The sequence below is a fragment of the Glaciihabitans tibetensis genome, from assembly GCF_003003265.1.
GTDB lineage: Bacteria > Actinomycetota > Actinomycetes > Actinomycetales > Microbacteriaceae > Glaciihabitans > Glaciihabitans tibetensis.
The window spans coordinates 57,672-173,014 of record NZ_PVTL01000005.1; the positions used below are offsets into that span (position 1 = coordinate 57,672).

The window sequence follows — 115,343 nt, forward strand, 5'->3', positions numbered from 1 at the left end:
GACGCGGGAGCCCTCGGGGAGCGTGTCGAGCGTGAGTCCGTCGCGCGCGCAGAGAGCATCACGCGCGTCTTCTCGGCGCGGGATTGCGGCGATCACGAGACCGGGATGCGGCGCGGTGGGCAGGTCTTTCAGGGAGTGCACGATGGCGTCGCACTGCCCCGCGAGCAGCGCATCCCGCAGCGCGCTCGCGAATACACCCGTGCCACCGAGGCTCGCGAGCGATTCCTTCGAGCGGTCGCCCTCGGTGCTGATGGGTACGAGCTCGACCGGCACGCCGGAGCGCGCCGTCAGGGCGCGACCGACCGATCCGGTTTGGGCGAGCGCTAGGGCACTGCCCCGGGTGCCGATCCGGATCGGACCGGTGCCCGTGGTGCCCACCCGGGTGGATGGTGCTGGGTCGGACAGGGTCATGGGGCCAATCCCGCGAGCGCGGGTTTGAACCCGAGCCGCACGTTCTCGCAGCACCCCGAGCGACAGACGTCGTACCAGGGTCCGAGGTCGGTCAGCGCCGGTCGTTCGGCCGTGGGGGTTCCCTGGACGCGTTCCAGCACGAGGTCGATCAGCCCGCTGACGTAGGCAGGGTGGATGCCGGGGGTAGGAACCCGCACCGCGAAGGCGCCGAGTTCTTCGGCGGTCTCCATGGCCTCGGTGTCGAGGTCCCACTTGACCTCCATGTGGTCGCTGACAAAGCCGAGCGGCACAATGACGAACGCCTTGGTGCCGGCAGCGGCGAGGTCGCGCATGGCATCGCTGATGTCGGGCTCGAGCCACGGCATGCTGGGCGGGCCCGAGCGCGACTGGTACACGAGCGACCAGGGCGCCGCGGTCTCTGCGGCGTCCATCACAACTTCGGCGACGGCCAGGTGCTGGGCCTCGTAGGCGCCGCCCGGTCCGAAGTTACGCGAGGCCGGGCCACTCTTGGCGGCGTCGGTGGAGGGGATGCTGTGCGTCGAGAAGAGCACGTGGGTCTCGGCCGGGGTGAAACCGGCGGCCGCGGCATCCGCAAGTCCCTGAATGACACCGTCGATGAAGGGGGTGACAAAGCCGGGGTGGTCGAAGAACTGGCGCACCTTGTCGATCTGGATGACGCCCGCGAGGCCGGTGGCGTCGAGTGCGTTCGCGTAGTCCTCGCGGTACTGGCGGCAGCTGGAGTACGAGCTGTATGCACTGGTGCCGATCGCGAGGAGCTTGGTGAAGCCGCGCTCGTGCGCTTCGGCGACGGCCTCGCGCGTGTACGGGGCCCAGTTTCGGTTACCCCACAGCACGGGAAGGTCGATGCCGCGCTGGGCGAGCTCCTCCTCGAGGGCGGCCTTCAGCGCGCGGTTCTGGGCGTTGATCGGGCTGATGCCGCCGAATGCACGGTAGTGGTGGGCCACCTCTTCGAGGCGCTCCTCGGGAATTCCGCGGCCGCCGGTGACGTTGCGCAGGAACGGAATGACGTCGTCCTGGCCTTCCGGTCCGCCGAAGCTGGTCAGCAGGATGGCGTCGTAGGCGACCGCTTCCTCGACGTGCTCGGGGCCGCTGGCAGCCGCCGGGGTGGCACCGGCAACAAGACCGTTGGTGATAGTCATCGCAGGACCTCTGCAATCTCCGTGACGGCGATGCGCCGGCCGGTATAGAAGGGGACTTCTTCGCGCACGTGACGACGTGCTTCGGTTTGGCGCAGGTCGCGCATGAGGTCGACCAGGTCAACCAGCTCGGGTGCCTCGAGGCCCAGGATCCACTCGTAGTCGCCGAGCGCGAATGAGGCGACCGTGTTCGCGAGCACCTGGCGGAACGCTGCACCCTGGCGGCCATGGTCGGCGAGCATCTGCCGGCGGTCGGCCTCGGGCAGCAGGTACCAGTCGTAGCTGCGCACGAAGGGGTAGACGCAGAGCCACGCCTCAGGCTCCTTACCGCGCATAAACGCGGGGAGGTGGTTGCTGGTGAACTCCGCGTCGCGGTGAACCCCCATGGCGTTCCACGTGGGAATCAGCGGGCGCAGCAGCGTGGTGCGGCGCAGCTCCCGCAACGCCCATTGCACCTTCTCCGGGTTCTCTCCGTGCAGCCAAATCATCAGATCCGCGTCGGCGCGCATCGACGACACGTCGTAGAAGCCACGGATGGTTACCCCGGCGGCCGCGATCTCGACGATCGCCGCATCGAGGTCGTGGGTGCTCGGGTCGGCGGCGGTGGCGTCGTGCACCTGGCCGTTGTGGTGGGGTGCCTGGAGGTCGTCGGTGGTGAGCGACGCGGAGGAGTGTGCAGGGTCACGACGAAGGACTGCCCAGAGGGTATAACCCAGAACGGCAGTTGGGGCAGCTTCGGCGCGCGGTTCAGCGCTGGTGTTCATGACCTCTATTCTCCCTCGCCGCGCGGAGTAAATCTAATTCACGCACCCCTTTGGGGCTGGGAGGTAGCCGAATGTCTCTCACTACGCCGAATGAGGCACCCCGCAACCATCCGCGGAGCGGGTTGCGGGGTACCTCAAGCGTGGTCGGGTGGTGCGGAAGCGCCGCCTCTGTTAGACGATCGCGGCGCGGAGCTCTGCGGCAGCTGCCGCGGGGTCGCTCGCGCTGTAGATCGCTCCACCGGCGACCGCAACGGTGGCGCCGGCCGACTGCACGGAGGCGATGGTGCTGATGTTCACGCCGCCGGCGACGGAGAAGTCGACGCCGGAGGTCTCGCCGTCGGAGAGCAGCGTCTGGAACGTGAAGCCCTCCTCCGCCTGCTCGTCCAGCCCGGCGTGCATCTCAACGAACTCGGCGCCGAGGGCGACGACCTCGCGGGCGCGGGTCACCTTGTCGGCAACACCGATGAGGTCGACGACGACGCCCTTGCCGTGGGCCTTGCCTGCCGCGATCGCTCCGGAGATGGTGCTGTCGCCCGCAACACCGAGAACGGTGACCAGGTCAGCGCCCGCCTTGAACGCGATGTCGGCCTCGAGCTCGCCGGCGTCCATCGTCTTGAGGTCGGCGAACACGATCTTGTCGGGGTGCGCCTCCTTGATGGCGGTGACGGCGCTCAGGCCGGCAGCCTTGATCAGCGGGGTGCCGAGCTCGATGATGTCGACGTGCGGGGCAACCTTCGCCGCGAGGGCGAGAGCGTCGGCGGTGGTCAGAACGTCCATTGCTACCTGAAGCTTCATTGTGTTCCTTCGTGTTCGTGATGATTCGTGTGAGGCATGTAGGTCGTGTGAGTCATGTAGATCGTGGGTTTTTTGGGCGAGAGCGGATGTCTCGGTGCTCACCCTCGCGATTACTCGAGGTTTGCGTGCCGCGGCCAGAGCTCGTCTGCCGAAGCTCCCGACGCTTTCCAGAGCGAGTGAAATATGGCGTCGCCGATCAGCACGACCGCCTGCTCGAACAGCCCGCCGGCGTACTGCACCGATAGCGTGCCGCCGTGGTCCTGTTTCTGGGCAGCGGGCACCACCACGGTCACGGCGGCGAGCTCGGCGAGCGCGGACTGCGGGTCGGTGGTGAGGCACACGATGGTGGCACCGACGTCTACGGCGGTCTGCGCCGAGCGCAGGATTCCGGCGGTAGCGCCCGAACCACTTGCGGCAACCAGCACGTCCCCACGGGCGATGGCGGGCGTGGTCACCTCGCCCACAACGTGAACGGTGAGCCCGAGGTGCATCAGGCGCATCGCGGTCATCTGCAGCGCAAGGCCCGAACGGCCCGCCCCGAGCAGGAACACGCGGGGAGCCGAGCCGATGTGCTGGGCGGCGGCGTCGAGCGCGGCCGCGGCATCCGCTCCTGTAAAGGACTCGACGATGCGCGCGGTCTCCCCCGAAAAGATCCGGAGGGAGTCGGCGACACTGGGAGTAGCTGCGCTGGGAGCGGCTGCGCTGGGATTGGCTGCACTGGGATTGGCTGCACTGGGATTGGCTGCACGGGGAGCGGAAGGCATCTCTCCATCATTCGTCGCATTGGGTGGGCGTGCGGCCCGCCGAGAGGACGGAATCACCCACCCATTCGGGTAGGTCAGGCCGCGTCGTGGCGCGGATGAGTAGGCTTTGGCAATGACTACCAGCGCCCGTCCCAGCCCGATCGAGCTGCTCGAGGGACTGCACGCCGTGTTGTCCCTGTCTCTGCTGGAGATCGCGGGCGCGTTTTCCGCAGTGCTTGCGCCGATGGTGGAGCACGGCGCGCTCGTGATCTTTACCGAGGATTGCACGGGCCGACCGCAGAAAAAGGCCGGCGACAAGCAGATCATCGAGGCGGTGTCGATCGCCGAGCTCGACGTCGTGCGTGCGGGTCAGCCGACCGACGGTTCCGCGCTCTGGGCCGTCGAGCGGACCGTCGGCGGTGCGCCGCGGCAGGTGGCGGTGTGGATGGCGCGCACCGGCGCACTGCTTGTGCTCACCGACCCCGTGCTGACGGAAGACACCGTGGGCGACGACGTCGTCGCGACCATCGGTAGTGCCTGGGAACTGGTGGCTCTGAGCATCCGGCACCAGGTGGGTGCCGCTCCTCCTGCCTACCTCGTGGATTCGCGCGCGACATCCACCGAACGCACCCGCGTCATCGCCGAGATGACCGAGGCACACGCGACGACGCTGGAATCACTCCTCGCGGTGCTGCGATCACGCACCACGAGTGACGCGGCCGCCCGGCAGGTCACCGCGGATCTCGCCGCCGCAGCCATGGTGCAGCTGCGCGCTGTCTCCGATCGAGACCGCGTGCTCAGCGAAGAACCGGTGGCACGCGCGTTCGAACGTCTGCGGGATGACCTGCGTCCGCTGGTGCGGTTCGGCGATCTCGATGTGCAATTTGTGGAACCGCCGGTGTCGGGCCGCGCGCTCCCCGGGGAGGTCGCCCACGCGGGCCGGGCGATCGTGCGCGGCGCCGTACTCGCGCTGGTCGAGCAACCGAACGTGGGCCGCGTGCGCGTGCAATGGGACTGCGACGGCAGCAACCTGCTCATCAACATCCGCGATGACGGGCCGGGAGACCTCAGCGAGGACGACCCATCGCTCCGCCAGCTGACGGCACGCGTGGCTGCCCTCGAGGGCAGCTTTTCGGTTGCGGCGACCGCCGGATGGGGATCCGAGCTGGATGTGTCGCTCCCGCTCGACGCCCCGCAGGTCGCGAGCTCGGCCGCCGCCGCGACTGCCTGGGGGTTGTCCGCGCGGGAGCAGGAAGTGCTGCAGTGGGTTGCGACCGGCGCCCGCAATCGCAGGATCGCCGAAGAGCTGTCGATCAGCGAAAACACCGTGAAATTTCACGTCGCACGGCTACTCCGCAAGGTAGGCGCAACCACGCGAGCGGAACTTGCAGCGATCACCCGCTAAGCGATCACTTTGGCGACACCTGTCGGTTACCTAGTGTTCGCCGGTAGGTTGCCGAGGAAACGTCCGGTTTCCGTAGATTCAGAGGGCTCACTGACCAGAAAGTCATGTCCTCCATGCTGCTTCCCCCCTCATCGCTGCTGCCCTCCCGCACCGTCGCCGTCCGCCTCGTCGCACTCGTCGCCGCAGCCACCGTCGCACTCGGGACCATCCCGGCCGGTTCGGCCTTCGCGGCAACGACGCCGGCGACGACGACACAGATAGCCGCGGGCGCGCCCCTTGCTGCGCCTGCGCCCGGAGTCACCGCGGTTCCGGCGCTGGTCGTCAGCGAAATCGTTGCCGACAACGTCGGGTACGACAACTTCGAGTACTTCGAAGTTCTCAACACCACCGACTCCGCGATCGTCACGGGAGCAGCTGGAGTGAGCTTCAGCTACATCTACGCGGACTCGGATGATCGCGCTCGAGATGTTCCTCTCACGGTACCCGCGGGAACGAGCATCGCCGCTGGCGAAACAGTGACATTCTGGGTCGACTACAAGACCACTACGGTAGACACGTCCGCGTTCACCGTCGAGGACTTCCTGGCGCACTTCGGCTCGACGGACTCCCACCGGGTTATTCGGGTCTCCGGACAGGGCGGGCTGGCCAACGGCGGCGGCCGCGGCATCCGCGTACTCGACGCAGCGGGCGCATCAGTCAGCTGGGCGTTCTACCCCGCCGGGTCCGTCGGCGCAGATACCAGCGTGACGTTCCAAACCCCCGCGGCCTCGGATTCGGTCAGTCTGGCCGTTCGCGGAACACTGCAGGTTCCCACGCCCGGAATTGTTGACCCCGCGGCCTTCGCCGTGCAACCGTCCGTTCCGACGCCGACGCCGACCGAAACGGCCGCCCCCAGCCCGACTCCTACTCCTACCCCGGAGCCGACCACCACACCCGCGCCGCCCGTCACGCCGGTCGGATCGCGGTCACTCATTGTCACGGAGATCCTTGCGGACAGCACCGGTTACGACAACTTCGAGTTTGTCGAGATTTACAACGCCTCGACAGCACCGGTAGCAATCGGCGCCGGCGGAGTCAGCCTCGCCTACACCTACGTCGATTCCGACGACCGCGCCCGCGATGTTCCCCTCACCGTGCCCGCGGGCACCTCGATCGCCGCCGGGGAAACAGCCGTTTTCTGGGTCGATTACGAAACGACGACAGTGGACACCCAGGCGTTCACCGTGGCAGATTTCCGGGCGCAGTTCCCCGCCGCCGGTGAGTACCAGGTCATTCGGGCAACAGGACAGGCGGGCCTGGCCAACTCGGGAAACCGCGGAATCCGCCTGATCGACCAGACCAATTCCGCAATCGGATGGTCGTACTATCCGACCGGCTCCGTTTCGGTCGGTACGACCGCCAACTTCGCCTTCCCTGCCGATTCGGCCACGAAGAGCATGACGGTGTTCTCCACCCTCGCGGCGCCCACCCCGGGCACGATCGACGTTCCTGCGGTCATCGGTGTCGGCCCGCAGCCCACCCCCACCGCCGCGCCGACGGCTGAGCCCACCGCAACGCCGATCCCGACGGCGACGCCGGAACCCACCGCAACGCCTACCCCGACGGCAACGCCGACCCCCACCGCGACGCCGACGCCGGAACCCACCGCCTCTCCCGTGCCGCTGCCGGACCCCACCCTCGTCACCTCGCCCCTGCAGATAACCGAGCTTCTCCCCGACAGCACCAACGTGGGATCCGCAGACGGCTACGAGTTTGTCGAGCTCTACAACGCGACATCCGCCTCAATTGATTTCTCGGACTACACCCTGAAGTACCTCTACCCACTGGCGGACCTGACGAACAGCCAGACTGCCCCCTGGCCGAGCACACCGCGCGATGTCACGATTGCGCCGGGCAAAACACTGGTGCTGTGGATCAAAAACGGCCAGAACGATGCGCTCACCGCAGCGAACTTCAACGCGCAATTCGGAAGCACGTTGGTTGCTGGGGTTGACCTGATCGAGATCTTCTCCGCGGGAATGGCCAATGGCAGCGCCCGGGGAATCGAAATCGAAACCAACACCGGGTTCAGCCTCAACCGTGCGTACTACAACCTCAACGGCGTCGACGATGTCAATGCGAACCAGGGCATTCAGTACGCGTACTCCACCGCAGACCAGACCAAGCAGAACTTGCTGCGTCAGTCCGCCGCCTCGCCCGGCTCCGTCACCGCCGACCAGGTTGCCAGCGGCCTGATGATCGTGCCCACGGACGGAGTCGACCCGGTGATCACCGATTCCACCGCGGCCGAAATCGACCCCACCGTCGACTTCTCGTTCGCCATCAACGCCACCGACAACGCTCAGGTGAAGACACTGACGCTCCATCTACGCAACAGTTCCGACTCGGACTACGAGGCGATCAATCTCGCCACCGACGGATCAGACGGATACAGCCACACGATCGTTGCGGCAGATCTGACCGGTAAGCGCTGGTACGAGTACTACGTCACCGCATCCGACGGCACGCGAGTAATCAGCACCGAGGTACGCCGCCTCACCCTGATGGGCGTTGATACCTCCCCGGTGCGGTTGAACGTCACCGAGGGTCAGCTGGTGAACGGCGTCGTCGACGTCTCGGCGGCCGGAAACAACCTGCCGGAGTCCCTCGATCTGACCATCGACGGTGAGCAGCGCGACACCACACTCGCGCTGGAGAACACGCCCTACTTCGTCTTCGACGCCGGCGGGGTGAACACCTTCTTCCGCAACGGAGTGCGTATCGGCGAAGACGTGCTCACGATCTTCCAGGACGGCATCTTCGAGGGGTATGAGCCGATCACGACCGCCGTGCCGCTGTCGTACATCACGCAGGGCGAGGAACTCGTCGTCAGCGTGTGGGCGGGGACCAAGGCGGCTCCCGAAATCGACCTCAACGAGAACAACGACGACTTCACAATAAAGAACCTTCGCCTGGTGCTGCCGGACGGACGCACTCTCCGTCCGACCGGGTACACCGACCCCGATGCCGTACTGAAGATGGGTGACAGCGCCGGCACGCTCGACTTCTACGACGCCCACTTCACCATTCCGAACGACGCGTTCTCCGCAATCTCGACGACCTGGGACACCACGGATGCCGTGGACGGTGCCCACACGATCACCGCCACCGCGACATCCGACGGTGTCGACGAGGTGCTGACGCGCACCGTGGTCGTCGACAACTCGGCCCCGGTGGTCACCACCTCAGTCGACGACGGCACGGAGTACCGCGGACCGTTCACCATCGACGCGAGCGCCGTGGACACCGGCGCGGGCGTCGCCGAGGTGCTGGCCACTCTCGACGGCTGGGCGGTCGAACTGCCGTACCTGACCTCGTCCGTCTCGCTTGCCTCCGGAAGCCACGAGCTCAGCGTGATCGCAACGGACACGCTCGGAAACACCGCCACAACGGTGGTCACCTTCACCACCCCGGACGAGCAGCCGAACACCGAGCTGATCTCTCCCGTCGACGGCGCGATCGTTGAGGAGGGAGATGTTGAACTCTCCGCCGAGGTCACTGACCCCAACGGCGATGCGCTCGACGTCAGCTTCAACGAGGGGTTCTCGCTCACTCCAACAGACACGGGCGTCGCGAGCTACTCGGGAGAAACACGGGTTGCCGACGGAACGGATCGCTCGACGCGAGTGCTGCTGAGTGGCGACGACCTGGAGGCGATGACCGGCACCAACGGGCTGGCAACAACCACGACGTCAGACTCGGCCTTCCCGTACGAGATGTTTGACGTCACCGTGCCGGCAAACGCGGATCCTGCCTTCCAGGCGAGACTGGCCTGGGCCGGCTCGGCTAACGCCAACGCCAAGGTGCTGATGTACGTACTCAACTCCACGACCGGGGCCTGGGAGGAGGTCGATCGCTACGTCACAACGGACGGAGCGGCCACCGACTTCACGCTGGACGCCTTGGTTCCCGCGGCCAGCCACGTGACCGATGGGGTGCTGACGGTGTTGATCCAGCACTCGGAAGGGTTTGCGGGCGAAGACCTCTCTGACCGCACCACCGAAGTCACCCCCTACAACGCCGCGGCAACCGCCCGTGCGGACTACGACTTCACCTTCGCCTGGGAAACCGACACGCAGTACTACAACGCGCAGTACTACGAGCACCAGCTGGAAATTCATGACTTTGTTCTCGACCAGCGCGAGGAATTGAATCTCCAGTACATGTTCCACACCGGCGATGTGGTGGACGACTCCAGCGTCGAACAGCAGTGGCTGAATGCGACATCGGCGTACACCATGCTCGACGACGCGAAGCTCCCCTACGGCGTGCTCGCGGGTAACCACGATGTGGGCCAGCAGGAGTCCGACTTCACCGAGTTCAGCACGTACTTCGGTACCGAGCGCTACAACTCCAACGAGTGGTTCGGTGGGGACTTCCAGGACAATCGCGGTCACTACGACCTGATCACCGCCGGTGGGATGGACTTCGTGATGTTGTACATGGGCTGGGCACCGACTGACGATGCCATTGCCTGGATGAACGAGGTGATCCGCGCCTACCCGGAACGCAAGGTCATGATCAACCTGCATGAGTTCATGCTGACCACAGGTGGCCTCGGCCCGATTCCGCAACAGATCATGGACGAGGTGGTTGCACCGAACGCCAACGTCATCACGGTGTTCTCCGGCCACTATCACGACGCCTACACACGCACCGACTCGTTCGACGACACCGGCGACGGCCTGCCCGATCGCACCGTCTACTCGATGCTGTTTGACTACCAGGGTCTCCCCGAAGGTGGCCTCGCTTACCTCAGGCTGCTCCACTTCGACAATGCTCTGCAGCAGTTCACCGTTCGGACCTACTCGCCTTACCTCGACGACTTCAACTCAGACGACCCGTCGCTTGAGCCCGTCCATCAGGAATTTGTGGTTCCGTACGCGGCCTTCGGACTCACCCCGATGACGAAGTCCCTGTCAACGGATTCATTCACCGCCGACATCCTCACCAGCACCGAGATCGAAGCCTTCACCGACGTCGTGAGTGGAACGATGGTGACTGCGGATTGGGCCGACCTGCCGGTCGGGGAACACGGTTGGTATGTCGTGTCCACCGACCCGTATGGAGCTGTCGACTACTCGGCCGTTCGCACCCTGAGCGTTGTTGCCGCGCCCGTGGTGCCGGTTGACCCGACGGATCCGACCGACCCGACGGATCCGGAGGAGCCCACCGACCCAGGAACGCCAACCGATCCGGAGACCCCGGCTGAGCCGACACCCGAAACACCGGGCACCCCCAGCTCACCCGTCCCCGACAGCGAGCTCACCGACGCGACGCGCAACGGCGTCGACGCACCGATGAGCGCGGCACCGGGTGAGGTCGTCCGAATCAGCGTTCCCGGCCACGGCGGAGAGACCGTCACCATCTGGCTCAGTGGCAACCGTCTCGGCACGTTCACCGTCGATGCGTCAGGGTTCGCGGTCATCACCATCCCCGCAGACGCCAGGCTCGGAACCACGCGCGTTGTGGTTCAGAAACTGGACGGTTCGCTCATCGGTTGGGATGGACTGGTCATTGCACCCGCGGCGGTCGCCCCGGCCGCGACATCCCCCAACTCGGCGAACAACGCCCTGGCTTCGACGGGCACAGAAGCGACACTCGCGCTTGGGCTTGGGGCGCTGCTGCTGGCACTCGGTGCGGCGGTTCTCGTGGGCGCCCGGCGCCGCACGTCCCGTCCCTAAGACGGTCTAGCGGCACCACCATAACGACAGACTGCGCCCGCCACTCCACTCAGGTGGGAGGCAGGCGCAGTCTGTCGTTACTGGTGGTGCTTGCTGTTACTGGTCGTTGCTCGGCCACGCCTGCCGACGTCGCCTTATGGCGTCGCCTGCCGGCCGAGGTTGACGCTTAGTCGTCGCTGAACAGGGCCCAGGCGACCACACCGACGACCGAGATCGCTACCGCGGTCGCGCCGATGATCCAGGGCACGGGGTTCTCCTCGTAGGAGTCCTCCGCCTTCTTGCCCAGCTTGCCGAGCTGCTTCGGAACGTTCAACTTGTCCTCGATCGCGTCGAGGGTGTTTTCCAGGTCGGCACGGGTCGCCGCGACCTGTGCCTGGAGGTCATTTGTACTCATGGGTTCTGTCGCTTTCCCACGCCTTTGACGGCGTTGATGTCGCGCTTGAGGTTTTTGATGGTGAGCTCCGGCAACGGAGGCATCGCCTTTTTGAGCTCACGGTAGCCGATCCAGGCGAGGATCGCGACCGCTATCAGCAGCACAAAGGCGACGACGAGCGCGGCAAGCCACGGCGGCATCACGACGGCGAGGCCGAGGACCGCAGCGGTGAGCAACACGCCGATAAAGAAGAACAACACGATCACGGCGCCGAGGATGAGTCCAACGCCAACGCCGGCGATCTTGAGTTTGTTGATTACTTCGGTCTTGAGGAGTTCAATCTCCCCCATAACCAGCTCACGGACGAGGGTGGGTACGTCCGCGACGAGCTGGAAAAGTGATCGCCTTTTTACGGGCGGCGATTCGACCATCGCCTACTTCTCCGTGGCGGCGTATCCCGCAGCCGAGGGGTTTCGCGGCGCCGGACGGGCCGTCGAGCTCTTGCGCTGCGGGGACTTGGACGCACCAGTCACCTGGGACACGACCTTCTTCGTCTGGTCCTTGACGAAGTCTTCTGCGGTGTGGACCTGCTTCTGCACACTCTTGCTGTGCCAGAACTTATCCGTGAGGCGCTTGATCGATTCGTAGCGCTCGCGTCCGGCCTTGGCTCCCAGCACATAGCCGACGCCTACTCCGACCACCAAAAGGATCTTTCCTTTCATGGTGTTCTCCGTCCTGTTTATTCGTCAATGGTGTTCCAACAGTAGTCCCGCCTACTGGGGAAAGTCTCGAAGGAGTGAGTGTGCCTCCGCTTCAGCTTGGCCAATTACCGCGGCCAGGCCTGTGCCCGAGGCGGTTTCCCCCACGAGGGATATGCCCGTCGGCGTATGTGCCTGGCGCGTGGGCCGACGCCACTGCACCAGATCAAAATCAATCACACTGTGCGGGTCGAGCGGTACCCCGAATAGTGCGGCAGCGTCGGCGCGTGCCAGCTCGGCGTGGTTCGGCAGCTCAGCTCCGTAAGACAGCCGCACCACCTCCCGGCCGGCAGCAGCCTCCGCCAGCCACGGCCACTTCGCCGTCGAGTGGGTTGCGGCGCGTGCGGTCACGCCCGAAGCGCCCGCGGCGACGAGAACACCGGTTCCGCGCGGGGCGGCAGCCAGCTCCGGAGCATCGAGCACCAAGGTGGCGAGCACGGCACGGTGGCCGTCCTCGATCGGGGTGCCGAGCAGGCCGGGCGCCGCCACCACCACGCGCCCGGCAATGCGGCCCTGAACAATCGAGACGGCCCCGGCTTCGACCGCGATAACCCGGGTGTTGAGGCGGATGTCGACGGCCAATCGATCGAGCTCCCCCACCAGCGCGTCCACGAGCCGAAACAGCCCGCCGCGGATCCCCGCGACCGACGATCCCGCCCGGGCGGACCCGCGCAGCTCGAGTACCGCGCTGGCCAGTGACCCGGTGCGACGCATCGCCTCGCGCAGCCCCGGGGCCACACGGTCGATGTCCAGCTCTTTCGGATCGATCGAGTGCACCCCGCGCACGATGGGCGCGACGAGGTTGTCGAGAACCGCGGTGCCCATCCTCCGTTCCACGAGGTCGCCAAGCGACGTGGCATCCGAGGCATAGTCAGCGGGCAGCAGGGCGTCGCCCTCCGCAAGGAGTGCGCCATCTTCACCAATGACCGCGACCACGTCGGGCGCACGGGGATCCCCGGGGATTCCCAGCAGGCTGAGCTTGGGCAGCGGCACGGCGTGACCCGTGCTCGGCTGCAGCCACGCGCCCTCCGGATTGGGCGCCACGATGTCGGCGCCGAGCCCGATCTGGGTAAGCAGCGCCGCGACGGTTCCGCCGCGCACCGCGAAGCTTTCCGCGCCCGCGTCGAGGTCGAGTCCGCCGAGGTGGTGCCGGGCTACCGTTCCCCCGAGGTGGTCCGACGCCTCCACGAGCGTGACGCTGGCGCCACCGAGAGCGAGCCGCCGGGCGACCACGAGGCCGCCCACACCCCCGCCGACCACCACAAAGTCAGACACGGTCAGCGGATGCTGTGCACGAGCTCGACGATGCGGGTGAGCACGGCCGGGTCGGTCTCCGGCGGAACCCCGTGGCCGAGGTTCACGACGTGAGCCGGGGCATCGCGGCCACGATCGACCACGTCCCGCACGTGCGCTTCGAGCACCTTCCACGGAGCAGACAGTAGCGCGGGGTCGATGTTGCCCTGCAGTGGCACTCCCCCGCCCAGGCGGCGGTTGGCCTCGTCCAGCGGAATGCGCCAGTCGACGCCCATCACGTCGGCGCCGATGCCGTGCATCGCGTGCAGCACCTCACCCGACCCGACTCCGAAGTGCACCTTGGGCACGTCGACACCGCGCAGCGCCGAGAGGGCCCGCTTGGAGTGTGGCGCCACGCGCTTGAGATAGTTGACCTCGCTCAGCGAGCCCACCCAGGAGTCAAAGAGTTGCGCCGCCGAGGCGCCCGCGTCAATCTGGGCGCGGAGGAACGCTCCGGTGACATCCGCGCACCAGTTGAGCAGCACCGCCCAGGTCTGCGGATCGGAGTACATGAGCGTGCGGGCGCGCAGCTGGTCCTTCGACGGTCCGCCTTCGACGAGGTAGGACGCGAGGGTAAAGGGAGCGCCAGCGAAACCGATCAGGGGAGTAGACCCGAGCTCAGCGACGGTGCGTTGCACACCCTCGATGATGGGGGCGAGGGCGTCGGGCTCCAGCGGTCGAAGCGCCGCGACATCCGCCGCCGTCCGAATGGGATGTTCGAGGACCGGCCCGCGCCCGGGGACGATCTCGACGCTGACACCTGCGAGTTTCACGGGAATTACGATGTCGCTGAAGAAGATCGCGGCGTCCACACCGTGCCGGCGAACCGGTTGCAGCGTGATCTCGCTCGCCAGCTCGGGGGTGAGGCAGGCGTCGAGCATGGCCGTTCCGACGCGCAAATCCCGGTATTCCGGCAGGGATCGGCCGGCCTGGCGCATGAACCAGACCGGGAGTTGCTCCGGCCGGTCGCCCCGATAGGCGCGGATGAGCGCGGAATTGGTGGTTCGGCCGTCAACGAGCGGATGATTCATAGGCAGTGGCACACGGTTAACATTAGAGAGTGCTCCTGTGTCTGACTGCCAACCACCGAAATACCAGCTTCGATTTGCTTGAGAAGCTGTCTTTCGGCGCGCCCGACGCGGCCAAAGGTCTGGTTGAGGGCAGCGAACTGGTGAGCGGTGCCGTGGTGCTCGCCACCTGCAACCGGTTCGAGGCCTACCTCGACGTTCCCGACGCCGACGGAACGGCCGCGACCGACCGCGCGGTGGAAGCCATGAGCCTTGCCAGCGGAACCGATCCTGCCGCCCTCCGCGATGCCGTCACGATCCTGCACGGCGACGCGGTCGCCCAGCACCTGTTCTCAGTCTCGAGCGGCCTCGAATCCGTCGTCGTCGGCGAGGATGAGATTTCCGGCCAGGTGCGACGTGCGCTGCAGCGCGCCCGCGAGGTCGGCACCACGTCTTCGGCGCTCGAGCGTCTGTTCCAGAAGGCCACCCAGACCAGCCGCGGGGTGAAGTCACGCACCGCACTCGGCGGGGCCGGCCGTTCCCTGGTGCGCCTCGGCCTCGAGCTCGCGTCGAGCCGCGTCACCGATTGGGCCGAGGCCCGCGTGCTCATCGTCGGAACCGGCCAATACGCCGCCACCACCGTCACCGCACTGCGCGACCGCGGTGTGGAAAACCTCACGGTGTTCTCGCCCTCCGGCCGCGCCGCGGCGTTCGCAACGAAGTACGGCCTGGTCGCCAGCACCTCGCTGCCCGATGCCATCGGCGCCAGCGACATCGTCATCACCTGCACCGCCTACCTCGCGATCGAGCCGAAGGCCATCCCGAACTCCAGCCGCCGCCTGATCATCGACCTCGGTCTGCCCCGCAACGTCGATCCCGCCGTCGCGACCCTGCCCGGCATCGAGCTGCTCGACCTCGAGACGATCAGCCTGCACGCGCCTATCGAAGACCTCACCGCCGCGGCCGACGCTCGCGCCCTCGTCGGCGAAGCCGCCGCCGGGTTCACCGCCGACCACAGCGTGGAGCCCGCTATCGTCGCGCTGCGGTCGCACATCTTCGACATCCTCGACGCGGAGATCGTTCGGGCACGCTCGCGCGGTGCCGGCGACGAGACCGAAGCTGCCCTCCGCCACCTCGCGGGCGTTTTCCTGCACGGGCCTTCGGCTCGTGCGCGCGAACTGGCCAAGGAAGGCCGCGCCAACGACTTCGTCGACGGACTCGACGCGCTGTACAACGTGCGTGCGGCCGGCGCCGTCGAACTGCGCGCGGCGGACGCGGTCGAGCTGCGCGCGTCAGATGCGGTCGAGCTGCGGGCGTCCGGCGCGGTCGGCGATCTCGACGCGCCCCGCGCCAGCGCCTAACTGCCAGCCACGCCGAGGATCCTGGCCGACGGCAGCACGGCTCGCGGCACCAAACCTTCGGTTGCCCGGCAGTTTTCGGCAGCCTACTTGCGACCTCGTCCAGACTCGCCGCCCAACCAGGCCGAGCGGACAGTTGCCGACGTTCGACCCCACCTAGGGCTCTCTCGGCCGCATCGACTGGGCAGTTCTGGGCCGGATTTCGCGAAATTTCGTCGATTGCAGTCCTGTCGGCTAGGGCCCGGATCGACTCCTGTCCTGTCGGTGAGCCTGACCCACGATTCCTGTCCTGTCGGTGAGCCTGACCCACTACTGCAGTCCTGTCGGCGAGGACGGCCCTCGACTGCTGAACGGCGAAGCGATACAGCGAAGCGGGATGTCTTGTCCAACCGAATCGGCCGGACGAGGCATCCCGCTACCTATCTATTTGTTGCGTACTACGCCCACCACTCGCCACGCCCACCGCTTGCTCCGTGCGTCATCAGTTCGGCCGTTGCTAGGTGCGGCGTGTGATGGATACGGGCTTTTGGTAGGGGCGGCCAGTGATGGGCGCAGTCGCTGATTGACGCTTGACGCTGCTGCTGCTGACGCTGCTGCTGCGTGCGCCTACTGCTGGGTACGGCGGCGGCGCATCAGCGTCAGGGTGCCGCCGAGCAGGAGCAGGCCGGCACCGAGGCCGAAGCCCGATGCCGCGTCGGTTCCGGTTGCGGCGAGCGCGAGCGGACGCGCACATTCCGCGTCACCCACTGTGAGGGTCCACGAGGCATCCCCGAGGATGGCGTCCTCGGGAGACCGCGGCACAGCCGTCACGGTGTAGGTGCCGGGCTCGACCTCGGTGCGAGAGAAGGTCAGCTCGGTGTCGCCGAGGAAGTACTGCACCGCATCCTCGGCACCCTCGGGGAACACCACGGTGATGTACCCGCTGGTCGGCGTGGTGCTCGAGGGCGGGCACTGCTCGCTCACGGCACTGGCATTGGCATCCCAGACCGCGAACACGGGAAGGTCGCACTCCGCGGCCTCCACGACCAACTCCCACTCCGTCTCGCCGAGGTAGGTGTATCCGGGGTTCGCCGTCACGGTCACGGTGTAGGTGCCGGGCTCGACCGCGAGGATCTCCTCGGTGACGTCGACACCGTCAACGGCGTAGGTCACCTTTTCGTTGAGCAGGAACACCAGCGAGCCGTCCAACGGGGTGGTCGGGTCCTCCGGGTCGCAGAACTGCGGAATCGCGAGTGCGGCCACGAGGTCGATGTCCACATCACAGTATTCGTCGTTGTACGTGTAGCTGGGTTCGAATCCCGGAATGAGCTTGTCCAGCCAGGTGGGCTGCGGAGTTTCCACGCCCTCCAGCACCTCCTCCGTGATCACGATCGGCTCGTGCGACGCGTAGATGATGCCCTTGCCGCAGGCCACGGGAGCGCCGAACTCGTAGACGCCCGCCTCGGTGATCACCTCGAGCGGGTTTTCGACGTCGAGCGCGACCGGCCAGATGTCGTCGTTCGCCATAAACGTCCAGCTGGTGGCCGTGATGTACAGCGGCTCACACAGCTCGCCGGACGACCAGGAACCGCGAGCCTCGGCGCTCGTACCGACGGTCACCGCTCCACTGTTGGTTTCGCGGTCGTAGACGTAGCTGATGTCGTCGTCCGAGATGCACTCGGGGCCACCCTCGGCGCTGTCCCCGGCGTCGGCACCGTCATCTTCGATGTTCCGTGGTGCGTCGGACTCGGTGGATGCCTCGTCGGCGGTTTCGGCGGCGGGCCCGGTAACGGGAGCCGTCGTCAAATCGGTCGCGGGGTCAGCCGGCGCCACGACGGTGGGCGCAGCTGGCGCAGCGGGGGCATCCGAACTCGCGGGGGCCTCCGGGTCCGCGGGGTCCGCCGGAGTGACAACAGCGGGAGCTTCCAGGACCGGAGCCGCAGCATCCGGCGCGGCAGGCGCAGGGGGAGCAACCGGCTCAGCCACGGGCTCAGCCACCGGAGCGGGAACCGGAGCGGGAACCACTGCACACCCGTCGGCCAGCGGCACCGATGCCGGTGTCGACTCGGCTAGCCCGTCGCTCCAGAGCGTGCTGATCGTCACCGAAGCCGAGGGCGCGGTGCCCGGCACTCCGGACTGGGTGAAGGTGGAGCCGGTGGTGGTGGTTCCGCCACCGCTGACGGTTCCGGCGGGGCTCGACGCCGCGACGGACGCGGTCGCGGTGACGCCGTCGGGCACATTGGAGACGACGTAGTTCCAGGTGACCGTGTAGGTGCCATCAACCTGACACGCGGCAGTGCCGCTGACAGAGGGGGTCTGCGCGCTGGCGGGCGCGATGCCGGCCGCGACTGCGAACCCGGAGGCCAGCAGCGCGGTCGTCAGACCGGCAATTATCTTTTTCATGGGACGGGTTCTCCTCGGGTATGCGAAATCCGACGGCTTCGGGGCTCGCCGGAGTACGCCGCCTGGGCGGCGTCTGACAAAGGATTCACAAAAACCGTCGACAGGACACTCTTGGATAGGAGGTCTGACGGATCGTTGCGGAGGCGTCCTCGGGGCGCGACGGGTCCACAACGGCAAAGCCGGGCATCACCCTTTCGCGCGCACACTGTCGGGTCGGACGAGTGTTCGGGTCACTCACATCCCAGGTGCGCGGTCAAGCTAACATGCCCTCACTTTGGGGGGCAAGCCCCTTGTGGGAGCGGTCCCGGCGGACGCGGCGAACCCGGGGCAAGCCCGGAGCGAGCCGCACGGCTGCCCCGCGCGAACCGCACGGCCGCCGCGAGCGGTCACCAGATAGTGACGCGCTCCTCCGGGTCGAGCCACAGCGCGTCGGACTCGGTCACCCCGAACGCAGCATAGAAGTCATCGATGTTGCGCACGATCTGGTTGCACCGAAACTCGTTCGGCGAGTGGGGGTCAATCGACAGCAGCCGAACGACCTCCGCATCGCGCGCCTTGAGCTGCCAGGCCTGCGCCCAGGAGAGGAAGAACCGCTGCGCGCCGGTCAGGCCGTCGATGACCGGCGACTCGGCACCGTCGAGGAAGATCGTGTAGGCCTTCCACGCGATCGCGAGGCCGCCGAGGTCGCCGATGTTCTCACCGATTGTGAGCGCCCCATTGACGTGGTGCTCGGGAACCTGGCGCGGCGCCAGGGCGTTGTACTGCTCGATCAGGGATGCGGTGCGCGTCTCGAACGCCGCCTTGTCCTCTGCTGACCACCAGTCGAGGAGGCGGCCATCCCCGTCATACTTGGCGCCCTGGTCGTCGAAGCCGTGGCCGATCTCGTGGCCGATAACGGCGCCGATGGCTCCATAGTTGGATGCCGCGTCCCGGGTCTCATCGAAGAAGGGGAACTGCAGAATCGCCGCAGGAAAGACAATCTCGTTGAAGCCCGGGTTGTAGTACGCGTTGATCGTCTGCGGGGTCATGAACCACTCGTCGCGGTCGAGCGGCTTGCCGATCTTGCCGAGCTCGCGCTGGAAGTCGAACTCGTTCGTGGCGCGGGCGTTGGCGAGCAGGTCGCCGGGCACGATCTCCAGCGAGCTGTAGTCGCGCCATTTGACCGGGTACCCGATCTTCGGCGTGAACTTGTCGAGCTTCTCAATGGCGCGGTCCCGCGTCGCGGGCGTCATCCAGTCGAGGGTGGTGATGCTCTGGCGGTAGGCCTCGATGAGGTTGCCCACGAGCTCGTCCATCTCCGACTTTGCCTCCGGGCGGAAGTGGCGCTCGACGTACACGCGACCGACCGCCTCGCCGAGCGACCCTTCGACCAACGAGACGCCACGCTTCCAGCGTGCGCGCAACTCGGGCGTGCCGCTGAGAGTGCGGCCGTAGAAGTCGAAGTTCGCCTCGACAAATTCGGTGCTGAGATACGAGGCGTTGGACCGGATGACCTGCCAGGACAGCCAGTCCCGCCAGGACTCCAGGCGCGACTCCTGCAGCACAGACTCCAGCGCGGTGACGAAGCTGGGCTGACGCACGACGACCTCGTCGAGCGAGTTCGCCGGCACGTCTATCGCGGTCAGCCAGGTGTCGAGGTCGACCTTTCCGGCGAGTTCGGCCAGTTCGACCCAGCTCTTCAGGTTGTAGCTGGCCTCGCTGTCGCGGGTGCGAACGTTGTCCCAGTGGTGGGAGGCGAGCTCGCTCTCGAGCGCGAAGATGCGCCCGGCGCGCGCGCCCGCGTCGCTGAGCCCGGCCAGGGTCAGGATCTTCTCGAGGTACTTGACGTAGGAGGCACGGATGTCGGCAAACTTCTCTTCGCGGTAGTACGACTCGTCGGGCAGGCCCAGCCCGGCCTGCTCGAGGAACACAAGGTACCGCTCGGGGTTCCCCGGGTCGTTGTCGACGAAGAGCTGGAAGAATCCGCTCGTGCCGCCGCGCTCGAATCGTCCGAGCGTCTGCAGCAGCGACGCGATGGAGTCGACCGCAGCAACCTCGGCGAGGAGGGGCTGCAGTGGCGCGGCGCCGAGCTCCTCGATGCGCGCCTCGTCCATGTAGCTGGAGTACAGGTCACCGATCTTGCGAGCCTCGGTTCCGGGCTCAGCGTCCTGCGCCTCTTCGATGATGGCGCGCACGTTGCGCTCGGCCTCCTCGGCCAGCAGATAGAACGAGCCGTAGCGCGCCTTGTCCGACGGAATCTCCGCGCGCTCGATCCACTTGCCGTTCACGTGCCGGAACAGGTCATCCTGCGGGCGAACCGCCGGGTCGAGTTCGTCGATGTGAATGCCGGAGGAAAGGGGTGTCGAATCGCTCATGTTCCCCACTATATGCAGCGCGCTCTGTGCGCAGCCCGGTTGCGCGGGTTCGCGCAACACCCGACCACCGAACACCCGACCACCGACAGACGACCACCGACAGACGAAGGACGTCTTCGATAGAGTTCCCTCATCGTGTCGCTCATGCACCGGGTCTTGCCCCGCCGTTCCCCGCTCGACCGCGACATCGCGCGGCTCGCGGTGCCAGCGCTCGGCGCTCTCGTCGCTGAACCGCTGTTTCTGCTCACCGACACCGCGCTGGTGGGCCACCTCGGCGCCGACGCGCTCGGCGGCCTGGGCATCGCCAGCACGGTGCTGCAGACCGTCGTCGGGCTGCTGATCTTTCTGGCCTACGCCACCACACCCGCCGTCGCCCGCGCGCTAGGTTCGGGCAATCGCGCCGGCGCGATCCGGGCGGGAATCGATGGCATGTGGCTCGCCCTGCTGCTCGGTGTGCTGCTGCTCGTGGTGGGCCTGCCGCTGGCCGGGCCGCTCGTGGCCGCGTTCGGTTCTACCCCCGAGGTCACCGCCGCCGGTACCACCTACCTCTCCATTTCTTTGTGGGGGATGCCGGGAATGCTGCTCGTCATCGCCGCCACCGGCTTGCTGCGCGGTCTCCAGGACACCCGCACTCCCCTGGTGATCGCGGTGGCCGGCTTCGCCGCGAACGCCGCACTGAACGCGGTGTTCATCTACGGGTTCGGCTGGGGAATCGCCGGGTCCGCCGCGGGAACGGTCGTCGCCCAGTGGTCGATGGCGGCGGTGTACGTCGTTATGGCGATCCGCGCGGCGCGGGCCACCGGTGCGTCGCTGTCACCCGGGCTCCGTGGGGTGACGGGCGCCGCGGCATCCGGCGGCTGGCTGCTCGTACGCACCGCGAGTCTGCGCGCGGCCATGCTGTCGACCGTCGTGGTGGGCACCTCTCTCGGGGTGTCGTCGCTCGCCGCCCTGCAGATCGCCCTGACGATCTTTTCGACCATCGCGTTTATGCTTGACGCCCTTGCCATCGCCGGGCAGTCCATGATCGGGCACGGTCTCGGCGCCTCGCAGGAGCAGCGGGTGAAGGCGATTACCCGCAGGCTCGTCGAGCTCGGCATCGTGCTGGGGGCGGCGATCGGGGTGGTTCTGGTTCCGCTGGCCTGGCTACTCGGACCGGTCTTCACCGGCGACCCCGAGGTCACCGCGCAGCTGACGCCCACCGTGCTCGTCATGGCGCTCGGCATCCCCCTGGCCGGGTTCGTTTTTGTGCTCGACGGGGTGCTCATCGGCGCCGGCGACGCCCGCTACCTCGCGGTGGCCGGGCTCGTCGCGCTGGCGATCTACCTTCCGATGCTGTGGACGGTGTCCTCGCTGGGCGCGGGGTTGCCCTGGCTCTGGCTGGCGTTCGGCATCGGGTACATCGGCGCGCGCGGCCTCACCCTCGGTCTTCGCGCGCGGGGCGACACGTGGATTGTGACCGGGGCCTGAGCCCGCGACATCCGCCCCCTCTAAGCTTGAAAGAAGAAGGCGTGAGGTGGATGCCGCTCGGCCCGCCCTCCGCGTCACAGACAAGGATTTTCATGGCACAGTCGTCCGCGTCCGCCGCACCGTCCGAGCCACTCGACCGCGCCGCCGTGATCGCCTGGCGCAACGCCCTGTTTGTGATCTTCGCCCTTTGCGGCCTCGGACTGGCCAGCTGGGTGGCCCGGGTTCCCGCGGTGCGCGACGCCCTCGGGGTGTCGCTCGAGCAAATGGGTGTGCTCATCTTCGGCATCGCGGCCGGATCGATCGTCGGGCTGCTCGCCTCCAGCCACGTGATCGCCCGGTTCGGAACGCGCACCACCATGACCTGGCTGCTCCTTGGCGCGGGCATCGGGCTGAGTGTCGCGGGCCTCGGCGCCACCTTCGGGCCGAGCTTTGCGGTGATCTTTGCCGGGCTCGCGCTTTTTGGCATCTGCACCGGCATGACGGATGTCGCGATGAACGTGTCGGGCGCGGCCAACGAGCGCCTGCTCGGCCGCGCGACGATGCCGATCTTCCACGCCTTCTTCAGCTTCGGCACGATCGTCGGCGCGGCCCTCGGCGCCCTCGCCGAGTTTCTCGACCTGCCCATCGCGGTGCACATGATCGCGATCTCGGTGCTGATCGTCGTGGCGGTTTTGGTGGCCGTGCGCTCGCTCCGCAGCGAGCACCTGGTTGCCGACGGCGAAGAGCCGATCCCGGTCGACGACCATTCCAAGACCTGGCGCGGGCGGCTGAGCATCTGGCGGGACCCCCGCACCATCCTGATCGGGCTGATCATCCTGGGGATGGCCTTCGCCGAGGGTTCCGCGAACGACTGGCTGGGCCTCGCGATGGTCGACGGTCACGGCGTCTCCAACGCGACGGGCGCGGTCGTGTTCGGGGTTTTTGTGACGGCGATGACGGTCGGGCGCCTGCTCGGGGTGCGCCTGCTCGACCGGTTTGGGCGGGTTCCCGTGCTGCGCGGGTCTGCCGCGCTGGCCGCCGTGGGACTGCTCATCGTGATCTTCGGCCCCACCCCGGGCGTCGCGATCGTCGGTTCGGTGCTCTGGGGCCTCGGCTCCGCACTGGGGTTCCCCGTGGGGATGTCCGCCGCCGCCGACGACCCCCGCACCGCGGCCGCCCGGGTGAGCGCGGTCGCCACGATCGGCTACTTCGCGTTTCTGGTCGGCCCGCCGCTCATCGGCTTCCTCGCGGAGCAGGTGGGAATCCTGAACTCGCTGCTCGTGGTGCTGGTACTGGTGGCCGTCAGCGGGATCGTGTCGTATGCGGCGCGGGAGCCGCGGGCCACCGAGACGAAACCGGCCGAGCCGCGACCGGCTGGGTCCCGCGGTCCTGTGGCCTGACGCCCCGACACCGCGGCACCCGACATCCGCCATCCGACATCCGCCATCCGCGCTTACCGTGAGACGGTCGTTCTCGTTTCCAGGCGCGCTCAGTTGCGTTCTAATCGCCGTACTTGACAACATCGACCCGTACCGAGTCCCACTCGTGGAGTGACGTGCCCGGAGCGGGGTCCTGTCGCACGATGTAGTACAGACCAGGCCAGGCCAGCGACGCGATCGGGGGCCCGTCAGGATCGGGGTTCGCCAGCGCCACGTGGACGTCCGCCGCCACGTCTCGACCGATGTGGAAGGGCATCCCCACCACGTCGGGAACCGTGACCACTCGTCGTGGATCGCTGTCGACCATGGTGTGACGGTACGCGGACACCGCTTCGTGCGCAATCGGGTGGGGTGGCCGACGGGCGTGACCGCCCATAGCTGCGCGACTTCTGCTGGTGAGAGGGGACAGTTCCGTCGTCGCTCACAGCGACTGACAGCGACTACGCGCCGAGAGCGCGACGCAGCACCGCGACGCGCTGCTGAATATTGATGGCCGCGACTGCGTCCGGTCCGTCGGCCGCCAGAAAGAGCGGAACAATAACCATCCCCATCACAAGATCAGCGGCCACCGGGGTGCTGACTCGCTCGGTGACCTCCCCGCGCGCAGCGGCACGCTCAAGGATCGCGGCGACGTGATCGCGGGCCAGCCCGTAAACGTCGCGCTCGATTATGGTCGCGAGTTCGGGATCGTGGGTGGCGCGCCCAGACAGGGACCGCAACACACTACCCGTGCGACCGCGCAGAAGCGCGACCTTCGTTTCCAATAGCGCCGTCAGGTCGCCATCGAGTGTCCCCGTGCTGTGGTCGACGGCGAAGTCGGCGATCAGCGCTGCGGCCGCGGTGGCGACAAGTTCTTCTTTGGACGCCCACCGACGATACAGCGACGCCGTCGACACACCGGCACGCTGGGCGACCGCGGCAGTTGTCAGAGCTGCGTATCCCTTTTCTTCGATGAGGAGCACGGTCGCTTCGAGCAGCGCGGCATCGAGACGGGAGTCGCGCGGCCGGCCCTGTGGTGTGTCTGCCGCGGCTACGTTCGTCGCGGGTGCGGAATTCGTCACGGGTACAGAGTTTGTCGCGGATGCCGCGAGCGCGCTGTCGGTGTCGGTGTCGGTGTCGGTGTCGGGGCCCAGTGCACTCATCGGTCGGCCGTTTCAGGTTTTGCGCCTACCACCCCGAGAGCGGGAAGGTGCTCGCGCAGGTGCATCGCCTGCAGCCGCGCGCCCTGCTGTGGCGTGCACACGCCATACGTGGGATGCGCTTGCAGCGGGCCGGTGTGCGCGAGGAGCGCGGCGGCGGCAGTGTTCAACCGATCCAGCGCTGCGGACACGGCCAGGGCAGGATCAAGCTCCGGAGCTCCATCGACCGGAGCCGCGAGATTGTGTTTCATTGCGCCTCGGCGCAAAAACAGGTGCTTCACCGCCCGGCCGATGGTCTTCCGGAAACCCACAGGCTTGAGAACGGGATACCCGCTCAGCGAATACTCGATGCTTTGCGCGGCGTGCTGCAGCGTCTCCGTGAGAGTGAAGGTGCTGCCCGAAGTAAAAGTACTGCCGCTCGGGTCCGCGGCGATCGTGCGGGCGAGTTCGTCGAGGACGATCCGTAGGTCGGAGCGGCTGCTCTCCCCCTCTGGGGTGGTGGTCTGTGAATACATAAGACCACCGTATCATTTACGAAACGAAACCAACTTGTTTCGTATATGATCGGGTGATGACGAGAATGAGCTTCCTGTGACCGACGCCGAAGTTTCTGTGGAGCCCGCCGAATATGCAGATCCCGCCGAGCCCGCGCAGCTGCTGCCGCGCCTGCGGGGCAGCTTCGATCGCGGCGTCACCCGCCCCCTCGCCTGGCGCCGCCGCGAGCTGGAAAGCCTGCGCCGCCTCCTCCGTGACCACGGGTCCGAACTCGAAGACGCCCTCGCTAGTGACCTCGGAAAAAGCCGGGTTGAATCCCAGCTGACCGAAATCGGCTTTGTTGTGCGCGATATCGACCACACTCTTTCCCACCTGCGGCGGTGGACGTCTCCGCGTCGCGTTCCCATCCCCATCGTTCTCGCCCCCGCCTTCGGGCGCATCGTGCGGGAGCCGCTCGGCGTGGTGCTGGTTATGGCGCCCTGGAACTACCCGGTACAACTGCTGCTGGCACCCCTCGTTGGGGCCCTCGCGGCCGGAAACGCCGTCGTACTCAAGCCAAGTGAACTCGCGCCCGCGGTCGCGGCCACGTTGGCACGCCTGATCCCGCTCTACCTCGATACGCGAGCAGTGGCGATCGTGCAAGGTGGCGTACCCGAAACCACCGAACTGCTCGAGGAGCGCTTCGATCACATCTTTTACACCGGCAGCGGCGCGGTCGGGCGTATCGTGATGGCTGCGGCGGCGAAGCACCTCACCCCGGTAACGCTCGAGCTCGGCGGGAAGTCACCGGCCTGGGTCGACGGCACGATCGACGTAACCGCGGTTGCCACTCGCCTCGCGTGGGCAAAGTTCATCAATGCCGGGCAGACCTGCGTGGCGCCGGATTATGTGCTGACCACACCGGAGGCCGCTCCCGCACTCGAGCGAGCCCTCGCCGACGCCGTGGGCACGCTCTACGGACCTGACCCGCGAAACAACCCCGACTACGGGCGCATCATCAATGACAAGCAGTTCTCGCGCCTCAACGCCCTTCTGGGCGACGGACGCGTGGTGACGGGCGGCGTCACCGACTCCCATACCCGGTACATCGCTCCCACGGTGCTCGCCGACGTGAGTCCCGACAGCGCCGTGATGACCGAGGAGATTTTTGGTCCGATCTTGCCGATCATCACCGTGCCGTCGCTCGACGCGGCCATCGCCTTTATCACCGCGCGCGACAAGCCCTTAGCGCTGTACGCCTTCACCGCGTCATCCCGCACCAAAAGAAAATTGCTGGCCGAAACGTCATCCGGTGGTGTCAGCTTCGGCACTCCGCTGCTGCAGCTCAGCGCACCAGCGTTGCCGTTCGGCGGGGTCGGCGCGAGCGGAACCGGCGCGTACCACGGCGAATACTCCGTGCGTACGTTCAGCCACGAGAAGTCGGTGCTCGACAAACCCATGTTCCTCGACACCTTGCGCGTGATCCGGCCGCCGTTCTCCACGCTGACCCGTCGCCTCGCCACGCGCCTGATCGCCCGCCGCTGATCGGAGTGCCCCGGTCGAGCTGTCCCGGTCGGGCTGTTCGAAGTCATCTCGCACATCCCCCTGCAGACTAAACTCGACGGGTGCGACTTGTTATAGCCCGCTGTTCCGTCGATTACGCGGGCCGACTCAGCGCTCATCTGCCCCTGGCCACCCGACTTCTGCTGGTGAAGGGCGACGGCAGTGTGCTGGTGCACTCCGATTCGCTCTCTTATAAACCGTTGAACTGGATGAGCCCGCCGTGCACGGTCGCGGTCATCGAGCCCGACGCCGACCAGGCCAAGGCGGGGGTGTCCGAGGTCTGGCGGGTCGCGCAGGCGAAGACCGCCGACCTGCTCATGATCTCGATCCACGAGATCCTCCATGACTCCTCGCACGAGCTCGGCTTCGACCCGGGCCTCAGCAAGGACGGCACCGAGGCGCACCTGCAGAAGCTTCTCGCCGAACAGATCGAGCTCCTCGGCGACGGTTTCACCTTTGTGCGCCGGGAGTACATGACCGCGATCGGTCCCGTCGATATTTTGGCGAAGGATGTCTCGGGGCGAAGCATCGCGGTCGAGATCAAGCGACGCGGCGACATCGACGGCGTCGAGCAGCTCACTCGCTACCTCGAGCTGATGAACCGCGATCCCCACCTGGCGCCGGTTGCGGGAGTGTTCGCCGCGCAGGAGATCAAGCCGCAGGCGCGCACCCTCGCCGAAGACCGCGGGATCCGCTGCGTGCTCCTCGACTACGACGCGATGCGCGGCATGGACGACAGCCACTCGCGCCTGTTCTAGGGCCGCGCTTCTCGCCCGGGCCGCGGTGTCGCGAGCGCAGCATCCCCCTCACGGGCCATGCGCAGCACCTAGGCTGGGCGGGTGAGCCACGGATACAGCGCCATCCTCTTCGATCTCGACGGAACCATCATGGATTCCGCCCCGGGAATCACCTCGACCCTGTCGTATACCTTCGAGCGCCTGGGCCTGCCGGCGCAGCCCCAGTCCGAGCTGCTGCGCTACGTCGGGCCGCCGATCATGGACTCGTTCCGCGACTACGCCGGGATGGACCTCGAAACCGCCCAGCGCGCGCTCGAGATCTACCGCGAGAAGTACCTCAATGACGGCGCCTACGACAGCACGGTCTACCCCGGGCTGCCGCAGCTGCTCAAGCGTCTCGGCGACAGCCCGCTGCCGATGTCCCTCGCGACCTCCAAGCCGGAGACCCCCGCAACCCTCATGCTCGAGCACTTCGCGCTGGCCAACTGCTTCGACATCATCACCGGTGCCTCGGACGACGAAGTGCGCAGTTCGAAGCAGGATGTCGTCGCGGAAGCCCTGCTGCGCCTCGACCGCATGGGTGCCGACATGTCGAACCCGGTGCTGATCGGTGACCGCGTGCACGACATGGAGGGCGCGGCCCTCAACGGGATTCCCGCGATCTTTGTCACTTGGGGCTACGGGTCGGAGGCGGAGCAGGAAGGCGCGGTGGCGGTGGTCGAGACGCCCGAGGAGCTCGGGCGGCTGCTGCTGCCGGAGTAGCGGCGTTCTCGGCGCTGGGAGCCTGCCCGGCTAGCGGTCGGCGCGACCCAGTTTTACGGAGCCGCGCGACCCAGTTTTACGGAGCCGCGCGACCCGGTTTTACGGAGCGGCGCGACCCGCAGGGCAGTGCAGCCGCGTGGCGGTGCGGCCGTCCCCGGTCCCACTGCGCTCGACGCGATGCTCCTCCATGGGATGCCCGCAGATCGGACACGGCTTCGCGCCGGTCGGCGGCAGCGGTTCCTCGTTGTACGGGCCGAGCGGCGGCGGACCGATCTTCGGCATCAGGGCTGAGTTGAGGCGTTCCCACCATGGCCGACGCATTGGATCCTCCGCAAGTGGCGCCCAATCGCCGGGCTGCCACCATCCACGATACTCGCGGGATCGCCTCGCCCACAGGACAGGAACCTACGGTACCCATCGCCCACAGGACAGGAACCTACGGCACCCCCTCACCCAGAGGGCGCTAATCGACGACTTCCGGCCCGAAAACCGCCGCAACTGCCCGCTCGATGGGGCCAAACGCGGGCAAGCGACGACAACTGCCCACTCGACGCACATCGTCGGGTTCGTGGCAGCACATCGTCGGGCTCGCGGCGGCACACCGTCCCGTTCGCGGCGGCACATGTCGAGTTGGCGGGGTCAGGTAGCTCATTTGAGCGGGATGCCGCGGGGCGGGGCGACGGGAATCGGCCGGTCACCCTGACCGCATCAACACGCGAACGGGACCAGTCACCCAGACACACCAACACGCGAACGGGACCAGCCACCCTGACCGCACCAACACGCGAACGGGCACCGATCGGGTTGCGGCGAGACATCCCCGCACCCGACGTTGCCGTACCGGGGCGGGGTGCTCCTCGGTACAGTGAAGTAGCCATCGCCGCCGATGGCGCTCCCCCGGGAGCCGGCTCTCGCGCAGAATGGCCCGCCGTTGAAAGTTCACACCGTTCGCGTTCACCGCAGCGACGAGAATCTCGCGCGCGAGCACCAGCTTGCCTGGAAGCTCGCCGAGGTAGCGACGGAGCGAATTGAGCCGGTGGATGCCGCGTCCGCCATGGTCATCAACCGCGTCATAGACAACGCGGCGGTAGCGGTGGCATCGCTCGCGCGTGATTCCGTCGTCGCAGCCCGCGGCCAGGCCGAGGACCATCCGCAGCGCGCCGCCCGGCCCGACCAGCCCGGCGCCGCAACCGCCGCGCACACCCAACCCGGCGACGCAGCCACAGTCGCCACCACCCACCCCTCCTTCGGCGCCACCGTCATGGGCATCGATGACCAGCATCGCTTCAGCCCCGAATGGGCGGCCTGGGCGAACGCGGTCGCGGTGCGCGAGCTCGACTTCCACGACACCTTTCTCGCCGCCGAGTACTCGCATCCCGGCGACAACATCCCGCCGCTGCTCGCGGTCGCGCAGCACACGGGAGCGGACGGCGCCGCGCTCGTGCGAGCGATCCTCACGGGGTACGAGATCCAGATCGACCTGGCCCGGGCGATCAGCCTGCACGCCCACAAGATCGACCACGTTGCGCACCTCGGACCGAGCGTCGCCGCGGGCCTCGGCACGCTGCTCGAACTCGACACCGCGGTGGTATTCCAGGCGATCGGGCAGGCACTGCACACGACGACCGCCACCCGGCAGTCCCGCAAGGGCGAGATTTCCAGCTGGAAGGCCTACGCCCCGGCACTCGCGGGGAAGGCGGCGATCGAGGCCGTGGACCGGGCGATGCGCGGGCAGACCAGTCCGACCCCGATCTACGAGGGCGAGGACGGGGTGATCGCGTGGCTGCTCGACGGGCCGGACGGCTCGTACGAGGTGGCGCTACCGGAGCGCGGGGAGGCCCGGCGCGCGATTCTCGACAGCTATACCAAGGAGCACTCCGCCGAGTACCAGGCTCAGGCGTGGATCGATCTGGCCCGTGACCTCGGCGCGAGACATCCTGCGCTCAAAGACCCCGCCAACATCGAGCGCATCGTGCTGCACACCAGCCACCACACCCACTTCGTGATCGGGTCGGGGGCAAATGACCCGCAGAAGTACGATCCGCGAGCGAGCCGCGAGACGCTCGACCATTCCCTGCCGTACATTTTCGCCGTCGCGCTGCAGGACGGGCATTGGCACCACACGTCGAGCTACACCCCGGAACGCGCCAGCCGGCCAGACACCGTGGCGCTCTGGGCGAAGGTGAGCACGGCAGAAGACGCGGAGTGGACCCGGCGCTATCACAGCCTCGATCCCGCGGAACAGGCGTTCGGCGGCCGCGCGGAGATCGTACTGGCCGACGGCACCGTGATCCGGGGGCCCGGTGGCGAGGGCACAGGCGAGGCCCGTGGTGGCGCGAGCACCGGCACCCTTTCCGCCGAGATCGCCGTCGCCGACGCCCACCCGCTCGGAGCGCGGCCGTTCGCCCGCGCGGACTACATCGCCAAGTTCCGCACGCTCGCCGCGGGGGTGCTCGACGACGACGAGATCGAACGCTTCCTCGACCTGGCGCAGCGGCTTCCCGAGCTCGGCCCCGCCGAGGTCGGACTCCTCAACGTCGCCGTCCGCACTCATGTCCCAGCCACCACCCTGCGCCCCGCCCCGAGAGGACTCTTCTGATGCTCTACACCGAGGTCTCCCCCGCGGCCAAACGCCAGGCGTTGCGTGACGGCCTGGCCAGTAGACGCCTGCTGCAGCTGCCCGGCGCGTTCAACCCCCTGTCCGCGCGCCTCATCGAGGAGAAGGGGTTCGACGGCGTCTACATCTCCGGCGCCGTAATCAGCGCCGACCTCGGCCTGCCCGACATCGGCCTCACCACCCTCACCGAGGTCGCGACGCGCTCCCGCCAGATCAGCCGGATGACCGCCCTGCCCACCCTCGTCGACGCCGACACGGGTTTCGGCGAACCGATGAACGTCGCCCGCACCGTGCAGGAACTCGAAGACGCCGGGGTCGCTGGCCTCCACATCGAAGACCAGGTCAATCCCAAGCGCTGCGGCCATCTTGACGGCAAGGCTGTGGTGGATGTCGGCACCGCCACCCAGCGCATCCGCGCAGCCGTCGCTGCCAGACGAGACCCTGCGCTCCTGATTCTGGCGCGCACCGACATCCGCGCCCTCGACGGGGTTCCCGCCGCCATCGACCGCGCACGCAGCCTCATCGATGCCGGCGCCGACGCCATCTTTCCCGAGGCGATGGCCACCCTCGACGAGTTCGCGGCCGTGCGCGCCGCCGTCGACGTGCCGATCCTGGCCAATATGACCGAGTTCGGCCGGAGCGCGCTCTTTACGACCAGACAGCTGGCGGATGTCGGGGTGAATCTTGTCATCTATCCCGTAACCCTGCTGCGCAGCGCGATGGGAGCCGCCGAGGCCACCCTCGACGTGATCCGCGCCGACGGAACGCAGGAGGCGGCGGTGGAGACCATGCAGACCCGGGAGCGTCTGTACGAGTTGCTCGACTATTCGGGCTACAACACGTTCGATACATCCGTCTACAACTTCGCTGTTCCCTCAATTCATTCAGGCACAAAGGAGTGACATGACTGACATCCACAAGGGGCTGGTCGGGGTCGTTGTTGATGAAACAGCGATCTCGGAGGTGAGCACCGAGACCAGCGCCCTGTTATATCGCGGCTACCCCGCCCACGACCTCGCCGACCAGTGTTCGTTCGAGGAGGTCGCGTTCCTGCTCTGGCACGGCGAGCTACCCACAGCGCAGCAGCTGGCGGAGTTTGAAACGCTCGAGCGGTCGTTGCGGGGGCTCGACCCCGTCGTCAAAGACGTGATCGATACGCTTCCGCTCGCGGCCCATCCGATGGATGTGCTGCGCACCGCGGTGAGCGTGATGGGCGCGCGGGATGCCAGCCTCCGCACCGCGCCCGCGCATGGCCGCACCGCCGACGCGAGCGAGAACAACCAGCGGCGCGCGCTCGAGCTGTTCGCCCAGATCCCCGCGGTGGTGGCCTACGACCAGCGGCGGCGCCGGGGACTGCACGCGGTGGAACCCCGCGACGACCTCGGGTACTCGGCCAACTTTTTGCACATGGTGTTCGGGGAGGTGCCGGACCTCGTGGTGGTCACCGCCTTCGACGTGTCGATGATCATGTATGCCGAGCACTCCTTTAACGCGTCCACCTTTACCGCACGGGTGATCACCAGCACCCGCGCCGACCTGTATTCGGCGGTGGTCGGGGCGATCGGCGCACTGAAGGGTCCGCTGCACGGCGGGGCGAACGAGGCCGTGATGCAGGCCTTCGCGGAGATCGGATCGGCCAACAACGTCGGGCGCTGGGTGAAGGACATGCTCACGCACAAACGCCTGATCATGGGGTTCGGCCACCGCGTCTACAAGGACGGGGATTCCCGGGTTCCCACGTTGAAGGCCGCGCTCGACACCCTGATCGAGGAGTACCAGCGGCAGGACATCGCCGAGCTGTATGACGCGCTGGAAAGTTCCGTCGCGGACGCATTGGGCCTCAAACCCAACCTCGACTACCCCAGCGGTCCCGCCTATCACCTGATGGGATTCGACACCGCGACGTTCACTCCCCTGTTCGCCGCCAGCCGGGTGGTGGGGTGGACGGCGCACATCATGGAACAGCAACAGTCGAACGCCCTGATCCGCCCGCTCAGCCTCTACACTGGGCCGCCCGAGCGGGCCGTTTCAGCGGGCGAGCCGCTCGACGATCAGGCCGAATAGGCCGGGAAAGCGCACCGCGAGCGGCACGATCGCTCGGCGGGCGGGCGAGGTGGCGAGCAGCACCAGACCGGAGGTGAGCAGCCGAAAGTCGCGGGTTTCGCGTTTCCACAGCTGCTCGTACAGGCGGGGTCGGTCGGCGACGAGGCAGCGCACAGCGACGCGCGCCTGCGCGAACCCCAGACGCAAACCCTCGCCCGTGATGGCGTCGACGTAGCCCGAGGAGTCTCCGACGAGCAGCACCCGCCCGGAGGTGCGCGCCCGGGTGCGCTGCCGAAACGGGCCGGCTCCCCGCCGGGAGGAGGCGGCGTCGGCCCCGGCGAAGCGGGCCGCAAGCTCCGGGATTGTGGCGAGGGCGGCATCGAAGTCGGTTCCCTGGGCCGCCAGCATCGCGAGTCCCACGGTGTCCGGCGCGACCGGGGTGACGTAGAACTCGGCGTCCGCCGCGTAGTAGACCTCGACGTTGTCCGACCAGGGCGCGACGGAGAAGTGCTGGCGAACGCCGTAGCGCCGCGCGCGGGAGAAGAGGCGCGGCAACCGGCGCGAGTTTCCGGCGGTTGGCCGACTCGGCGCACCGGGCCTGCTCGGCGCTGCGATGCTCAGACCGGCGAGCCTCGCAACCGTGGAGTGCAACCCGTCGCAGCCGAGCACATACCGGCCGACGATCGTGATCGCACCGCCGACCACCTCGGCCCGCACCGACGCGACTGTGGCGCCGGAGCGGATGGCCACCACCTTCGCGGTGACGCGCTGCACTCCCAGTTCGTCGACCCGCGCGGTGAGAGCGCGGTGCAGCTCAGTGCGGCGCACTCCGCGGCCCGCGGAAGTGCGGCCGAGGCCAGGTGCGCCGGAAGAACTCCCGCCAAACCGGTGCACCGCGCTGAGCGCACCCTGCCGGTACGCGATCCCGCGCAGCGGTTCACCCGCCGGATCCACCCCCAGCCGGGCGAGCAGCGGCAGGGCGCCGGGCATCAGGCCCTCGCCGCAGGCCTTGTCGATCGTTCCGGCCCGCTGCTCGACCAACACCACGCTGAAGCCCGCGAGCCGCGCCTCGATCGCCGCCGCGAGGCCGACCGGTCCGCCGCCGACGACCACAACGTCCACGTCGATCAGGCCGCTGCCGATAACCGCGGCGTCGTCGTCGCCCGCGCCGCCGACATCCCCGGGCCCATCGCCGTTGCGAAACAGGCCGCTCCTACCGCCGGCCGCACCAACTCCGGACATTGCCGCCTCGGCTCAGGCCGTGAGCGCGCGCAGGGCGCGGTCTTCGGTCGGGATGCGGAAGCGCACGAGCAAAATCGCGTTGAGAACCGTGAACACGATCGCGGTGATCCACGCGGTGTGCACGAGCGGCAGTGCGATGCCCTCGATCACCACGATGAGGTAGTTCGGGTGCGGCAGCCAGCGATACCGGTACGGTCCGCGCTCGACGCGCCCGAGGCCCGGAACCACGATCACGCGGGTGTTCCACTGGGGACCCAGCGCCCAGATCACCCAGTAGCGTCCGGCCTGGCAGAGCAGCACCACGACGAGCATCGGCCAGCCGAGCCAGGGCAGAAACGGGCGATCGAGCAGGAATACCTCGGCGAGCGCGCCGACGAGCAGCCCGGTGTGCAGGGCAACCATCCACGGAAAGTGCCTCTGGCCGTACTCGACCCCGCCGCGCGCAAACGCCCACCGCGCGTGCCGGGTGGAGATGACCATTTCCACGATCCGCTCGGCGCCGGTCGCGAGAATGAGAACGAGGTAGGCAATCATCGGGGCCACTCTAGTAGAACGAATTCCGCGCTCACGCCCGGTCCCACCGCGAAGAGCAGGCCCCGCGCGCCGGGCTCCTGCACGAAGCCATCCGCGAGCACGTGCAGCACCGCCGATGACGACAGGTTGCCCACCTTCGCCAGTGAGCTGTAGCTCAACTCGAGTGCATCGGCTGGCAGCCCGAGCGAGGTCGCGAACGCCTCCAGCACTCGAGGTCCGCCGGGATGAGCGAACCAGACGTCGACGTCGTTTACCGTCAGGTCGTTACGCCCGAGGAACCCGGCGGCGTTTCCGGGAAAGTGTTCGGCGATGACATCCGCCACCCCCGCCGTCAGCACGATCTCGAATCCGGTGCCCGTCGTGTTGAAGCCGATGACGCCGAGGCTGTCGGGGTAAAAGAAGCTGCTGGTGTCGACGATGGACGGGCCCGGCTCCGGGCGGTCGTCGCCCACCAGAACCACGGCCGCGGCTCCATCCCCGAAGAGCCCGGTCGCCACGAAATTGGCCATGCTCGCGTCATCCCGCTGCAGGGTCAACGAACACAGTTCGACCGACAGCAGCACGCCCACTTCGGTGGGATGTCCCACCAGGTAGTCGTTGACCCGGGCGAGACCGGCGGCGCCGGCGACGCAGCCGAGCCCATAAGAGGGGATGCGCTTAACGTCGGGGCGCAGGCCGAGCGAGGTGACCAGCAGCGCGTCGATGGAGGGGGCGGAGATGCCTGTGACCGAGGTGAACAGCACAAAGTCGATATCCGACGGAGCGAGCCCCGCCATCTCGAGAGCCCCGAGCAAAGCGCGGCCCGCGAGCTCGGTCGCCACCTCGATGAAGATGTCGTTCGACTCGCGAAACCCGCCGAGGTCGCGGTAGCGCTCAAGGGGAAGCGCGGTGTGTCGCACTCCGATGCCGCTGGCGGCATGCATCCGTTCCATCACGGCCCGGTGCGAGGCGCGCGAGGTGATCAGCGGCACCAACTCGGCGGTGATCGCACTCTGGGGGTAGGCGAACACGGGAAGCACCGGTGCTACGGCCGCGATACGAGGCATTTGCCGAAACTAGCACGGTCGCGTTGCCGGAACCCTGAGCGCTCACCCGCTTGACAGGGCCCGCAAACCGCGTGTCGACCGGGGTATCTCTCGGGCCGGGAGCCGATGCGACCCGCGCACGAACGTTAATTCGAGTCCGAGCAGACCACAATTTCTGCCATTCGAATTACGCGCCTGTAGTTATGAACAGGGTTTTCCACAGTGTGCACAACTTTGGGACCCTTTCTGGGCCCGTTCCACAGAGTTATCCACACCGGTTCTGCGGGGTTGCGCAAAGTTGTCGATCCCAAGTGAATTCGCGGGACACGCCCGGTGAATGTGGCCCCAACCGGCCGAAACGGGCAGGTTTACGGGAATCACAGCCGTGTAGTTCCTAACAGGCTTCTCCACAGTGTGGACAACTGCGATTTTCGGGTCGAGTGCCCTTAATCCAGGCCGATCTGAAGACCGATAATGAGGCGGATGTCACGGCTCCGCGATCGCGCGAAGCGGCAGCGCGTGCCGCTTGCCCGCGTCGCGCAGGGCGAGGTTGCGCTGCTCCCACTCGCGCAGACGTGTGCGCTCCGGCTCGAGGGCCGCGTTCTCGGGGCACACCGCGGCGGACTTGCCGCAGACGCAGTGCAGTGCACGCTCGGGATCCTCGTGGTGCAGCCGGTCGAGCCGCCAGAGCACGGCCATCAGCCGGTCGATCTGGCGGTGGGCGAGCTCGGTGTTGCGCTCTGCGCGCCGCACGACGGTGGTCTCGATCAGCTCGCGCACACCGCCCGTCTCCGTGCGGTCAAACTCGCCCGCAACGACGCTCGACAGCTGCTCGACTTGCGCCGTGAGCCGCGCGATCGCGGCGGAGTCCGCGTCGGCGGTGGCCTCCGCTCCCGCGACGTACTCGCGGTGGGTTTCCTGCTCGTCATCGACCAGTTCCGACCACATCTTGATGTGCTCGAGGTCCCGCCGCTCGGCCTTGTCTGATCCGAGGTGTTTCTGGCAGAAGGGGCAGACCACCTGGTCGCTCGACGACGCGAAGCGGAACGGCTGCAGCGACCGGCAGCAGAAGCACTGCGCCATCACGTCTACGTGCAGCGGAAAACCGTGCGGCATGGAGAACCTCCTCGGTGGCCGTCTGCCTCTGGCCATCGTAACCGTCGCGGTCTCGTCCTGGCGAGCGGTCTCATCCTGGCGAGAAGCTCGTCCTGGACTAGGGCCCGAGGTCACTATCGACGACGACGACCTCGGCGTAGCCTCGGCACCAAGTCGAGCTTTACGCACGACGTGGTCCGACTTCGGGCCACAAATCCCGTCAATGCAGACGGGAGAAGGGCAAGACAATGCCACTGGCACCATCACCCCTAAACCCCGACCATGGCCTGCGCACCCGTCCGTCGCTGGCGGAGGTCTCAGATGTGCAGCGCTGGATCAGCCGCCGCTACGGACTCCCCCTCGCCGCGGCGGCCGTCGACGCCATCGTGGCCAATCAGCGCGAGGGTAGTGCGGTGCGCCACCGCCTGCGCTGGGCCTTCACCCACGACCGATGGGCACTGAAGCTCTCGCGTCACGGGCGCACCGAGGCGCAGTCGCTCGAGTGCGTCCCGGTGAACGGTGCCCGCGTGTACGAATGGGCCCGGCACGTCAACGGCCAACGCACCCCCGCGCCGGTGTACCCGGGTGAAGCCTGGAACGTAGATGCCTCGTTCTCGCACCTGATCACGTCTGGGCCGACAGCGGGCATTCATTGGGATGCCTCGGTGGAGGACGGTTTTGCCGACTGGGCCACCGCGCGGTACGGGCTGCGCCGACAGGAGGTGGCGAGGCTCCGTCTGACCGATCGCCGCCATCACGGCACTCCGCACCGCAGTATCGCGCAGATCATTACCTGCGAGGTGAGCCCGAGCGCACAGCATCTGCACGAGCTGTCCCTGTTGTGGCTGAACTCCAAAAACGTGATCGTAGACAAAGACGGCGACGAGCTGACGGTGATCTTTACACCCGGGTGTCCGGCGGCGCCTGTCGTGACCGCACGTGGTGATGTTCCTGCCTCCGCGAGATCGGCCGGATCGGACGCTGCGCTCCACGGGTCTTAATCGGCCTGAGCGGCCCGCCGAGGATCAAGGGAGACGCAAGCAGCGGGCCGGCGTCAATCTTCTTCCCAGCGCTCGCGACGTTCTCCGCCAACCGGGCCGGTGCCACCTCCGCCTCGACCTGCGGGGCGGGCGAGTCGACCTTCGCCGAGCCCAACTTGTCGATCACCGTGGCCGCGCTCGCGTTGCGCAGCCTCGCGGTGGGATAGTGCCGCAGGGGCATCACCAGCGGGATGCCGTCGAGTTGCAGAAGCCAGGCGTAGGCCGGCGGTGTGGCTGCCTGAACGTGCAGCAGCTCTAGGTCGGTCACGCGCGCGAGCGCGTCCCGTGCGCTTTGGCGTGCCGCCTCGGGGTCGGGATAGAGGGCGGCGCTGGATGCCACGGACCTGCCATTCGCCGCGACAACTATCCACGCCGACAGTGATTCGCCGAAGTCGAGGGTGGTTTTCAGTGATGCCAGCGCCGAGCGGGACACGGATACCTTCGACAGCACCCGACGTCGCGCTGCCAGCCAGTCCTGGAAACTCTCAGACGCCACGTCGTCGAACGTCTGGAGGCTGATTGTGGCCCGATTTGCCATGGTCGGTTGCTACCTCTCTCGCTGTTCGCCGCCGCGGTGCATACCCACGGAACGCAGCTGCTCGATAACCTCAGAGAAAGAATGCTGCCGCTCCTCCGGGTTGTCGCTCATCGCCTGGTTGGCGATCGCGTGGAGTTGCCCGAGGGTGTCCGCGGCGAAGTCCCTGGTGACGTCGTCACCGGTGGCGCTGCCGGTGGCGCTGCCGGTCCGATCGCGCGGCCCGGTGTGTTCCCCGAGCAGCAGCAACGCGGCCAGCACACAGCCGAAGCCGAAGATGTCGCTGCGCCTCGTGGGAAGCTGCCCGGCGCCGTGTTCGGGCGGCGGATACTGGAGGTGTTCGGAGAACCACTGTCGGATCTGCGCCGTGGTCGGGGAGTCCGAGGCCGAGGCCACGTCCGTGACTGGCGGCCCGAAGCCCGTGATGCGGATCCGGGGTTCGGCGGACGCGGCATCCGTTTCACGCAACTCCGTTTCGAGCAACACGGTCGCCGGACCCAGGTCGCCGTGCACCGCCCCCGACAAATGTGCATACTTCATGGCGCGCGCCGTCTGAAGGGCGAGGTGGAGCACCCGGTCGGGCCAGCCCTGAGCCCAGCTGCCGGGCATGGCAAACCGGTCGAGGTTCGGCGCTGCCACGCTCTCGCCGACGGCCCAGTGCGCCGGCCGACCGGTTACCTCCGAGCTTCCCACCTCGAAGGTGCCGACGATGCCGGGGTGCACGAGCGAGCCGCGCGCCACATAGAGGGAGACGAACAGGGCGACTTTGGCCTCGTCTATCGCCCAGTCGTCGCGCAGGATCGTGATCGTCACGTCCCGGGAGAGGAAGTTGTCGTAGCCGCGGTGCACGGTCGTCATCGGATCGCCCGAGAGCTCCCCGCCGACCACGTAGCGACCGGCGAGCACCAGGGGCAGCACTGCCCCGACCCTGAGGGCAGCGGAGGCTGGCACTGCATCGCCCGCAGGCTCTGCATCTTCGGCCTGACGTGCGCCCGGGAGCGCTACTCGTCCGAGCGGATCTCGTAGGCGTCGGCGACTACGAGGCAATGACCACGCGCTCATCGGCCCTGGAGCCCGCTGAGCTTCGTGAACATGGTGCGCCTTCCGGTGATTGCTGAGTTTTCCGCGTTAATCGAGTCTGCCGCGCAAACGTTGCGTTTGACCCTGCTCAACTCAGAACGATCTCCAAATATCCAGTGCTTTTCGTGGACGGTTTGGTGAACATCTGGAGATAGGGGTAACGATTGTGTCATCGGTTTTGCAACTGCAGAGGGCGCTGGTGCGCGAATCGGATCGCATCTAATCGGCTCGCACGCGGATGCGCAGCCTCACCCCCCCTGCCGCGCGTACCCGTTCGCGGTCTGGGCGATCAGGTCGACGTAGCTGTCGAGGTGGTTGTAGCTGAAGACGGCCGCACGCCACTGCTCGGGCGTCGACACCGAGCCACTGTGGCAGAGGTATCGCGCGGTGGCGAGCGCCGCATCATCCACCTGATTCGGGTCCCCCACCCCGTCTCCGTTGCCGTCGGCCGTCCACGTTGCCCAGGTCGACGGGATGAACTGCATCGGACCCACAGCGCGATCCCACACCGCATCGCCGTCCCAGGCGCCGCCGTCGCTGTCCCGGATCGCCGCATAGTCGCCGCCAGAGAGCGCGGGACCGCGGATGAGCGGGCTGCTGAGCCCCGACTCGGTGAGGGTCGCGCCGCCGTGGCTGCCGTGCCCGGACTCTACAAACCCGATCGCCGCGACCGTGTTCCAGCCGAGACCGCAGCGCGGCTGCTCCTCGCCGACAGTCAGCGCCGCCGCGGCGTAGGCGACCAGCGCCCGCTGCGGAATCCCGGTCTTCGCCGCCACCTCCGCGGCCCAGTCCGCGCTCACCATCGCAACCGCCGTGGACGTCACGATCGGCTCGGGCGGCGCGTCGGCGCTCGGCCGCAGCCCACCCCCGTCAACCGTGAGGGTGCCAGGCTGATTTTCCAGGCCGGGGTCGGTGGATGTCACGCCGCCCAGCTCCCCCGCCATCCCCTCGGTCGCCGCCGCAAGAGGGGCACCGGACACGGGCACGTCCGCGTCCACAGCCGTCGCGTCGGGGGTCACCGGCTCGATCAGCGACACCGCCGAGACGTAGTACCCGACGACCGCGAGCACTACGCCGGCCGCGATCAGTGCGCCGAGCGGTCGACGCGAGCGCGCGGCGGCCGGGGTACGGGCGCGGTGACGGCGCGCGGGCGTCCAGAGCTTCACAGCGGGGCATCCCGTCTGGAAATTGCGCGCGTATGTGCACTCTGGGACTGCGCGGCCGCAGACCCGTCCTCGTCGTCTCGAACGGGGGTTGGCGTGGGCGACGGAGTGGCGCTCGGGGACGGAACGACGGTCGGCCGGGGCGTCGGTGTAGGAGTGGCGGACGGCGCGGTGAACAGGAGAGCAACGAGAGTGCCCAACGGGTGGCTTTCGCCGGCGGCCGGGGTCGTTCCGGTGATCTGGGCGTCTGCCGGCACCACCGTCGCATTGCCGACGGTGAAACCGGCGTCGCGCAGGGTGGCAAGGCTGCTGGCGTAACGGGTTCCTGCGACGGAGGGCACGGAGTTGCTGCCCGAGGCGACGATGATCGCGACGGTGCCGTTTTCGTCCAGTTCGGAGCCCGCCGCCGGGTCGGAGCCGAGCACCCGCCCGGCCTCGTGCACGGAGTCCCACTCGATCACCTCGCCCACGCTGAGGGTGGCAGCGGCGAGTGTCGCGGTCGCCTCGTCCAGGGTGCCGCCGGCGACTTGGGGAACCGGCACTCGCTTCGCGACCGGCTCGGCCACCGGCGGGGGCACGTTGTTTGTGGGCGTGGGGGCGGAGGTGTTCAGGGGAACGACCGACGCCTCCGCGGAGGCTTCCGGCAGAGGGGCGGGAGCGCTCGGGGCCATCTGGTACGAGATGACGCCCCACGCGAGCAGGCCGACGATCGCCACCGCGACGGCCACCCTGCCGAGGGCTCCGTTATCGAGGCGGCGCCGGTCGGAGATCGGGCGCGGCAGGGATTCGGAGGCGTCTATGTCGGCGTACCAGTGTGCGGGGGCAGCCGCGCCCGCCTGCGCAGCGTCCCACGACCCCGCCGTTTCCGCCGCCCGCGGCGGCGAGATAACGCCGCGCGAGCGCGTTCCCCCGGGCAGAACGGTCGTCGGCGCGTCGAGGCCGGGCTCACGCTCATCGAGATCGGGCCCCCGCTCGACGAGGTCGGCACCCAGCTCAGAGAGGAGCGCCTGGCCTGCTCCCGAAATGATCTCGGTATGGTCGACGGGCGCTACCTGGGCGGCGGCGCGCAGCGGTGCCGCGACCGCGCGCAGCGCCTCGAGCATCGCGGCCGCGCTCGAAAATCGTTCGCCCGGACGGGTCGCCATCGCCGTCACAACAAAACGGTCGATGCTGCGCGGCACCGCGACGCGCTCGGACGAGGGCACCGGCGGCGGCGCACTCGCGTGGGCGGCCACCGTCGCCCGCACGTCGGCCCGCGGGTACGGCACCTGCCCGGTCAGCAGCGTGTAGAGAACGGCACCGGTTTGGTAGAGGTCGCTGCGCTCGGTGACGGCCTCGCCGCGGGCCTGCTCGGGCGAGAGGTAGTTGGCGTTGCCGACCACGCCGGCGGGCAGTGCCGGGGAGGCTGAGCCGCTATGAGTCGAGCCGCCGTGCCGGGCAGTGGCGCGCGGGCTCCTCGTGGCGAGCAGGGTGTTGTCCCCGACGGTGGCCTGGCCCGCGGCATCCGCTAAACCAAAATCGACCAGGCGCACGTCGGCCGCCTCGATGCGACCACCCGGCTGCGGGTTCACGATCAGGTTGTTCGGCGAGATGTCACGGTGCACCAGCCCGACCTCGTGGGCGGCCGCCAGCGCGAGCAGGGTCCCCTCGGTGACGGCGAGGGCGTCAACGATGCTGAGGGTCCCGGCGGTTTCGAGGTATTCGGTGAGACTGAGGCCCTCGGCGAGGTCCTCGGCTATCCACGCCATGTCGACGCCACCGGCGTCGTGCACCCCGACCGCGTGCACGGACACGATGTTGGGATGCTGGATGGTGGCGACCGCCATCGCCTCCTCAAAGAAAGCGGTGCGCACGGCGTCGTCGGTGGACAGCCGCGGGTGCAGCACCTTCACCGCAACGGTCGCGCCGGTGAGCGTGTCGACGGCGCGGAAGACCGACGCCGTGCCGCCGGTGCCGAGCAGGCCGCCGAGTTGGTAGCGTCCGCTCAGCAACCCGACCGGGCCTGCCGCCTCGCCCGGGGTGGGCACACCCCCTGAGGGCACCGAGTCCCCCGCTGCCGCCTCCTCGCCCTCCGTCATGACCCTTAGCCGAAGACCCCGTTGACGTAGTCGCGAGTGCGCACGTCCTGGGGATCGTTGAACATGGCGTCGGTGTCGCCGTGCTCGACGATCGCACCGGGGGTGCTCTGGGAGGCGAGGAAGAACGCGCACTGCTGCGACACCCGCTGGGCCTGCTGCATGTTGTGGGTGACGATCACGATCGTCACCTCTTTCTGCAGTTCGCTCATCGTTTCCTCGATCACGCGGGTTGAGGTGGGGTCGAGCGCCGAGCAGGGTTCGTCCATGAGGAGGATGCGCGGTTGCACCGCGAGTGACCGCGCGATGCACAGTCGCTGTTGCTGACCACCGGAGAGCCCACCACCGGGCTGGCGGAGGCGATCCTTGACCTCTTTCCAGAGCCCCGCGCGGGTGAGGCAGCGCTCGACGATGTCGTCTTTCTCGTCGCGGGAGACGTGTGTGCCGGTGAGCTTCAGGCCCGCCACCGCGTTGTCGTAAATCGACATGGCGGGAAATGGGTTGGGCTTCTGGAAGACCATGCCGATGGAGCGGCGCGCGTCGGTCAGCTTTTTGTGGTCGCCATAGATGTCGTCGCCATCGATGAGAACTTCGCCGGCCAGCGAGGCCGACGGAACGAGCTCGTGCATCCGGTTGAGGATGCGCAAAAACGTCGACTTACCGCAGCCCGACGGGCCGATCAGCGCCGTGACTTTGCCGGCCTCCATGGTGAGGGAGACCCGGTCGAGCACCTTGTGGTCGCCGAACCAGGCCGAGACCTCGCGCGCCTCGAGCATGGCGAGGCCTCCGGCGGGCCGCGGCTGTGGCGCGCGGGGGTCCACCGGCGCGAACGGCCGATCCGCCACGGTTGCGGCCGTTGCGGCCATCGCAGCCGGCGCTGCGGGCAGCACCCGGGTGGCCTCGGTTTGCGGCATCGCCGCTCCCGGTCGGCCGGCCTCGCTTCGCCCGGTGACGTTCTGCCACCATGAGCGGTCGAGCGGAAGCTGCCCCTGTGCGGTGTCGGCGGTCGAGTCGCCCGCCGACGCGTCCGAAGGAGCGGGAGCGCCCGAAGCAGCGAGTTCGTCGGCGGCCGCCGCGGAGGCGGCCGGGGTGTCGTCTGGCGCTGCGGGCGAGTTGGAGCTGGGGGCGGTGGGGTTCACGAGGTGTCCTTGCTGGGTAGTCACGGTCAGATGAGGTTGGGGAGGGCAGCCATCACGGCGTCCGCGGTGGTGACGCCGAGGGCGAGCATGATCGGAGTCCCGATCAGCCAGGTGTGCCAGCGGCCCCAGGATCGCCACAGCCACCACAGGGTGATTCCGGCGCCGATGAACACGGCGAGCGCGGTCAGCGCCGCAAACCAGGCCTCTCCGTCCTGGCCCATGGCCCGCTCGTCTTTGGGCAGGGCCTGGTAGGTCATCACCTTGGTGGGCGTGGGTTGCACGTCGCTGGTGAGCTCGGCGTCGATGTGCAGCGCTCCTCCAGGAAACAGCGCGAGCCCGTCGGCGGTGATGAGTTCCAGTCGGCCAGCGCCCGCCTTCAGTACCTCCGGTAGCGGGTCGTCGTTGCGGCGCACCCCGAATACCGTGTAGATGTGCACGCCCTGGCCCGTGGTGATTGTGATCTCGTCTCCGGGAACGAGCTGGCCGACCGAGCGGAACGGCCCGCCGTAGGTGGTCTGGCGCCCGAGGATGACGCTGGTCCCGGCCTGGCCGGGCATCACGCTGTCCCGACGGTGACCGGGTCCGGTGCGCAGCACGCTGGCCGTAGATCCCTCCACCACCGTCTCCGTCAGCCCGATCTCGGGGATGCTCAGCAGCGAGACAGGGGTGCCAAGCGCCACGAGATCCTCGTTCACGTCGAGCTGGCCGACGGGGATGTCGGCCTTCGCCAACGAGGTGCGCAGGTCTTGAAAGGCGATGTCCTGTGACCGACTGTGCTGCAGCCAGCTGAACAGCGTGGCGTGCACCACAAAGCCGATCAGCAGCATCGACACCACCAAAACCGCGGCGCCGATCCACCAGCGTGCGTCGCGGGGTGCGAGCTGCCGCGGCACCGCCGGGCGAGTGGGCAGCGTGTATGAGGTGCGCCGGCGGGGCGGGGGGCCGCCGCGGCGCAGAGGCGGGATGCCGGGCCGCGTCACCTTCGCGGAATCGACACGGTCCCGCATCGGAGTAGGCGTGGCAGTATCAACCATCGGTTCCGGCTCCCGCCGCGTCGGCATCCGAATCGCCGCGCAGTGCGCGCAGCCCGAACCAGAACAGCGCGATGAGGGCCGCGAGTGCGGCCAAGCCACCGGCGATCCACCAGGTTATCGGTGCGATCTCCGGGGATACCCCCGCCGTCTGCGGATCCGTTCCCACCATGAAGTCGCCGACGGCGATCGCCTTGCTCGCCCAGCCGGTGAACTGCAGGGTGTGGGTGCCGGGCAGCTGGTCCTTCGGCAGGGTGAACATCACCGAGATCGCGCCGGCCGCGTCCGCCGTGAAGTTTCCGATCAAAATCGGTTCGCTGAACAGCACGACCTGCACCTGCTCGCCGGCGGTGAAGCCACTGGCGGTGGCGGTCACATTCTCGCTGGGCAGGTACATCTCCTTGTCGAAGATCACCGCGCTGCCCGTGCCGGGCAGGGTCGGAAGCGCCGGTTCGGTGGCGGCCGGCGTGCCGGTCGTTCCGGCTTCCGCGCCCGTCCCGGGCAAAGTAGAGCCAGCGGGCGCCCGGGTCGCGGAGCTTCCACTACCCGAGGTCTTCGCCGGAGAATTCGCCGGAGCGGAATTGCCCGAGCCGGGATTGGCGGGAGCTGTCGGATTGGCCGGCGGGGCGGTGGGCGTCGCGCCCGGATCCACGGGCTCCGCCGGAATGGTGACCGTGAGCGGCGAATCCCCGTTGGGGTCGGGCGTCTCCGCAGCGTGCGCGGGCATCGCCGTGAGACTGAGCGCGAAGACTGCCGCCAGGAGCGCTGCCGCCCGCGCCGAACGTGCTCGGGACTGCGAAATGCGCTGGGTGGGCGCTGCTGTGGGGCTCACGGGGTGACCTGGCTTTCTGTGGAAGGGGTAGCTGCGGAAGGGATGGTCGCGAGGGTTTCCTCACGCACGCGGTGGGCGTAGTCGTCGAGCGCGATCGCTAGGCGAGCGCGGGAGGTGCGGCGCCACCAGATCGCGCCGACTACGACGGCGGCCAGAAGAACAAGAAGGCCGAGCAGGCTCCACGGCACCGCCCAGGTGGTGGCTGAGCTTTCCGCGGCGACCGGCAGCACGTCACTGCCGGCGACTCCGGCCGCGGCTTGCGGCGTGACCGCGATGTCAGCAATAAGAAGGAAGAGCGGTGGGATGTCGCTGACATCCACCACCACGTGCCCACGAGCACCCGGCAGCAGGTTCTCCACGGTCGTGGCGGTTGCGGTGCCGAGGGAGATGCCGAACGGTCCGGTGAGGGTCGCGACCGGCGCGGCGGAGACTCGGGTGTTTCCAGTGTTCTGCACGTCGAAGCCGATCGACGCGGTGCCGCCGGCGAACGGGTTCCACCCGCCGGTGTAGCTGGCCACGGCGCCTGCCACCTGCAGGGCCGGGGCGGTGTCGCCCGCCACGCGCAGGTAGATGCGGGTGCCGACGCGCTGGCTGACGGCGATGGCACCGCCGTCAGCGGAGGGGGTGGTGTAGGCGGCGACGATGCCCGCGGAGTGGTCGCCGGGCGTCGCGTTGGCCGGCACGCTGATATTGACCGGGATGATCGCGGCGGTGCCCGGTTCTACGGTGAGGGTGACGCCGAGCGCGGCCGCGCAGGCGGGATCGGTTGTCCCGTCGCCGGTGTCTGCGCACGTGGCGGGTCCGCCGCCGACGCTGGTCCAGCCGCCGAGGTCGGTGGACGGCGTGTCTTCCCCCACCAGGGTGAACGACGCCGTTTCGAAATCTGTGGTCGCGTCCGCAGCGTAGACGTGGAAGGTGACCGCTGCCGCGCTGAAGTTGGTGACGGCGACGTGGTCGGCGATGACGCTGCCGGGGTCGACCGAATATTCGAGCGCAGAGCGGCCGTCGGCCGCCGACTCAGTGGCGGGTTGCACGCTCCAGGTCACGTCGCCGTCGGCGGCCTGCGCGTGCGCCGCGCCGAGAAGGGCGGGCGCAGTGAGGGCAAGCGCGAGCGCGACGGCTGCGCCGACGGCACGCACCGCGCTAGTGCGGGCTGACGAACTGGGGACTGGGGCAAAGAGGGGCATAACAGCTTTCGTTCAAGAGGGTGCAGAGGAGAAGCCGTGCTCGACTCGGGCGATGGCTGGGTCGAGCACGACATCCACCGCTAAATGAGGGTGAAGGTGAGCGTGCTCGCGTACTGGCCCGCGGCCGTGCTCTTGGGTGCGTTCAGCTGCACGTTCGCCCGAATGTGCGACGTCACCACACCGGCCACCGTGGAGTTTGCCCAACTGGCCAAAGCCCGGGTGCTGCTCAGGTCGGTGGTGGCACCACCCGAAACAACTCCGTCGGAGACCACCGGGGTGTCCCAACCCAGGTGCGACGCGGCGATGGTTTTCGTCGCGTCGGAGGTGTTAGTAAGCACGGTACTGCGCCCGCTCACGGCCCAGGCCGTCTTCGACACCCGACCATCGACTACGGTCAGGCGCGGCAGTGCAGCGGAGGCGGTGTATGCCGTCTCCGTGCTCGCCGCATCGCCGAGCACTACCGTGCCGGCGGCGACTGTCAGTTGCAATCCGGTCGGCAGAAGCTCCGGAATCGTGACACTGATGTCGCGTGAACCGATCTGATTCGGGTCCGCCCCGATATTCATATCAACGATCGACTGAGCACGCAGCGAATGGAAGTACGGGGCGTTCGCAGCCGGCACATACACCGCGGAGATCGCGCGGTTCGAAACGTGCGTGCCCTTGTCAAACCAGTCCGCCGTGATGAATGTGGCGACACCATCACGCAACGTCATCTGCGTGACGACCCGGCCGAACATGGTGAGAGCGATCGTCCCCGTCGCGTCGGTGGCGACACTCCCGTCGGGTCGGATCACCCGCGCCGTGACGAGTGCGCTTTTCTCGTTGGGCTGGGTCTTATTGGTGAGCTCCACCACCGGAATAGGTCTGGTGTTGCTCGGAGTCCCGGCGACTTTCCACCCGGTGAGACCGTTACCCAGGTCGGTTACTTCGAGGTCGGCCCGAAAATAGTTTCCGGACAGCGGATCGTTGACCCCGCCGGAGAGAACCACCGCGAACGTCTCCCCGACCTTGGTTTTGTTGAGGGTTGCCGGTGCCGCAGCACCCAGGGTCTTGAAGGTGAGTTGCTCGTTCTGTCCGAAGTCGTAGGGCCCTGCTATTGGCCCTGTATTTGTGTACCCGGGGGTGTCGAGGACGATGATCGAACCCGATTGAGACAGCTGGCCCTTCACGATACTCACCGCGGCGTTGCCATAGCGTGGGCTTTCCGTGAACTTCTGGCCGTCTGTCGAGACCCCGCTAAGTGCCGTGTCCCAGGTTCCGCTCTGTGGCTCAAGGAGGAGTTCGCTTTTGTACTTTTGGGCGACGGGAGTGATGACGTCTCCGGAAGCCGCGTAGGCCGCGGGCGCGGAAGCAACCGCCGACAGCCCACCCACCATGGCGGCAACGGCCACGACAGACAGCACCCGTGCCAGGGTGCCGCGCTTGGAATGATTTTTCATGATGTCCTTTCTAGAACCTCACGGTCACAGCCGCGCCGCCCTGCGGTGACCGGCGCTCCTGAGGGAACGCCGGGCACCGCGGGGCGGCCGCGGGCTAGATCAGCGTGAGGGTCAGGATTCCTTTGTATTCGCCGGCGACGGTGGTGGTGGGCGCGGCCAGGGTGACCGTGGTGTCGATCGTCGCGCTGACGTTCGAGGTAGACGTGCCGTTCCACGAGGCAAGCGCCCTGTCGGTCGTCAAGTCGCTGACGGCCGTACCTGCAGTGATTCCGCCGGTGACCGTCGGTGCCACCCAGCCGAGGTACTGCGCGGCGATCGTCTTCGTCGCGTCAGCGCTGTTGGTCAGGGCCGAGCTCTTGCCGTTCAGCGACCATGCCGACTTGGTGGTACGTCCGTCGGTGACGCTCAGCTTCGGCAGCGCACCCGAGGCAGTGAAGGCGGTAGCGGTCTGGGCCGCGTTACCGAGCGAGACCGAGCCGGCGGCAACCGTGAACTTCAGACCACTGGCCGAGGCCGGGATGGTCACCGTGACGTCGGTGTTGACGGGGGCTTGGGGAGTTCCAACCGTGCTGATGATCGCGGTAGCGGCGCCGGAATCCTTGTACTTGTCTGCCGTGCCGGCACGGTAGGTGGCCGTGTAGGTGTACTCCGTGTTGGCTTCCAGACCCGATGCAGTGAACGTCGCACTGCCGTTTGAGACGGGCACCGAGGTCGTGGTTCCACCGGCTCGAGCGAACTCGACAGTTCCATTTGCGTCGGTCGCGGTGGAGCCGTCTGTCGTTTTCACGGTCGCGTCGAGTTTCACGCTTCCATCGGTCTGCGCTGTCGCCGCGAGGGCGATCGACGGCGTGATGGCCTCCACCGGAGCGGCCGTGACGACCTTCCAGCCGGTCTTGTTTTCGCCGAGATCGGTGACGACGATGTCGGCGCGAAAATAGCTCCCAGTAATGAAAGTGGCGCTAGTTGTGCCATACAGGATTACTGCGAAGGTCGAGCCGACCACGGTTTTGTCAAGTCCACCGGGAAGGTAAGTGCTGGATACACCCATGGCCTTCGCGGGAAGCAGGTCTGCGGGCCCGAGGTCGTAGGAGGTCGCGGTCGGGGTGGCTACCTTACCCGCGAAGGTCGCGCTCCGGTTGTTAAAGTCACTCAGAACTCCCTTGACCGCCCTGAGATACCATCTAACGCTCCCGTCTTCTGGGAGGCTCAGTCCGTTGGTGCTCACGCGAGTAAACGGGTCGCCCCAGTTGCCGCTCGACGGCTCAATGGTCAGGGGTCCCACGGAAGTCTGCCCCGCATAGGCCGGTACGGCGTCTTCCTCGGCAGCGTGGGCTGTCGTGGCGGTGAGTGAGAGTGCGGCGATCATTGCCGCTCCGGCGGCAACGGACGCCGCACGGGCGGCGAGCCTTCGCATGGGCGAGCGGGCGAGCGAGCTGAACATTGAGGGTCGTCCTTTTTTTGTGATTGGCGAAGCGGGAGGAAGCCTGGGAAAGAGCGCGTTGACGCGCGTTGGGCTGTGGTGGATGTCGGGTGGAATCCGGGGCGGGCGGTGCGAGCACCACCCACCCCAGACTTCATTTCAGTTGCTACCGGGAGTCAGAGATCGCCGGTATTGGGATTGCTAGCCGATGTACTGACTAGTTGACGCGCAGGTCGGTCTGGCCAGCGGTGTAGGTGCGTCCGCCCACGGTCAGCGGGAGAAGACCGAAACCGAAGTCCTCAATCGTTGACGTGGTCGAGGTCGGCGTCGCCTTGGCAGCGAAGACCGAATCCGGTCCGCTCACGAACGTGCTGCTGAGCGCGGCGATGTCAGCGGTGCGCACCACGTTGAACACCGGGCGAGCGATCGGGAATGCCGAGTTCAGCGTTCCATTGGTGTTCGTCGTCGCGACGCCACCGATGGTGCCGAGCACGGCACCGCGGCGACGGTCAGCGACAGCAATCTGGTAGCTGGCCTCGAGGGCTGCTTCTTTGCCCTGCGCGATGTGCTGCGCGATGGAGAACGGAACCATCGCGTTGGTGACATCGACCGTCACCTGGCCGTCGTGCTCCTGTACGGGCTTCGACGCTCCGGCCAACGTGTAGCTGTCGGCGACCGCGCCACCGAATACCGCTGTGGAGGAACCGAGAAGCGTCGTCGCCCAGAAGGTGCGGGTGCCCGAACCCGACTGCGGTACGAACGGAACGATAGCCGCACCGGTACCGGCACGACCCACCTTCACCAGCACACCGCTGGTGCCAACCTCAAGCAGTTCGCCGTCGGTCGCGTTGTAGATGTTCTTCAGTGTCAGGTCCTCGTTGCTGTCAGAGTCGCTGTTCTGACCAACCGTTGCGCCCAGCGCGATGTCGGACGGAACTGCAGACGTCGGTGCCTTGGCGAAGGACACGGCGTCGACACCAAACGGAATGTAGGTGTAGGTGCCGGTGCCGTCGGCGCGGAACGTCGCGGCGCTGGAGGAGCGGGCGAACTGGATGTCGGCTGGGGCCAAGACCGTTCCCCCGGCGGGGTAGGCCGTGCTGGTGGTCGCCGCGCGCAAAGCGGCCACGCCCGCGCTCGAACCGTTCGGGCGGGGAATCGTCTTGCCCGAAGCGAGTGTGACGGTGCTGCTACCGGTCGCGTTCCACGAACCGATCGTCTTGATCCCGTCGTCGTTAACGACTACCTGGGACAAACCGTTCAGCACGTCCTGGGTGGTGTCCGAACCGAATCCCACAATGGCGCGGTTGGCCGGGTCACCGACGGGGTCTGCCGAGGCCGGCACGATGCCGAATGCCAGTCCGCTGCCGAGAACGGCAACGGACATGCCCGCGGCGGTGAGTGCCTTCGCGAAACGACGGTTCTTTTTTGTCGAAGTAGACAATTTATTCAACTTTCTGTTATTGTGTTTCACTTGCCCTCTAGGGTCTTGCCTCGCCCCTCACCGCTTCCTGCAAAAGCTGCGGTGGGGGGCTCCTTCATTCCGGCCGAGGGGCGGTAACCGGTGAAGTAGCTGGGGGACGGATCATCCGAGGGACCTCCGTCTGAGGAGGAATACCGAGCAAAGAAGTCCAGCGACCCCCGCGATCAGCGAGCCGCCGAGCGCGCTGGATCCGACGATGCTTGCCGTAGGCGACGCATCGAGCGTGTCCTCCGCGCTCGAGACGGTCGGCCCGCCAGCGGCGAGGGCCGTCGGCGTTGTTGTCCCGCTTGCCGCGACCGGGTTCGCCCTGTTCGGCGTGTTCGCCACGACCGTCACCGGCGCCACGTGTGTCGTCACCTGCACCGCGGGAGGAGAGGCGGGCACTAGGTCTGACGTCGGAGCAGCCACGAGTGTATCGGCGAGCGAGAGTGTCGCTGCCTTCTGGCTGCTCGACAGGGGCACAAACCCGTCGGGGAGCTGCCCGCGCAGATCGCCGGGCACCTGCCCACCTGCGGCCGCGTATCTCAGAAAGTGCGAGTAGTCGGCCCGCGCGGCCGCGTCCAACTCGAGCGCGTTAAGGTTGACCGCCGCGCTGAGAGTCATCGCCAGCGGATACGCGTCGGTGGCGAGGCCGCCGAAGTCCATCTGCGCCGTGCCGGTGGCCGGGTCAACAGTGAGCGCTTCCACTCCCTTGGCGAGCGCCTCCGGAGTGGCGCTCACGAAGTGCAGCTCCTCGAGGAACGGCGTTCTGGTGTCAAAAACGGGCGACGCGCTGGGCAGCTGAAGGCTGGCGGTAGAGAGGGAGAGCCGGGCGGCGTCGCCCGTTGTAATCGGCCCCAGAACGATGCGAGATCCCCCGACACCACGGAGCGTCGGCGCAGCGCGAACGAAGACCGCCGTATTCATCGGATCGTGAGTATCTACGAATTGCATGTCGGCCCGAAAGATTCGCGTTGCGGTGCCGGAAAGACTGCTGGCCTGCGGAACCCAGGCTACCGAGTCCACATCGGCGGTCAGTCCGGGGAAATCGATGACCGTTTGGTCGGCGAGGGGAAACATGTCGACCGACTCATCGCTCGCCAGGTCGTACGGTAGCCCCCCACGGAACGCCTTCGCGTTGGTGGTCGGAAGGTAGTTCGGGTTGATGGTCATACCCCACGGATCCGCTTCGCCCTGCAGGAACGCGCGGGCATCTGCGTCGGAGCGGATGTAGGACCACAAGGCGCCGATTGCGTCATCACCAGCGGGACCCGAGGTGACCAGGAAGGGCTCGTTCTTTCCGAGTGCGGGATTACCGAGCTTTATCCATTCCGGGTCTCCCGCGATCGTGAGCGGGCGACCATCGTTGATGTAGGTCGCTTCGGGATCCGGCGAATAGCTCAGGCTGAACCGCGGGAGCTGCGTTTTATAGGACTGCGTTAGCGTCTTCGCGAGCAGCCGCGGGGTTAATTTTATCTCGTCATACTTGACCGTGCCGGTGTCGGCGATAAATCCAATAGAGAAACCGGTGTTGATCACCGGTGCGTAGCGCAGGTCGGCGTCGGCGAGCAGCTCGACGTTCTCGACGTTGACGGTTGCGGATGTGAGGGGTTTGTTAGTCAGTGCGAATGACGCCTGACCGGTGAGCAGCTGGTCGCGCACCACCCGGCCGGCGCTTGTGGTGAGGTTGAAGGTGGCCGCGTTCCCGCCTGTGCAGAGGGTCGACTGCCAGGAGCTAATTGCGTCGACCGCGAGTTCACTGCCGATAATGCGTCGCTCGGCCGCTGCCACGGGGCAGGACGCGTAGGCGTCTGAGAAGTCGAGGGGAACGACGAGCCGATCTTGCCAGAAGCTGCATGACGGCGACATGGGGGAAGCGGACTGTCCCCCCTTCTTCCCGAAGGGAATCGGGTGAGTGGCCAACTTAGTGCAATCGGACGTTCCGACGGCAAGCTCACCGGAGTGCTTCCCTCTCGGTACTACGACCAACCAGCACCGCGCCCCGGCCTGCGATGAACGGTCCCCACAGCCGAGGTGAGGCTGTGCGGCGGCGGACTGCACTTCAAAGGGGATCGTGGTGGAGCCCGAGGCGTTGAGGTAGCCATGCGGGATCTCATTCGAGATGGACGGGGTGTAAAAGGCACTGATCCCGTTTTGCTTCTCGACGATACCGGGAGACGTTTCGACGTTGTAAGGCTCACTCACCGAACCCGTCACGCTGCGAAACGGCACGGGAGCGGTGGTCCCAGGAATTGACCCAGGAACTGTTCCCCGGTCGAACGCGAGGGTGCCGGCGGCTTCGACCGAGGCTTGCGCTTTCGGAAAACCTGAAGCGCTATCCCAGCTGCCGAACTGACAGGTCTCCTTGAAATCGACAGCAAGGGGATCTGCGCCCCAGCACTGGAACATTTGCACGAAGTCACCACCACCACCGGGATTGGAGGTGCCATCCAAACCGGAGACCGTCACCTCCACAGCCTCAGTCCGCAACTCGGTTGTCTTCGACACCGAAATCTGAAGATCCTTGAAGTCGTCATAGTGGCCGCTGCCGTTGTCCTTAAGCGCGGCGTGATCGGGCTGGTACTGCTGCAGCTCGTTCGCGTTGCCGCCGGCCCACTTCACCGTGATCGCCGATTCTTCGGCGGCCTCCGCGGTAGCGACCGGGGCGCTCAGGGTGAGGGTGCTGACGGCGGCAGCCAGGGCGAGGGCAGCCACCGCTAGGCGGCGGGGTGGGCGCGGTTCGGCCGCGCTGCGGCTGCGAGTGAGAGATGTCTTCATCGGGTCTTCCTCGAGTTGAGTGCGGGCGCGTGGGGCAGGAGGCCTGCACGGCTGCGGCGCCTGCTGAGCAGGGGAGGCAGGGCCGCGAATGCGAGAAGTACGAGACCCGACGCTGCGGTGATAAAGGCGCCGGTGAGCCCGAGCCCGGCCTGGGCAATCGTCTGCGGGGTGGCGTTGACCAGCACTGCTTCGGCCGAGTCGGACACCGCGGCGGCGTCCCCGCCGAGTGACTCGGCGCTCCCTGCCGCGCCCGCGGCACCCGCGACGGCTCCGGTGCCGGCCGCCGCGGACTGGGCTGCTCCGGCCGCACCGGCAGTACCCGCCGCACCCGCCGTGCCTGCGGCGCCCCCGGCCGTTCCACCAGCGCCACTCGCGCCGCCGGTGTTTGACGTGGACTCGTCCTTGGCGCCACCCGTGCCGGTCACGCACTGCGCGGGACCCTGCCGGTCACACTCCTGCGGGTAGGGCGCGGTCGCGGTCAGCTTGTTGCTGCCATCGGGGGAGAATGTCGGATTGTTGCAGTTCTCCGGGCCGGTGATCGCGGGGTTGCCGCCCGGAATCTTCTGGATCTGCGATTGGCCGGCGAGCACTAGGTTAATGGGCAGCGGTGAGTAGCCGAGGGTCTCCGCCTGGTTCTGCCCCTCGCAGAGGAAATAGGCGCCGAAGTCGGCCAGCGTCAGGCCCTTGTCGCGGGTGAAACCCGCTTCCTCCTTGGTGGGCAGAATGATGTAGGAGTACGACGACAGCGCATAACTGCGGGGATCACCGCTGGTGTACACGTTTCGGAGGTCCTGGGTGAGATAGTTCGTTGAGGACTGGTCTTCGTTGATCTGCGCCTGCAGCAGTGCCACCGCCACGTTGCCGGCGGTGGGCTCGGTGTAGTAACCGGCACTGTTGAGCAGCTTCGCTACCGGAAACCCGGAGCTGAGAGCGTAGGAGTACTCGACAAACGTGATCGCCCCGACCGCGGCCGATTGCGCCACATAGCCGGCGACTCCATTGGAGCCGGCCTTCGCGACGAACCTGCTGCTCGGCACAATGGGAAAGTTGGAGGTGACGCCGCAGTGACCGTTGATAAGCGGTCGCTCGACCTTGCCGCAGTACGCGTCCCAGATTGCCGGGTATTGCTCGCGCAACCAGATGCTCACCTGCGCGGTCGCCCCGGAACCGTCGGAGCGCACCACCGGCACAATGGGAACCCCGGGGAGGGCAAGCCCAGGGTTGTCTGCCTTGATCGCCGGGTCGTCCCACTGCGCGATGACGCCAGTGAAAATTTTGGCGACCGTTTCCCCGCTCAGCCGCAGATTGGTGACCCGTTTGCCGCCGATCTGCAGGTTGTACATAAACGCGGTGCCGCCGGCGACGATCGGCATGTAGGCGAACCCGCGGGCGGGCTGCCGGTCTGCTTCCTGACTGTTGGCAATGGCGTAGGGGATTTCGCTTACGCCGAAGTCGAGGGTTCCGTTGTTAAAGCCGTTGCGGCCCTGGGTGGAGCCAGACTCGTCATAGGTGATCTTCCATTGCTTGTTCGTCCACACGTTACGAATCCACTGCTGCAGCGCGTTGGCCGACCAGGTCGAGCCTCCGCCCTGGATTGGCACGTGCGCGACACCCGGCTCTCCCGCCGCCTCGGCCCGAGATATTGGCCCGGCGGTCACCGTGCCGACCACGAGGAGGGCGACGCCGATCGCGGCGATTACCGCCCGAAGCCCGCTGAATCTGGTGGTACTCATTTGTGTCCACTGCCTGTCTGCTGAAGAGATTCTGGGCTGTGCCCGCCGCCGTGCGAAGCCGTGCCGCCGGCGCTCGGGTTACCCACTGCCGAGCGCTGGGTGTAGCGCTGTGCGTCACGAATCGACGCCGCCGCTACCCGCCGCCGCGCCCGCCGCGAGAGCTGGCCGGGCCCGCGCCCGCCGATCAGCCGGGCGATGAGGAAGAGGAGAAAGACGAGCACCATGAGCACCGCCGCCGCGCCAAAGCCGCGGGCGATCTGCGACGGCTCGGGGGACTTCACGAGGGTGAAGGTGGCGAACGGCAGACTCACCATCGGCCCGGTGAAGGGGTTCATGTTGATGTAGGTGGTGTAGCCCGCGGTGAGCAGCACCGGGCTGGTCTCCCCGATCCCCCGCGCGGTGCCAAGGATGATCGCCGTCATCAGCCCGGACCGGCTGGTCGGCAGCACCACGTTCCAGATGGTGCGCCACTGCCCGGCGCCGAGCCCGAGCGACGCCTCCTTGAGCGTGCCCGGCACCAAACGCAGCACCACGTCGGCGCTGCGGATAATGATCGGCAGAATCATGATCGTGATCGCCAGCGATGCAGCGAACCCCGACCGGTCAAGCCCGAACATCAGCACGTAGGTGGCGTAGATGAACAGCCCACAGATGATCGAGGGCAGCGCGGTCATCGCCTCGACCACGGTGCGCACCAGTCGGCTGAACTTGCCCGGAAACTCCGACAGGAACACCGCACACAGCAGGCCGAGTGGAATCGAGAAGGTGAGCGCGAACGCGATCATGATCAGGGTACCGATCGCCGCGTGAAGCATGCCGCCGGTGGTGAGCGGGTCGAGCGGGCCTGCCGTGGAGAGGTCCTGGGTCCAGAAGTTGAAGTGGAACAGGGCCTCGGAGCCGCGGATGACGGTGAACACCACCACCACGATCAACGCGAGGATCAGCACCACCGCGAGCGAGTGAATGATGACGTTCGCGACGCGGTCGATGATGGTCACCCGGTTATCGTCGAAACTGATCAGCACCACAAAGTATCCGAGGAACAGCACGTAGCTGATGAGCACAAACGGCAGCGCACCATCGAACGCGACGATCTGGGTGAACAACCACGACGTGGTCGCGATGCCCGCGGCGGCCGCACCGAGTACACGCAGCACGTCGTCGCGCCCGATCGAGGCGAGGTTGCGTCGCACCTCGGGACGGGTGGGATGCCGCGCGCCCGACGATAGGGCAGGCAGCACCGTGCGCCGCCCGGGAGCCGCGGCGCCCGCGTGACGGCTGCCGGTCGCGGCGCCAGCCTCGCTGGTGCGAGTGTCTTCGATGGTCATGGTCCTAGGCCTCGCTCGATGCGCCCGAACGGGAGCGGCTGATGATGATCGACGCACCGAAGTTGACGATCATGGTGATGATAAAAAGCACAAGACCGGCGGCCATCAGTGCGGAGAGTTCGAATGGCGACGCTTCGCCATACCGCAGGGCCACCAATGCCGAGATCGAGTTGGTGCCGGTGGCGAGGATGTTGGGCTGGATGATAAACACGGGCGAGATGACCAGGTAGACCGCGATAGTTTCTCCCAGTGCTCGCCCGAGGCCGAGCATGGTTCCGCCGATGATGCCTCCGGTGCCGAACGGGTACACAACGGAACGGATCATCCCCCATTTCGTCGATCCGAGGGCAAGCGCACCCTCGCGCTCTCCGAGGGGAGCCTGGCTGAAAACCTCGCGCATGATGCTCGAGGCAATCGGCGCGACCATCATGGCGACCACGAGGCCGGCGAGCAGGGCGCTGGCAGTGAACACCGTCGGGGTGGCGAGCGGGTTGTTGGCGTCGAAGTCCTCGACGGCGAAGATCGGAATCCAGCCGAAGAAGGTGGAGATCCACTGGGAGACCGGCAGCACGTTGGCCTCGAGCCAGAACACGCCCCAGAGGCCGTAGACCACGCTGGGGATGGCCGCCATCAGGTCGACGATTCCGGTGAGGAAGCCCTTGATGTTGCGCGGCGCGTATTCGGAGATGTAGGTGGCGGAGCCGAGGGCCAGGGGTATCGCGACCACGATCGCGATGAGGGCGATCGTGACGGTACCGAAGAGAACCGCGGCGATACCGAAGGTGCCCGAGTTGGGCTCCCACGACTGCTCGGTGAGGAAGGAGGGCCCGGCCGAACCGATCGCCTCCGACCCGCGCACCACCAGGAACAGCCCGACCAGGCCCATGATGCCGAGCACGACGGCGCCGGCGCTGCGGGCGAGAGAACGGAAGAGCACGTCCTGCCAGCCGCGGGCGGTGGCGGGGTTGCGGCGCTTCTCGGTGTCGGCGGCGGGCTTGGCCGGCGTAGAGCCGCTGCCGTTGCCCGATCCGCCGACACCGTTGCCCGCGCCGTTGCCGGACGCCCCGGGTCCCCCCGACGCGCTCGGGTCGGCGTCGACGCCGAGACCCGTGAGCGCGTCATCCAGCGATCCATCGTCCGCGTACCGGGAGCGGTCCCCGGTAGCGGCCGAGCGCTGGATGGTGTCGTTCTGACTCATGCGGCGTGCCCCCTTGGATGGTCCTGCCGCGCATCCCTCAAGCTGATGCATCACGTGACAGAGACCGGCGATTGCCTCCCGATGGACTGCTGTGCTCGGGTGGCGGCGGGGCGAGTTTCTGCCCCGGAAACGAGTATTGCTGCCGAATGAGGACCTAGCGCCCCTTGGCGTCTGACGCTGTGGCGAATCGTTTAGGAGAGATTCTCATCCAACCGGTGAACTCTTTGTGCAGGGGGTAACGATGCCGCGCGGCCGGAAATAGCGACGTTCGGACGGGCCGTCGAGCGCCTTATCCGAGCCCGGGTAGAGACGCCCGGGCGGTCAAAGCAGGGGGAGGTAGGTGGCTACTCGCCCAGCCCGGCGCCGACGCAGAAGTCATCGGGGGCATCGGGGAACACGGCCAGCGACATGTCGGCGCGTACACAGAGGGTGAGCTCGGGCACGGCGAACCCGGCCGGCCCAGCGGGGGGCGTCGACGGCGTCGTCTGACCCAGCACACCCACCCGCCACAGCTCAGCGCACATCGCGACGGCGTACTCGCGGGGGTCGCCGAGCGCGTCGCCACTGAAGCGCTCGCCCTCGGCGATCTCGGCGCTGAGGCTCGGTTCGGCGTAACAGAAGACCTGCCGCTCCTGCACGTGCTGGGACGCCACAACCACCCAGCCCGCGGCACTCAGGGTCGTGAGCACGACCGCGCCCGCGCCGACCACGGTCAGACGCCGCTTGCGCCGCTGGCGGCGGTCGACGTAGTCGAGTACCCAGCCGCGCATGGCGGCGCGGCGCTCGGGGCTGAGGTCGGACGAGCCGGTCAGATCTGACGAGCCGCTGAGGTCGGATGACTCGTTCACAACTCACCCCCGACGCTCTTGCGCAGGCGGGTGCGAACACGGTTCAGTCGCTTGCGCACCGAGGCCACGGAGATTCCGAGGGCCGCAGCGGTCTGCTCGTAGGAGAGCTCGCGGTGGATGATCGCCCGATACACCTCGCGGTCCAGGTCGGGCATTGCCATCACCGCCCGCTCCATTCGCTCCATCAGGCGTCGGGAGTCAACCTGTTCCTCCACCCGGTCAGTATCGGCAAGCGTAGGCGGTCGTTCTTCGATCAGCCCGATGACGGGCCGACGGCGTTGCGCGCGGAGGTGATTGGCGGTCACGTTGCGGCAGGTGGTGAGCAGCCAGGTGAGCGCCGACCCGTCGACGAGCTGCACCTTGGCGCGTCTGCGCCATGCGATAGCGAACACCTCTTGCGTCACCTCCTGCGCGTCGTCGGGATTCTGTAGCTCGGCCATGGCCTGCGAGTAGACCTGATCGACGTGCAGGTCGTACAGTACGGCGAAGGCCCGCTCGTCCCCGCGCACGGCGGCGGCGACCAGGCGCTCGTCCCCTGCCCCGTTCATCAGTCGGACTGTACCGCACTCGGCAGGCGACTCTGCACTCGGTCCAAGTCGGCGCAAGATGGAACAGAAAACAAGCGTTTGCGCACCACGATCGCGGAAATTCGTTCCTTATATATGTGGCGCTTTTTTGTGTTCGTTACCCTGCAGGCGCCGGTGTTTGCTCGGCCTTCACTCGGAGTCGCCTGAGCGAAGGAGAGGCCAACAAAGACGAGACAAACTTCACTTTGCGTACGTCTTGGCAGAAGAGCTGGGCGCTTTACTTTTCCCATGACCGCTCACACAGCTCCCAAGCGCCACCGTCCCCTCTCCGTGACCTTCGCCCTGCTCGTCGGTGCGACCGTCTCGCTCATCCCCGCCGTATCCGCCACCGCCGCTACCTCCGCCGGGGCATCCGCCCCCGCCCAATCCTGCTGGGAGGATGTCGACACCGGAGAGACCGGATGCTTCGACGCCTCGCTCGACGTGCAGGAGCAGATCGAACTCGTCACCGGCAACCCGGTGGTGGCCGTCGAAACTGGCACAGGCGGGGAACGACGTGTCGCCCCGACATCCGCCTCATCTACGGCCGCCGCCGCAACGTACCTTCTCGTCACCGGATGGGACGACATCAACATGACGGGCGCGAGCAAGAGCTACTTCACATCAAGCGCCATCATCTGCGACGGCGGAGGATACGGATACTTCAACCTGGGAACGTTCGACAACCGGTTCGAGTCGATCGCGTCCTACAACGGCTGCAGCACCACCCTGTACGAGAAGGTCGACTTTGAGGGGACTTACACCCCGTACCTCACGACAAGTGCCGACCTGGGAGCCTTCAAGAACTGGGCTTCTTCCCTCGATATCGAATAGCCCGGCAAACGGCCGCCGTGAGCGGCCTCCATCACGGGCCGGGCCCGACAGCCGGTCCCATCAGGAGCTCCCGTCATTTCGAATCGAATTGGCGGGAGCTCACTCCGGATGTAAACCGTAAAAAGGCATCTCCAGTCGGCGCAGCAGCGTCGCCCGTGCATGACGTTGACGTGAACTTATACCCGACGAACTGCCCCGAATAACTTCCGCATCGCACCTTCATCGGGGCAGCACCGTTGTCGGGCATGGCCGCCCAGGTCCAGGTGCCGGTGGTGGGCGAATAGGCCAGGTCCTTGAGTGCGAAGGTCAGCGACGGCTCCGGAGCAGCCTTAGTTATCCAGGGTCCACAGGCGCCGCCGTCCGCGAGCGCGTTGCACGCCCGCAGCTGGAACGTGTAGACCTCCCCGAACGCGCCCCCGGTCAGGGTCCGCGGCACTATCCCCACGGATGTGAACTCCGCGATCTGGCCGACGGGCGTTCCTGTGCCGTCCATACGTTGAATTTCATAGCGGGATGCCGCGGGCGTCACCGACGCGACCCGGTACTCCCTCTCCATCCCCAGATCGACCATGCCACCGTCGATGACGGTCACGGCGCCGGGCGCGACCGGTGGTGTCACCCACACGGTTTCGCTGGCCACACATCCCGCCCGGTTGTACCCCCAGACGACAAATCCGTAGGTCGCGCCCTCCTCCGCGATGCCGCTGAATGTCGCGGTGGTCCACAGGCCGAGCGCACGCACCTCTCCCCCGGCGGGGGCGCGCACGTCGGTCGACGGCGGGGACAGCACCGCGCACGCTGTTGGCGGCGCGGCGTCGGCGCCCAGGCTCTGGGCGAAGTAACCGAGCGTCGGGGAGTCGCCGGTGTCGCCGAACGGACGCCACGTGAGCGTCACGGTGTGATCGCGAGCGTCCAGGCCGGCGGTGACCGGCGTCGGGACGGGCATGGTCCCCCCGGCCTCACCGTCACCGGGGGTCGGAGGTGTTGGATCGTTCGCCTCCGGCGTGGGCGCGGCAGGCGGCTGCGGCACCGACGGGGGCACGGGCACGGTCGCGGGCGAACCGTTGCCGGCCGGGGAGGCATCCGTGGAGAATGACGTGTTCGCCCCAGCGGGTTGGCCCGGCCCGACGCGCGGGCGCGCAAACTCCGTCGGCACCGCCACGGGAACCTCGTCCGGACCCGACGGGTCCGCTGAGTCGTCCGAATCCTCGGAGTCCTCGCCCTCGGCCGCATCAGCAGCCCCGTCGGCTAAATGAGCCGCATCGTCACGCTCTTCGTCGCTCCAGTTGTCCACCAGCGCGCCGGCACTCTGCACAGCCCAGACCTGTCCGGACGCGGGGTCGTTCAGCAGAACCCGATCAGCGTTGGTGCGAAACACCGGCCGAGCAGCGTTGCCCATTCCCGCAAGCGTGCTCACTCGCCCAGTCGAATCGGCACCTGAGCCCGCAGTCGATCCAGCACTCGAGCCCTCAGCCGACCCCGAACCCGTCCCGGCGTCCGACCCGCGAGCCGACTCGTCTTCCGCGCAGCGCTGCCACACGCTGCCGTCACTCCACGCGGCGAAGTCGCAGCCCCCGACCGACACCGGCCTCACCGGAACCCCGTCGTGCCCCCCGCTCAGCACACTTACCCGGTTCGTGCGCAGGTCAACCTCGAGCAGTTCCACCCGGGTAGCCACGAGCACCGACTCCCGAGTCCACTCATCGGGCTCCGCCGCCGTCAACACCGCCGTCTCCTGAAGCGCCATACCCGCGGCGCGGCCACCCGACGCCTTACCGAGCTCAACCACTCCCCCGGGAGTGACGAGGTCGCCGCTCTCAACATCGAGAATGGCCCAGCCGATGGATGTCGCCGCCGCCTGCATCGCCCCGGACACCGCCCTGAGATCCACCGAAACCCGGTCGGCCTCAGCGACGGGAGTACCCAGCTCGGCACGCAGCACCGCCCCCAGCGCGCGAGAAACCGCGAAGAACCCGCCTGTCGGGGTGTTCGTCACCACCGCATCGCGTCCGAGATCGAGGTCAGAGCGGATGCCACGGGCCGAACTTTCCCGCGCGACCCCCAGAGTCTCCAGTGGAACACTCCGCAGCGCGCCGCCCAGCCGCGGCGCGATCACCAGCTCGTCGCCCACGATCGCAAGCGTCGCCCCAGAATCAGGAAGCGCGAGCGACCCCACGGGACGCGCAGTACTGGCTTCGATGCGAGTCACCGTGCCCGCGTCCCGGTCGACCGACACGACCCACCGGCCGCTCTGCACCAGCTCGGCGCTCTCCACCGGGGTCGGCACGACGGAGTTCAGCTCGTTGATCTCGGTGTTGACGCGACCCACCGCGGGAATGGTGTCGTTGGTGACCCAGACTCCGGCGTCGTTGATCATGTTCCGCGCGGCCGTTGTGTCGGGAGCGGCGATTACGGCCACGGCGATGAATGCGGCGACCACTGCGGCCACGCCAGCGGCCTGGATCCACGAGCTGCGTCGGGCCGGGCGAGTCGCCTCCATCGCACCAAACCTCCCCCTGCTCCGCGGCTGTGACCGGCTCAGCATAGGAGGCTTGGGTTAACAGTGAATATCAATCGGCTATCGCGTTCGCGCGGCGGGTAACGAACTAGCTGCGAAAAGCGACCTGGCTACCGCGTTTCGTCATCGTCGAAACTGGTGCGAGTAACCGCATGCCAAATCTCCGAGGCCACCCATCGTTCTTTGCCACCGCGTCCCCAGCGACCGGCCGACCGCACCCAGCCGAGGGTTTCGGCTCGATGCAACAGGTTTGAGCCAGTCGGCTGCGTGACGCCGAGTGCGCGTACGACACCGGTAACGGTGACAACCGGATTCTCGAGTAACACATCGATGAGACCCGCCACCTGCGAACGCTCACCGCGCACCTGAACTCGGTAGCGCTCGCGGATGTCGAGCAGGTTGCGGATGCGACCCGCACTCTCGTTCGCCTGATGTTCAACCGCGGCTGCGAAAAACTGGATCCATTCGTCTATCTCGCCTCGCTCGCGTACCGCCTGGAGGCGGTCGTAGTACTCACTCCGGTTAGTTTCGAAGTATCCCGAAATATGAAGAATGGGCGCGCTTAGAACGTTGTCGTGCATCAGTTCGAAGCCGATGAGCAGACGACCAATGCGACCGTTACCGTCGAGAAAGGGGTGAATAGTCTCAAACTGGTAGTGCATCAACGCACCACGCAGTACCGTCGGCATGCCCGACGGGTCGTTGACGAAACGCTCCCAATCGGCCAGCAGTGCTCCTAGGTCGTCCTGATGGGGCGGGATAAAGCGCGCGGTTTCCGGGCGGGCGTTGGGAGAGCCTATCCACACGGGAGACTTCCGAAGTTCTCCCGGCGACTTCTCCTCACCGCGCACGCCAGTGAGCAAGGTCTCATGAAGCGCGCAAAAGAAGCGCAAGGTGAGCGGCCATGACTTGATTAGTTGAGTTCCTTGTTCGATCGCGCGGAGGTAATTCGCGACTTCACGCAGGTTCTCATTCTCAATCGGGACGTCCTCGTTCTCAGCCGACAAGACTTCACTCAGAGAGGCCTCCGTACCCTCGATTCGCGAGCTTGCGAGCGCCTCTTGCGCCAATGCCGGGCCGAGCAACAGCGCCGGATTGTCGATGATCATGGCGAGTCCAGACAGTCGCCCGAGCGCTAAGTCAGCCCGCGACATAGCGGCCACGGTCTCGGGTTCCAGAGCCAGTTCACGCGGAATATCTGCCGGGAGAAAGTACGGGTGCGGCCAAGCGCTCAGCGGTTTCGTCGTGAGAGCGCCGAACCGGGTACTGGTGAAGTCCTTGGATCGCATCTATCTGTCCGAGTCTTATAGAGAGCACGTGAACTTATAATTTTAACGGCTAATTTTTATAAGTTGATAGAGATAGTACAAGAGCTACCGCCTGAGACAGTGCGCCACGAAGAAGAGTCAGATTTCGTGTGAATAGCCGGTTAACGGAAAAACGCCCCCGATATCTCGGGGGCGTTTTCACGTTTTTTGAGTTGTGCAATCTGGGAAGCCCAGAAAGGCAATCAACCCTCGGTGCGCGAGGGGGGACTTGAACCCCCATGCCCGTTAGGGCACACGGACCTGAACCGTGCGCGTCTGCCAATTTCGCCACTCGCGCTCACCACTGGCGCTTTACGCGCCAACCAAGCGAGATTATCACAGCGACAGCCCGTCCGACGCCTCCACCCGTTCCGGAGGGTGTGCGCGCGTCCTTTTAGGCCGTGTACTGTCGACTGGCGGCCACTGGCCACTTGGATGCCCACGTCATCCACCGGTGGGCCGACTAACATCGTCACAAAACCATTCGGCGAGACGGGGAGATCCTTGGGCCTTCTGGACAGCTTTGAGCGAGGTCTTGAGCGGGCAGTTAACGGTGCCTTTGCCAAGACCTTCAAAAGTGGACTCCAGCCGGTAGAGATCACCAGCGCCCTCCGCCGCGAGCTCGACACCAAGGCGGCCGTGGTTTCGCGCGACCGCATCCTGGTGCCCAACAATTTCACCGTGCGGCTTAGCCGGGTTGATTTTGACCGGATGACGGCACTCGGCCCCACCCTGATCGACGAACTTACGCAGCTCGTGCAACGCCACGCGGCCACCCAGCACTACTCGTTCGCCGGCGGCATCTTTATTAAGCTGTCGCCCGACGACCACCTCAACCAGGGAATGATCGAGGTCACCTCGGTCAACGTCAAGGGCACCGTCGCCTGGACCCCGGTTCTCGACGTCAACGGACGCCGACACACGATCACCAAGAGCCGCACCATCATCGGCCGCGGCTCGGAGGCGGACATCACCGTCGATGACACCGGCACCTCGCGCAAGCACGTGGAAATCCTCTGGGACGGCACGCGCGCCCAGGTCAACGATCTGGGTTCCACGAACGGCTCCAAACTCAACGGACACCCCCTGACGAAGGCGCTTCTGGCGCCCGAATCCGTCATCGAGATCGGCCGCACCCGCATTGTCTTTCGTGTACTCGCCCAGTCCGCAGAAGCCGACGGGTATTCCGACTTCGGTAGTAGATCTGGTGGGGCCTCGTAAATGAGTGGATTGACCCTGCTCATCTTGCGCCTCGTATTTCTTGCGGTGCTGTGGGCGTTCGTCTTCGCAATCGTCTACGCGTTGCGCACGGACTTGTTTGGCCAAAAAGTGCGTCGAATGCCAGCGGATGCCGCGGCTGGCCCGTTCGCGCAGGCTCCGAGCGCCGCACCTCAACCCACCGCGCCCGCTCCGCCCCTGAACTCACCGCCGATGGGCTCCCCCACCGCCTCCACCACCCAGATACGCTCCGGCGGCTCCCGTGGCGCAGCTGCGCCCGCAACCGGCAACGCCACCCGCCTGCTCATCACCTCCGGCCCGAAAGAGGGCCTTGAGATCGAGCTCCCGAACGAGCAGCTCACGATCGGCCGCTCCGGCGAATCGGGCCTGGTCATTCGCGATGACTACACCTCGACGCATCACGCACGCCTGATGCTCTGGAACGACGGGTGGGTCGTTCAGGACCTGGACTCCACCAACGGCACCTACCTGGCCGGAAAGCGCGTGACCGTGCCCACGCCCATTCCGATGAACACCCCGATCAAGATCGGCACAACAACATTCGAGCTCCGGCGGTAAGGCGTGGCCACCTCGGGCAATAGTGCTGCCGTATCGCACGTCGGAAAGATCCGCGCCAACAACCAGGACAGTGCCTATGCGGGCGAGCACCTCTTTGTTGTCGCCGATGGAATGGGCGGCCACGCTGGTGGAGACGTGGCATCCGCTATTGCCATCAAGCGCATCGCCGAGGTCGATCGGGCTTTCGATTCGGCCAACGACGCCGAATTCGCCCTGCACTCCGCGCTTCTGGCCGCCAACACCCTGCTCGCGGAGACGGTCTTCGAGCACAGCGAATTGACCGGCATGGGAACCACCGTCAGCGGTTTTCTCCGCGTCGGCGACAAACTCGCGATGGTGCACATCGGCGACTCCCGTATCTACCGCCTCCGCGACAGCGTGCTCGAACAGATCACCGCCGACCACACCTTTGTGCAGCGCCTGGTCGACAGCGGGCGCATCACCCCCGAGGAGGCCGCGGTGCACCCCCGGCGGTCGGTGCTGATGCGCGTGCTCGGCGACGTGGATGCCGCGCCCGAGATCGATACCACCGTGATCGAGACCCAGCCGGGTGATCGCTGGCTGCTCTGCTCCGACGGGCTCTCGAGCTACGTGTCCGACGAGAAGATGCAGGCCGTGCTGAACTCGGTGCCTACCGCAGACGAGGCCGCCCGCCGCCTGGTCAAAGAGAGTCTCGATCAGGGCGCACCAGACAATGTCACTGTTGTGCTGGTGGATGTCGACGCGAGCGGTGACTCGTCCCACACACCTCCGATCACCGTAGGTTCTGCCGCGACGCCCCTGTCCTTCGACAGCGACAGCAACCGGCGCCCGCTGCGGCTGCCGACACTGCTGCTGCACCCCCTCAAAGCGACCCAGCCCGACCCGAGCCACTTCGAGCCCGAGTCAGACGGGTACCTCGACGAGCTGATCCTCGAGGATCGTCGCCGCGCCCGCCGCCGCCGGATCACCTGGGCCATCGGCCTGGCCCTGGCGATCATCGTGGTCGTCGCCGCGGCACTTTTCGGATACCAGTGGACACAGACGCGCTACTTCGTGGGCGAGAGTGACGGCAACGTCGCCATTTTCCAGGGTGTGCAGCAGAACCTGGGCCCGATTCCGCTGTCGACCGTCGTCGAGGAGACCGCGATCGGGCTGTCTGACCTTCCCGCCTTCACCCGCAGCAGCGTGGAAGCAACCATCAACGCCGACGACCTCGCGGACGCCCAGGCGATAGTGGATCGGTTGGCCGATGCCCGCACCCCGTAGCAACTCGCCCGCCGCGGCTCTCGACACCCTCACGAGCAGCATCCGCATCAAGCTTCGCGTGCCCGCGCGACAGCGCAACGTCGAACTGGTCCTCCTGGTCTTCGCGCTGCTCATCGACGCGGGTGCGATCATCCTCGTGCAGCTCGGCGCGTCTGGCGCGATCGACACCGGTTTCCTGATGCTCACCTCGGGCCTTGCTCTTCTCACGCTGATCATGCACGTGGTGCTCCGCATTGTCGCTCGCGACGCTGACCCGCTGATCCTCCCCATCGTGACGGTGCTCAACGGGCTCGGCATCGCGATGATCTACCGCCTCGACATCGCCAATGAGGACAGCGGCTGGGACGGCGGCGGCGTCCGCCAGATGGTTTGGACAGGCCTCGCCATCGCCATTGCCATCGTCGTGGTTCTGGTGATCCGCAACCATCGGGTCTTGCAGCGCTACCGCTACGTCGCCATGTTCAGCGGTATCGTCCTGCTGCTGCTGCCGATGCTCCCGATCATCGGCACAACCATCAACGGTGCCCGGCTCTGGATCCAGGTCGGGTCGTTCACCTTCCAGCCCGGTGAGCTCGGCAAGATCGCCCTCGCCATCTTCTTCGCCGGCTACCTCGTTTCCGCGCGGGACTCACTGTCGATGGTGGGCAGAAAATTCTTGTGGATGACCTTCCCACGGGCGCGGGACCTCGGCCCGATCCTCGTGGTGTTCGCCGCGTCCATGGCCGTGCTCATCTTCCAGAAGGACCTCGGCACCTCGCTGCTCTACTTCGGGCTGTTCCTGGTCATGCTGTACGTCGCCACCGGCCGCGCCAGCTGGATTGTGCTCGGCCTCTCCCTCTTCCTGATCGGCGCTGTCGCCGCGTACTCGCAGCTCTCGTACGTCACCGGCCGGGTGCACGCCTGGCTGAACCCGTTCGCCACGGAAAACTACGAGGGCATGGGCGGGAGCTACCAGCTGGTCACCGGCCTGTTCGGCTTCGCGCACGGCGGCCTGGTGGGTACCGGCCTCGGCCAGGGCCGGCCCGACCTGATCCCCCTCGCCGAGAGCGACTACATCATTCCGGCCCTTGGGGAAGAGCTCGGCCTCATCGGCATCTTCGCGATCCTCGGCCTCTACCTGCTGTTCGTCTCCCGCGGGTTCCGCATCGCCTTCGCCGGTCAGGACGACTTCGGACGCCTCCTCGGCGTCGGCCTGTCCTTCGTCATCGCGCTGCAGGTCTTCATCGTCATCGGCGGCGTCACCCGAGTCATTCCGCTGACCGGACTCACCACTCCGTTCCTTGCGGCCGGCGGTTCGTCGCTGGTGGCAAACTGGATCATCGCGGCCTTGCTGTTGCGCCTCTCCGACACCGTCCGCAATGAACCCACGAGGGCTGTGATCGAACCGTGAACAAAGAACTCCGCCGGGTAAGCACCGTGGTGCTGCTGATGTTCGTCGCCCTGTTCGCCTCAAGCTCGATCATCCAGGTCTTCGCCGTCGACGAGCTAAATGCCGACGGCCGCAACGTGCGCACCCTCTACGACAGCTATTCCGCCGAGCGTGGCGCCCTCCTCGTTGACGGCGTGCCGATCGCGGAATCCATTCCCGTGGACGACCAGTACAAATTCCAGCGCGTCTACTCCAATCCGCTGCTGTACGCGAACGTCACGGGCTATTTCACCCTCAACCAGGCGAACCCGGGCCTCGAAGGTGCGATGAACGACTACCTCAGCGGCACGTCCGACGAGCAGTTTCTTGACAACCTGACCAACACGGTAACCGGCCAGAACCCGAAGGGCGCCTCGGTCGAACTCACCCTCGACCCGGTCGTGCAACAGGCCGCCTTCGATGCGCTCGGCGACCAGGTCGGCTCCGTCGTCGCTATCCGGCCGGACACCGGCGAGGTCATCGCGATGGTCTCGAAGCCGACCTTCGACCCGAACGCGCTGGCGGTGCACGACAGCGACCAGTTTTACGCCGCCTACAACGGCCTCACCGCCGACGCGAACTCGCCACTCACCAACCGGGCCATCAGCGGTGACCTGTACCACCCCGGTTCCGTCTTCAAGGTGATCATGGCGTCGGCCGCGATCGACAGCGGCCAGTTCACCGCCGACAGCTCCTTTCCGAATCCGGCATCCCTGACCCTGCCCAACAGCAGTTCGGTCATCTCCAACTCCTCCGGCGGCCCCTGTGGCTCCGGCAGCGAGGCGTCGATCGCCACCGCCCTGCGCCTCAGCTGCAACATCCCGATGGCCGAGCTCGGCCAGGCGCTGGGTGCAGACACGATCGCCGACTACGCCGCCCGCTTCGGGTTCGGCGACGATCTCGAGATACCGCTCAACGTCACCCCGAGCACCTACCCGGACGACATCGACAACGACGTCGCTCGGCTCATGCTGTCGTCTTTCGGACAGGACGACGTGCGCATCACGCCGCTGCAGATCGCGATGGTTTCCGCCGCGATCGCCAATGGCGGAGAGCTGATGAAGCCGAATCTGGTCGAGAGTGTCCTGGCTCCGGACCTGAGCGAGATCGTCAGTTTTCAGCCCGAGGTCTACGGCACCCCCATCTCCGCCGATACCGCAACCAAAATGACGCAATTGATGACCGATGGCGTCAGTAACGGCGCCGCAAGCAATGCAAGAATTAGCGGAGTCGAGGTCGCGGGGAAGACCGGAACAGCAGAGAACGGCGTGGGCGACCCGTACACGCTGTGGTTCACTGGTTTTGCTCCGGCCGACGACCCTCAGGTCGCCGTTGCCGTCGTCGTGGAGAATGGCGGGGGGCTGGGCCAAACCGGTTTCGGAAACTCAGTTGCCGCTCCAATTGCAAAAAAAGTCTTAGAGGCGGTGCTAAATAAATGAGACCCACAAGTGGCCTCACTTTCGGGGGCAGATACCAGCTTTCCAGCCGAGTCGCCATCGGCGGCATGGGCGAGGTGTGGCAGGCGACTGACCTGGTGATCGGGCGCACCGTCGCGATCAAGATCCTCAAGGACGAGTACCTCGGAGACCCGGGATTTCTCGAGCGCTTCCGCGCAGAGGCCCGTCACGCTGCCCTCGTCAACCACGAAGGAATCGCCAACGTCTTCGACTACGGCGAGGAAGACGGCAGCGCGTTCCTGGTAATGGAGCTCGTGCCCGGGGAGGCACTGAGCACCATCCTCGAGCGCGAGCGGGTACTCTCCAGCGACCGCGTGCTCGACATCGTCGCCCAGACCGCGAACGCCCTCCACGCGGCGCACTCCGCAGGCCTGGTGCACCGCGACATCAAGCCGGGCAACCTCCTGATCACGCCGGAAGGCAAAGTCAAGATCACCGACTTCGGAATCGCGCGCATTGCCGACCAGGTTCCGCTCACCGCCACCGGCCAGGTCATGGGCACCGTGCAGTACCTGTCGCCCGAGCAGGCCAGCGGGCACCCGGCATCCCCCACAACAGACATCTACTCGCTCGGAATCGTCGCTTACGAGGCCCTCGCCGGCCGCCGCCCCTTCACGGGTGAGTCGCAGGTCGCCATCGCGATGGCGCAGATCAACGAGGCTCCGCCCGAGCTGCCCGTCACCATCGCCGAGCCGGTACGCAACCTCGTGTACTCGTGTATCGCGAAGAACCCCGCGGACCGTCCCGCGAGCTCTGCGCACCTCGCCCGTGCCGCGCAGGCGCTTCGTCGCGGCGACATCGCTGGCGCCGTGGCATCCGTCCCCGCCGTTGTCGGCGACAGCTCGCTTGCCGCCCTCGCCGGGCCGAACTACGGTAACCCGACGTCCGCGACCCGGCTGATGACGGCAACCGCTTCCCTCGACACCACACCCGAGGTCGAGGAGAAGCCCAAGCGCAACCCGTGGACCTGGCCTCTCATCGGGCTCATCGTGGTGCTGCTCGGAGTGCTCGTCGCCGTCATCGTCGCGCTCGTGGCAGAACAACCCACCGACCCTGAAGCTGGCACCACACCGTCGACGAGCGCGTCGGCACCCGCGCCCCCATCTGAGGCACCCTCGCCGAGCATCACCCCGAGCGAGGAGCCCGAGCTGATCCAAATCTCGCGCAACGACTTCGTGGGGCTCACGGTCGCACAGGCCGAGCAAAAGGTCACCGCCCTCGGGCTCGCCTTCCGGACGGCCGCCAACGGCGCGGTGGCGCCTACCCAGGGCGACGTCGGCATGTCCTACGACATCACCCCGACGGGCAACCTTCGCGAGGGCGACACGGTCGAGGTGAGCTTCTACACCGAGATTCCCACCGCCCCCGCGCCCGGAACGCCCCGCGTTTCCAACCCGAAGGCGGCCACCGGCTACCTGGTGGGCGAAGTGGTCACGATCACGTGGGATAGCTACAACAGCTGCCCTGCTGGATACACGCTGAACGGCTACAACTTCTCGGTCAGCAACGCGACACCGGATACGGGCAACCCGGTTTCCAGCAGCGCCTCGTCGATGACGGCACGCCTGGAATCACCCGGTCAGACCACCATCAGCTACTCGGCGCTGTGTGGCGACCTCGAATCCGCGGCCTCCCAGACGACCACGATCACGGTCCTCGCGGCCCCCGTCCCCACCCCGACAGTAACCAGCACGCCGGACGCCCAATAAAGGATCCCAGCCAGCGACAGGTACAATTGGCACTTGATCAGGTGCACTAACCGGGAGACGAATACGTGACAGAAGGCGTAACTTCAGCAATACGCCTCCTGGCCGGCCGGTACCAGGTGGGGGAGCGAATCGGGCGCGGCGGGATGGCCGACGTGCACGTGGGCACCGATGCGCGCCTCGGTCGCCGGGTCGCGATCAAGCTCCTGAAGCCCTCGCTGGCGAATGATCCCGCCTTCCGCACCCGCTTCCGTCGGGAGGCGCAGGACGCCGCGAAGATGGCGCATCCCACGATCGTGCGCATTTTCGACGCCGGCGAAGAGACCGTCACCGATGACGAAGGCGCCGAACGCCAGATCCCGTTCATCATCATGGAATTTGTCGACGGACGCCTGCTGAAGGACATCATCGCCGACGGTCCCATGTCGTCCGACGAAGCCGTGCGCATCACCGCCCAGGTGCTGACCGCACTCGAGTATTCTCACCGCGCCGGCGTCGTGCACCGGGACATCAAGCCCGGCAACATCATGGTCGCCACCACCGGCCAGGTGAAGGTCATGGACTTCGGTATCGCCCGCGCAATCTCCGAATCCTCGGCGACCATCGCCGAGACGAGCGCGATCGTGGGCACCGCCCAGTACTTTTCACCCGAGCAGGCGCGGGGCGAGTCGGTGGATGCCCGCACCGACCTGTACTCCGCCGGAGTTGTGCTGTTCGAGCTACTCACCGGAATGGCGCCCTTCCGCGGCACCAACCCGGTCGCCGTCGCGTACCAGCACGTCAACCAGAACCCCGCGCCACCGAGCACACTCAACCCGCGGGTCTCGCCCGCGCTCGACGTTGTCGTGTTGCGCTCTCTCGCGAAGGACCGCTTCTCGCGCTTTCAGAGTGCCACCGACTTCCGCGATGAACTCGAAGCGGCAGCCAACGGAACCGTCGTTCCCAAGCGTGCGACCGCCGAGAAGGATGCCTCGTTGGGGCTGTTCGGCGAGAACCCGAACGACTCCTCCGGAACCGAAGCAACCCTCCGCGAGCTGAACCTGGCGGACGACGACGAGCAGGTAACCCGTACCCAGTCCCGGCCGCCGGCGGCGTGGATCTGGGCCGGGATCATGGTCATGGTCGTGGTCATCGTCTCCGTGCTGTTCTGGACCGTCAACCTGCCCAGCAACCAGATCGTGTCGTCGCTGTCCGTTGCCGTGCCCGACGTGTCCGGCCAGACCTACGACCAGGCCGCGGCCGTGCTCGAGGCGAAGAACCTGGTTCCCCAGCAGCTCAGCGACAACAGTGACACCGTTCCCGCGGGAGAGGTGATTCGCTCGGAGCCGGATTCGGGGTCAGACGTCTCGCGGCAACAGATCGTGAAGGTGTACGTCTCGCTCGGCAGGGCGTCGGTCACCATCCCCGCCACTGCCGGCCTGACGTTGGAAGCCGCGCAGACCGCCCTGACGTCCCGTGGCCTGCAGGTGGGCTCCGTCACCCAGACGGACTCGCCCGACGCCGCAGCGAACGTCGTCATCAACACCGATCCAGCCAACGATGTCACGGTCGCCATGGGCGACGTCGTCAACATCGTGGTGTCGAGCGGGGCCGTGGGCATTCCGAACGTTGTGGGCATGTCGGCGAGTGAGGCTGGCACAGTCCTCAATACCTTGCAGTTGGATGTCACGGTCACCACTACCCGGGGATGCTCAGGCCGCGTCGTCAACAGTCAGTCGCTGCCCGCGGGATCGCACCCGCAGCGCTCCGCCATCTCCATCCAGGTCTGCACGGGCTAACGCGCCACCCAGTTACAGGGTGACGAGCGGGCCACCGGATAGCAGACCGTCCGCTACAGGGTGACGAGCGGCGACAGGCCTTCCGCGCGCACGCTGGCTTCCGGCAGGCCCGCGACCGCGAGCCAGTTGCCGATCATGCGGTAGCCACCCTGCGTCAGCACGGACTCCGGGTGAAACTGCACCCCGAAGATCGGCAGCTCCGCGTGGCGCAGCCCCATGATCACTCCGCCCGCGGTGCGCGAGGTGACCTCCAGGAGGTCGGGCACGGTCTCATCCACGACGGCGAGCGAGTGGTACCGGGTCGCGCGGAACGGTTGCGGAACCCCGGTGTAGAACCCGCTTCCGTCGTGAGAGATCTGCGACGTCTTACCGTGCATGAGCTCGTCGGCGTGGGTGACGGTCGCACCGACCGCCTCCGCGATCGCCTGGTGGCCGAGGCAGACCCCGAGCAGGGGCTGGCCGCTGTCGAGCACTGCCTTCACCACGGGAATGGAGACACCGGCCGCGGCGGGAGTGCCGGGTCCCGGTGAGAGCAGCACAGCATCGAAGTCCGCAATGTACGCGGCGGCATCATCCACCGAAAAATCATCGTTCCGCACCACGGTGGTCTCGGCGCCAAGCTGCTGCAGGTAGCCGTTGAGCGTGTAGACGAAGCTGTCGTAGTTGTCGATTACGAGTACGTGTGTCACTGTTCCACCGTCACATCCTGGGGAGCCACAAACTGGTCAACCCATGGGAATACCCATTCAATCAGGCTGTACAGCACTGCCGCGAGGAGGATGACCACGAGCAGGATACGAACCCAGATGGGTCCGGGCAGAACTCGCCATAGAGCTGCGTACATCAGGCGTCCCTCGCACTTACTGCTTCGGCAATCTCAGCGGGTGGGCCGCCCGCCCGCGGGTACCAGCCGTCGTAGACGCCGTAGGAAATCAGGCGCTCGGCGGTGGAATAGAAGGGATTGCAGGTGGTCAGGGTGATCAGGCGGTCGGTCGGGGTGGCGTCCGGCTGCTGCGGAACGGCGTCGATGACCGCGATGGCCGTCTTCAGCACGTACTCCGAGCTGCGGTACACGTAGCTGTACCACCCGTCGGCCGTTTCGACGTAGATGTGGTCGCCGATCTGTAGCTCATGCACGTGCTCGAGCCCGCCACCGTAGGCCTTGCGGTGCGCGGCAACGGCGAAGTTGCCCACCTCGCCGGGCATCTGCGTGCCCGGGTAGTGGCCGATGCCAATCTTGTTGAGCACGTCCGTGACCCCAATGCCCTCGGCGATCGGGCGTTCCCAGCCCTCGCCCCAGCGCGGCACCATCAGCACCGCGAACGTGTCGGCGTTGGCGGGAGCCGCCATCACGACGGGTTCGGCCTGCGACGCAACGTCGGCGGGGTCGGGTGTGGCGGTCGCATCGGGCGTTTCTGGCTTGTCCGTAGCTGCCTGTTCCCAGCCCTCACTCAATTCGACAGCGACATCCTGCTGCTCGGCTCCGACAATGATGTCGTTCAGCCACACCTGCCACCCGAGGAACATCAACACGAGAACCCCGGCGGTAATCAACAGCTCGCCGAGCACCCCAATCACGCTGACGCGACGTCGACGCTTCCGCGGACGGAATCGCTGTACCGGCGCCGTCGCGCTCTCCTCCAAAGTCATACGGTGATTCTAGGTGGTCGATACAACCGCAGCCTGAGCGCGATCAGGTGGCGCTGGATTGGGAGCGGGGCAATCGGGATAGAATTCTCCCCATGGCCCGCACATCTTCCCCTAAGCCCGATCGTTCCGTCGACCAGCGCTCCGGCGAACTGGCTCCCAACGCGGTCTGGTTCAAGCCCGTGATGTTCGGCTTCATGCTTCTCGGACTGGTGTGGATCATCGTTTTCTACGTCAGCGGAACGTCGCTGCCCGTGCCTCAGCTCGGCAACCTGAACATCCTGGTCGGCTTCGGCATCATGTTCATCGGCTTCATCATGGCGACCCGCTGGCGCTAGCCCGGCAACCGTTCAGCCGCGGAAATCCGCAGTTTCCACATGTTAACAACCTGTTAATAGATCGAGTTACACGGCTGTAATTACCCCCAATGTGGATAAACCTGTGGATAACTTTGCGGCCAGTTGCTAGCCGGCCAACTACGAGAACGACCCAGCGGTTAGAACGCCAGAACCGCGGCACCACCGGCGAGCACGATCGCCAGCGTGATCACCGTGAGCAGTTGGCCCTGACGGTGGGGATGCCGTCGGTTGCGGGGCACCATGTACACGAGTGCCACCAGGCATCCCACAATCAGCCCTCCGAGGTGTGCCTGCCAGGCGACGTTCGGAATGACAAAGCCGATCGCCAGGTTGAGCACAATCACCGCGATGAGTTGCTTGCTACTGCCGCCCATCTTGCGGGCGATGACGAAGTAGGCCCCGAGCAGTCCGAAGATGGCGCCGGATGCCCCGAGCACGGGTCCCGCGTTGAGCAGAAGCACCCCGACCGAACCGCCAAGACCGCTGAGCGCGTAGAGCACCGCGAAGCGTTTGTGCCCGAGCGCGACCTCCAACGCCGGGCCGAGGGCGTAGAGCGAGTACATATTGAAGGCGAGGTGGATGATGCTTGCGTGCGCGAACAGCGACGTCACCAGTGTCCACGGCTCCAGAACGACCAGCTGGGGGTACAGAATCAGCCGTAGCGACACGATCCCGTTGGTTCCCCCGGTCGCGCTCTGCAGCAAGAACACGGCGACGCACGCGACCAGGATCGTCCAGGTCACCGCAGCCGGAGCAAGTCGCGCACCGAGCCCGCGGCTCACCGGGGCGGAAGGTTCGGACACGGACACGCTCGCCTGCCTTCGCTACAGCAGCGCGTGCGCTGCGGTGACAACGACCAGGGCCGCGGCCAGACCGATGAGCAGCAGCCTCTGCTGGTTCGCTGCCTCCCGGCGGCGGGTGCGCAACAGGATCAGCGAGGTCAGCGCGGCGGCGCCGATCGCGCCGAGGTATCCGATCCAGCCGGCGCCACCGATAACCATCGAGTAGATGAGATAGGCGGCAACGAGTACGAGGATGCCCCAGTTGTTCGACCCCTGGGTGCGCTGGATCATAAAGACACAGATCAGGAGGCCGAAAATCGCCGGGGACGCCCCGAGGACGTATCCACCGAAGAGCTCGGTGGCCGTGGCGGCGCCTAGCCCCGCGAGCAGGAACAACGCGAGGTAGCGTCCGCGCCCCAGCATCGTTTCGAGCGTTCGCCCAATGAGGAAGATCGCGAGCAGGTTAAACAGCAGGCCGAACAAGCCGCTGGTCGCGAAGTTTGCGGTTACCAGGGTCCACGGGGCACTGATAACGCGGCCGGGAACGTAGGCGAGCGCGAGAACGATGCCGGGGAGCACGAGGTTGACCAGGAACACGAACGCCGAGACGCCCATGAGGGAGTAGGTCACCACGGGCGCATCGCTCGACGAGCGGAACGCCGTCACGATGCGCGGCTTGGTACGCGGGGCGCTCTGTCGCGCCTCCTGCACACACTCGGGGCAGTGCACGCCTACCGCGGCCTGCGTCTGGCAGGCCGGGCAGATCGTGCGACCGCACCGCTGGCAGAGCACGTAGCTCTGCCGGTTGGGATGCCGGTAACAGGTGTCGCCGGAGAGTCCCGTTGTGTCTGACATTTAGACCTCGGTGATGGTGACACTCTCGATGACCACGGGGGTCAGGGGCTTGTCCTGGCGGTCGGTGTCGACGGCTTCGATCGCGTCGACGACGGCACGGGAGGAGTCATCCGCGACCTCGCCGAAGATGGTGTGCTTACCCTGCAGCCACGGGGTGGCGACGGTGGTGATGAAGAACTGCGAACCGTTCGTTCCGCGACCACCCTGGGTGCCGGCGTTTGCCATGGCGAGGATGTAGGGCGAGTTGAAGTTCAGCTCGGGGTGGATCTCGTCGTCGAACTGGTACCCGGGGCCACCGAAGCCCTGGCCGAGCGGGTCGCCGCCCTGAAGCATGAACTGCTTGATGATGCGGTGAAAGATCACACCGTCATACAGCTTGTCGGTGGAGACCTTGCCGGTCTGCGGGTGGGTCCACTCGATGGTGCCCTCCGCGAGGCCGACAAAGTTGGCGACGGTCTTGGGTGCGTGGTTGCCGAACAGGTTCACGACGATGTCGCCCTTGTTCGTCTTGATCGTGGCTACAGCGGTGTGTACAGACATAACAGCAATTCTTGCATAACGCTCCCTGTGACCATGCTGCGGCCATTCAGCAGGTACACAGGCGAACCGGTAGGTGTTGAAAGGCATGCGTGGCAGGATAAGAACTGTTCGCCGCACATCACCGATGGAGGGTTTCATGGGACTAACACGGAAGCGCCAGCGGGAGTTGACCCGTTTGAAGGAGCACGCAGAAGACCTCTGGGGTGACCAGAAGGAAGTTCTGGAGCACGCATCTCAGGTCGTCCGCGAGGCTAGCCGTCAAGCCGCCAACTACGCTCGTGAAGAAGTATCACCGCGAGTGCGTGACTCGCTCGACCAGACCGTCAAGCCGGCGGTAGCCACTGGAGTGGCTGCCACCAAGACGGCAGTGTCGACCACCAAAGAGCGCATCACCGAGGACTTTGTCCCCGCAGTAACGTCCGCGCTGGGCTCTGCTCTCGCGGTTATCGAGGTCGCGAAGGATGACAGGCTTCGCGATGCTCTCAAAGTCGTTACCGACGCCAGCGAGAAGGTTGGCCACCGGGTTTCTGACGCTGGCAGCGCTGCGGGCAAGAAAGCCGGATCCGTTCGCTCCACCGTCACCAAAAAGGCTACGAAGGTCGGTGCCAAGGCCGCAAAGGCTGCTGCCAAGGCCGCCGTCGCCGGAGCCAAGGCGGGTGCGAAGACCGGAGTGGTCAAGCAGAAGTCGGCCGGCCCCGGTCGCTACATCCTCATCGGCGTAATCGTTGTTGCGGTTGCCGGAATTGTGTACGCAGCCTGGCAGACGCTCCGCGCCGACGACGATCTCTGGATCGACGAGGACGAGGCCGTTCAGGACAAAGACACCGTGGCAGACACCACGATCTAAGTCCGGCCCGGGGATTCTCGGGTAGCAGGGATTCCCGAGTAGCGGGAACTGTTGCGCACGGGAAATTCTCAAGCACAACAGGAGCGGTCGACCTTCGGGTCGACCGCTCCTGTCGTTAAGCGCCTGTCGAGCTCTCAGGCGCCCGCTGAGGCACCTGAAGACCGGACGGGCACTGACGGCGCAGAACGGCGCCCATACGGCCCCAGGCGCAGCCAGTGCGCGTCAGAGTAGACAGCCGGTGAGGAAGGGCTCTGCCCGAGTTGTGCATCGAGTGGGCAGTTGGCGTTGATGGCCCGCGCGTGGCCCCATCGAGCGGGCGGTTGCGTCGGTTTTTCGGGCTGAAACCGTCGATTAGAGCCCGCTCGACGAGGTGCACCCTAGGTTCGTGTCCTATCAGCGAGGAAACCGTATGTTCTTGTCCGCTGGGCGGGGCGGCACCGTAGGTTCCACCCCAGTCGGCGAGGGACGCCGGACGAGCGTGTGTTGCTGCGCGATTGTGCATGGCAACAAGCTCCACCGTTACCCATCCGGCGGCACAGGCGAGAACGAAAGCCAGAAGACCGCGGAGAAGGAGCGCCAAGAAGAAAAGTTACTGTGGATCCTGGGAGATTCGAACTCCCGACATCTGCCTTGCAAAGGCAGCGCTCTACCAACTGAGCTAAGGACCCGAAGTCACTGTGTCTGCGACTTAGGTAGTGCGTGGGGGTACCGGGATTTGAACCTGGGACCTCTTCATTATCAGTGAAGCGCTCTAACCAACTGAGCTATACCCCCGCAGGGCAGATACGAGAGTATCGCACCTGACCCGAATTGCGTAATCGAGCTGACGCAGGCGTTACTGGTTGGTGAAGCCGACCAGCAAACCACCGGTCAGACGCACGCTGAAGTTGTACAGCGCGCTCGTGATCGCACCGAGGGCGGTGATGATCACGATGTTGAGGATCGCGACAACCGTGGAGAAAAGGGCGACCTGGGCCAATGACACGACGGATGTCACGGAGAAGGTTTCGTCGTTCAGCACTTCCTGCATCAGACCGTCGAGCTGGGTGAAAACCCCCGTCGTCTGGAGGATGAGCCAGATGAAGATCGACGCGACGATGAGCACGATACCGAGCGCAATCGAGACGAGGAAGGAGAGCTTGACGGTCGACCAGAAGTCGACGTACACCAACTTCAGCCGTACCTGCTTGCTGACGGTGGGCTTCTGCGACTTGCGCTGCAGCTTTTCGGCGAGGCTACTCATCTACTGATTCGTCCTTTCCAGGGGCGTCGATTTCGACTGGAACAACTACTTCCAGCGCTTCGACTTCCTGACTCTCTAGATTGCGTTCGCTGTTTTTGGCGACCGCGATGATCCTGTCGTCTTCGGCGAATCGGGCAAATACCACACCCATCGTGTCCCGGCCCTTGGCCGGCACCTCGGCCACGGCAGAGCGTACCACCTTGCCTCCTGCGAGAACCACGAGAACCTCGTCCTCGTCGTCGACGATCAGCGCCCCCGCGAGGTCACCACGGGACTCGGCGAGCTTCGCGACCTTGATTCCGAGGCCACCACGGTTCTGCACCCGATACTGGTCGGCGCTGGTGCGCTTGGCGTACCCACCCTCGGTGACCACGAACACGTATCCGGTGTCGGACACGACGCTCGCGTCGAGCAGTTGGTCTTCCCCACGGAAGTGCATACCGATGACACCAGAGGTGGAACGGCCCATCGGTCGCAACGCGGCATCCGACGCCGTAAATCGAATCGACATCCCCTTACGGGACACGAGAAGGAGATCCTGGTCTTCCTCCACCAGCATCGCCGACACCAGCTCGTCACCCTCGCGAAGGTTGATGGCGATGATGCCGCCGGTGCGGTTGGTGTCGTATTCCTCGAGCGCGGTCTTTTTGATCAGACCGTCGCGGGTGGCGAGTACGAGGTACTTCGCGGCGGTGTAGTCGCGAATGTCGAGAACCTGCGCCACTTCCTCGCCGGGCTGCAGCGCGAGCAGGTTGGCGAGGTGCTGGCCCTTCGCGTCGCGACCGGCCTCCTGGATCTCGTAGGTCTTTGCGCGCAGGACCCGTCCGGTGTTCGTGAAGAACAACAGCCAGTGGTGGGTGGTGGTGACGAAGAAGTGCTCGACGACATCATCCGCTCGCAATTGGGCGCCCTTGACGCCCTTGCCACCGCGGTGCTGGCTGCGGTAGTTGTCGCTGCGGGTGCGCTTGACGTAGCCGCCGCGCGTGATGGTGACGACCATCTCCTCTTCGGGGATGAGATCTTCGACGCTCATGTCGCCGTCGAAGCCGAACATAATCTCGGTGCGGCGGTCGTCTCCGAAGCGGGCGACGATCTCCGTGAGCTCGTCCTTGACGATCTCGCGCTGCACCGTCGGGGTGGCGAGGATGTGGTGATACTCGGCGATAAGACGCTCGAGTTCGTCGTGCTCGTCGACGATCTTCTGGCGCTCGAGGGCGGCGAGGCGGCGCAGCTGCATCTCGAGAATGGAACGGGCCTGCAGCTCGTCCACGTCGAGCAGTTCCATCAGCCCGTCACGGGCGATCTCAACGGTGGCCGAGGCACGAATAAGCGCGATGACATCGTCGAGGGCGTCGAGCGCCTTGAGGTAGCCGCGCAAAATGTGGGCGCGTTCCTCCGCCTTGCGCAGCCGGTACTGCGTGCGGCGCACGATGACGTCGATCTGGTGATCGATCCAGTTGCTGATGAACCCGTCAATCGCCAGGGTGCGCGGGATGCCGTCGACGATGGCGAGCATGTTCGCGCCGAAGTTGTCCTGCAGCTGGGTGTGCTTGTAGAGGTTGTTGAGGACAACCTTGGCGATCGCGTCACGCTTGAGCACAACCACGAGGCGCTGGCCGGTGCGGCCCGAGGTCTCATCGCGGATGTCAGCGATGCCGCCGACCTTGCCGTCCTTCACGAGCTCGGCGATCTTCAGAGCGAGGTTGTCGGGGTTGACCTGGTACGGCAGCTCGGTGACCACGAGGCAGGTGCGGCCCTGGAGTTCTTCGACGCTGACGACGGCGCGCATCGTGATGGAGCCGCGGCCGGTGCGGTAGGCGTCCTGGATTCCCTTGATGCCGAGAATCTGCGCGCCCGTCGGAAAGTCCGGTCCCTTGATTCGCTGGATGAGCGCGTCGAGCAGCTCCTCCCGCGTGGCCTCGGGGTTTTCCAGGGCCCAAAGAGCGCCATCCGCGACCTCACGAAGGTTGTGGGGTGGGATGTTGGTGGCCATACCGACGGCGATTCCGACCGACCCGTTGACGAGCAGGTTCGGAAAACGGGCGGGCAGCACGATCGGTTCCTGCGTCTTGCCGTCGTAGTTGTCCTGGAAGTCGACGGTTTCCTCGTCGATGTCGCGCACCATTTCCATCGACAGCGGAGCCATCTTGGTCTCGGTGTACCGGGGGGCGGCCGCGCCGTCGTTGCCGGCCGAGCCGAAGTTGCCCTGACCGAGCGCGAGCGGGTACCGCAGGCTCCACGGCTGAACCAGTCGCACGAGCGCGTCATAGATCGACGAGTCACCGTGCGGGTGGAACTGGCCCATCACCTCGCCGACGACGCGGGTGCACTTGTTGAATCCCTTGTCCGGACGGTAGCCACCGTCGTACATCGCGTAGATCACGCGGCGGTGCACGGGCTTCAGCCCGTCACGCACGTCGGGCAACGCACGCCCGACGATGACGCTCATCGCGTAGTCGAGGTACGACCGCTGCATCTCCAGCTGGAGATCTACCTGATCGACCTTGTCGTGGCGGTCATCGATGACGGCCTTCTCGAAGGTCGGCTCGGCGGCGTCGGTGCCATCGGCGCCGTCGGGGGTTATTTCGTCTGCCATTTTTCGTTCCGTCCGTGGTTCTGAGAAGCCGAAGGTCTAACTGAGGAGGAGATCCCGGTGGGCCCGTCGGCCCACCGATCTGACCGCTGCGAGCGGATCAGATGTCGAGGAACCGCACATCCTTGGCGTTGCGCTGGATGAAGTTACGTCGGGACTCAACGTCCTCGCCCATCAGGGTCGAGAAGATCTCATCGGCAGCGGCGGCATCATCCAGGGTCACCTGAAGCAGCGTGCGCGTCGCCGGGTCCATCGTGGTCTCCCACAGTTCGGTGTAATCCATCTCACCGAGACCCTTGTACCGCTGGATGCCGTTTTCCTTGGGGATTCGCTTGCCGCGGGCGAGGCCGTCTTCCATCATCGCGTCGCGTTCGCGATCGCTGTAGACAAACTGGTGCTCGGCGTTGGTCCACTTCAACCGGTACAGCGGCGGCTGCGCGAGGTAGACGTAGCCGTGGTCGATCAATGGGCGCATGTAGCGGAACAGCAGGGTGAGCAGCAGGGTGGTGATGTGCTGGCCGTCGACGTCGGCATCGGCCATCAGCACGATCTTGTGGTACCGCGCCTTGCCGGGGTCGAAGTCCTCGCCGATTCCCGCGCCGAACGCGGTGATCATGGCCTGAACTTCGGCGTTGCCGAGGGCGCGATCGAGTCGCGCCTTTTCGACGTTGAGGATCTTGCCGCGCAACGGCAGAATCGCCTGGGTCTCCGGGTTGCGACCCTGCACGGCGGAACCGCCTGCGGAGTCGCCCTCCACGATGAAGATCTCCGACAGCGCCGGGTCTTTGCTGGAGCAGTCGCGCAGCTTTCCCGGCATGGAGTTGTTCTCGAGCAGTCCCTTGCGGCGGGTCTGCTCGCGCGCCTTGCGGGCGGCCAGGCGGGCCTGCGATGCCTGGATCGCCTTGCGAATCACGTCGCGGGCCTGCGTGGGGTTGCGGTCGAACCAGTCATTCAGCTGCTGCCCGGCGATTCGCTGCACAAAGGCCTTCGCCTCGGTGTTGCCCAGCTTCGTCTTGGTCTGGCCCTCGAACTGCGGTTCGGCAAGCTTGACCGAAATGACCGCGGTGAGTCCCTCGCGCACGTCATCACCGGAGAGGTTCTCGTCCTTCTCCTTGATGATGCCCTTCTCGCGCGCATAGCGGTTGACCAGCGTGGTCAACGCGGCGCGGAAGCCCTCTTCGTGGGTGCCACCCTCGTGAGTGTTGATGGTGTTCGCGTAGGTGTGCACGCTCTCGGTGTACGCCGTCGTCCACTGCATCGCGACCTCGAGGGAGATCTTGCGCTCGGTATCTTCCGACTCAAACGCGATCACGTCGGGGTGCACGAGGTCGACCTTTTTGGCGTTGTTCAGGTACTCGACATAGTCGACGAGACCCTTTTCGTACATGTAGCTCTCGGACACGTCTTCGTCGCTGCGCTCGTCGGTGACGTCGATGCGCAGGCCCTTGTTAAGGAACGCCATCTGCTGGAACCGGGCGCGGAGCGTCTCGTAGTCGAATTCGACCGTCTCAAACGTGTCTTTACTCGGCCAGAAGGTGACCGTGGTGCCGGTCTCGTCTGAGGACTCGCCCTGCTCGAGCGATCCCTGCGGAACGCCGTGCTTGAACGACATCCGCCAGACATGTCCCTGACGACGCACCTCGACATCGAGCTCGCTCGACAGCGCGTTCACCACAGAAATACCGACGCCGTGCAGACCACCGGAAACCGAGTATCCGCCGCCGCCGAACTTTCCACCCGCGTGCAAAATCGTCAGTACAACCTCGACGGTCGACTTCTGCTCCTGGTGATTCATATCAACCGGGATGCCACGGCCGTTGTCAATGACCCGAACCGAGCCATCACGGCGAATAGTGACCTTGATGAGGTCGCAGTAGCCCGCGAGTGCCTCATCGACCGAGTTGTCGACTACTTCGTAGACAAGGTGGTGGAGACCGCGGGGGCCGGTCGACCCGATATACATACCGGGACGCTTACGAACCGCTTCGAGACCCTCGAGAATCTGGATCTGGTCGGCCCCGTAGCTGTCATCGGGAAGTTTGCGCGCCATCGGAGTGGCATCGACTACGGAAGATGCGCCCGGGGGTGCCGGAATCTCCTCGAGATTTTTGGACAGGTCCTCTGGCGATTCCGGTGTCATCTGAAGTTAGGCTCCTGCCGCGTTGTTGTGTCGCGCCATCCGGGGGAGGAATCCTAGTCAGGATGTTCCCGAAGGCAAGCCCATTCTACCAAATTGCAGGGCCTCCTGCGGCCACAGGCGCCCGACTGAGGACTTTGAGCCGCGGATGGAGACTTTTCTCTCCCTAACCGTAAGTATCGCGCGGGCCCCGGCCTGGAATTGATCTGAGGCCGCGTTTCCAGGAGGGAGCGTTGGGTCCGTCAAATTTGACCGAGAGGATGCCGGCTTCCGGAAAGCGCTGGGCAATCTGGGTAGTGATGGCGCCGCGCATCAGACGCAGCTGCGTGGCCCATGCCGTCGAGTCGCAGTGAACGGTGAGAACACCCTCCTCGATGCCGACCGGAGTCGAGTGCTCGGCGGTTTCTGCGCCCGCGACCTCGGCCCACGACGCAAGCAGGTCGGCCCGGGCGAGCGGCGAACTCCAGCCCATGCGGTTGGTCAGCGCGTCGAGGACGTCTTCGATGCCCGACGGGTCGCGTCCCTCACCGAAAGGCACACTCTTGCCGCCCTCCTTTTTATTCTTGACCCGCTTGCGGGCGTCGGCGCTGCGACCACCCGCCTCGCCGAAGACCGCGCGGAACCGCTGGTACACCGCGACGTGCTCGGCGTTGTCGTCGGACTGCCAGCCGCCGGTGCCCGAGCCACTCATTGCTGCTCCCCCGCGGCATCCGTCTCATCTGAATTGATCGTTTTGTCCGTGTTAGCCGCATCAACCGGCTCAACCGTCTCGTCTGAGACGATCCGGCCGGCGCGAATCTGCACGACGTTTGCGGCCAGGCGCGGCGGCACATCCCCCTGCACGGCGGCAGTGATCAGCACCTGCTCGAACCCGTCAACCGCGTCGGCCAGACGAATCCGGCGATTCTCATCGAGTTCTGCGAACACATCATCGAGGATAAGCACGGGATCTCCGGATTGGGTCTGTGCGCGCAGAACCGCGGCGGACGCCAGCTTCAGAGACAGCGCAAACGACCAGGATTCACCGTGACTGGCGTAGCCCCGGGCCGGCAGGGCATTGAGCGAGAGCACCAGGTCGTCACGGTGAGGACCGACCAGGGTCAGGCCCCGTTCGAGTTCCGCGCGACGCAACCGCGCGAGCGAATCGCGAAAAGCGATGCCGGCGTCCGCGGCCGAGATCGTCACGAATGAGTCGCCCGCGATGGATCCGGTTCCCGAAGGCTCACCGGCGCCCGGGGTAAAACCGGTCGCCAACGTGGAACCGGCACCGTCACCCCGGTCGGAACCGAAAATACTCAGGGACCAGGACAGTTTGGCGGCGTGGTCCGCTCCAGCAATGGACGTATAGGCAGCGCGCACTTCGGGTAATAGCTCGGCAATCAGCCGGCCCCGGGCCTCGATGATTTCTGATCCGAGGGTGACAAGACGTTCGTCCCAGATATCGAGCGTCGCCAGCTGGCCGCCCCGCACACCCGACGCGCGAGCCGACTTGAGTAGGGTGTTGCGCTGTTTCACAACCCGGTCATAGTCGGCCATCACGCCACTGAAGCGTGGCGCTCGCAATACGAGAAGCTCATCGAGAAACCGTCGGCGTCCGGACGGGTCGCCCCGAACGAGAGCGAGATCCTCTGGCGCAAACAGAACACTGGAGAAGTAACGCGGCAACTCGCGGGTCTTGATCGCCGACCGGTTGATCTGCGCTCGATTGGCCCCGACACGATTGATCTGAACCTCGGCGAGAACTGACCGCTCGCCATTCTGCAACCGGGCCCGCACGATCGCGGCGTCCTGCCCGGCTCGGATCATGGCGTGATCAGTCGATACCCGGTGTGACCCGAGAGTGCTGAGAAAGCCGAGAGCTTCGACCAGGTTCGTTTTGCCCTGGCCGTTGCTCCCGACAAACAGATTGGGGCCCGCCGACAGCTCGAGCTCGGCGGTTTCGTAATTACGAAAGTCGCTGAGGCTGAGACGGGTGACCCTCACGTCAGCGTGCGCGGACTGCGTGCCCGCCGAACTGCTGGCGCAGCGCGGCCACGGCCTTCATCGCGGGCGAGTCATCCTGGCGGGAGACGTAACGAGCGAAGATTGAAGCGCTGATGGTGGGCACGGGGACGGAGTTGGCGAGAGCTTCCTCGATGGTCCAACGGCCCTCGCCCGAGTCCTCCACGTAGCCGGTGATGTGAGCGAACGTGGGGTCTTCGTCCATTGCCTTGACCATCAATTCGAGCATCCAGGAGCGCACAACCGTGCCCCGCTGCCATGCCTTGAAGGTGCCCGGTACGTCCTTCACGATGTCGGTTCGTGCGCTGAGGAGCTCGAATCCTTCAGCCCAGGCCTGCATGATCGCGTATTCGATGCCGTTGTGCACCATTTTCGCGTAGTGGCCGGCTCCGGTGTCGCCTGCGTGCACAAACCCTTCTTCGCGCGGACCCTCTGGACGCAGCGCGTCGAAGATCGGCATCGCATACTCGACGTGCTCGGCCGCGCCGCCCACCATCAGGCCGTAGCCGTTCTCAAGACCGTAGATTCCGCCGGAAACGCCGCAGTCGACGTAGTTGATGCCCTTGTCGGCCAGAATCGCCGAGTGGGTGAAATCATCGGTGAAACGTGAATTGCCACCTTCGATGACGAGGTCGCCCGGCTCCAGTACTTCGGCGAGATCAGTGATGACGCCCGTGGTGATCGGTCCAGACGGAACCATCACCCAGACCACGCGGGGAGCCGGGAGTGCCGCGGCGAGCTCGGCGAGGGAGGGAACGTCCGAGACATCGGGGTTGCGGTCAAACCCGGTGACCTCGATTCCGTTTTCCCGAAGGCGGGCGCGCATGTTGTTGCCCATTTTGCCGAGTCCGATGAGGCCAATATGCATTTCTGTTTTTCCTTCGAGGAGAGAAAGTGTCGCGGTGTGGTGGAGCGGTGGAGCGGTGAAGCGGTGGAGCTCTGCGCCGAGGTGTCAGCGCAGCAGAAGGTTGGGCTGCAGCAGGTAACGGTAGTTGTCGCTACCGGCCTGGTCCTTTGTGGACTGGCTGGTGATCAAAACCGGCCCTGGCTTGTTCGGGTTGTCGGTCTTCGTGAACGAGATGCGCACAAATTCCGAGTGCACAGCCCCGAGCCCGTCGAGGAGAAACTGCGGCTTGAGTGACACGACCGTGTCGCTGCCGGTGAGGAAGGCGTCGATGGTTTCGGATGCCTGGGCCTGCTCTGACCCGATTGCTTCAAGTGTCACGCCATCGACGGTGAAGCTGAATCGAAGGGCTGCTTCTCGCTCGAGAACCAATGAAACCCGTCGAGTCGCTTCGATGAGTTCAGCAGTGTTGAGCACGGCATAGTTGTCCACCGTCTCGGGGAAGAGCCGCTTGACCGGCGGGAAGTTTCCCTTGATCAGCAGCGAGGTGACGGTGCGACGGTCTGCCTGGAACGCAATCAGCTCGCGTTCGTCCGTGCTCGTGATCGCCACGGAAATCGAACCACTGTGACCGAAGGTCTTGCCGATCTCGGTCAGGGTGCGTGCCGGCACCAGTGCGGTGATGGTGTCGGTGACGGAGTCGTCCGACGCCCACTCGATTTCTCGCACCGCAACGCGGTAGCGGTCGGTCGCAACCAGCGAGAGGCTGTGGCTCGACACCTCGAGCTGAACACCGGTGATGACCGGTGTTACATCGTCACGCGACGCGGCCACAGCCACCTGAGCCACCGCGGCGGCGAAAGCCTCTGCGGGAAGAACCCCGGAGCTGGCCGAAACCTGAGGAAGAGTGGGATATTCCTCTACCGGCATGCTCAGAAGAGTGAAGTTGGCCGAACCGCAGGAGACGACAATCTTGCCTTCATCCGTACTGAATCGCACGGGAGCATTGGGAAGTCGCGCCGAAATGTCCGCGAGGAGTCGACCGGACACGAGAATCTTGCCTGGCTCCTGCACCTCCGCAACGATTTCCGTCTGAGCGGAGACCTCGTAGTCAAAGGACGAGAGTTTTAGTCCCGTTTCCGTTGTCTCGATGAGTATCCCGCTGAGGATGGGAAGCGTCGTGCGCTGTGGCAGCAGCTTGACGGCGAACGAAACGGCCTCACTGAAGACGTCTCTGTTGACCTGAAACTTCACGGTTCACCCCTATCGGTGGGTACGGCGGTCGAGGCGTTAATACTGGCACAGGGCGGTGCGCTGCCCGGTCCAAAGGTTATCCCCCGGATCATTTAAGAGTTAAAGAAGTTAAAGTTCATAACCGTTGTGCGAACTGTGCATAACTACAACAATTTCAGCAATCGAGCGGGAACTACATCTTTGTGAGTTGTGGACAGACTGTGGGATTCGGTGGACTTGTCATTCACAGCGCAATTCCCCTCCGAGCCGGTTTCCACAGATTCCTGTAATTCGTGAACAACCATTCCCGGCGAGTTCCACTAGTTATGCACAGGTTATCCACACTGTGTGAAACGTCTGATTCGAAGCAGTCCGAGCGTTCTAGGCGTTGTTGTAGCGGTGGTTCTGCTTGATCCGACTGGTCAGCTCGGTCACCTGGTTATAAATCGACCGGCGTTCCTTCATGAGCTCGGTGATCTTCTTATTCGCGTACATCACGGTGGTGTGATCCCGATTTCCGAACAGCTGGCCGATTTTCGGTAGCGACAGGTTCGTCATTTCGCGGCAGAGATACATCGCAATCTGACGGGCCGTTGCCACCGCCTGTGATCGCGATGAGCCATAGAGGTCATCAACGGTGAGCTTGAAGTAGTCCGCGGTGTGGTTGATGATGTCGACCGGCGCGATGACATTGTCGTCGTCGAGGGTGATGAGGTCCTTGAGTACGGTCTGCACCAGGGCCATGTCCACCGGAGTGCGGTTGAGGTTGGCGAAGGCCGTCACCCGGATGAGCGTTCCCTCGAGCTCGCGGATGTTGGAGGACACCTTCGACGCCATGTACTCGAGGATGTCGTTGCCCACCTGGAGTTTTTCGCTCTGCGCCTTTTTGCGAAGGATCGCGATGCGTGTCTCAAGGTCGGGAGCCTGCACATCGGTGATCAGGCCCCACTCAAACCGGCTGCGCATGCGGTCTTCGAAACCTGTGAGCGCCTTCGGGGGCAGGTCGCTGGTGATAACGACTTGCTTGTTGTGGTCGTGGAGCGTGTTGAACGTGTGAAAGAACGCTTCCTGGGTGCTGTCCTTGCCCTGCAGGAATTGGATGTCGTCGATGAGAAGAATGTCGATCTCCCGGTACCGGGATTGGAACACCGAGGCACGGTTGTTTGCGATCGAGTTGATGAAGTCGTTTGTGAATTCCTCGCTACTGACGTAGCGAACGCGAATGCCGGGATAGAGGCTCTGTGCGTAGTGACCGATCGCATGAAGAAGGTGAGTCTTGCCCAATCCCGACGAGCCGTAGATGAACAGCGGGTTGTATGCCTTCGCCGGCGCTTCGGCGACCGCGACTGCCGCAGCATGGGCAAAGCGGTTCGACCCACCGATCACGAAGTTATCGAAGCTGTATTTGGGGTTGAGGCGCGAGTCCGAGCGTGATCGGCCGGCATGCTGGTCCAGCGTGGCCGAGACAATCGTGGTCTCAATGTAGGGAGGGGCCTGCTGGGGTGGCTCCTGTTCGACGTGGCCGTTTTCAAGCGGATCGGTCTGGATGTCGGGATTGACGACTATCGCGAAGGTGGTTACCGCTGCTGTGTCGGCGAGGGTCGAGATCGCATTGAGCAGCGGCAGGCGGATGCGCTGCTCGAGCATTCCCCGCGTTAATTCATTCGGAACCTCGAGGTAGAGCGTTCCCGCCATGACCCCCTTGGGCTCAACGAGCGAGATGAATCCGTGCAGCTGCGGCGTGATTCGCCCGTCATTCGTGAGCTGGGACAGGATTGCAGTCCAGATTTCTCTGGTGGAATCAGCCAGCTCTGTCATTTTTGTCCATCCTTGTTATCCACAACTATCCACAGAGTTATCCACCGACTGTGATTACACGATTCGCGAGGTTTTACCAGCTCACTGCGCCTAAAAACCGGAGACCTTTACCTTAGTTCTCCACAGGCAGTCCTGACCAACTGTGGATGAATTAGCCTTCGACAGTGCTGGGAAAAGGACGGTGAGGTTTGACCCCAGGCCTCGGAAGCCGTAGTTTTAATAGGTTGACTTCCTGCCTTCGGGCAATTTACTTCTTTCCGGCCTTCAGAGCTGGGCTTTGGAGATACCACTATGAGCAAGAGAACTTTCCAGCCGAACAACCGTCGTCGCGCCAAGGTGCACGGCTTCCGTTTGCGTATGCGCACCCGCGCCGGCCGCGCGATCCTCGGTGCACGTCGCCGCAAGGGTCGCACCGAGCTTTCCGCGTAGTACACCCCGGTGCTCACCAGGGCGAACCGGGTGGTGACTGCGGATGATTTCCGCACCACCGTACGGAGGGGCAAACGAGTGGGGACTCCCCACTCGATCGTCTATCTCCGGGCCCGGGACTCTGGCGCGCCCACACGCTTTGGTTTTATCGTTGCGAAAACCGTCGGTAATGCGGTAACTCGCAATCTGGTGCGTCGCCGCCTGCGCTCGGTAGGTCGAGACGTTTTGGCGACCCACGCCACCGGTGTTGACGTTGTGATTCGAGCATTGCCAGGATCGCCCGAGGTTTCCTGGGCTACCCTGCATGAGGAGATATCAGCTGGCATCGACAGGGGTGTGAAGAAGCAATGAGACGAACACTGCTGTTCGTACTATTGCTACCCCGCAACGTCTGTGTCGCCATCTTGAGCGCGTATCGCTCGGTGGTCTCCCCGCTCTACGGCGATGTTTGCCGGTATTACCCCTCGTGCTCCCACTTCACCCTGCAGGCGATCCAGCGCTTCGGCGTCATCCGCGGCGTGTGGATGGGGAGCAGACGCATCGCACGCTGCCACCCGTGGGCAGAAGGCGGAATAGACGACGTTCCCTCATCCTTGAGGCAGCGATATGAGCTCACCCGTTTCGGGTTTGTTGTTGCAAGTGGCCACGGAAAGGGCTGACCCAAACTTATGCCGGACATCTTTGGCACTATTCTCTGGCCCATTAAATGGGCTGTTGAGGCTATCCTCGTCACGTTCCACACCGTGCTCACAACGCTGGGTATGGACCCTGACAACGGACTGACCTGGGTTCTGTCCATCGTCGGCCTCGTTCTGGTCGTGCGCGCCGCGCTCATCCCGATCTTCGTCAAGCAGATCAAGAGCCAACGCCGCATGATGGAAGTCGCTCCTCAGATCAAAAAGATCCAGGATCGCTACAAGGGCAAGAAGGATCAGTTCTCTCGCGAGGCTATGTCGCGCGAGACCATGGAGCTATACAAGCGCACCGGTACTAACCCGCTGAGCTCCTGCCTTCCGCTTCTTATCCAGATGCCGATCTTCTTCAGCCTCTTCTCGGTACTGCAGAACGCCCAGCACGAGCTGGTGGGCGTGGGCCTGCTCAACAAGCAGCTTTCGACGTCGTTCGGTGAGTCCTCGTTGTTTGGCGCCCCCCTGAAGCTTGCGATCAGTACGGCGGAGGGCAACGTTCTCGTCATTGTCATCGCGTCCGTCATGGTCGTCCTGATGACTGCGTCGCAGTTCATCACGCAGAAGCAGATCATGTCGAAGAACCAGTCGCCCGAGATGAAGGCGAGCCCGACATATAAGCAGCAGCAGATGTTGCTCTACATTCTCCCCTTGGTCTTCGCTTTCTCCGGGTTCACCTTCCCCCTTGGCGTCATGTTCTACTGGCTCACATCCAACATTTGGACGATGGTTCAGCAGTTCATCGTCATCCGAAACATGCCGACGCCTGGCTCTGAGGCCGCACTGGCACGCGAGGCGCGCCTCGCTCGACGCAGCCAGCGCAAGGGTATTTCCATCACAGAGATTGACGCTGCCGGTGAAGCGGTTGAAGAAGCAAAGAAGACGCAACGCCAGCAGCCCGTGAACAAGAACCGAGCAAAGAAGCAGGGTGGACCCAAGAAGTGAGCGACGTCAGCGAGACCAAAACAGTAGACGACATCGCGGCCAAGACCGACGGTGTTCCTGCGGCAGAGCTCACCCCAACAGAGGGCGCGCCGAGCGAAATGTCGGAATCCGTTGATGAGTCGGATGCCCGCACCCCGAGTCAACTCGAAGAAGAGGGTGACATCGCGGCCGACTACATCGAGGAGTTACTCGACATCGCTGACCTCGACGGCGACATCGACATCGATGCCCGAGGAGGCCGTGCCTACCTCTCCGTCAACTCGAGCGAGGGAACGAGCAACCTCGGGCTTCTTGCGAAGCCGGATACGGTGAATGCGCTCCAGGAATTGACCCGCATTGCCGTGCAGACGAAGACCGGAATCTTTTCCCGTCTCATTCTGGATGTCGGCGGCTCGCGCGAAGCACGCGCGGCAGAGTTGAGCGTTCTGGTGGACACCGCTATCGAACGGCTGGAGGCGGGCGCCGAGTCGGCTGCCCTGCCGGCGATGTCGTCGTACGAGCGCAAACTCGTTCACGATGTTGTCAGTGAGCGCGGTTTCGTCTCCGAATCCGAGGGTGAAGGCCGCGATCGCCACACCGTCGTCACGCGCCGCTAGCATCGACCCGAACCGTTGGAAGACACCACTCTCGAAGCCGAGCCCGCGGTCGCGGCGGCGCTTTTCGGCGACCGGATCGACCTCGCACGGGCCTACACTTCGGATCTCGCGCGCCGCGGCGAGGAACTTGGCCTGATCGGTCCGCTTGAGCTCCCCCGCCTGTGGTCGCGTCACATCATCAATTGCGTCCTCGTTGCCCCGTTGCTCTCCCCCGGCACGACGGGTGACATTGGTAGCGGCGCTGGGCTGCCCGGCCTGGTACTGGCGATAGCCCGTCCAGATGTTCGGATGATCCTGATCGAGCCAATGGAACGTCGAGTCGACTGGCTCACGAGCGAAGCCAAGGAGCTAGGGCTCGACAATGTTTCAGTCATCCGCGCGCGGGCTGAAGAGACGAAGCTCGACTGGCCCCTGGACCAGGTCACTGCGCGCGCCGTGACAGCCCTGAGCAAGCTCATCCCTGTTACCGCTCCCCTCGTGCGGTCCGGTGGCGAGATGATTTTCATGAAGGGTTCGCGTGTTCAGGACGAAGTCACAGCGGCGACGAAGCAGATCCGCCGCGCTCGCCTGAGCAACGTTGAAGTCGTCGAGCTCGGACACGGCGTTGCAGAGCTGACCCGAGTCTTTCGCGCCACGGTCGACTAGGTCCCCCGGGTCCGGCGGAAAACGCATCGCCGGGCTTATATGAGAATAACTCGGCCCTCAACTCGTCGTCCCTTCTAAATCACACAAGCTCTGCACGCCGCCGGTGGCCGGTGTCACTCGAGGATGTGCCATTTGCGCCAGGCTGCTGCCTCGTCGCACCTACTTTGTGGACAGCTCGTTGTGCATTACTCTTGCCGCTCCCCAGCTCCCCAGCTCCCCGTTCCCCCGTTCCCCCGCTCCCCCGTTCCCCCGCGTGTCCAACGCTCCCCCGCGTGTCCACGTCGCCGACCTGTCTACGTCCCCTACGCGTCTACGTCCTCCGGTGGTCATGTCCCCTACGCGCGCAGTCGCGATGAACGTCCTGGTAGATCACATTTTGGTTGTAGGGCTGATAGCTGCGGCCAATAATGGCGATGCGCACGTTGGACGCCGAGCGCTACCATTTTGTTTGTGGCAACCAGCGGGTAGCCGGGTTGGGAATGTTTCACGTGGAACATCGCGGACACCTCACGAGGTCCTACGATCGGTCACGGTCTTGGTCACGGTGGCGGTGGCGGTGACGGTGGCGGTGACGGCACCGAGGTCACTGGCGGTGCAGATGCAAATGTCAGCGCCGATGCGAGTGGTGATGCTGATGCCGATGCCGAAGCAGCTCCGGGTTCGCCGCGGACGCGTTGCCCGCAATTAAGCTGGCGTCATCCTGCTGCTACGCAACTTCGCGTCGCCGAACCGACCGCACCCAGATCTTTTGGGCTGTGTCGGCCCTGCCCCTGCTGGTTTGCCATCGCGGGCCTCTTTGCTCCAACCAACAGCATGGGTCGACGGTGTTGTACGTCATAGGCTCACCAACTTGGTCAGTAGCTGGACCCGAGCGATCCACCCCGCGGGGCGGATCGTGAAGCTGGCGAACTGATCGCGCATGCGAGTGCCGCGGCAGTCAGAATACTCGAACACTCGACATCTGCACTACCAAACCGGTCGTCTCAAGATCCACAACGGCTGATCGCCCTTATCCGGGACTATGGGGACTGTTGTGCAGAAACCGCCTGAGAAGACCAGGCGCAGCCTCGATCCTCTGACCTACACACGATGTTTCACGTGAAATATGCAGCTCTGCGTGTTGAGACTGAAAGCTCAACGGTTCGGTGCGTCACGAGCGTGTGGCGGGCCGGTCTTGTGGTCGCCAGCTTCTGGTTAGTCGGACGATATGGCTCGGCGAGTTCCGTGGAGCCTGCGCGCACATGACACGTACCGAGTGCGTACTCCGCTGACGATCAGCTCGATCGTCGATGAGGTGAACACAAACATCTCACTGCGCGAGTGGCTGGGTTCGTTCCGTCGTCCGGGTAACGTGCGAGAGCCGCCGTCACCGAAGGAGAAGATGCGCGGGCCGTGATTGTGAACACGACGCTGATGGAGTCGGTTTGTGCCCTGGTCGGTGCGGTCAGCGTCGGTAGGCCGACGATGACGGCCGGTGTGCCGGCTCCTGGCTGCCGAGACCCGGCACGCGCACACTGCGTCCGTCGGTCTGACGGTTGCGGTCGCACGCGGTTCATTATAGCCCGGTCCTGAATGCCCGTTGCCGCCACCGTTGCGCATTCTTCTAGGCTGCTGCCTGGCGGCGTCCCTGGCGCCGTTAGCTAAACGAGCCTCGTTTTTGTTGTGCCGCGACAGCGCACAATCGGCGCCGTTCCCGACAAGACAGGTCAAGACAATACAAGACAAGACGAGGTGGGAGATAGCATCGCGCAGGGCCGTTCACAGTGAAACGTGTACCGCGCGATCGAAAAGTCGTGTTGCACGACCGGTCATGGTGAGCGAAACCGCGAACCGCAATCGGCCGCAGAGTGGTGGACCTGGGATCAAGCAAGCCGCGGTTCGGCCGAGGAACACGCCCTTGAGGCCAGATTTCCAATGTTTCACGTGAAACATGTGCCGTAGCTGCGATCAGCGAGGTCTGGACCGAGCAATATGGACAATCGAGCCATGTTTCACGTGAAACATAGCGGGAGAAAGGCCAGAACGCGGAACCGGTCCAGTGCTATGGCCCCCTCGCTATCTAGATTGCGCACTGCAGGCGGCTCACTGCAGGCGGCTCAGCAATCGTCTGTGAGGCGACATCGGTTGTCCCGGTTGATCTAGGTCGACAGCGCCGGTCAGGAAGGAGCAAAATTGTGCGCTGTCTGCTACGGCAGCGTCCCACTGCCGCGTCTCCATGCCCACACTCGGGTTCAGGCGTGCTCGGGGAATGGTGCTGGCAATGTCAGATCGGTTCGCGGGAGTCGGTTGTAACCGTGTACGCGTGCTCGTGCGCGTGCGTACTCGCGGCCGCTCGTGGTCCGCGCGGTGCAGTTGCGGTGTGGGCTGTCTTGCTTGAGTTCGCGGTATGCAGGTCGCCGTCTGGCTGGCCGAACAGCGCTGGCGGTTCTGGCGAACGATCGGGTGTTCCCCTGGGTTGCCCGGAGCGCTTCGAACCGGCGTGGTTTAGACGAAATCGGGGCGGCATGGGCGGGTGAGCCGGGCTGCGGCGGCGTTCCGGGCTACAGTGGACTAATCATGGCGGTGTTCAGACGTAAAAAGTTTCACGTGAAACATTCCGATGGCTCTGTCGACGAAGGCATCACTTCGGCCATCTCTCCCCCACCGCTACCGGACGAAAAAGCTCCGTCCGCCGTACCCGCAGTCGACAGGAATTCGGGATCAATGACAACCGAAGCAAGCGGCGCAGATGCGCCCGCGAAGCCTATGCGCAACACGCCCCCCTACCAGGACGCACCGCTGGCACAGGAGATCGCAGACCTGTCGCGCCGCCGCAGGATGCTCGCTGCGGACGACCTTCCACGCCCCGAATCGACTCGGGTAATCACCGTAGCGAACCAGAAAGGCGGGGTGGGTAAAACGACCTCGACAGTCAATCTGGCGGCTGCACTCGCGCGTACCGGTGCTCGCGTGATCGTGATCGATCTCGACCCGCAGGGCAACGCTTCGACGGCGTTGGGTGTGGAGCACCGCGCAGACACCCTGAGTGTGTACGACGTGATCATCAATGACGTGCCCATCGAGGAAGTCATCCAGAAAAGCCCCGAGTTCTCGGCGTTGTTCTGTATTCCGGCCACTATCCACCTCGCCGGCGCAGAAATCGAGCTCGTCTCACGGGTTGCTCGCGAGCAGCGCTTGCGACGCGCGCTCGACCTCTTTCTCGAGGCCGCGGAGCCGCGCTTCGACTACGTCTTTATCGATTGCCCACCCTCGCTGGGGCTTCTGACAATCAACGCCTTCGTCGCGGCCCGCGAGGTTCTGATACCGATCCAGTGCGAGTACTACGCGCTGGAGGGACTCAGTCAGCTCCTGAAGAACATTGAACTCATCGAGAAGCACCTCAATCCGTCGCTGGGCGTGTCAACGATTCTCCTGACGATGTACGACGTACGCACCAACCTGGCGAACCAGGTTGTTCAGGACGTGCGGGATCACTTCCCCAAGGAAGTACTCCAGACCCTGATCCCGCGTTCAGTCCGGATTTCTGAAGCGCCGAGCTACGGCCAGACCGTAGTCAGTTACGACCCCAATTCCCCCGGCTCACTCTCCTATCGTGAAGCCGCAGCCGAAATCGCACGCCGAGGAGCACCTTTCTAATGGCAACACCCCGCCGCACTGGACTGGGCCGAGGAATCGGCGCCCTGATTCCCACCGTTGACGACGCTAGCGCCGCTCGTCCCGTCGATGTGTTCTTCCCAGAGGGTCGGCTTCCAGCCGAAGACCTGCTCACGGTTCCCGGTGCGCGGCTCGCTAACCTCTCCCCCAACGACATCGTTCCCAACGCGCACCAGCCGAGGCACGAGTTTCGTGAGGAGGAGCTGGCCGAACTCGTTCACTCCATCCGCGAGATCGGCGTTCTGCAGCCGATCGTCGTCCGCCCACTCGCAAACCCGGTCGAGGGCGGCCCCCAATACGAACTGATCATGGGCGAGCGTCGTCTGCGCGCGACCAAGCAGCTGGGGCTCGACAGCATCCCGGCGGTCATTAAGAACACCGCGGACGAGGACATGCTGCGGGACGCCCTGTTGGAGAACCTCCATCGCGCGAACCTCAACGCTCTCGAAGAAGCGTCGGCATACCAGCAGCTGCTCAGTGATTTTGGGATCACGCAGGACGAGCTCGGTGAGCGCATCGGACGTTCACGCCCGCAGATCACCAATACCCTCCGGCTGCTGAAATTGCCCGCAAGTGTGCAGAAGCGGGTCGCCTCAGGCGTGCTCAGCGCCGGACATGCCCGCGCGATCCTGGCCGCCGGAGAAATCGACGCCATGGAGCGCCTCTCGGACAAGATAGTAAATGAGGATCTGTCAGTACGAGCGGCCGAGGCGGCTGCGGGCGAGACATCCACCCGCAAGCGCAGCCGTCCATTGGCCGGCCACAAGCAGGATCAGCTCGCGGAGATCGCCGAGCGGCTCGGCGACCACCTCGACACGCGGGTTCGCGTCAACCTGGGTGCCAGTAAGGGAACGATCACTGTAGATTTCGCCAGCATGGGCGATTTGAACCGCATCCTTGGCGAGATGGGTGTTCCGGCGCCCGTAGCGGCCCTGTGACCCACCTGCGCCTGATCAAGTCCGCTTAGGTAGCCGGCACCCCACAGCTGCAAGCCGACCGTCGTCCGTCGGCCGCGGGGTTAACCTCAGTGAACAGACGACAGCCCCACACGAATCGTGTGGGGCTGTGCGTCCTTCAGGAGGGGTCTCAGGCCTCTTTGATGGCGGCTTGGGCCAGCGCTGAGTAAATCCAGCCCAGGTCGTGTCCTGCCGCCTCCAGGGCCTGCGGGAGCAATGAGGTCTCTGTGAGCCCCGGTAGCACGTTCGCCTCAAGAAACCAGGGAGTGCCCGCGCGGTCGACGATGAGGTCGACGCGGGAGAGATGACGCAGACCGAGCGCCGTGTGTGCGCTGATTGCCGCCGCCGCCGCACGATCGGTGACATCCTGCGCAAGTCGGGCCGGGGTGTAGAACCGGGTCTCTCCCGCGTTGTAGCGGGCCTCGAAACTGTAGACGCCAGAGAGAGGCTCGATTTCGACGGCGGGCAGGGCTGTCGGGCCCGCGCCGGTGTCGATGATGCCGATGGCGATCTCGGTGCCGACGATTTTCTGCTCGATAAGGGCAACGTCGCAATAGGTGTAGGCGTCGACCATTGCCCGGGGAAGGTCGGCGATGTCCTCGACGAGCGTCACTCCCTGGGCAGAACCACCCTGAGCGGGCTTCACCACCACGGGAATCGGTAGTTCGTCGGCGATGCTCTCGAGAACGCTGGATGCTCCCAGTTCGCGGAACGCATCCCGGGTCAACGTGATCGACTTCGGGGTTGGCACACCTGCCCGCGCTGCGATCACCTTCGCCGTCGGCTTGTCCCACGCAAGCCGGGCGGCGTCGGACCGGGATCCAACGAACGGGATGCCGATGAACTCGAGCAACCCCCGGAGCGCGCCATCTTCGCCGCTCGCCCCGTGGAGGGCGGGCCAGATGACGTCGGGCCGGCTGTCACGCAGGTACTGCAAGAGGTTGGCATCGGGGTCGCGCAGCTCCACACTGACGCCGTGCTCGGCGAGGCTGTCTGCTACCCGGCGCCCTGAGCGCAGGGAGATGTCGCGCTCGTGAGAAATACCGCCGGCCAGTACAACGACACGGGTGTTTCGGGGGAGAGTCATGGTGTCCTAACCCAGGTTCGCGGGAGGGTTGATGGCGTTCTTTTGGCGGCGATCCACCCGAAGTGGCGCCGTTTGGGAGAAAGTGGTGAGGAGTTCCAGCTCGCCGTTGATCACGGTGGACAGCCGCCGGATGCCTTCACGAATGAAGTCAGGCTGGGGGTAGCAGAACGCAAGCCGCATCTTGTTTCTACCGCTTCCATCAGCATAAAAAGCGGTTCCCGGCGTGTAGGCGACAAGCTCTCTGACGGCCCGCGGCAACATCGACTTGCTGTCGAGGTTTTCCGGCAGCGTCAGCCAGACGTAAAAGCCACCCGCTGGTTTGGTCCAGCTCAGATCCGGGAGGTAGTCCTCCAGGGCGTGCAGCATCGCGTCGCGTCGCTCGCGATAGACATCACGGAAGGTGCCGATCTGGCCGCGCCAGTCGGCCTGGCTCAGGTAGTCCGAGATGATCATCTGGGTGAACGAGCTGGGGCTGAGAACCGCCGCCTCGTTGGCTAGGATCAGTTTCTCCCGAATGGCGTGCGGGGCGAGGGCCCAGCCCACCCGGAAGCCGGGCGCAAGCGTCTTTGAGAAGGTGCCGAGATACACCACGCCATCCTCTTCGACGGATCTCATCGCCTGAGGCGGTGGTCCATCGAAATAGAGCAAACCATACGGGTTGTCCTCCAGCACGAGGATGTCGTTGCTGCGGGCGATTTCAAGAATCTCCAGGCGCCTCTCCCAGCTGAGCGTGACGCCGGCCGGGTTGCTGAACGTGGGGATCGTGTACAGAAACTTGATTCGCTTGCCGTCGGCCTTCAACGCCGCGATGCGCTGCCGGAGAGCCTCGGGTACGAGCCCGAGGTCATCCATCTCCACGTGCTCAACCTGCGCCTGGAAGGACCGGAAGACGACCATCGCGGTCACGTAACTGGGGCCTTCGGCGAGCACGACATCGCCGGGGTTGATGAACAGCTTGGTCACAAGCTCGAGGGCATGCTGAGAGCCCGTGGTGACGACCACATCGTCCACATTGGCCCGGATACCCTCCATCGCCATCACGTCGAGGATGTGCTCGCGCAGCGCGGGGACACCTTGGCCGGAGCCGTACTGCAGCGCGGCGGGGCCGGAATCACGCATTACGCGCTCCATCGATCCCGTGATCAGGTCGGACGGAATAGCGGAGACGTAGGGCATGCCACCGGCCAGGGAGACCACCTCAGGACGGGAAGCAACGGCAAACAGGGCTCGTACCTCGGAGGCGCTGAGCCCGGCCGTCCGGTCCGCATAGTGGCCGTACCACCTGTCGAGGTTGTTGCCCTGGCTGGTCATAATTGTCCATTCCGTTATCGTGCGATCAAGAATATGGGGTCGTATGGGGTCGGGATGCCGCGTTAACAGCGAATGGCCGCCCAGAACAGAGTCTGGGCGGCCATTCTCAAGCGAGATTTACGCGAGGAACTCCGCCAGGTCGGCCTCGAGGGCCGGCTTGGGCTTGGCGCCGATTACGGTCTTGACGACCTCGCCGCCACGGAACACCTTCATCGCCGGGATGGACGTGATCTGGTACTTCATGGCCATCTGGGGGTTGTCGTCCACGTTCAACTTGACGATGCGGATCTTGTCGGAGTGCTCAGACGCGATCTGGTCGAGGATCGGGGAGACGGCGCGGCACGGGCCACACCATTCGGCCCAGAAATCGACCATGATCGTGTCGCTCGAGTTGAGCACGTCTTCGGCGAATGATGCGTCGGTGACGTCCTTGGCGTTGGACATGTAGAACTTCCTTCTGTAGAGGCGATGTAAGGCGTGAGGTGATGTGGGGCGGCCCGCTGGTCAGTGACCGGGGTGATGGCGGAGTTAGACAGGAACGACGATGGTGTCTGCTTCGACCTGCTCCGCTGCTGCGACGACGCTGGCGGGAAGCCCGGCCAGGTAGTGCTCGGCGTCGAGAGCGGCCACGGTGCCCGAGCCCGCGGCGGTGACGGCCTGCCGGTACGTCGGGTCGATGACGTCACCGGCCGCAAACACACCGGGAAGGTTCGTGCGCGAGCTGCGCCCGTCGACCGCGATAGTGCCGAACGTGGTCAGGTCGAGCTGGCCGTGCACGAGGTGGGTGCGCGGATCTGCCCCGATCGCGATGAACAGCCCGCCGAGGTCGAGCGTGGTCTCCGTGCCGTCCACCGTGTCGACAAGGCCAACGCCGGTCACGCTGGTGTCACCGTAGATGTGCTCGACAGCCTTATTGAACAGGATCTCGATCTTCGGGTCGGCCATAGCGCGATCCTGCATCACCTTGGACGCGCGCAGAGCGTCCTTGCGGTGGATGATGTAGACCTTGTCGGCGAACCGGGTCAGGAAGGTTGCTTCCTCCATGGCGGAGTCTCCACCGCCCACTACGGCGATGGTCTTCTTGCGGAAGAAGAAGCCGTCGCAGGTCGCGCACCAGGACACTCCCATGCCACTCAGGCGATCCTCGTCGGACAGGCCGAGCTTGCGATACGCGGAGCCGGTGGCGAAGATCACAGTGAGCGCCTCGTGAACGTCCCCGTTGCCGAGGGTCACGGTTTTGACGTCGCCGGTTAGGTCGAGAGACACGACGTCGTCAAGGACGACCTCGGTGCCGAACTTCTCCGCCTGCTCCTGCATCTTCATCATGAGGTCGGGCCCCTGGATGCCGTCGGCAAAGCCGGGGTAGTTCTCCACCTCGGTGGTTTTCATCAGCTCGCCGCCAGCCTCAACCGAACTCGCAATGAGCAGGGGTGCAAGATTGGCGCGGGCCGCATAAATCGCTGCGGTGTAGCCGGCGGGGCCGGATCCAATAATGATTACTTGACGCACGTGCAACATCTCCCTAAGAGTCTTCGCTGAGCGGTATAACCCATCCTAGGGTCGGCGTATTCCAGCGCTGGTGGTGAATAGTGGGTTAACTGCGACCACGCAGGCGGGCGGTCACGGGCACGATCAGCGCGCGAAGCTCCGGGTTGCGCAGCACCGTGAGCACGGCGACATAGAGGACGAGCATGACTCCCCCGGCGACGATCATCGTGAGCATCGCGGGAAATATTCCAGACATGGCATATCCCCCGGTGAAGCCCCCGAAACTCGCCGTGATGCCAATCCCGACCGCGGCTGCAGGCAGCGTTGCGAGCACGTAAGTGAGGTACCGCTTGAGGATGTGGCGTGCGTCCAGACCCCCCAGGCGTCGCCTCAGGACGACGGCAGTGATCAGGACTTGAATTGTTCCGGCAATGGTGGTTACCCAAGCAAGTCCCACCGCGACGGCATCCTCCGGGAAGGACGAGACGACCAGCGCGCCCACAACAAATATCGCGGACTGCACGACCTGGATGAGGAAGGGTGTGCGCGTGTCCTCCAACGCGTAAAAACTGCGCTGCAGCACAAACAGCACCGTGAAAGAAATGAGACCGGCGAGGAAGCCGATGAGCACGTTGCCCATCGCGAATGCCTCGCCCACGCTCTTGGAGAAGATGGTCGAGAACGGGTACGCCAGCACGATCAGGCCGACCGCCGCGAACACCATGATCATGCCGATGGTGCGCAGGGAAGCGGAAATGTCTTTGCGCACCGCGGTGAAGTTGCGGTCACGGGCGTGGGTACTCATTCGCGTGAAGTACGCGGTCGCGACGGAGACTGTGACGATGGAGTGGGGAAGCATAAAGATGAGCCAGGCGTACCGCAGTGCGGCGACAGACGCGTCGTCAGTCCCGGCTCCGGTGGCAACCCTGGATTGCACGATTCCCGCGAGCTGTGACACCACGATCATGCCGAAGGTCCAGCCGGCCGCTTTTCCGACCCGCCCAAGTCCGACGCCGCGCCACCGGAATTCCGGTCGGTAGCTCAGGCCCGCCCGGCGCCAGAACAGAAAGAGCACGAAGGCCTGCGCGGCGACGCCGAGGGTTGCCGACCCGGCGAGCAGCACGATCATCGACGGGGTCCAGTCCGAGACCGCGGAGAGGTCGCCCGAGTCAAAGGCGACGTTGAACGCCAGCAGCCCACCGATGGCGACCACATTGTTGAGCACCGGCGCCCACGTGAACGGGCCGAACACCTTGCGGGCGTTGAGAACCTCACCCAGCAGGCTGTACAGGGCGTAGAACAAGATCTGCGGCAGGCACCAATACGCGAATGCGGTGGCGAGGCCGAGCTCGTCGCCTGTCATTCCCCGTCCACCGTCGTCAGCCGCGCTGGCGTAGAGGCGCACGAGCAGGGGCGCGCACACCGTAGCGATCACCGCGGCGGCCAGGAACACCACGCTGCCGAGCGTGACAATACGATTGATGAACTTCTGGCCGCCGTCGTCGTGCAGGTTCGCCCGAACGATCTGTGGCACCAGGACCGCGCTGAGAATTCCACCGGCGACGAGGGCGTAGATGTTGTTGGGCAGCTGGTTGGCGAGCGCGAACGTGGTGGCGCCGACGCCCTGGCTGCCGAGCGTCTGAGCGAGCAGTGCCGCGCTGGCAAACCCGAGCAGGCGCGAGACCATGGTTCCGCTGGCGAGGAACGCGCTCGCCCGGCCGATACCGGAGGGCTCGGCCGCGGCCGGGGCGACGCTCACTCTGCGGTCCTTGTGGCCTTGCGGCGCTTACGCACGGTGCGGACGATGCCCGCGGCGAAGATACCGAACACGAGTACCCCGAACACGATGGTGCCCGCGGTTTCCCATCCCGCGTGCACGTTCAGCTCCACGGTGGTGGGTTGTCCGATCGGGTTGCCCCCGGGCTGGTCGAGCACCGTAACCGTGAGTTGCACTTCGCCGTTGGCCAGCGATACGACGGGGACCCGAGCCCTGCCGGACGAGCGGGGTTCGATCACAAGCTGAACGAACTGCTCTTCGACCGACAGCAGGGGGGTGCGGGCACGCACGTTGACGTAGACCGTCACCTCCTGGTCGAGGTCGTTGTTCACCGTTACCGGGAGAAAACCCCGGTCGGCGGGCAATTGCACAGTGCTGCTCGGGGCGATTTGCACGGAATTACGGATGTCTGCGGAGTCGGCGAGGAACGCGTCCGCGGTCACGTTCCACGCCGCTGGGTCATCGAGCCAGGAGTTCGACAGCACCGCCAGTAGGTCCAGTCGCCGCGCGGAGGTGAGTGCGAGCGGATCTGCGGCGATTGTGGCGAACTGGGCGTCTGCTGCTTCGGCCCCGAGGAGGGCGGCGACCTTGTCAATCCGGCTCTGGTCGGCAACCGCATCGACGATCGTCGCCGCAGCGGGGGCCAGACTGGTGAACCCGGGAACAGGACCGCCGGAGGTATTTACGTCAAACGCGGGCACTACGGAAGCGGCCGCGGCCCACGGCAGGGCGAACAGGGCCTGCAGTGTCTCGTTGAGGCGATATCTATTGTCAAACCAGGTGCGGTCGAGGGTCGCGAGCACGGTCGGCGCGGCGGTTCCCGCTTCTTCACTGGAAACCGCCGCAACGGCGGATAACTCCGACATCGCCGAGTTCCACTCGGCCGTGTTTTCGGAATTGACCGCCTCCTGCAGGAGGGAAGACAGCTGCGCGTCCGCGACGACTACCGGAGTGTTCGCGCCACCCTCGACGCCCGCGGCCGGTGTCACGGTCGCTGTTACCTTCGAGGTCGCCGCCGTGAGTTGCCGCGCCACGTTATCGCTCGATAGCAGCACGGGTCCCGCGGCCGCAGCGATCGTTGCGAGCGACTGCGACGTGACGCTGTTCTCGGTCGGCCAGACGAAGCTGGGGTAGGTGTAGTTCCACTGGGTCAGACTCTCCGTGGTGGGCTGCGGAGCGAGCGGCGGTTCGGTCGTGGGAGTGCCCGCCTCCGGGGAAGGCGACTCCGAGGCATCCGGCGCTGCAAAAAGAGACGAATCGACGGCGAAGTCGAAGGAGAGCGGTGCGACGCCAGCCGAGCCCGCCGCCAATGGCGTGGTGATGTCGGCATCGGCATACGCCAGCGGGAACGTGGGGTTGCTGGCCGTGCGCAGCCGTTCGAGCCACTCCACGGCCGACGTTGGTGCAGCGCTACCCAGAACCCGAATGGAGGCGAGGACGCGCGGATCGATCCCGATCGCGACCTGGCTGCCCAGCATCGCGTCGAGCTGCACGGACAACACGCCCCCTCGCGCGGTGTATTCGGCGAGGGTCGCTGAATCCAGCAGCCCGGGCGCGTCGGTGGGCAGCACGAGAGGAGCGGCTATCGCCACTCCCAGCGGGCTTGTCGCCGCGGTCTTCCAGGTCAGCGCCGTGCGGGCCTCCGCGACCAACTCAGTATCGACCAACTCAGCGTCGGCCGAGTCAGAGTCGGGCGAGGCAGAGCCTCCCGCCGCCGAGTCTCCCGCGGCGGGGTCGCTGAGCAGGCGCACTCCGAGCGCGTAGACGCCTTCCTCGGCAAAACCGAGCGCGGCCTCCGGCACGGTCATGCCGACGATGCGGGTGTCGCCGGCCGCGATGCTGGTGGAGGTGGCGGTGCCGACTCTGTCCGCGGCGACGATGCTTCCCTCCGCGGCGGTGAGCCAGTCGCTGAGCGCGCTGGTGGAGCTCAGCCTGGCGCGGTTGACGCTCGCGTCGACCGTGATCCCGTCGACCGCGGCGGTGGTGCGGTTGGCGATCGTGACGGTGAGGTGTACGTCCGTGCCAGCGGTGGGTTTCACCAACGTGTCTGGCTCAACAGTCATGCTGACCGTGCCTTCGTCGATCTCTTCGACCGCGCTCGGGGCGGATTCCGAGAGGGCAGCGTCGATGGGGGTCGCGGGGAGGGCGGCCCCAATCCCGAGTAGGCCAAAGAGGAGCGCAGCAACAGCTCCGGCCGGTGTGGCGGTCATGGACCGACCCTGAAGAATCGTTCGGCCAGCATGGGGAGAGTCTATGGTGCTCGGGCTGCGGCAATCGTGAGAACGCGGGGCCCGTCGTTGCACTGCCTCGTTGCACTGCCCCACCAGCCGGCCGGCGGCGTTCGGTGGGGAGCGGCGCCGCTATGGCAAGCTTGACCGTTATGGATAGCGTCGCTTCGGCACTGGGGCGACTCGAGTCTCTCGCCGCCACTGCCCCCATTGCTCGACTCGCAACCGCGTTTGCGGCCGCCGGACAGGAACTGGCGCTCGTTGGCGGTCCCGTCCGCGACGCCTTCCTCGGCAGGCCCGTCAACGATCTGGACTTCACGACCAGCGCCAGCCCCGACGAGATCCTTGAGATCGTGAAACCGATCGCGTCGGCAACCTGGGAGATCGGGCGCGAGTTCGGCACCATCGGCGCCCGCGTGGCCGGTGAGAAGGTGGAGATCACCACCTACCGCGCGGACTCGTACTCGGGCGAGAGCCGCAAGCCCACGGTGCAATTTGGCGACACCATCGAGGGTGACCTGGTGCGCCGCGACTTCACGGTGAATGCGATGGCGTTGCGTCTGCCCGGGCTTCAGCTGGTGGATCCGGCCGGCGGCGTCGAGGACCTGATCGCCCAGCGCATCGTCACCCCGGCGTCGGCCGAGATCTCCTTCGGAGACGATCCATTGCGGATGATGCGTGCCGCCCGATTCGCCAGCCAGCTTGGATTCACGGTCGACGAGAAGACCGTGGAGGCGATGATCGCCCTCGCGCCGCGTCTCGACATCATCAGCGTTGAGCGGATCAGCGAGGAGCTCGGCAAGCTGCTGCTCACCGACCGCCCCCGGGCCGGTCTCCAGCTGCTGGTCGACACGGGCCTCGCGGAGCTGGTGATTCCGGAACTGCCCGCCCTCAAGCTGGAGATCGACGAGCACGCGCACCACAAAGACGTTTACGAGCACAGCCTGACGGTGCTCGAACAGGCCATCGACTACGAGAAGTCGCGCGGCCACTCCCCCGACCTCGTACTGCGGTTGGCGTCCCTGCTGCACGACATCGGAAAACCGGCGACAAAACGGGTCGAGGCGGGCGGAGTGGTCAGCTTCCACCACCACGACGTGGTGGGCGCGAAGCTTGCGGGCAGGCGGCTCAAGGCGCTGAGGTTTGACAACGACACAATTGCCGCCGTCGCCCGCCTCACGGAGCTGCACCTGCGCTTTTTTGGGTACACGGAGGCCGCGTGGACCGACTCCGCGGTGCGTCGCTACGTACGCGACGCCGGCCCGCTGCTGGAGCGTTTGCACATCCTCACCCGTGCCGATGTCACCACTCGTAACCGCAGGAAGGCCGACCGCCTGGCCTTCGCCTACGACGACCTCGAGCATCGGATCGCCGCGCTCGCCGAGGCCGAGGGAGTCGCGGCCCTCCGCCCGGACCTCGATGGCGAAGCCATCATGCGGGTGCTCGAACTGCGGCCGGGGCGCGAAGTGGGCGAGGCGTACCGCTTCCTTCTGGAGCTGCGTCTCGATGAGGGACCCCTCGGGGAAGACGAAGCGGAACGCCGCCTGCGCGCCTGGTGGGCCGAGCGCAACGCATAACCGGCTAAGCAGGTTACCCCGGCCTGAGGGGTGCGGCGGCGGAGCCACCGGCCACCCAGACCGAGATAACCGGGTTAGGGGGTTACGCCGTGCCCGCGATGAAGTCCTCAAGCATCTGCCGGGCGACAGGGTCGGGGTGCTGCACCGCCGGAGACTTCATGAAGTACGCGGACGCGGACTCGACCGGGCCTCCGAGGCCGGCCTCCAGGGCCATACCGGCGGCGCGGATGGCGTCGATGACAACTCCGGCGCTGTTGGGTGAGTCCCACACCTCGAGCTTGTACTCGATGCTCGTCGGCGCGTTGCCGAAGCCGTGTCCCTCGAGGCGAACGAAGGCCATTTTGCGGTCGTTCAGCCACGGCACGTGATCGCTCGGGCCGATGTGCACGTTCTCCGGGGCGATCGTGGCGTCGATGTTGCTTGTCACCGCCTGGGTCTTCGAGATTTTCTTCGACTCGAGCCGGCTGCGCTCCAACATGTTCTTGAAGTCCATGTTGCCGCCAACGTTGAGCTGGTACGTGCGGTCGAGGACCAGCCCGCGCTCCTCGAACAGTCGGGCGAGCACCCGGTGCGTGATGGTCGCGCCGAGCTGGCTTTTGATGTCGTCGCCCACGATGGGAACGCCGGCGACACGGAACTTCTCGGCCCAGACCGGATCGCTCGCGATGAACACCGGCAACGCGTTGACGAAGGCGACGCCCGCATCGATGGCGGCCTGTGCGTAGTAGCGCACGGCTTCTTCCGAACCGACCGGGAGGTAGCAGACGAGAACCTGGGCGCCGCTGTCCTTGAGGGCCTGCACGATGTCGACGGCGGGTGCGGCGGACTCGGTCACGACCTGGCGGTAGTACTCCCCCAGCCCGTCGAGTGTTTCGCCGCGGAGTACCTGGACGCCCGTGGCGGCGACATCCGCAAATTTCCAGGTGTCATTCTGGCCCGCCCACAGAGCGTCGGCCAGATCGAGGCCGACCTTGTCGGCATCCACGTCGAACGCGGCGACGAACTCGATGTCCCGCACCCGGTACGGGCCGAAACGGGTGTGCATGAGCCCGGGGACAAGTTCTTCGTCCTCGGCGGTGGCGTAAAAGGTGACGCCCTGAACTAGTGCGTTGGCGCAGTTTCCTACACCTGCGATGGCAACCCGAAGGGTCATGACTGAGACTGCTCCTTGATAGGCGTGACGTAGACCCCTAGACTAGGCAGGTTGTCTCGACCACGTTGGTCGTGTTCGACACGTCAACACCCTCCTGTCACAGATCGTCTGTGGCCGTTTTAGTCCGAAGGAGGTGGGTTTATGACGCATCAGTATGAACTCATGGTGATCCTCGATCCAGAGATCGATGAGCGCACCGTGGCTCCCAGCCTAGACAAGTTCCTCAATGTCATTCGCAACGATGGTGGAACCATCGACAACGTTGACATCTGGGGCCGTCGTCGCCTGGCCTACGAGATCAACAAGAAGACCGAAGGCATCTACGCCGTCGTTCAGCTGACCGCGAAGGCCGAGTCCACCAAGGAACTCGACCGCCAGCTGTCGCTCAGCGAAGCCGTTATGCGCACCAAGGTGCTTCGCGCCGAAGAGGGCATCGCCCAGGTCGCAGAAGCCACCAAGGCCGCAGAGGAGAAGGCAGCCCGCAAGGCCGCCCGCCCCGTCGTTGCTGCAAAGCCCGCAGTTGCAGCTGACAAGCCTGCAGCTGCTACGGAAAAGCCCGCCGCCCCTGCTGCTGAAAAGCCGGCAGAAACGGTTGCCGAGTAGTCCATGGCAGGCGAAACCGTTATCACCGTGGTGGGAAACCTCACCAGTGACCCCGAGCTGCGCTACACGCAGAACGGGCTTGCGGTTGCGAACTTCACCATTGCTTCGACTCCGCGTTCGTTCGACCGCGCTAGCAACGACTGGAAAGACGGCGATGCCCTCTTCCTTCGTGCCAGCGTGTGGCGTGAGTTTGCCGAGCACGTCGCCGGATCCCTGACCAAGGGTTCCCGCGTCATTGCTACCGGCCGACTCAAGCAGCGGTCGTACGAGACCAAGGAAGGCGAGAAGCGTACGAGCATTGAGCTGGAAGTCGATGAAATCGGCCCCAGCCTGCGTTACGCGACTGCCCAGGTCACCCGTGCCGCATCGTCCCGCGAAGGCGGCGGCGGTTCAGCAGGCGGTGCCCGCGGTGGCTCCTCCCCCCAGGTAGCGAATGAGCCGTGGGCCGCAAGCGCACCGGATTCCTCCGGTAGCGACGTGTGGAACACGCCAGGCAGCTACAGCGACGAAACTCCCTTTTAGACCTTAAGGACAAATAACCATGGCTGGAAAGAGCAGCGGCGACCGCCGCAAGCCTCTCCGCAACGCCAAGGGTGGCAAGCCCGCCGCCCCGGCAAAGTCGATTCGCGTTGGCGTTATCGACTACAAGGACGTTGCGACCCTTCGTAAGTTCATCTCGGAGCGTGGAAAGATTCGCGCCCGTCGTATCACCGGTGTCTCCGTTCAGGAGCAGCGCCTCATCGCCCGTGCCGTCAAGAACGCACGCGAGATGGCGCTTCTTCCCTACGCCGGCTCAGGCCGTTAAGGAGCATTGATATGTTGAAGCTCATCCTCACGCACGAGGTCACCGGCCTCGGTGCCCCCGGAGACGTCATCGACGTCAAGAACGGTTATGCCCGTAACTACCTCGTTCCTCAGGGCTATGCAGTCCAGTGGACCCGCGGTGGCGAGAAGCAGGTCGAATCGATCAAGGCAGCCCGCGTAGCCCGCGAGCACGCCACCATCGAGGAAGCTCAGGACCTCAAGGCCAAGCTCCAGGCCGCCACGGTCAAGCTGGTTGTCAAGGCTGGCGAGGGCGGACGCCTGTTCGGCTCCGTCAAGACCTCGGATGTTGCCGAAGCCGTCGCCGCTGCTGGCGTCGGAAGCGTTGACAAGCGCAAGATCGAGATCTCGACCCCGATCAAGCTGACCGGAACGCACGAAGCGACCGTTCGTCTTCGCGACGACATCATCGCGACGATCACCCTCCAGGTGGTTGCTGCGAAGTAGTTTCACCGAGTGATAGCCCGGAGCACGCGCTCCGGGCTATCACTTTTTTGTGCCCGGATTCGACAGGTCTGTGCACAGGTGGCCCCTACCTTAAGTAACCTTCAACCGCCACTTCAACCATATTTCTACACACGCCATGTGAATAGATTAAGTGCTGGTCAAGAGCCTTATAAAATTCACAATGGCCGAGTTGTGCACAGTGTTCTCCACAGGTTCCCCACACCACATGCGGCGTTTCTCCACTTAATTCCACAGCTCTATCCACAGGGTGAGTTGTGGCGGCGTAGTGGGTGTTCTTATGGTGAAGCCTCTCCGGTTGATCAAGGGGTGTTGTTGGATCGCCGGCTCAGATCGCTTTGGGGTGCGACCGCAGGGCGACAGCGCCGTTGTCTGCCGTTCGAGATACAACTAGATAAATAGTCAGTCACTGGGAGGTGTCACATGTCGATAGCTCATCTGGGACTTGCCAGTGATTCGCGTGTTTCTTCGGAGACCCGGCCGGGAGACCGGGTGCCGCCCCACGACCTGCTTGCCGAACAGAGCGCCATCGGCGGCATGCTCCTCAGCAAGGACGCTGTTGCAGACGTCGTCGAGTCGGTTCGCGGTGTGGACTTCTACATCCCCAAACACGAGATCATCTTCGACGCAATTCTCGGGCTCTACTCCCACGGCGAGCCGACCGACGTCATTGCCGTCACCGACGAACTCACCAAGTCGGGCGAACTGTCCCGCGCGGGGGGTGCGGAGTACCTCCACACCCTGACCGGGATCGTGCCGACCGCGGCCAACGCGGGCTTCTACTCCACGATCGTTGCGGAGAAGGCCGTTTTGCGCCGCCTGGTCGAAGCCGGCACCCGCATCGTGCAGATGGGTTACGCCAGCGAGGGCGAGGTTGTCGACCTCGTCAACAACGCCCAGGCCGAGATCTACGGCGTTACCGGAGGCGTGGAGAGCGAGGACTACGTTCCCCTCTCCGAGGCCGTTACGTCGGCTGTGGACGAGATTGAGGCGGCAGCCGGCCGCGACGGGCAGATGATCGGTGTACCAACCGGCTTCGCCCAGCTCGACGCGCTCACCAACGGCCTGCACCCGGGCCAGATGATCATCCTTGCGGCCCGCCCCGCCATCGGTAAGTCGACCCTCGCGCTGGACTTCGCTCGCTCTGCCGCGATCCATAACGACATGCCCACCATTGTGTTCTCCCTCGAGATGGGGCGCAGTGAGATCGCGATGCGATTGCTGTCCGCCGAGGCATCCGTCCCCCTGCAATCGATGCGTAAGGGCACCGTCGACACTCGCGACTGGACCAAGCTCGCGAGCATTCGCGGCCAGATCGCCGATGCCCCGCTCTACATCGACGACAGCCCCAACATGACCTTGGTCGAGATCCGCGCGAAGTGCCGGCGGCTCAAGCAGAAGGTTGGGCTGAAGATGGTCATCATCGACTACCTGCAGCTGATGACCAGCGGTAAAAAGGTCGAGTCGCGCCAGCAGGAAGTCTCGGAGTTCTCCCGTGCGCTCAAGCTGCTGGCCAAGGAGATCGGTGTGCCGGTCATCGCGATCAGCCAGCTGAACCGTGGGCCCGAGCAGCGTGCAGACAAGAAGCCCGCGCTGAGCGACCTGCGTGAGTCCGGCTCGCTGGAGCAGGACGCCGACATGGTGATCCTCCTGCACCGCGAAAGCGCGTACGAGAAAGACAGCCCGCGGCAGGGTGAGGCCGACCTCATCATCGCGAAGCACCGCAACGGGCCAACCGACACGCTGGTGATCGGGTTCCACGGGCACTTCTCGCGCTTCGTCGACCTCCCGCCGGGGAGCTAGTCGGTAGCTGGCAGCGGGTCACCCGTCGAGGCCGCACAGCGTAAACTGAAAACCTATGGCCAGCCGAGATACTCCCGCCCGCGACGCTGCCTACTGGTACGTTCCATTGGCTCGCGCGATTCCGGCGGCGTTGATGGCGGTGCTGATCACCTTCAATGCCGATCATTCGGCCACGCTCGGGCTGCTCAGCTTTGGGATCTTCGCGGTTCTCAGCGGATTGGCGCTCGCCCTGCTGAGTTCGCGCCCCCTCGGCGCGGGCGTGCAGCGGTCGATCTTCATCGGGCAGGGCATTCTGACCGTGCTCGCCGGTCTGGTTGCGCTCATCTGGCCGAGCGCCGGGCTCGGGTTCTTCCTGTTCCTGTTGAGCGCCTGGGCCGCGCTCACGGGGTTTCTCGAGCTCTATGCGGGGTTGCGCACGCGCGGTCGCCACGCGGCCTCTCGTGACTGGCTGTTCGTCGGTGGTCTGACCGTGATTCTTGCCGTGGTCGTGCTGGTCGTGCCGCCGGACCTACAGCAGCAGTTCTCCGGCCAAAACGGCGTCAGCGGAGTGCTCAGCACCTCAATCATCGTCGTCGGGTGCCTCGGCGCGTACGGCGCCATCGCCGCGGTCTATCTCGTCATCGCCGGGCTATCCCTCAAGTGGGCTCCGGCAGAAGTGGCCGCGGCAGAAGCAGGCTCGACAGACGCAGCCCCGACAGAAGCAGCCCCGACAGAAGCAGTACAGGACGGAAACCCATCGTGACATCCCCCAGCCGGAAGGACCGTCTGCGTCCGCTCGAACTGCTCGTGCTCTCCGGGATCGTTGCCGTGTTCCTCGGCCTCGTCGTCGCCGCGTCCACTCGTGACTTCGGCCTGGGCGTCATCTTCTTCGGGGTCGGCTTCATCCTGACCCTGATGACGTTGGCGATGCTCGCGCTGTCAGTGAAGGTGGATGACGCGGAGCAGACCGACCTCGATGAGCAAAACCACACCGACAAGCCACCCCGGCCCAGCGCGCACTGAGTTTCACAGCGCACACTGAGTTCCCAGTGCACACTGAGTTCACACAGTGCGCACCAGGCCCGCGGGTTAGACCTTCTCGACGAAGTCGACCAGGTCGCTCGCCAGACCCGCGTAGCCGGCCGGAGTGAGCACCCGCAGGCGGCCCTTCGCTTCGTCGCCGATGTCGAGCGCGTCGATGAACGCCACCAGCTCGGTCTGCCCGATGCGCTTGCCGCGGGTGAGCTCCTTGAGCATCGCGTACGGGTCAACGATGGCGCTGCGCCCCGCTGTGATTTCTGCGCGGATCACGGTCTGAATGGCCTCGCCGAGGATCTCCCAGTTGCCATCGAGGTCGGATTCGAGCTTGACCGCAGCGACCGCGATCTCGCCGAGGCCGCGCGTGATGTTGTCGAGCGCCAGCAGCGAGTGGCCGAGTGCGACGCCGACGTTGCGCTGGGTGGTGGAGTCGGTCAGGTCGCGCTGCAGCCGTGAGGTAACCAGGGTCGCCGCGAGCGAGTCGAGCAGCGCGCTGGACAGCTCGAGGTTTGCCTCGGCGTTCTCGAACCGGATCGGGTTGATCTTGTGGGGCATGGTGGATGATCCGGTCGCGCCGGCCTGCGGGATCTGGCTGAAGTAGCCCATCGAGATGTAGGTCCAGATGTCGGTGCAGAGATTGTGCAGCACCCGGTTGGTGTGGCTGATGCGGGAGTACAGCTCGGCCTGCCAGTCGTGGGATTCGATCTGGGTGGTGAGCGGGTTCCAGTCGAGGCCGAGGGAGGTGACGAACTCGCGGGAGATAGCGGGCCAGTTCTGGCTGGCGTCCGCGGCGACATGGGCGGCGAAGGTGCCGGTGGCACCGCTGAACTTACCGAGGTACTCGGTGCTGTCCACCTGCGCCTTGAGGCGCTCGAGGCGGTGCACAAAAACCGCGAACTCCTTACCGACGGTGGTCGGGGTCGCGGGCTGGCCGTGGGTGTGGGCGAGCATCGCCTGGCCACGGTAGGTGAGCGCACGCTCGCGCAACGCCTCGATGACCGCCGTCAGCTTCGGTACCCAGATCTCGCGCACGGCGGAACCGATCGTCAGCGCGTAGGAGAGGTTGTTGATGTCTTCACTGGTGCAGGCGAAGTGCGTGAGCTCAGCGACATCCGTCAACCCCAGCTCTGTCAATTTGCCCCGCACCAGGTACTCGACCGCCTTGACGTCGTGGCGTGTTGTCGCCTCCAGGCGCGCCAGTTCGTCGATCTCGTTTTGCCCGAAGTCCGTCACCAGCGAACGCAACTGGCGGGCCTGCTCGGCGCTGACCCGGGAGGAGCCGAAGAGCTCGTGGTCGGTCAGGTACAGCAACCACTCGACCTCGACCCGAACGCGGGCGCGATTCAGGCCGGCCTCGGAGAGGTGCTCCCCGAGATCGGTGACGGCGGCGCGGTAGCGGCCATCCAGTGGACTGATTGGCTGCGCGGGCAGTGGGCTCATGAGACTCCCTGTCGGATTCCTGGGGTGATTTGGCGAAAGAGCGAGTTACAGGCTTTCTCGATCGTGCCGAGGACGTGGTCGAACATAACCGCGTCCGAGTAATAGGGGTCGGGCACATCCAGCGAGTCGGGATGGTCGCCGTCGAAGCTCAGCAGCATCTGCACCTTCGAGCGGTCGGGTTCGTTGCTGGCCCAGGCGCGGAGGATGCGTTCCTGG

At 65.5% G+C, this 115,343-nt stretch carries 99 protein-coding genes, 3 tRNA genes and 1 pseudogene (2 of these 103 cut by a window edge); 39 read left to right on the plus strand and 64 right to left on the minus strand.

Annotation, left to right across the window (positions count from 1 at the left end):
• The 5 genes from hemC to hxlB all read right to left on the minus strand — a co-directional run.
• Positions 1-411, minus strand: partial view of a hydroxymethylbilane synthase gene (gene hemC / locus B0I08_RS10075; RefSeq protein WP_106212435.1) — the beginning only. Its footprint begins 555 nt before the window's first position; the window shows 411 of its 966 coding nt (coding positions 1-411); the start codon lies at positions 409-411; its stop codon lies beyond the left edge, outside the window.
• Positions 408-1,571 (minus strand): ferrochelatase, encoded by a 1,164-nt coding sequence (locus B0I08_RS10080; RefSeq protein ID WP_106212437.1) that lies wholly within the window; start codon positions 1,569-1,571, stop codon positions 408-410. The genes hemC and B0I08_RS10080 overlap by 4 nt, the downstream gene beginning before the upstream one ends.
• Positions 1,568-2,332: a hydrogen peroxide-dependent heme synthase gene (gene hemQ, locus B0I08_RS10085; protein WP_106212439.1), complete on the minus strand. Its 765-nt coding sequence runs from the start codon at positions 2,330-2,332 to the stop codon at positions 1,568-1,570. The genes B0I08_RS10080 and hemQ overlap by 4 nt, the downstream gene beginning before the upstream one ends.
• A gap of 171 nt (positions 2,333-2,503) precedes the next feature.
• Complete coding sequence (gene hxlA, locus B0I08_RS10090) at positions 2,504-3,127, minus strand: 3-hexulose-6-phosphate synthase (RefSeq protein WP_106212441.1); 624 nt, start codon at positions 3,125-3,127, stop codon at positions 2,504-2,506.
• Between the two features lie 110 nt (positions 3,128-3,237).
• Entirely contained in the window at positions 3,238-3,891 is a 654-nt protein-coding gene (hxlB, locus tag B0I08_RS10095) for a 6-phospho-3-hexuloisomerase (protein ID WP_106212443.1), read from the minus strand.
• Positions 3,892-4,003: 112 nt separating this feature from the next.
• Between hxlB and B0I08_RS18160 the strand changes: the two genes are divergently transcribed.
• Both B0I08_RS18160 and B0I08_RS10110 read left to right on the plus strand, forming a co-directional pair.
• Positions 4,004-5,275: a helix-turn-helix transcriptional regulator gene (locus B0I08_RS18160; RefSeq protein WP_106212445.1), complete on the plus strand. Its 1,272-nt coding sequence runs from the start codon at positions 4,004-4,006 to the stop codon at positions 5,273-5,275.
• Between the two features lie 113 nt (positions 5,276-5,388).
• A complete protein-coding gene (locus tag B0I08_RS10110; protein ID WP_146134382.1) occupies positions 5,389-10,998 on the plus strand; it encodes a lamin tail domain-containing protein in 5,610 nt (1,869 codons plus the stop codon).
• Positions 10,999-11,164: 166 nt separating this feature from the next.
• Here the strand turns inward: B0I08_RS10110 and B0I08_RS10115 are convergent, their stop codons facing one another.
• From B0I08_RS10115 to hemE, 5 genes are read right to left on the minus strand one after another with little or no spacing between them, the layout of a single operon-like run.
• Positions 11,165-11,392, minus strand: a complete 228-nt coding sequence (locus B0I08_RS10115) for a DUF3618 domain-containing protein (protein ID WP_106212451.1) — start codon at positions 11,390-11,392, stop codon at positions 11,165-11,167.
• On the minus strand, positions 11,389-11,802 hold the full coding sequence (locus B0I08_RS10120) for a phage holin family protein (protein ID WP_106212453.1): 414 nt from the start codon (positions 11,800-11,802) through the stop codon (positions 11,389-11,391). Before B0I08_RS10120 ends, B0I08_RS10115 begins: the two co-directional genes overlap by 4 nt.
• Before the next feature lie 3 nt (positions 11,803-11,805).
• On the minus strand, positions 11,806-12,093 hold the full coding sequence (locus B0I08_RS10125; RefSeq protein ID WP_106212455.1) for a hypothetical protein: 288 nt from the start codon (positions 12,091-12,093) through the stop codon (positions 11,806-11,808).
• A 51-nt stretch (positions 12,094-12,144) separates the two neighbouring features.
• Positions 12,145-13,404 (minus strand): protoporphyrinogen/coproporphyrinogen oxidase, encoded by a 1,260-nt coding sequence (locus B0I08_RS10130; RefSeq protein ID WP_106212457.1) that lies wholly within the window; start codon positions 13,402-13,404, stop codon positions 12,145-12,147.
• 2 nt (positions 13,405-13,406) lie between these two features.
• Positions 13,407-14,453, minus strand: a complete 1,047-nt coding sequence (hemE, locus tag B0I08_RS10135) for a uroporphyrinogen decarboxylase (protein ID WP_181243393.1) — start codon at positions 14,451-14,453, stop codon at positions 13,407-13,409.
• 29 nt (positions 14,454-14,482) lie between these two features.
• Between hemE and B0I08_RS10140 the strand changes: the two genes are divergently transcribed.
• Complete coding sequence (locus B0I08_RS10140) at positions 14,483-15,790, plus strand: glutamyl-tRNA reductase (RefSeq protein WP_106212461.1); 1,308 nt, start codon at positions 14,483-14,485, stop codon at positions 15,788-15,790.
• Positions 15,791-16,393: 603 nt separating this feature from the next.
• Here B0I08_RS10140 and B0I08_RS10145 read toward each other — a convergent pair.
• Positions 16,394-18,169 carry a hypothetical protein gene (locus B0I08_RS10145; RefSeq protein WP_106212463.1) on the minus strand — a complete coding sequence of 592 codons (1,776 nt, stop codon included), beginning with the start codon at positions 18,167-18,169 and terminating at the stop codon, positions 16,394-16,396.
• A gap of 386 nt (positions 18,170-18,555) precedes the next feature.
• Positions 18,556-20,523, minus strand: a complete 1,968-nt coding sequence (locus tag B0I08_RS10150) for a M13 family metallopeptidase (protein WP_106212465.1) — start codon at positions 20,521-20,523, stop codon at positions 18,556-18,558.
• Between the two features lie 144 nt (positions 20,524-20,667).
• Between B0I08_RS10150 and B0I08_RS10155 the strand changes: the two genes are divergently transcribed.
• The gene (locus tag B0I08_RS10155; RefSeq protein WP_106212467.1) at positions 20,668-21,990 is read left to right on the plus strand and encodes an MATE family efflux transporter; all 1,323 of its coding nucleotides are present in this window, start codon (positions 20,668-20,670) and stop codon (positions 21,988-21,990) included.
• 92 nt (positions 21,991-22,082) lie between these two features.
• On the plus strand, positions 22,083-23,369 hold the full coding sequence (locus tag B0I08_RS10160) for an MFS transporter (RefSeq protein WP_106212469.1): 1,287 nt from the start codon (positions 22,083-22,085) through the stop codon (positions 23,367-23,369).
• A 100-nt stretch (positions 23,370-23,469) separates the two neighbouring features.
• On the opposite strand, the gene B0I08_RS10165 is transcribed toward B0I08_RS10160, so the two are convergent.
• The 3 genes from B0I08_RS10165 to B0I08_RS10175 form a co-directional block, all read right to left on the minus strand.
• Positions 23,470-23,715, minus strand: coding sequence for a PASTA domain-containing protein (locus B0I08_RS10165; RefSeq protein ID WP_146134383.1), 246 nt, complete (start codon positions 23,713-23,715; stop codon positions 23,470-23,472).
• 133 nt (positions 23,716-23,848) lie between these two features.
• Positions 23,849-24,550: a TetR/AcrR family transcriptional regulator gene (locus B0I08_RS10170; RefSeq protein ID WP_106212473.1), complete on the minus strand. Its 702-nt coding sequence runs from the start codon at positions 24,548-24,550 to the stop codon at positions 23,849-23,851.
• Positions 24,547-25,062, minus strand: a complete 516-nt coding sequence (locus B0I08_RS10175) for a DUF1569 domain-containing protein (RefSeq protein WP_106212475.1) — start codon at positions 25,060-25,062, stop codon at positions 24,547-24,549. Before B0I08_RS10175 ends, B0I08_RS10170 begins: the two co-directional genes overlap by 4 nt.
• 76 nt (positions 25,063-25,138) lie before the next feature.
• Here B0I08_RS10175 and B0I08_RS10180 point away from each other — a divergent pair, with 76 nt between their 5' ends.
• From B0I08_RS10180 to B0I08_RS10210, 6 genes are all read left to right on the plus strand, one after another.
• Entirely contained in the window at positions 25,139-26,566 is a 1,428-nt protein-coding gene (locus B0I08_RS10180) for an aldehyde dehydrogenase family protein (RefSeq protein ID WP_106212477.1), read from the plus strand.
• 80 nt (positions 26,567-26,646) lie between these two features.
• The gene (gene nucS / locus B0I08_RS10185; RefSeq protein ID WP_106212479.1) at positions 26,647-27,342 is read left to right on the plus strand and encodes an endonuclease NucS; all 696 of its coding nucleotides are present in this window, start codon (positions 26,647-26,649) and stop codon (positions 27,340-27,342) included.
• 81 nt (positions 27,343-27,423) lie between these two features.
• Positions 27,424-28,083, plus strand: coding sequence for an HAD hydrolase-like protein (locus B0I08_RS10190; RefSeq protein ID WP_106212481.1), 660 nt, complete (start codon positions 27,424-27,426; stop codon positions 28,081-28,083).
• 886 nt (positions 28,084-28,969) lie between these two features.
• Positions 28,970-30,682: an MmgE/PrpD family protein gene (locus B0I08_RS10200; RefSeq protein WP_181243378.1), complete on the plus strand. Its 1,713-nt coding sequence runs from the start codon at positions 28,970-28,972 to the stop codon at positions 30,680-30,682.
• Complete coding sequence (gene prpB, locus B0I08_RS10205) at positions 30,682-31,602, plus strand: methylisocitrate lyase (protein WP_106212485.1); 921 nt, start codon at positions 30,682-30,684, stop codon at positions 31,600-31,602. The genes B0I08_RS10200 and prpB overlap by 1 nt, the downstream gene beginning before the upstream one ends.
• Position 31,603: 1 nt before the next feature.
• Positions 31,604-32,764 carry a bifunctional 2-methylcitrate synthase/citrate synthase gene (locus B0I08_RS10210; protein WP_106212486.1) on the plus strand — a complete coding sequence of 387 codons (1,161 nt, stop codon included), beginning with the start codon at positions 31,604-31,606 and terminating at the stop codon, positions 32,762-32,764.
• Here B0I08_RS10210 and B0I08_RS10215 read toward each other — a convergent pair.
• The 4 genes from B0I08_RS10215 to B0I08_RS10230 form a co-directional block, all read right to left on the minus strand.
• Positions 32,729-33,985 carry an NAD(P)/FAD-dependent oxidoreductase gene (locus tag B0I08_RS10215; protein ID WP_181243379.1) on the minus strand — a complete coding sequence of 419 codons (1,257 nt, stop codon included), beginning with the start codon at positions 33,983-33,985 and terminating at the stop codon, positions 32,729-32,731. The two genes, B0I08_RS10210 and B0I08_RS10215, sit on opposite strands and share 36 nt — an antisense overlap.
• 12 nt (positions 33,986-33,997) lie before the next feature.
• Complete coding sequence (locus B0I08_RS10220) at positions 33,998-34,519, minus strand: isoprenylcysteine carboxyl methyltransferase family protein (RefSeq protein ID WP_106212919.1); 522 nt, start codon at positions 34,517-34,519, stop codon at positions 33,998-34,000.
• Positions 34,516-35,565: a type III polyketide synthase gene (locus B0I08_RS10225; protein ID WP_106212488.1), complete on the minus strand. Its 1,050-nt coding sequence runs from the start codon at positions 35,563-35,565 to the stop codon at positions 34,516-34,518. The genes B0I08_RS10220 and B0I08_RS10225 overlap by 4 nt, the downstream gene beginning before the upstream one ends.
• A 465-nt stretch (positions 35,566-36,030) precedes the next feature.
• Positions 36,031-36,660 carry a hypothetical protein gene (locus B0I08_RS10230; RefSeq protein WP_106212490.1) on the minus strand — a complete coding sequence of 210 codons (630 nt, stop codon included), beginning with the start codon at positions 36,658-36,660 and terminating at the stop codon, positions 36,031-36,033.
• A 227-nt stretch (positions 36,661-36,887) separates the two neighbouring features.
• On the opposite strand from B0I08_RS10230, the gene B0I08_RS17590 reads away from it, so the two are divergent.
• On the plus strand, positions 36,888-37,640 hold the full coding sequence (locus B0I08_RS17590; protein ID WP_146134384.1) for a hypothetical protein: 753 nt from the start codon (positions 36,888-36,890) through the stop codon (positions 37,638-37,640).
• On the opposite strand, the gene B0I08_RS10240 is transcribed toward B0I08_RS17590, so the two are convergent.
• The 17 genes from B0I08_RS10240 to B0I08_RS10320 all read right to left on the minus strand — a co-directional run bounded on the left by B0I08_RS10240 (position 37,540) and on the right by B0I08_RS10320 (position 59,475).
• Complete coding sequence (locus tag B0I08_RS10240) at positions 37,540-38,217, minus strand: hypothetical protein (RefSeq protein ID WP_106212494.1); 678 nt, start codon at positions 38,215-38,217, stop codon at positions 37,540-37,542. The two genes, B0I08_RS17590 and B0I08_RS10240, sit on opposite strands and share 101 nt — an antisense overlap.
• Before the next feature lie 9 nt (positions 38,218-38,226).
• Positions 38,227-39,165 carry a protein kinase gene (locus B0I08_RS10245; RefSeq protein ID WP_181243380.1) on the minus strand — a complete coding sequence of 313 codons (939 nt, stop codon included), beginning with the start codon at positions 39,163-39,165 and terminating at the stop codon, positions 38,227-38,229.
• 377 nt (positions 39,166-39,542) lie between these two features.
• Positions 39,543-40,460 carry a lytic transglycosylase domain-containing protein gene (locus B0I08_RS10250; RefSeq protein ID WP_106212498.1) on the minus strand — a complete coding sequence of 306 codons (918 nt, stop codon included), beginning with the start codon at positions 40,458-40,460 and terminating at the stop codon, positions 39,543-39,545.
• Positions 40,457-42,535, minus strand: coding sequence for a protein kinase domain-containing protein (locus B0I08_RS10255; protein ID WP_106212500.1), 2,079 nt, complete (start codon positions 42,533-42,535; stop codon positions 40,457-40,459). Before B0I08_RS10255 ends, B0I08_RS10250 begins: the two co-directional genes overlap by 4 nt.
• A 5-nt stretch (positions 42,536-42,540) precedes the next feature.
• Positions 42,541-43,308, minus strand: a complete 768-nt coding sequence (locus tag B0I08_RS10260; RefSeq protein ID WP_219905653.1) for a phosphate ABC transporter ATP-binding protein — start codon at positions 43,306-43,308, stop codon at positions 42,541-42,543.
• 389 nt (positions 43,309-43,697) lie between these two features.
• Positions 43,698-44,705, minus strand: a complete 1,008-nt coding sequence (locus B0I08_RS10265) for a sortase (protein ID WP_181243381.1) — start codon at positions 44,703-44,705, stop codon at positions 43,698-43,700.
• Positions 44,698-45,534 carry a hypothetical protein gene (locus B0I08_RS10270; protein ID WP_106212506.1) on the minus strand — a complete coding sequence of 279 codons (837 nt, stop codon included), beginning with the start codon at positions 45,532-45,534 and terminating at the stop codon, positions 44,698-44,700. The genes B0I08_RS10265 and B0I08_RS10270 overlap by 8 nt, the downstream gene beginning before the upstream one ends.
• A complete protein-coding gene (locus tag B0I08_RS10275; RefSeq protein WP_146134385.1) occupies positions 45,531-46,673 on the minus strand; it encodes a COG1361 family protein in 1,143 nt (380 codons plus the stop codon). The genes B0I08_RS10270 and B0I08_RS10275 overlap by 4 nt, the downstream gene beginning before the upstream one ends.
• A 128-nt stretch (positions 46,674-46,801) precedes the next feature.
• Positions 46,802-48,163: a hypothetical protein gene (locus B0I08_RS10280; RefSeq protein WP_106212510.1), complete on the minus strand. Its 1,362-nt coding sequence runs from the start codon at positions 48,161-48,163 to the stop codon at positions 46,802-46,804.
• A 94-nt stretch (positions 48,164-48,257) separates the two neighbouring features.
• Positions 48,258-49,604, minus strand: coding sequence for a hypothetical protein (locus B0I08_RS10285; protein ID WP_106212512.1), 1,347 nt, complete (start codon positions 49,602-49,604; stop codon positions 48,258-48,260).
• Positions 49,605-49,800: 196 nt separating this feature from the next.
• A complete protein-coding gene (locus B0I08_RS10290) occupies positions 49,801-51,024 on the minus strand; it encodes a hypothetical protein (RefSeq protein ID WP_146134386.1) in 1,224 nt (407 codons plus the stop codon).
• Between the two features lie 141 nt (positions 51,025-51,165).
• The gene (locus tag B0I08_RS10295) at positions 51,166-53,820 is read right to left on the minus strand and encodes a hypothetical protein (RefSeq protein WP_106212516.1); all 2,655 of its coding nucleotides are present in this window, start codon (positions 53,818-53,820) and stop codon (positions 51,166-51,168) included.
• Positions 53,817-55,553, minus strand: coding sequence for a phosphate ABC transporter substrate-binding protein PstS (locus B0I08_RS10300; protein WP_106212518.1), 1,737 nt, complete (start codon positions 55,551-55,553; stop codon positions 53,817-53,819). The genes B0I08_RS10295 and B0I08_RS10300 overlap by 4 nt, the downstream gene beginning before the upstream one ends.
• Entirely contained in the window at positions 55,550-56,881 is a 1,332-nt protein-coding gene (pstA, locus tag B0I08_RS10305; protein WP_106212520.1) for a phosphate ABC transporter permease PstA, read from the minus strand. The genes B0I08_RS10300 and pstA overlap by 4 nt, the downstream gene beginning before the upstream one ends.
• A 4-nt stretch (positions 56,882-56,885) precedes the next feature.
• Positions 56,886-58,079: a phosphate ABC transporter permease subunit PstC gene (pstC, locus tag B0I08_RS10310; RefSeq protein ID WP_245884750.1), complete on the minus strand. Its 1,194-nt coding sequence runs from the start codon at positions 58,077-58,079 to the stop codon at positions 56,886-56,888.
• A gap of 344 nt (positions 58,080-58,423) precedes the next feature.
• Positions 58,424-58,927, minus strand: a complete 504-nt coding sequence (locus tag B0I08_RS10315; RefSeq protein WP_106212522.1) for a hypothetical protein — start codon at positions 58,925-58,927, stop codon at positions 58,424-58,426.
• Positions 58,924-59,475 carry an RNA polymerase sigma factor gene (locus B0I08_RS10320; RefSeq protein WP_106212524.1) on the minus strand — a complete coding sequence of 184 codons (552 nt, stop codon included), beginning with the start codon at positions 59,473-59,475 and terminating at the stop codon, positions 58,924-58,926. The genes B0I08_RS10315 and B0I08_RS10320 overlap by 4 nt, the downstream gene beginning before the upstream one ends.
• Before the next feature lie 267 nt (positions 59,476-59,742).
• Here B0I08_RS10320 and B0I08_RS10325 point away from each other — a divergent pair, with 267 nt between their 5' ends.
• On the plus strand, positions 59,743-60,327 hold the full coding sequence (locus tag B0I08_RS10325; RefSeq protein WP_106212526.1) for a hypothetical protein: 585 nt from the start codon (positions 59,743-59,745) through the stop codon (positions 60,325-60,327).
• Positions 60,328-60,400: 73 nt separating this feature from the next.
• On the opposite strand, the gene B0I08_RS10330 is transcribed toward B0I08_RS10325, so the two are convergent.
• From B0I08_RS10330 to B0I08_RS10340, 3 genes are all read right to left on the minus strand, one after another.
• On the minus strand, positions 60,401-62,827 hold the full coding sequence (locus B0I08_RS10330) for a hypothetical protein (protein ID WP_106212528.1): 2,427 nt from the start codon (positions 62,825-62,827) through the stop codon (positions 60,401-60,403).
• 128 nt (positions 62,828-62,955) lie between these two features.
• Positions 62,956-64,134, minus strand: a complete 1,179-nt coding sequence (locus tag B0I08_RS10335; RefSeq protein WP_106212530.1) for a Fic family protein — start codon at positions 64,132-64,134, stop codon at positions 62,956-62,958.
• 232 nt (positions 64,135-64,366) lie between these two features.
• A tRNA-Leu gene (locus B0I08_RS10340) sits at positions 64,367-64,450 on the minus strand.
• A 206-nt stretch (positions 64,451-64,656) separates the two neighbouring features.
• On the opposite strand from B0I08_RS10340, the gene B0I08_RS10345 reads away from it, so the two are divergent.
• The 7 genes from B0I08_RS10345 (at position 64,657) to pknB (ending at position 73,546) form a co-directional block, all read left to right on the plus strand.
• A complete protein-coding gene (locus B0I08_RS10345; protein WP_106212532.1) occupies positions 64,657-65,373 on the plus strand; it encodes an FHA domain-containing protein in 717 nt (238 codons plus the stop codon).
• Positions 65,374-65,949 carry an FHA domain-containing protein FhaB/FipA gene (locus B0I08_RS10350; protein ID WP_106212534.1) on the plus strand — a complete coding sequence of 192 codons (576 nt, stop codon included), beginning with the start codon at positions 65,374-65,376 and terminating at the stop codon, positions 65,947-65,949.
• Positions 65,950-65,952: 3 nt separating this feature from the next.
• Positions 65,953-67,197 carry a PP2C family protein-serine/threonine phosphatase gene (locus B0I08_RS10355; protein ID WP_106212536.1) on the plus strand — a complete coding sequence of 415 codons (1,245 nt, stop codon included), beginning with the start codon at positions 65,953-65,955 and terminating at the stop codon, positions 67,195-67,197.
• Entirely contained in the window at positions 67,181-68,587 is a 1,407-nt protein-coding gene (locus B0I08_RS10360; RefSeq protein WP_106212538.1) for an FtsW/RodA/SpoVE family cell cycle protein, read from the plus strand. The genes B0I08_RS10355 and B0I08_RS10360 overlap by 17 nt, the downstream gene beginning before the upstream one ends.
• Positions 68,584-70,044: a peptidoglycan D,D-transpeptidase FtsI family protein gene (locus tag B0I08_RS10365; RefSeq protein WP_106212540.1), complete on the plus strand. Its 1,461-nt coding sequence runs from the start codon at positions 68,584-68,586 to the stop codon at positions 70,042-70,044. Before B0I08_RS10360 ends, B0I08_RS10365 begins: the two co-directional genes overlap by 4 nt.
• A complete protein-coding gene (locus B0I08_RS10370; protein ID WP_106212542.1) occupies positions 70,041-71,771 on the plus strand; it encodes a serine/threonine-protein kinase in 1,731 nt (576 codons plus the stop codon). The genes B0I08_RS10365 and B0I08_RS10370 overlap by 4 nt, the downstream gene beginning before the upstream one ends.
• A 65-nt stretch (positions 71,772-71,836) precedes the next feature.
• Entirely contained in the window at positions 71,837-73,546 is a 1,710-nt protein-coding gene (gene pknB, locus B0I08_RS10375) for a Stk1 family PASTA domain-containing Ser/Thr kinase (RefSeq protein WP_106212544.1), read from the plus strand.
• Between the two features lie 53 nt (positions 73,547-73,599).
• On the opposite strand, the gene B0I08_RS10380 is transcribed toward pknB, so the two are convergent.
• From B0I08_RS10380 to B0I08_RS10385, 3 genes are read right to left on the minus strand one after another with little or no spacing between them, the layout of a single operon-like run.
• Positions 73,600-74,235 carry an anthranilate synthase component II gene (locus B0I08_RS10380; protein ID WP_106212546.1) on the minus strand — a complete coding sequence of 212 codons (636 nt, stop codon included), beginning with the start codon at positions 74,233-74,235 and terminating at the stop codon, positions 73,600-73,602.
• Positions 74,232-74,390: a hypothetical protein gene (locus B0I08_RS17785; protein WP_181243382.1), complete on the minus strand. Its 159-nt coding sequence runs from the start codon at positions 74,388-74,390 to the stop codon at positions 74,232-74,234. The genes B0I08_RS10380 and B0I08_RS17785 overlap by 4 nt, the downstream gene beginning before the upstream one ends.
• Positions 74,390-75,196 (minus strand): class E sortase, encoded by an 807-nt coding sequence (locus B0I08_RS10385; protein WP_181243383.1) that lies wholly within the window; start codon positions 75,194-75,196, stop codon positions 74,390-74,392. The genes B0I08_RS17785 and B0I08_RS10385 overlap by 1 nt, the downstream gene beginning before the upstream one ends.
• Positions 75,197-75,288: 92 nt before the next feature.
• Here B0I08_RS10385 and B0I08_RS10390 point away from each other — a divergent pair, with 92 nt between their 5' ends.
• Positions 75,289-75,531, plus strand: coding sequence for a cell division protein CrgA (locus B0I08_RS10390; protein WP_106212550.1), 243 nt, complete (start codon positions 75,289-75,291; stop codon positions 75,529-75,531).
• 158 nt (positions 75,532-75,689) lie between these two features.
• Here B0I08_RS10390 and B0I08_RS10395 read toward each other — a convergent pair whose 3' ends face one another.
• Genes B0I08_RS10395 through B0I08_RS10405 form a run of 3 tightly spaced genes read right to left on the minus strand, consistent with a single transcriptional unit; the run spans position 75,690 to position 77,729 of the window.
• A complete protein-coding gene (locus tag B0I08_RS10395; protein WP_106212552.1) occupies positions 75,690-76,361 on the minus strand; it encodes a rhomboid family intramembrane serine protease in 672 nt (223 codons plus the stop codon).
• A 15-nt stretch (positions 76,362-76,376) separates the two neighbouring features.
• Positions 76,377-77,189, minus strand: coding sequence for a rhomboid family intramembrane serine protease (locus B0I08_RS10400; RefSeq protein WP_181243384.1), 813 nt, complete (start codon positions 77,187-77,189; stop codon positions 76,377-76,379).
• Positions 77,190-77,729: a peptidylprolyl isomerase gene (locus tag B0I08_RS10405; protein WP_106212556.1), complete on the minus strand. Its 540-nt coding sequence runs from the start codon at positions 77,727-77,729 to the stop codon at positions 77,190-77,192.
• A 136-nt stretch (positions 77,730-77,865) separates the two neighbouring features.
• On the opposite strand from B0I08_RS10405, the gene B0I08_RS10410 reads away from it, so the two are divergent.
• Complete coding sequence (locus tag B0I08_RS10410) at positions 77,866-78,576, plus strand: hypothetical protein (RefSeq protein WP_146134387.1); 711 nt, start codon at positions 77,866-77,868, stop codon at positions 78,574-78,576.
• Positions 78,577-79,171: 595 nt separating this feature from the next.
• On the opposite strand, the gene B0I08_RS10415 is transcribed toward B0I08_RS10410, so the two are convergent.
• The 10 genes from B0I08_RS10415 to dnaA all read right to left on the minus strand — a co-directional run bounded on the left by B0I08_RS10415 (position 79,172) and on the right by dnaA (position 90,445).
• Positions 79,172-79,244 (minus strand) — tRNA-Ala (locus tag B0I08_RS10415).
• 32 nt (positions 79,245-79,276) lie between these two features.
• Positions 79,277-79,350 (minus strand) — tRNA-Ile (locus B0I08_RS10420).
• Between the two features lie 61 nt (positions 79,351-79,411).
• Positions 79,412-79,819: a DUF3566 domain-containing protein gene (locus B0I08_RS10425; RefSeq protein WP_106212560.1), complete on the minus strand. Its 408-nt coding sequence runs from the start codon at positions 79,817-79,819 to the stop codon at positions 79,412-79,414.
• Positions 79,812-82,415 (minus strand): DNA gyrase subunit A, encoded by a 2,604-nt coding sequence (gene gyrA, locus B0I08_RS10430; protein WP_106212562.1) that lies wholly within the window; start codon positions 82,413-82,415, stop codon positions 79,812-79,814. Before gyrA ends, B0I08_RS10425 begins: the two co-directional genes overlap by 8 nt.
• Positions 82,416-82,512: 97 nt before the next feature.
• Positions 82,513-84,462, minus strand: coding sequence for a DNA topoisomerase (ATP-hydrolyzing) subunit B (gene gyrB / locus B0I08_RS10435; protein WP_106212923.1), 1,950 nt, complete (start codon positions 84,460-84,462; stop codon positions 82,513-82,515).
• 253 nt (positions 84,463-84,715) lie between these two features.
• Positions 84,716-85,240 carry a DciA family protein gene (locus B0I08_RS10440; protein WP_106212564.1) on the minus strand — a complete coding sequence of 175 codons (525 nt, stop codon included), beginning with the start codon at positions 85,238-85,240 and terminating at the stop codon, positions 84,716-84,718.
• Positions 85,237-86,532, minus strand: coding sequence for a DNA replication/repair protein RecF (recF, locus tag B0I08_RS10445; RefSeq protein WP_106212566.1), 1,296 nt, complete (start codon positions 86,530-86,532; stop codon positions 85,237-85,239). The genes B0I08_RS10440 and recF overlap by 4 nt, the downstream gene beginning before the upstream one ends.
• A 1-nt stretch (position 86,533) precedes the next feature.
• Positions 86,534-87,418, minus strand: coding sequence for a phosphogluconate dehydrogenase (NAD(+)-dependent, decarboxylating) (gnd, locus tag B0I08_RS10450; protein WP_106212568.1), 885 nt, complete (start codon positions 87,416-87,418; stop codon positions 86,534-86,536).
• A gap of 84 nt (positions 87,419-87,502) precedes the next feature.
• A complete protein-coding gene (dnaN, locus tag B0I08_RS10455) occupies positions 87,503-88,648 on the minus strand; it encodes a DNA polymerase III subunit beta (RefSeq protein WP_106212570.1) in 1,146 nt (381 codons plus the stop codon).
• Between the two features lie 360 nt (positions 88,649-89,008).
• Complete coding sequence (gene dnaA, locus B0I08_RS10460) at positions 89,009-90,445, minus strand: chromosomal replication initiator protein DnaA (RefSeq protein WP_106212572.1); 1,437 nt, start codon at positions 90,443-90,445, stop codon at positions 89,009-89,011.
• A gap of 291 nt (positions 90,446-90,736) precedes the next feature.
• Between dnaA and rpmH the strand changes: the two genes are divergently transcribed.
• The 9 genes from rpmH to B0I08_RS10505 all read left to right on the plus strand — a co-directional run bounded on the left by rpmH (position 90,737) and on the right by B0I08_RS10505 (position 98,338).
• Positions 90,737-90,874, plus strand: a complete 138-nt coding sequence (rpmH, locus tag B0I08_RS10465; protein WP_010204566.1) for a 50S ribosomal protein L34 — start codon at positions 90,737-90,739, stop codon at positions 90,872-90,874.
• Between the two features lie 9 nt (positions 90,875-90,883).
• Entirely contained in the window at positions 90,884-91,225 is a 342-nt protein-coding gene (gene rnpA / locus B0I08_RS10470; RefSeq protein WP_106212574.1) for a ribonuclease P protein component, read from the plus strand.
• A complete protein-coding gene (gene yidD / locus B0I08_RS10475) occupies positions 91,222-91,533 on the plus strand; it encodes a membrane protein insertion efficiency factor YidD (protein ID WP_106212576.1) in 312 nt (103 codons plus the stop codon). The genes rnpA and yidD overlap by 4 nt, the downstream gene beginning before the upstream one ends.
• Before the next feature lie 9 nt (positions 91,534-91,542).
• Positions 91,543-92,505: a membrane protein insertase YidC gene (yidC, locus tag B0I08_RS10480; protein WP_106212578.1), complete on the plus strand. Its 963-nt coding sequence runs from the start codon at positions 91,543-91,545 to the stop codon at positions 92,503-92,505.
• Positions 92,506-92,603: 98 nt separating this feature from the next.
• A complete protein-coding gene (locus tag B0I08_RS10485) occupies positions 92,604-93,101 on the plus strand; it encodes a Jag family protein (protein WP_106212925.1) in 498 nt (165 codons plus the stop codon).
• A gap of 15 nt (positions 93,102-93,116) precedes the next feature.
• Positions 93,117-93,746, plus strand: coding sequence for a 16S rRNA (guanine(527)-N(7))-methyltransferase RsmG (gene rsmG, locus B0I08_RS10490; RefSeq protein WP_106212580.1), 630 nt, complete (start codon positions 93,117-93,119; stop codon positions 93,744-93,746).
• Positions 93,747-95,001: 1,255 nt separating this feature from the next.
• Positions 95,002-95,142: a hypothetical protein gene (locus tag B0I08_RS17790; RefSeq protein ID WP_181243385.1), complete on the plus strand. Its 141-nt coding sequence runs from the start codon at positions 95,002-95,004 to the stop codon at positions 95,140-95,142.
• Between the two features lie 1,349 nt (positions 95,143-96,491).
• Positions 96,492-97,382: a ParA family protein gene (locus tag B0I08_RS10500; protein WP_106212927.1), complete on the plus strand. Its 891-nt coding sequence runs from the start codon at positions 96,492-96,494 to the stop codon at positions 97,380-97,382.
• A complete protein-coding gene (locus B0I08_RS10505; protein ID WP_106212583.1) occupies positions 97,382-98,338 on the plus strand; it encodes a ParB/RepB/Spo0J family partition protein in 957 nt (318 codons plus the stop codon). The genes B0I08_RS10500 and B0I08_RS10505 overlap by 1 nt, the downstream gene beginning before the upstream one ends.
• A gap of 148 nt (positions 98,339-98,486) precedes the next feature.
• Here the strand turns inward: B0I08_RS10505 and B0I08_RS10510 are convergent, their stop codons facing one another.
• From B0I08_RS10510 to B0I08_RS10535, 6 genes are all read right to left on the minus strand, one after another.
• Positions 98,487-99,443 carry a D-alanine--D-alanine ligase family protein gene (locus B0I08_RS10510; protein ID WP_106212585.1) on the minus strand — a complete coding sequence of 319 codons (957 nt, stop codon included), beginning with the start codon at positions 99,441-99,443 and terminating at the stop codon, positions 98,487-98,489.
• Positions 99,444-99,449: 6 nt separating this feature from the next.
• Positions 99,450-100,754, minus strand: coding sequence for an aminotransferase-like domain-containing protein (locus B0I08_RS10515; protein WP_106212587.1), 1,305 nt, complete (start codon positions 100,752-100,754; stop codon positions 99,450-99,452).
• 117 nt (positions 100,755-100,871) lie between these two features.
• Entirely contained in the window at positions 100,872-101,198 is a 327-nt protein-coding gene (gene trxA / locus B0I08_RS10520) for a thioredoxin (RefSeq protein WP_106212589.1), read from the minus strand.
• A gap of 84 nt (positions 101,199-101,282) precedes the next feature.
• Complete coding sequence (trxB, locus tag B0I08_RS10525; protein WP_106212929.1) at positions 101,283-102,263, minus strand: thioredoxin-disulfide reductase; 981 nt, start codon at positions 102,261-102,263, stop codon at positions 101,283-101,285.
• A gap of 85 nt (positions 102,264-102,348) precedes the next feature.
• Entirely contained in the window at positions 102,349-104,001 is a 1,653-nt protein-coding gene (murJ, locus tag B0I08_RS10530) for a murein biosynthesis integral membrane protein MurJ (protein ID WP_245884751.1), read from the minus strand.
• Positions 103,998-106,229 (minus strand): DUF6049 family protein, encoded by a 2,232-nt coding sequence (locus B0I08_RS10535; RefSeq protein ID WP_106212591.1) that lies wholly within the window; start codon positions 106,227-106,229, stop codon positions 103,998-104,000. Before B0I08_RS10535 ends, murJ begins: the two co-directional genes overlap by 4 nt.
• A gap of 170 nt (positions 106,230-106,399) precedes the next feature.
• Between B0I08_RS10535 and B0I08_RS10540 the strand changes: the two genes are divergently transcribed.
• Entirely contained in the window at positions 106,400-107,824 is a 1,425-nt protein-coding gene (locus B0I08_RS10540; protein ID WP_106212593.1) for a CCA tRNA nucleotidyltransferase, read from the plus strand.
• 82 nt (positions 107,825-107,906) lie between these two features.
• Here B0I08_RS10540 and B0I08_RS10545 read toward each other — a convergent pair whose 3' ends face one another.
• Entirely contained in the window at positions 107,907-108,977 is a 1,071-nt protein-coding gene (locus B0I08_RS10545) for an inositol-3-phosphate synthase (protein ID WP_106212595.1), read from the minus strand.
• 141 nt (positions 108,978-109,118) lie between these two features.
• Here B0I08_RS10545 and rpsF point away from each other — a divergent pair.
• The 7 genes and pseudogenes from rpsF to B0I08_RS10580 form a co-directional block, all read left to right on the plus strand.
• Positions 109,119-109,472, plus strand: a pseudogene (rpsF, locus tag B0I08_RS18165) (30S ribosomal protein S6); the annotation flags it as partial.
• A gap of 111 nt (positions 109,473-109,583) precedes the next feature.
• A complete protein-coding gene (locus B0I08_RS10555; RefSeq protein ID WP_106212599.1) occupies positions 109,584-110,102 on the plus strand; it encodes a single-stranded DNA-binding protein in 519 nt (172 codons plus the stop codon).
• A gap of 19 nt (positions 110,103-110,121) precedes the next feature.
• The gene (gene rpsR / locus B0I08_RS10560; RefSeq protein ID WP_106212601.1) at positions 110,122-110,385 is read left to right on the plus strand and encodes a 30S ribosomal protein S18; all 264 of its coding nucleotides are present in this window, start codon (positions 110,122-110,124) and stop codon (positions 110,383-110,385) included.
• 11 nt (positions 110,386-110,396) lie between these two features.
• Complete coding sequence (gene rplI, locus B0I08_RS10565) at positions 110,397-110,849, plus strand: 50S ribosomal protein L9 (protein ID WP_106212603.1); 453 nt, start codon at positions 110,397-110,399, stop codon at positions 110,847-110,849.
• A 441-nt stretch (positions 110,850-111,290) separates the two neighbouring features.
• Entirely contained in the window at positions 111,291-112,670 is a 1,380-nt protein-coding gene (dnaB, locus tag B0I08_RS10570; protein WP_106212605.1) for a replicative DNA helicase, read from the plus strand.
• 55 nt (positions 112,671-112,725) lie between these two features.
• Positions 112,726-113,412, plus strand: a complete 687-nt coding sequence (locus tag B0I08_RS10575; protein WP_106212607.1) for a DUF308 domain-containing protein — start codon at positions 112,726-112,728, stop codon at positions 113,410-113,412.
• Positions 113,409-113,672 (plus strand): hypothetical protein, encoded by a 264-nt coding sequence (locus tag B0I08_RS10580; protein ID WP_106212609.1) that lies wholly within the window; start codon positions 113,409-113,411, stop codon positions 113,670-113,672. Before B0I08_RS10575 ends, B0I08_RS10580 begins: the two co-directional genes overlap by 4 nt.
• A gap of 66 nt (positions 113,673-113,738) precedes the next feature.
• Here B0I08_RS10580 and purB read toward each other — a convergent pair whose 3' ends face one another.
• A complete protein-coding gene (purB, locus tag B0I08_RS10585) occupies positions 113,739-115,127 on the minus strand; it encodes an adenylosuccinate lyase (protein ID WP_106212611.1) in 1,389 nt (462 codons plus the stop codon).
• A protein-coding gene (locus B0I08_RS10590; RefSeq protein ID WP_106212613.1) for a low molecular weight protein-tyrosine-phosphatase crosses the window boundary here: on the minus strand, positions 115,124-115,343 show its end. It continues 305 nt past the right edge of the window; the window shows 220 of its 525 coding nt (coding positions 306-525); its start codon lies beyond the right edge, outside the window; its stop codon occupies positions 115,124-115,126. Before B0I08_RS10590 ends, purB begins: the two co-directional genes overlap by 4 nt.

Bases quoted from the DNA above. Each gene is read 5' to 3' on its own strand.
- B0I08_RS10080 (WP_106212437.1), bottom strand. From the start codon at position 1,571: ATGACTATCACCAACGGTCTTGTTGCCGGTGCCACCCCGGCGGCTGCC.
- hemQ (WP_106212439.1), bottom strand. From the start codon at position 2,332: ATGAACACCAGCGCTGAACCGCGCGCCGAAGCTGCCCCAACTGCCGTT.
- hxlA (WP_106212441.1), bottom strand. From the start codon at position 3,127: ATGAAGCTTCAGGTAGCAATGGACGTTCTGACCACCGCCGACGCTCTC.
- hxlB (WP_106212443.1), bottom strand. From the start codon at position 3,891: ATGCCTTCCGCTCCCCGTGCAGCCAATCCCAGTGCAGCCAATCCCAGT.
- B0I08_RS18160 (WP_106212445.1), top strand. From the start codon at position 4,004: ATGACTACCAGCGCCCGTCCCAGCCCGATCGAGCTGCTCGAGGGACTG.
- B0I08_RS10110 (WP_146134382.1), top strand. From the start codon at position 5,389: ATGCTGCTTCCCCCCTCATCGCTGCTGCCCTCCCGCACCGTCGCCGTC.
- B0I08_RS10115 (WP_106212451.1), bottom strand. From the start codon at position 11,392: ATGAGTACAAATGACCTCCAGGCACAGGTCGCGGCGACCCGTGCCGAC.
- B0I08_RS10120 (WP_106212453.1), bottom strand. From the start codon at position 11,802: ATGGTCGAATCGCCGCCCGTAAAAAGGCGATCACTTTTCCAGCTCGTC.
- B0I08_RS10125 (WP_106212455.1), bottom strand. From the start codon at position 12,093: ATGAAAGGAAAGATCCTTTTGGTGGTCGGAGTAGGCGTCGGCTATGTG.
- hemE (WP_181243393.1), bottom strand. From the start codon at position 14,453: ATGAATCATCCGCTCGTTGACGGCCGAACCACCAATTCCGCGCTCATC.
- B0I08_RS10145 (WP_106212463.1), bottom strand. From the start codon at position 18,169: ATGAAAAAGATAATTGCCGGTCTGACGACCGCGCTGCTGGCCTCCGGG.
- B0I08_RS10150 (WP_106212465.1), bottom strand. From the start codon at position 20,523: ATGAGCGATTCGACACCCCTTTCCTCCGGCATTCACATCGACGAACTC.
- B0I08_RS10155 (WP_106212467.1), top strand. From the start codon at position 20,668: ATGCACCGGGTCTTGCCCCGCCGTTCCCCGCTCGACCGCGACATCGCG.
- B0I08_RS10160 (WP_106212469.1), top strand. From the start codon at position 22,083: ATGGCACAGTCGTCCGCGTCCGCCGCACCGTCCGAGCCACTCGACCGC.
- B0I08_RS10165 (WP_146134383.1), bottom strand. From the start codon at position 23,715: ATGGTCGACAGCGATCCACGACGAGTGGTCACGGTTCCCGACGTGGTG.
- B0I08_RS10170 (WP_106212473.1), bottom strand. From the start codon at position 24,550: ATGAGTGCACTGGGCCCCGACACCGACACCGACACCGACACCGACAGC.
- B0I08_RS10175 (WP_106212475.1), bottom strand. From the start codon at position 25,062: ATGTATTCACAGACCACCACCCCAGAGGGGGAGAGCAGCCGCTCCGAC.
- B0I08_RS10200 (WP_181243378.1), top strand. From the start codon at position 28,970: ATGGCGCTCCCCCGGGAGCCGGCTCTCGCGCAGAATGGCCCGCCGTTG.
- prpB (WP_106212485.1), top strand. From the start codon at position 30,682: ATGCTCTACACCGAGGTCTCCCCCGCGGCCAAACGCCAGGCGTTGCGT.
- B0I08_RS10210 (WP_106212486.1), top strand. From the start codon at position 31,604: ATGACTGACATCCACAAGGGGCTGGTCGGGGTCGTTGTTGATGAAACA.
- B0I08_RS10215 (WP_181243379.1), bottom strand. From the start codon at position 33,985: ATGTCCGGAGTTGGTGCGGCCGGCGGTAGGAGCGGCCTGTTTCGCAAC.
- B0I08_RS10220 (WP_106212919.1), bottom strand. From the start codon at position 34,519: ATGATTGCCTACCTCGTTCTCATTCTCGCGACCGGCGCCGAGCGGATC.
- B0I08_RS10225 (WP_106212488.1), bottom strand. From the start codon at position 35,565: ATGCCTCGTATCGCGGCCGTAGCACCGGTGCTTCCCGTGTTCGCCTAC.
- B0I08_RS10230 (WP_106212490.1), bottom strand. From the start codon at position 36,660: ATGCCGCACGGTTTTCCGCTGCACGTAGACGTGATGGCGCAGTGCTTC.
- B0I08_RS17590 (WP_146134384.1), top strand. From the start codon at position 36,888: ATGCCACTGGCACCATCACCCCTAAACCCCGACCATGGCCTGCGCACC.
- B0I08_RS10240 (WP_106212494.1), bottom strand. From the start codon at position 38,217: ATGGCAAATCGGGCCACAATCAGCCTCCAGACGTTCGACGACGTGGCG.
- B0I08_RS10255 (WP_106212500.1), bottom strand. From the start codon at position 42,535: ATGACGGAGGGCGAGGAGGCGGCAGCGGGGGACTCGGTGCCCTCAGGG.
- B0I08_RS10260 (WP_219905653.1), bottom strand. From the start codon at position 43,308: ATGCTCGAGGCGCGCGAGGTCTCGGCCTGGTTCGGCGACCACAAGGTG.
- B0I08_RS10265 (WP_181243381.1), bottom strand. From the start codon at position 44,705: ATGGTTGATACTGCCACGCCTACTCCGATGCGGGACCGTGTCGATTCC.
- B0I08_RS10280 (WP_106212510.1), bottom strand. From the start codon at position 48,163: ATGAAAAATCATTCCAAGCGCGGCACCCTGGCACGGGTGCTGTCTGTC.
- B0I08_RS10285 (WP_106212512.1), bottom strand. From the start codon at position 49,604: ATGTTCAGCTCGCTCGCCCGCTCGCCCATGCGAAGGCTCGCCGCCCGT.
- B0I08_RS10295 (WP_106212516.1), bottom strand. From the start codon at position 53,820: ATGAAGACATCTCTCACTCGCAGCCGCAGCGCGGCCGAACCGCGCCCA.
- B0I08_RS10300 (WP_106212518.1), bottom strand. From the start codon at position 55,553: ATGAGTACCACCAGATTCAGCGGGCTTCGGGCGGTAATCGCCGCGATC.
- pstA (WP_106212520.1), bottom strand. From the start codon at position 56,881: ATGACCATCGAAGACACTCGCACCAGCGAGGCTGGCGCCGCGACCGGC.
- pstC (WP_245884750.1), bottom strand. From the start codon at position 58,079: ATGAGTCAGAACGACACCATCCAGCGCTCGGCCGCTACCGGGGACCGC.
- B0I08_RS10320 (WP_106212524.1), bottom strand. From the start codon at position 59,475: ATGAACGGGGCAGGGGACGAGCGCCTGGTCGCCGCCGCCGTGCGCGGG.
- B0I08_RS10325 (WP_106212526.1), top strand. From the start codon at position 59,743: ATGACCGCTCACACAGCTCCCAAGCGCCACCGTCCCCTCTCCGTGACC.
- B0I08_RS10330 (WP_106212528.1), bottom strand. From the start codon at position 62,827: ATGGAGGCGACTCGCCCGGCCCGACGCAGCTCGTGGATCCAGGCCGCT.
- B0I08_RS10335 (WP_106212530.1), bottom strand. From the start codon at position 64,134: ATGCGATCCAAGGACTTCACCAGTACCCGGTTCGGCGCTCTCACGACG.
- B0I08_RS10350 (WP_106212534.1), top strand. From the start codon at position 65,374: ATGAGTGGATTGACCCTGCTCATCTTGCGCCTCGTATTTCTTGCGGTG.
- B0I08_RS10360 (WP_106212538.1), top strand. From the start codon at position 67,181: ATGCCCGCACCCCGTAGCAACTCGCCCGCCGCGGCTCTCGACACCCTC.
- B0I08_RS10370 (WP_106212542.1), top strand. From the start codon at position 70,041: ATGAGACCCACAAGTGGCCTCACTTTCGGGGGCAGATACCAGCTTTCC.
- B0I08_RS17785 (WP_181243382.1), bottom strand. From the start codon at position 74,390: ATGTACGCAGCTCTATGGCGAGTTCTGCCCGGACCCATCTGGGTTCGT.
- B0I08_RS10385 (WP_181243383.1), bottom strand. From the start codon at position 75,196: ATGACTTTGGAGGAGAGCGCGACGGCGCCGGTACAGCGATTCCGTCCG.
- B0I08_RS10390 (WP_106212550.1), top strand. From the start codon at position 75,289: ATGGCCCGCACATCTTCCCCTAAGCCCGATCGTTCCGTCGACCAGCGC.
- B0I08_RS10400 (WP_181243384.1), bottom strand. From the start codon at position 77,189: ATGTCAGACACAACGGGACTCTCCGGCGACACCTGTTACCGGCATCCC.
- B0I08_RS10405 (WP_106212556.1), bottom strand. From the start codon at position 77,729: ATGTCTGTACACACCGCTGTAGCCACGATCAAGACGAACAAGGGCGAC.
- B0I08_RS10410 (WP_146134387.1), top strand. From the start codon at position 77,866: ATGGGACTAACACGGAAGCGCCAGCGGGAGTTGACCCGTTTGAAGGAG.
- B0I08_RS10425 (WP_106212560.1), bottom strand. From the start codon at position 79,819: ATGAGTAGCCTCGCCGAAAAGCTGCAGCGCAAGTCGCAGAAGCCCACC.
- gyrA (WP_106212562.1), bottom strand. From the start codon at position 82,415: ATGGCAGACGAAATAACCCCCGACGGCGCCGATGGCACCGACGCCGCC.
- gyrB (WP_106212923.1), bottom strand. From the start codon at position 84,462: ATGGCGCGCAAACTTCCCGATGACAGCTACGGGGCCGACCAGATCCAG.
- B0I08_RS10440 (WP_106212564.1), bottom strand. From the start codon at position 85,240: ATGAGTGGCTCGGGCACCGGCGGCTGGCAGTCCGACGACAACGCCGAG.
- gnd (WP_106212568.1), bottom strand. From the start codon at position 87,418: ATGCATATTGGCCTCATCGGACTCGGCAAAATGGGCAACAACATGCGC.
- dnaA (WP_106212572.1), bottom strand. From the start codon at position 90,445: ATGACAGAGCTGGCTGATTCCACCAGAGAAATCTGGACTGCAATCCTG.
- rpmH (WP_010204566.1), top strand. From the start codon at position 90,737: ATGAGCAAGAGAACTTTCCAGCCGAACAACCGTCGTCGCGCCAAGGTG.
- yidD (WP_106212576.1), top strand. From the start codon at position 91,222: ATGAGACGAACACTGCTGTTCGTACTATTGCTACCCCGCAACGTCTGT.
- yidC (WP_106212578.1), top strand. From the start codon at position 91,543: ATGCCGGACATCTTTGGCACTATTCTCTGGCCCATTAAATGGGCTGTT.
- B0I08_RS10485 (WP_106212925.1), top strand. From the start codon at position 92,604: ATGTCGGAATCCGTTGATGAGTCGGATGCCCGCACCCCGAGTCAACTC.
- B0I08_RS10500 (WP_106212927.1), top strand. From the start codon at position 96,492: ATGCGCAACACGCCCCCCTACCAGGACGCACCGCTGGCACAGGAGATC.
- B0I08_RS10505 (WP_106212583.1), top strand. From the start codon at position 97,382: ATGGCAACACCCCGCCGCACTGGACTGGGCCGAGGAATCGGCGCCCTG.
- B0I08_RS10510 (WP_106212585.1), bottom strand. From the start codon at position 99,443: ATGACTCTCCCCCGAAACACCCGTGTCGTTGTACTGGCCGGCGGTATT.
- B0I08_RS10515 (WP_106212587.1), bottom strand. From the start codon at position 100,754: ATGACCAGCCAGGGCAACAACCTCGACAGGTGGTACGGCCACTATGCG.
- trxA (WP_106212589.1), bottom strand. From the start codon at position 101,198: ATGTCCAACGCCAAGGACGTCACCGACGCATCATTCGCCGAAGACGTG.
- B0I08_RS10535 (WP_106212591.1), bottom strand. From the start codon at position 106,229: ATGACCGCCACACCGGCCGGAGCTGTTGCTGCGCTCCTCTTTGGCCTA.
- B0I08_RS10540 (WP_106212593.1), top strand. From the start codon at position 106,400: ATGGATAGCGTCGCTTCGGCACTGGGGCGACTCGAGTCTCTCGCCGCC.
- B0I08_RS10545 (WP_106212595.1), bottom strand. From the start codon at position 108,977: ATGACCCTTCGGGTTGCCATCGCAGGTGTAGGAAACTGCGCCAACGCA.
- B0I08_RS10555 (WP_106212599.1), top strand. From the start codon at position 109,584: ATGGCAGGCGAAACCGTTATCACCGTGGTGGGAAACCTCACCAGTGAC.
- rpsR (WP_106212601.1), top strand. From the start codon at position 110,122: ATGGCTGGAAAGAGCAGCGGCGACCGCCGCAAGCCTCTCCGCAACGCC.
- rplI (WP_106212603.1), top strand. From the start codon at position 110,397: ATGTTGAAGCTCATCCTCACGCACGAGGTCACCGGCCTCGGTGCCCCC.
- dnaB (WP_106212605.1), top strand. From the start codon at position 111,291: ATGTCGATAGCTCATCTGGGACTTGCCAGTGATTCGCGTGTTTCTTCG.
- B0I08_RS10575 (WP_106212607.1), top strand. From the start codon at position 112,726: ATGGCCAGCCGAGATACTCCCGCCCGCGACGCTGCCTACTGGTACGTT.
- purB (WP_106212611.1), bottom strand. From the start codon at position 115,127: ATGAGCCCACTGCCCGCGCAGCCAATCAGTCCACTGGATGGCCGCTAC.